The 113,180-nt window shown below is 70.7% G+C and carries 103 protein-coding genes and 3 rRNA genes (2 of these 106 only partly in view); 40 read left to right on the forward strand and 66 right to left on the reverse strand.

The window, feature by feature from the left end; genetic code table 11:
- On the forward strand, positions 1-799 hold the final stretch of the coding sequence (locus tag ACT01A_RS03045) for an amidohydrolase (protein ID WP_445150770.1). Its footprint begins 806 nt before the window's first position; only the last 799 of its 1,605 coding nucleotides appear in the window; its start codon lies off the left edge, out of view; the stop codon is at positions 797-799.
- A gap of 148 nt (positions 800-947) precedes the next feature.
- Here the strand turns inward: ACT01A_RS03045 and ACT01A_RS03050 are convergent, their stop codons facing one another.
- Both ACT01A_RS03050 and ACT01A_RS03055 read right to left on the reverse strand, forming a co-directional pair.
- Positions 948-1,070, reverse strand: a complete 123-nt coding sequence (locus ACT01A_RS03050; RefSeq protein WP_445150771.1) for a hypothetical protein — start codon at positions 1,068-1,070, stop codon at positions 948-950.
- On the reverse strand, positions 1,067-1,747 hold the full coding sequence (locus ACT01A_RS03055) for a DUF6338 family protein (protein ID WP_445150772.1): 681 nt from the start codon (positions 1,745-1,747) through the stop codon (positions 1,067-1,069). The genes ACT01A_RS03050 and ACT01A_RS03055 overlap by 4 nt, the downstream gene beginning before the upstream one ends.
- A 148-nt stretch (positions 1,748-1,895) precedes the next feature.
- Here ACT01A_RS03055 and ACT01A_RS03060 point away from each other — a divergent pair, with 148 nt between their 5' ends.
- Positions 1,896-2,423, forward strand: coding sequence for an LppP/LprE family lipoprotein (locus ACT01A_RS03060; protein ID WP_445150773.1), 528 nt, complete (start codon positions 1,896-1,898; stop codon positions 2,421-2,423).
- An 11-nt stretch (positions 2,424-2,434) separates the two neighbouring features.
- Here ACT01A_RS03060 and ACT01A_RS03065 read toward each other — a convergent pair whose 3' ends face one another.
- Positions 2,435-3,334 (reverse strand): sigma-70 family RNA polymerase sigma factor, encoded by a 900-nt coding sequence (locus ACT01A_RS03065; protein ID WP_445150774.1) that lies wholly within the window; start codon positions 3,332-3,334, stop codon positions 2,435-2,437.
- Between the two features lie 82 nt (positions 3,335-3,416).
- Here ACT01A_RS03065 and ACT01A_RS03070 point away from each other — a divergent pair, with 82 nt between their 5' ends.
- Positions 3,417-3,884, forward strand: a complete 468-nt coding sequence (locus ACT01A_RS03070; protein ID WP_445150775.1) for a carboxymuconolactone decarboxylase family protein — start codon at positions 3,417-3,419, stop codon at positions 3,882-3,884.
- On the opposite strand, the gene ACT01A_RS03075 is transcribed toward ACT01A_RS03070, so the two are convergent.
- From ACT01A_RS03075 to ACT01A_RS03085, 3 genes are read right to left on the reverse strand one after another with little or no spacing between them, the layout of a single operon-like run.
- A complete protein-coding gene (locus tag ACT01A_RS03075; RefSeq protein ID WP_445150776.1) occupies positions 3,871-4,488 on the reverse strand; it encodes a TetR/AcrR family transcriptional regulator in 618 nt (205 codons plus the stop codon). The two genes, ACT01A_RS03070 and ACT01A_RS03075, sit on opposite strands and share 14 nt — an antisense overlap.
- On the reverse strand, positions 4,485-5,855 hold the full coding sequence (locus ACT01A_RS03080; RefSeq protein WP_445150777.1) for a cytochrome P450: 1,371 nt from the start codon (positions 5,853-5,855) through the stop codon (positions 4,485-4,487). Before ACT01A_RS03080 ends, ACT01A_RS03075 begins: the two co-directional genes overlap by 4 nt.
- Complete coding sequence (locus tag ACT01A_RS03085; protein WP_445150778.1) at positions 5,855-6,682, reverse strand: SDR family NAD(P)-dependent oxidoreductase; 828 nt, start codon at positions 6,680-6,682, stop codon at positions 5,855-5,857. The genes ACT01A_RS03080 and ACT01A_RS03085 overlap by 1 nt, the downstream gene beginning before the upstream one ends.
- Before the next feature lie 174 nt (positions 6,683-6,856).
- Between ACT01A_RS03085 and ACT01A_RS03090 the strand changes: the two genes are divergently transcribed.
- The gene (locus ACT01A_RS03090; RefSeq protein ID WP_445150779.1) at positions 6,857-8,485 is read left to right on the forward strand and encodes a hypothetical protein; all 1,629 of its coding nucleotides are present in this window, start codon (positions 6,857-6,859) and stop codon (positions 8,483-8,485) included.
- Between the two features lie 6 nt (positions 8,486-8,491).
- Here the strand turns inward: ACT01A_RS03090 and ACT01A_RS03095 are convergent, their stop codons facing one another.
- Both ACT01A_RS03095 and bglX read right to left on the reverse strand, forming a co-directional pair.
- On the reverse strand, positions 8,492-8,704 hold the full coding sequence (locus ACT01A_RS03095) for a helix-turn-helix domain-containing protein (RefSeq protein ID WP_445150780.1): 213 nt from the start codon (positions 8,702-8,704) through the stop codon (positions 8,492-8,494).
- Between the two features lie 213 nt (positions 8,705-8,917).
- Positions 8,918-11,164, reverse strand: a complete 2,247-nt coding sequence (gene bglX, locus ACT01A_RS03100; protein ID WP_445150781.1) for a beta-glucosidase BglX — start codon at positions 11,162-11,164, stop codon at positions 8,918-8,920.
- A 251-nt stretch (positions 11,165-11,415) separates the two neighbouring features.
- Between bglX and ACT01A_RS03105 the strand changes: the two genes are divergently transcribed.
- The 3 genes from ACT01A_RS03105 (at position 11,416) to ACT01A_RS03115 (ending at position 15,033) form a co-directional block, all read left to right on the forward strand.
- A complete protein-coding gene (locus tag ACT01A_RS03105; protein ID WP_445150782.1) occupies positions 11,416-11,889 on the forward strand; it encodes a hypothetical protein in 474 nt (157 codons plus the stop codon).
- A 124-nt stretch (positions 11,890-12,013) separates the two neighbouring features.
- Entirely contained in the window at positions 12,014-13,483 is a 1,470-nt protein-coding gene (locus ACT01A_RS03110; RefSeq protein ID WP_445150783.1) for an aldehyde dehydrogenase, read from the forward strand.
- Between the two features lie 77 nt (positions 13,484-13,560).
- Positions 13,561-15,033 carry a hypothetical protein gene (locus tag ACT01A_RS03115; protein WP_445150784.1) on the forward strand — a complete coding sequence of 491 codons (1,473 nt, stop codon included), beginning with the start codon at positions 13,561-13,563 and terminating at the stop codon, positions 15,031-15,033.
- A 5-nt stretch (positions 15,034-15,038) separates the two neighbouring features.
- On the opposite strand, the gene ACT01A_RS03120 is transcribed toward ACT01A_RS03115, so the two are convergent.
- Both ACT01A_RS03120 and ACT01A_RS03125 read right to left on the reverse strand, forming a co-directional pair.
- Positions 15,039-16,289, reverse strand: a complete 1,251-nt coding sequence (locus ACT01A_RS03120; protein ID WP_445150785.1) for a hypothetical protein — start codon at positions 16,287-16,289, stop codon at positions 15,039-15,041.
- Between the two features lie 185 nt (positions 16,290-16,474).
- The gene (locus ACT01A_RS03125; RefSeq protein ID WP_445150786.1) at positions 16,475-17,656 is read right to left on the reverse strand and encodes a 4-hydroxybenzoate 3-monooxygenase; all 1,182 of its coding nucleotides are present in this window, start codon (positions 17,654-17,656) and stop codon (positions 16,475-16,477) included.
- A 161-nt stretch (positions 17,657-17,817) separates the two neighbouring features.
- Between ACT01A_RS03125 and ACT01A_RS03130 the strand changes: the two genes are divergently transcribed.
- From ACT01A_RS03130 to ACT01A_RS03160, 7 genes are read left to right on the forward strand one after another with little or no spacing between them, the layout of a single operon-like run.
- On the forward strand, positions 17,818-18,555 hold the full coding sequence (locus ACT01A_RS03130) for a CoA transferase subunit A (RefSeq protein ID WP_445150787.1): 738 nt from the start codon (positions 17,818-17,820) through the stop codon (positions 18,553-18,555).
- The gene (locus tag ACT01A_RS03135; protein WP_445150788.1) at positions 18,552-19,247 is read left to right on the forward strand and encodes a CoA-transferase subunit beta; all 696 of its coding nucleotides are present in this window, start codon (positions 18,552-18,554) and stop codon (positions 19,245-19,247) included. Before ACT01A_RS03130 ends, ACT01A_RS03135 begins: the two co-directional genes overlap by 4 nt.
- Positions 19,247-20,434 carry a thiolase family protein gene (locus tag ACT01A_RS03140; RefSeq protein ID WP_445150789.1) on the forward strand — a complete coding sequence of 396 codons (1,188 nt, stop codon included), beginning with the start codon at positions 19,247-19,249 and terminating at the stop codon, positions 20,432-20,434. Before ACT01A_RS03135 ends, ACT01A_RS03140 begins: the two co-directional genes overlap by 1 nt.
- A gap of 26 nt (positions 20,435-20,460) precedes the next feature.
- Positions 20,461-21,693 (forward strand): lyase family protein, encoded by a 1,233-nt coding sequence (locus ACT01A_RS03145; RefSeq protein ID WP_445150790.1) that lies wholly within the window; start codon positions 20,461-20,463, stop codon positions 21,691-21,693.
- Positions 21,690-22,478 carry a 3-oxoadipate enol-lactonase gene (gene pcaD, locus ACT01A_RS03150; RefSeq protein ID WP_445150791.1) on the forward strand — a complete coding sequence of 263 codons (789 nt, stop codon included), beginning with the start codon at positions 21,690-21,692 and terminating at the stop codon, positions 22,476-22,478. Before ACT01A_RS03145 ends, pcaD begins: the two co-directional genes overlap by 4 nt.
- Positions 22,475-22,858, forward strand: a complete 384-nt coding sequence (gene pcaC, locus ACT01A_RS03155; RefSeq protein ID WP_445150792.1) for a 4-carboxymuconolactone decarboxylase — start codon at positions 22,475-22,477, stop codon at positions 22,856-22,858. The genes pcaD and pcaC overlap by 4 nt, the downstream gene beginning before the upstream one ends.
- Positions 22,855-23,640 (forward strand): IclR family transcriptional regulator domain-containing protein, encoded by a 786-nt coding sequence (locus ACT01A_RS03160; protein WP_445150793.1) that lies wholly within the window; start codon positions 22,855-22,857, stop codon positions 23,638-23,640. The genes pcaC and ACT01A_RS03160 overlap by 4 nt, the downstream gene beginning before the upstream one ends.
- Positions 23,641-23,972: 332 nt before the next feature.
- Here the strand turns inward: ACT01A_RS03160 and ACT01A_RS03165 are convergent, their stop codons facing one another.
- Complete coding sequence (locus tag ACT01A_RS03165; protein ID WP_445150794.1) at positions 23,973-25,526, reverse strand: sensor histidine kinase; 1,554 nt, start codon at positions 25,524-25,526, stop codon at positions 23,973-23,975.
- Complete coding sequence (locus tag ACT01A_RS03170; RefSeq protein ID WP_445150795.1) at positions 25,523-25,924, reverse strand: response regulator; 402 nt, start codon at positions 25,922-25,924, stop codon at positions 25,523-25,525. The genes ACT01A_RS03165 and ACT01A_RS03170 overlap by 4 nt, the downstream gene beginning before the upstream one ends.
- Positions 25,925-26,004: 80 nt before the next feature.
- Between ACT01A_RS03170 and ACT01A_RS03175 the strand changes: the two genes are divergently transcribed.
- From ACT01A_RS03175 to ACT01A_RS03195, 5 genes are read left to right on the forward strand one after another with little or no spacing between them, the layout of a single operon-like run.
- Positions 26,005-26,784 (forward strand): LLM class F420-dependent oxidoreductase, encoded by a 780-nt coding sequence (locus ACT01A_RS03175; protein WP_445150796.1) that lies wholly within the window; start codon positions 26,005-26,007, stop codon positions 26,782-26,784.
- A 52-nt stretch (positions 26,785-26,836) separates the two neighbouring features.
- Positions 26,837-27,244: a PaaI family thioesterase gene (locus tag ACT01A_RS03180; protein ID WP_445150797.1), complete on the forward strand. Its 408-nt coding sequence runs from the start codon at positions 26,837-26,839 to the stop codon at positions 27,242-27,244.
- Positions 27,245-27,257: 13 nt separating this feature from the next.
- The gene (locus ACT01A_RS03185; protein WP_445150798.1) at positions 27,258-27,698 is read left to right on the forward strand and encodes a MarR family winged helix-turn-helix transcriptional regulator; all 441 of its coding nucleotides are present in this window, start codon (positions 27,258-27,260) and stop codon (positions 27,696-27,698) included.
- A 45-nt stretch (positions 27,699-27,743) separates the two neighbouring features.
- Entirely contained in the window at positions 27,744-29,237 is a 1,494-nt protein-coding gene (locus ACT01A_RS03190; protein WP_445150799.1) for a peptidoglycan-binding domain-containing protein, read from the forward strand.
- Between the two features lie 27 nt (positions 29,238-29,264).
- Positions 29,265-29,918 (forward strand): lysophospholipid acyltransferase family protein, encoded by a 654-nt coding sequence (locus ACT01A_RS03195; RefSeq protein WP_445150800.1) that lies wholly within the window; start codon positions 29,265-29,267, stop codon positions 29,916-29,918.
- 562 nt (positions 29,919-30,480) lie between these two features.
- Here the strand turns inward: ACT01A_RS03195 and ACT01A_RS03200 are convergent.
- On the reverse strand, positions 30,481-31,374 hold the full coding sequence (locus ACT01A_RS03200; protein WP_445150801.1) for an acyl-CoA desaturase: 894 nt from the start codon (positions 31,372-31,374) through the stop codon (positions 30,481-30,483).
- A 201-nt stretch (positions 31,375-31,575) separates the two neighbouring features.
- On the reverse strand, positions 31,576-32,319 hold the full coding sequence (locus ACT01A_RS03205; protein WP_445150802.1) for a hypothetical protein: 744 nt from the start codon (positions 32,317-32,319) through the stop codon (positions 31,576-31,578).
- A 272-nt stretch (positions 32,320-32,591) separates the two neighbouring features.
- Here ACT01A_RS03205 and ACT01A_RS03210 point away from each other — a divergent pair, with 272 nt between their 5' ends.
- The gene (locus tag ACT01A_RS03210) at positions 32,592-34,295 is read left to right on the forward strand and encodes a penicillin-binding transpeptidase domain-containing protein (RefSeq protein ID WP_445150803.1); all 1,704 of its coding nucleotides are present in this window, start codon (positions 32,592-32,594) and stop codon (positions 34,293-34,295) included.
- Positions 34,296-34,312: 17 nt separating this feature from the next.
- The gene (locus tag ACT01A_RS03215; RefSeq protein ID WP_445150804.1) at positions 34,313-35,434 is read left to right on the forward strand and encodes a DUF3089 domain-containing protein; all 1,122 of its coding nucleotides are present in this window, start codon (positions 34,313-34,315) and stop codon (positions 35,432-35,434) included.
- Here ACT01A_RS03215 and ACT01A_RS03220 read toward each other — a convergent pair.
- The 6 genes from ACT01A_RS03220 to ACT01A_RS03245 form a co-directional block, all read right to left on the reverse strand.
- Positions 35,382-36,461 (reverse strand): lysylphosphatidylglycerol synthase transmembrane domain-containing protein, encoded by a 1,080-nt coding sequence (locus ACT01A_RS03220; protein WP_445150805.1) that lies wholly within the window; start codon positions 36,459-36,461, stop codon positions 35,382-35,384. The two genes, ACT01A_RS03215 and ACT01A_RS03220, sit on opposite strands and share 53 nt — an antisense overlap.
- Positions 36,462-36,512: 51 nt before the next feature.
- Positions 36,513-37,418: an esterase/lipase family protein gene (locus tag ACT01A_RS03225; RefSeq protein ID WP_445150806.1), complete on the reverse strand. Its 906-nt coding sequence runs from the start codon at positions 37,416-37,418 to the stop codon at positions 36,513-36,515.
- Between the two features lie 96 nt (positions 37,419-37,514).
- A complete protein-coding gene (locus tag ACT01A_RS03230; protein ID WP_445150807.1) occupies positions 37,515-38,417 on the reverse strand; it encodes a VOC family protein in 903 nt (300 codons plus the stop codon).
- Positions 38,418-38,424: 7 nt separating this feature from the next.
- The gene (locus ACT01A_RS03235; RefSeq protein ID WP_445150808.1) at positions 38,425-39,300 is read right to left on the reverse strand and encodes an AraC family transcriptional regulator; all 876 of its coding nucleotides are present in this window, start codon (positions 39,298-39,300) and stop codon (positions 38,425-38,427) included.
- Between the two features lie 10 nt (positions 39,301-39,310).
- Entirely contained in the window at positions 39,311-40,483 is a 1,173-nt protein-coding gene (locus ACT01A_RS03240; RefSeq protein ID WP_445150809.1) for a benzoate/H(+) symporter BenE family transporter, read from the reverse strand.
- Complete coding sequence (locus ACT01A_RS03245) at positions 40,480-41,085, reverse strand: helix-turn-helix domain-containing protein (protein WP_445150810.1); 606 nt, start codon at positions 41,083-41,085, stop codon at positions 40,480-40,482. Before ACT01A_RS03245 ends, ACT01A_RS03240 begins: the two co-directional genes overlap by 4 nt.
- 92 nt (positions 41,086-41,177) lie before the next feature.
- On the opposite strand from ACT01A_RS03245, the gene ACT01A_RS03250 reads away from it, so the two are divergent.
- Positions 41,178-42,743, forward strand: a complete 1,566-nt coding sequence (locus ACT01A_RS03250) for a Calx-beta domain-containing protein (RefSeq protein ID WP_445150811.1) — start codon at positions 41,178-41,180, stop codon at positions 42,741-42,743.
- Here the strand turns inward: ACT01A_RS03250 and ACT01A_RS03255 are convergent.
- Together ACT01A_RS03255 and ACT01A_RS03260 are read right to left on the reverse strand one after the other, a co-directional pair.
- Positions 42,733-44,553: a methyl-accepting chemotaxis protein gene (locus tag ACT01A_RS03255; protein ID WP_445150812.1), complete on the reverse strand. Its 1,821-nt coding sequence runs from the start codon at positions 44,551-44,553 to the stop codon at positions 42,733-42,735. The two genes, ACT01A_RS03250 and ACT01A_RS03255, sit on opposite strands and share 11 nt — an antisense overlap.
- 128 nt (positions 44,554-44,681) lie before the next feature.
- Positions 44,682-45,011, reverse strand: a complete 330-nt coding sequence (locus ACT01A_RS03260) for an STAS domain-containing protein (protein ID WP_445150813.1) — start codon at positions 45,009-45,011, stop codon at positions 44,682-44,684.
- Positions 45,012-45,106: 95 nt separating this feature from the next.
- On the opposite strand from ACT01A_RS03260, the gene ACT01A_RS03265 reads away from it, so the two are divergent.
- The 5 genes from ACT01A_RS03265 (at position 45,107) to ACT01A_RS03285 (ending at position 49,204) form a co-directional block, all read left to right on the forward strand.
- Positions 45,107-46,180, forward strand: coding sequence for an alpha/beta hydrolase (locus tag ACT01A_RS03265; RefSeq protein WP_445150814.1), 1,074 nt, complete (start codon positions 45,107-45,109; stop codon positions 46,178-46,180).
- Positions 46,181-46,284: 104 nt separating this feature from the next.
- Positions 46,285-46,662, forward strand: coding sequence for a hypothetical protein (locus tag ACT01A_RS03270; protein ID WP_445150815.1), 378 nt, complete (start codon positions 46,285-46,287; stop codon positions 46,660-46,662).
- Positions 46,663-46,744: 82 nt separating this feature from the next.
- Positions 46,745-47,578, forward strand: a complete 834-nt coding sequence (locus ACT01A_RS03275; RefSeq protein WP_445150816.1) for a metal ABC transporter permease — start codon at positions 46,745-46,747, stop codon at positions 47,576-47,578.
- Positions 47,575-48,324: a metal ABC transporter ATP-binding protein gene (locus tag ACT01A_RS03280; RefSeq protein ID WP_445150817.1), complete on the forward strand. Its 750-nt coding sequence runs from the start codon at positions 47,575-47,577 to the stop codon at positions 48,322-48,324. Before ACT01A_RS03275 ends, ACT01A_RS03280 begins: the two co-directional genes overlap by 4 nt.
- A 13-nt stretch (positions 48,325-48,337) precedes the next feature.
- Positions 48,338-49,204: a metal ABC transporter permease gene (locus tag ACT01A_RS03285; protein ID WP_445150818.1), complete on the forward strand. Its 867-nt coding sequence runs from the start codon at positions 48,338-48,340 to the stop codon at positions 49,202-49,204.
- Here ACT01A_RS03285 and ACT01A_RS03290 read toward each other — a convergent pair.
- Positions 49,143-49,622, reverse strand: a complete 480-nt coding sequence (locus tag ACT01A_RS03290) for a Fur family transcriptional regulator (protein ID WP_445150819.1) — start codon at positions 49,620-49,622, stop codon at positions 49,143-49,145. The two genes, ACT01A_RS03285 and ACT01A_RS03290, sit on opposite strands and share 62 nt — an antisense overlap.
- A gap of 15 nt (positions 49,623-49,637) precedes the next feature.
- Complete coding sequence (efeO, locus tag ACT01A_RS03295; RefSeq protein WP_445150820.1) at positions 49,638-51,590, reverse strand: iron uptake system protein EfeO; 1,953 nt, start codon at positions 51,588-51,590, stop codon at positions 49,638-49,640.
- A gap of 72 nt (positions 51,591-51,662) precedes the next feature.
- Here efeO and ACT01A_RS03300 point away from each other — a divergent pair, with 72 nt between their 5' ends.
- On the forward strand, positions 51,663-52,265 hold the full coding sequence (locus ACT01A_RS03300; protein WP_445150821.1) for a hypothetical protein: 603 nt from the start codon (positions 51,663-51,665) through the stop codon (positions 52,263-52,265).
- A gap of 34 nt (positions 52,266-52,299) precedes the next feature.
- Positions 52,300-53,076, forward strand: coding sequence for an SDR family NAD(P)-dependent oxidoreductase (locus ACT01A_RS03305; protein ID WP_445150822.1), 777 nt, complete (start codon positions 52,300-52,302; stop codon positions 53,074-53,076).
- A 474-nt stretch (positions 53,077-53,550) separates the two neighbouring features.
- On the opposite strand, the gene ACT01A_RS03310 is transcribed toward ACT01A_RS03305, so the two are convergent.
- From ACT01A_RS03310 to murA, 15 genes are all read right to left on the reverse strand, one after another.
- Positions 53,551-54,294: a glutathione S-transferase family protein gene (locus ACT01A_RS03310; RefSeq protein WP_445150823.1), complete on the reverse strand. Its 744-nt coding sequence runs from the start codon at positions 54,292-54,294 to the stop codon at positions 53,551-53,553.
- 33 nt (positions 54,295-54,327) lie between these two features.
- Positions 54,328-54,681 (reverse strand): hypothetical protein, encoded by a 354-nt coding sequence (locus ACT01A_RS03315; protein WP_445150824.1) that lies wholly within the window; start codon positions 54,679-54,681, stop codon positions 54,328-54,330.
- Between the two features lie 89 nt (positions 54,682-54,770).
- Entirely contained in the window at positions 54,771-55,298 is a 528-nt protein-coding gene (locus ACT01A_RS03320; RefSeq protein WP_445150825.1) for a cupin domain-containing protein, read from the reverse strand.
- Between the two features lie 111 nt (positions 55,299-55,409).
- Positions 55,410-58,673, reverse strand: coding sequence for a BTAD domain-containing putative transcriptional regulator (locus tag ACT01A_RS03325; RefSeq protein ID WP_445150826.1), 3,264 nt, complete (start codon positions 58,671-58,673; stop codon positions 55,410-55,412).
- A 20-nt stretch (positions 58,674-58,693) separates the two neighbouring features.
- Positions 58,694-58,969 (reverse strand): hypothetical protein, encoded by a 276-nt coding sequence (locus ACT01A_RS03330; RefSeq protein ID WP_445150827.1) that lies wholly within the window; start codon positions 58,967-58,969, stop codon positions 58,694-58,696.
- Between the two features lie 146 nt (positions 58,970-59,115).
- Positions 59,116-61,902 (reverse strand): PKD domain-containing protein, encoded by a 2,787-nt coding sequence (locus ACT01A_RS03335; protein WP_445150828.1) that lies wholly within the window; start codon positions 61,900-61,902, stop codon positions 59,116-59,118.
- Between the two features lie 64 nt (positions 61,903-61,966).
- On the reverse strand, positions 61,967-62,734 hold the full coding sequence (gene hisF, locus ACT01A_RS03340) for an imidazole glycerol phosphate synthase subunit HisF (protein WP_445150829.1): 768 nt from the start codon (positions 62,732-62,734) through the stop codon (positions 61,967-61,969).
- A gap of 39 nt (positions 62,735-62,773) precedes the next feature.
- Positions 62,774-64,663 (reverse strand): hypothetical protein, encoded by a 1,890-nt coding sequence (locus ACT01A_RS03345; protein WP_445150830.1) that lies wholly within the window; start codon positions 64,661-64,663, stop codon positions 62,774-62,776.
- Positions 64,664-64,831: 168 nt separating this feature from the next.
- Positions 64,832-65,605, reverse strand: coding sequence for a 1-(5-phosphoribosyl)-5-[(5-phosphoribosylamino)methylideneamino]imidazole-4-carboxamide isomerase (gene hisA / locus ACT01A_RS03350; protein ID WP_445150831.1), 774 nt, complete (start codon positions 65,603-65,605; stop codon positions 64,832-64,834).
- The gene (hisH, locus tag ACT01A_RS03355) at positions 65,602-66,243 is read right to left on the reverse strand and encodes an imidazole glycerol phosphate synthase subunit HisH (RefSeq protein ID WP_445150832.1); all 642 of its coding nucleotides are present in this window, start codon (positions 66,241-66,243) and stop codon (positions 65,602-65,604) included. The genes hisA and hisH overlap by 4 nt, the downstream gene beginning before the upstream one ends.
- A gap of 16 nt (positions 66,244-66,259) precedes the next feature.
- Positions 66,260-66,856 carry an imidazoleglycerol-phosphate dehydratase HisB gene (gene hisB / locus ACT01A_RS03360; protein ID WP_445150833.1) on the reverse strand — a complete coding sequence of 199 codons (597 nt, stop codon included), beginning with the start codon at positions 66,854-66,856 and terminating at the stop codon, positions 66,260-66,262.
- Positions 66,853-68,097 carry a histidinol dehydrogenase gene (gene hisD, locus ACT01A_RS03365; protein WP_445150834.1) on the reverse strand — a complete coding sequence of 415 codons (1,245 nt, stop codon included), beginning with the start codon at positions 68,095-68,097 and terminating at the stop codon, positions 66,853-66,855. The genes hisB and hisD overlap by 4 nt, the downstream gene beginning before the upstream one ends.
- A complete protein-coding gene (hisG, locus tag ACT01A_RS03370; RefSeq protein WP_445150835.1) occupies positions 68,094-68,780 on the reverse strand; it encodes an ATP phosphoribosyltransferase in 687 nt (228 codons plus the stop codon). Before hisG ends, hisD begins: the two co-directional genes overlap by 4 nt.
- Positions 68,777-69,718 carry an ATP phosphoribosyltransferase regulatory subunit gene (gene hisZ / locus ACT01A_RS03375; protein ID WP_445150836.1) on the reverse strand — a complete coding sequence of 314 codons (942 nt, stop codon included), beginning with the start codon at positions 69,716-69,718 and terminating at the stop codon, positions 68,777-68,779. The genes hisG and hisZ overlap by 4 nt, the downstream gene beginning before the upstream one ends.
- A 145-nt stretch (positions 69,719-69,863) precedes the next feature.
- Positions 69,864-71,165, reverse strand: a complete 1,302-nt coding sequence (murA, locus tag ACT01A_RS03380) for a UDP-N-acetylglucosamine 1-carboxyvinyltransferase (protein ID WP_445152790.1) — start codon at positions 71,163-71,165, stop codon at positions 69,864-69,866.
- Positions 71,166-71,229: 64 nt separating this feature from the next.
- Between murA and ACT01A_RS03385 the strand changes: the two genes are divergently transcribed.
- Both ACT01A_RS03385 and ACT01A_RS03390 read left to right on the forward strand, forming a co-directional pair.
- The gene (locus tag ACT01A_RS03385; protein WP_445150837.1) at positions 71,230-71,841 is read left to right on the forward strand and encodes an HD domain-containing protein; all 612 of its coding nucleotides are present in this window, start codon (positions 71,230-71,232) and stop codon (positions 71,839-71,841) included.
- Between the two features lie 25 nt (positions 71,842-71,866).
- A complete protein-coding gene (locus ACT01A_RS03390; RefSeq protein WP_445150838.1) occupies positions 71,867-73,093 on the forward strand; it encodes an MFS transporter in 1,227 nt (408 codons plus the stop codon).
- On the opposite strand, the gene ACT01A_RS03395 is transcribed toward ACT01A_RS03390, so the two are convergent.
- Positions 73,075-73,413, reverse strand: coding sequence for a hypothetical protein (locus ACT01A_RS03395; protein ID WP_445150839.1), 339 nt, complete (start codon positions 73,411-73,413; stop codon positions 73,075-73,077). The genes ACT01A_RS03390 and ACT01A_RS03395 overlap by 19 nt on opposite strands.
- 59 nt (positions 73,414-73,472) lie before the next feature.
- Here ACT01A_RS03395 and ACT01A_RS03400 point away from each other — a divergent pair, with 59 nt between their 5' ends.
- Positions 73,473-74,588: an isocitrate/isopropylmalate family dehydrogenase gene (locus ACT01A_RS03400; RefSeq protein WP_445150840.1), complete on the forward strand. Its 1,116-nt coding sequence runs from the start codon at positions 73,473-73,475 to the stop codon at positions 74,586-74,588.
- Here the strand turns inward: ACT01A_RS03400 and ACT01A_RS03405 are convergent.
- Positions 74,585-75,547: a DUF389 domain-containing protein gene (locus tag ACT01A_RS03405; protein WP_445150841.1), complete on the reverse strand. Its 963-nt coding sequence runs from the start codon at positions 75,545-75,547 to the stop codon at positions 74,585-74,587. The two genes, ACT01A_RS03400 and ACT01A_RS03405, sit on opposite strands and share 4 nt — an antisense overlap.
- Before the next feature lie 701 nt (positions 75,548-76,248).
- On the opposite strand from ACT01A_RS03405, the gene ACT01A_RS03410 reads away from it, so the two are divergent.
- Entirely contained in the window at positions 76,249-76,647 is a 399-nt protein-coding gene (locus ACT01A_RS03410) for a VOC family protein (protein WP_445150842.1), read from the forward strand.
- 47 nt (positions 76,648-76,694) lie between these two features.
- On the opposite strand, the gene ACT01A_RS03415 is transcribed toward ACT01A_RS03410, so the two are convergent.
- The 6 genes from ACT01A_RS03415 to tyrS all read right to left on the reverse strand — a co-directional run bounded on the left by ACT01A_RS03415 (position 76,695) and on the right by tyrS (position 85,480).
- Complete coding sequence (locus tag ACT01A_RS03415) at positions 76,695-76,997, reverse strand: hypothetical protein (protein WP_445150843.1); 303 nt, start codon at positions 76,995-76,997, stop codon at positions 76,695-76,697.
- A gap of 15 nt (positions 76,998-77,012) precedes the next feature.
- A complete protein-coding gene (locus ACT01A_RS03420; protein ID WP_445150844.1) occupies positions 77,013-77,759 on the reverse strand; it encodes a GNAT family N-acetyltransferase in 747 nt (248 codons plus the stop codon).
- 725 nt (positions 77,760-78,484) lie between these two features.
- Positions 78,485-78,601, reverse strand: a 5S ribosomal RNA gene (gene rrf, locus ACT01A_RS03425).
- Positions 78,602-78,683: 82 nt separating this feature from the next.
- Positions 78,684-81,676 (reverse strand): 23S ribosomal RNA (locus tag ACT01A_RS03430).
- Between the two features lie 427 nt (positions 81,677-82,103).
- Positions 82,104-83,650 (reverse strand): 16S ribosomal RNA (locus ACT01A_RS03435).
- Together the 16S, 23S and 5S rRNA genes form the textbook arrangement of a ribosomal RNA operon.
- 645 nt (positions 83,651-84,295) lie before the next feature.
- Positions 84,296-85,480 (reverse strand): tyrosine--tRNA ligase, encoded by a 1,185-nt coding sequence (gene tyrS, locus ACT01A_RS03440; RefSeq protein ID WP_445150845.1) that lies wholly within the window; start codon positions 85,478-85,480, stop codon positions 84,296-84,298.
- Between the two features lie 100 nt (positions 85,481-85,580).
- Here tyrS and ACT01A_RS03445 point away from each other — a divergent pair, with 100 nt between their 5' ends.
- Positions 85,581-88,001, forward strand: coding sequence for a transglycosylase domain-containing protein (locus tag ACT01A_RS03445; protein WP_445150846.1), 2,421 nt, complete (start codon positions 85,581-85,583; stop codon positions 87,999-88,001).
- On the opposite strand, the gene ACT01A_RS03450 is transcribed toward ACT01A_RS03445, so the two are convergent.
- The 11 genes from ACT01A_RS03450 to ACT01A_RS03500 form a co-directional block, all read right to left on the reverse strand.
- Positions 87,998-88,603: a DNA-3-methyladenine glycosylase gene (locus ACT01A_RS03450; RefSeq protein WP_445150847.1), complete on the reverse strand. Its 606-nt coding sequence runs from the start codon at positions 88,601-88,603 to the stop codon at positions 87,998-88,000. The two genes, ACT01A_RS03445 and ACT01A_RS03450, sit on opposite strands and share 4 nt — an antisense overlap.
- A complete protein-coding gene (argH, locus tag ACT01A_RS03455) occupies positions 88,603-89,940 on the reverse strand; it encodes an argininosuccinate lyase (RefSeq protein ID WP_445150848.1) in 1,338 nt (445 codons plus the stop codon). Before argH ends, ACT01A_RS03450 begins: the two co-directional genes overlap by 1 nt.
- Before the next feature lie 11 nt (positions 89,941-89,951).
- Entirely contained in the window at positions 89,952-90,320 is a 369-nt protein-coding gene (locus ACT01A_RS03460; RefSeq protein ID WP_445150849.1) for a hypothetical protein, read from the reverse strand.
- A 33-nt stretch (positions 90,321-90,353) separates the two neighbouring features.
- Positions 90,354-91,496 (reverse strand): DegT/DnrJ/EryC1/StrS family aminotransferase, encoded by a 1,143-nt coding sequence (locus ACT01A_RS03465; RefSeq protein ID WP_445150850.1) that lies wholly within the window; start codon positions 91,494-91,496, stop codon positions 90,354-90,356.
- Positions 91,493-93,073, reverse strand: coding sequence for a citramalate synthase (cimA, locus tag ACT01A_RS03470; protein WP_445150851.1), 1,581 nt, complete (start codon positions 93,071-93,073; stop codon positions 91,493-91,495). The genes ACT01A_RS03465 and cimA overlap by 4 nt, the downstream gene beginning before the upstream one ends.
- Before the next feature lie 116 nt (positions 93,074-93,189).
- Positions 93,190-94,140 carry a branched-chain amino acid transaminase gene (locus ACT01A_RS03475; RefSeq protein ID WP_445150852.1) on the reverse strand — a complete coding sequence of 317 codons (951 nt, stop codon included), beginning with the start codon at positions 94,138-94,140 and terminating at the stop codon, positions 93,190-93,192.
- Between the two features lie 22 nt (positions 94,141-94,162).
- Entirely contained in the window at positions 94,163-95,194 is a 1,032-nt protein-coding gene (gene leuB, locus ACT01A_RS03480) for a 3-isopropylmalate dehydrogenase (protein WP_445150853.1), read from the reverse strand.
- Positions 95,195-95,244: 50 nt separating this feature from the next.
- A complete protein-coding gene (locus ACT01A_RS03485) occupies positions 95,245-96,051 on the reverse strand; it encodes a serine protease (protein ID WP_445150854.1) in 807 nt (268 codons plus the stop codon).
- Positions 96,052-96,140: 89 nt separating this feature from the next.
- Complete coding sequence (leuD, locus tag ACT01A_RS03490; RefSeq protein ID WP_445150855.1) at positions 96,141-96,713, reverse strand: 3-isopropylmalate dehydratase small subunit; 573 nt, start codon at positions 96,711-96,713, stop codon at positions 96,141-96,143.
- A 17-nt stretch (positions 96,714-96,730) separates the two neighbouring features.
- Positions 96,731-98,077, reverse strand: coding sequence for a 3-isopropylmalate dehydratase large subunit (leuC, locus tag ACT01A_RS03495; protein WP_445150856.1), 1,347 nt, complete (start codon positions 98,075-98,077; stop codon positions 96,731-96,733).
- A 19-nt stretch (positions 98,078-98,096) separates the two neighbouring features.
- The gene (locus tag ACT01A_RS03500; protein WP_445150857.1) at positions 98,097-98,690 is read right to left on the reverse strand and encodes a helix-turn-helix domain-containing protein; all 594 of its coding nucleotides are present in this window, start codon (positions 98,688-98,690) and stop codon (positions 98,097-98,099) included.
- A gap of 61 nt (positions 98,691-98,751) precedes the next feature.
- Between ACT01A_RS03500 and ACT01A_RS03505 the strand changes: the two genes are divergently transcribed.
- Together ACT01A_RS03505 and ACT01A_RS03510 are read left to right on the forward strand one after the other, a co-directional pair.
- Entirely contained in the window at positions 98,752-99,720 is a 969-nt protein-coding gene (locus tag ACT01A_RS03505; RefSeq protein WP_445150858.1) for a patatin-like phospholipase family protein, read from the forward strand.
- A gap of 140 nt (positions 99,721-99,860) precedes the next feature.
- On the forward strand, positions 99,861-100,481 hold the full coding sequence (locus ACT01A_RS03510) for a hypothetical protein (protein ID WP_445150859.1): 621 nt from the start codon (positions 99,861-99,863) through the stop codon (positions 100,479-100,481).
- Between the two features lie 171 nt (positions 100,482-100,652).
- On the opposite strand, the gene ACT01A_RS03515 is transcribed toward ACT01A_RS03510, so the two are convergent.
- Both ACT01A_RS03515 and ACT01A_RS03520 read right to left on the reverse strand, forming a co-directional pair.
- Positions 100,653-100,931 (reverse strand): hypothetical protein, encoded by a 279-nt coding sequence (locus ACT01A_RS03515; protein WP_445150860.1) that lies wholly within the window; start codon positions 100,929-100,931, stop codon positions 100,653-100,655.
- A gap of 42 nt (positions 100,932-100,973) precedes the next feature.
- Positions 100,974-101,156, reverse strand: a complete 183-nt coding sequence (locus ACT01A_RS03520) for a hypothetical protein (RefSeq protein ID WP_445150861.1) — start codon at positions 101,154-101,156, stop codon at positions 100,974-100,976.
- A 365-nt stretch (positions 101,157-101,521) separates the two neighbouring features.
- Here ACT01A_RS03520 and ACT01A_RS03525 point away from each other — a divergent pair, with 365 nt between their 5' ends.
- Positions 101,522-102,148: a hypothetical protein gene (locus tag ACT01A_RS03525; protein ID WP_445150862.1), complete on the forward strand. Its 627-nt coding sequence runs from the start codon at positions 101,522-101,524 to the stop codon at positions 102,146-102,148.
- Here ACT01A_RS03525 and ACT01A_RS03530 read toward each other — a convergent pair.
- Genes ACT01A_RS03530 through ACT01A_RS03540 form a run of 3 tightly spaced genes read right to left on the reverse strand, consistent with a single transcriptional unit; the run spans position 102,132 to position 106,851 of the window.
- Positions 102,132-103,517, reverse strand: a complete 1,386-nt coding sequence (locus tag ACT01A_RS03530) for a phytoene desaturase family protein (protein WP_445150863.1) — start codon at positions 103,515-103,517, stop codon at positions 102,132-102,134. The genes ACT01A_RS03525 and ACT01A_RS03530 overlap by 17 nt on opposite strands.
- Before the next feature lies 1 nt (position 103,518).
- Positions 103,519-106,101: an FtsX-like permease family protein gene (locus ACT01A_RS03535; RefSeq protein ID WP_445150864.1), complete on the reverse strand. Its 2,583-nt coding sequence runs from the start codon at positions 106,099-106,101 to the stop codon at positions 103,519-103,521.
- Positions 106,102-106,110: 9 nt separating this feature from the next.
- The gene (locus ACT01A_RS03540; protein ID WP_445150865.1) at positions 106,111-106,851 is read right to left on the reverse strand and encodes an ABC transporter ATP-binding protein; all 741 of its coding nucleotides are present in this window, start codon (positions 106,849-106,851) and stop codon (positions 106,111-106,113) included.
- Between the two features lie 114 nt (positions 106,852-106,965).
- On the opposite strand from ACT01A_RS03540, the gene ACT01A_RS03545 reads away from it, so the two are divergent.
- Genes ACT01A_RS03545 through ACT01A_RS03555 form a run of 3 tightly spaced genes read left to right on the forward strand, consistent with a single transcriptional unit; the run spans position 106,966 to position 109,118 of the window.
- Positions 106,966-107,682 (forward strand): hypothetical protein, encoded by a 717-nt coding sequence (locus tag ACT01A_RS03545; RefSeq protein ID WP_445150866.1) that lies wholly within the window; start codon positions 106,966-106,968, stop codon positions 107,680-107,682.
- A gap of 6 nt (positions 107,683-107,688) precedes the next feature.
- Positions 107,689-108,432 carry a methyltransferase family protein gene (locus ACT01A_RS03550; protein WP_445150867.1) on the forward strand — a complete coding sequence of 248 codons (744 nt, stop codon included), beginning with the start codon at positions 107,689-107,691 and terminating at the stop codon, positions 108,430-108,432.
- The gene (locus ACT01A_RS03555) at positions 108,429-109,118 is read left to right on the forward strand and encodes an NAD(P)H-binding protein (RefSeq protein ID WP_445150868.1); all 690 of its coding nucleotides are present in this window, start codon (positions 108,429-108,431) and stop codon (positions 109,116-109,118) included. Before ACT01A_RS03550 ends, ACT01A_RS03555 begins: the two co-directional genes overlap by 4 nt.
- Here the strand turns inward: ACT01A_RS03555 and ACT01A_RS03560 are convergent.
- The 3 genes from ACT01A_RS03560 to ACT01A_RS03570 form a co-directional block, all read right to left on the reverse strand.
- A complete protein-coding gene (locus tag ACT01A_RS03560) occupies positions 109,090-110,229 on the reverse strand; it encodes a LamG domain-containing protein (RefSeq protein ID WP_445150869.1) in 1,140 nt (379 codons plus the stop codon). The genes ACT01A_RS03555 and ACT01A_RS03560 overlap by 29 nt on opposite strands.
- A 162-nt stretch (positions 110,230-110,391) precedes the next feature.
- Positions 110,392-111,600: a M20/M25/M40 family metallo-hydrolase gene (locus ACT01A_RS03565; RefSeq protein ID WP_445150870.1), complete on the reverse strand. Its 1,209-nt coding sequence runs from the start codon at positions 111,598-111,600 to the stop codon at positions 110,392-110,394.
- Between the two features lie 23 nt (positions 111,601-111,623).
- Positions 111,624-113,180: the 3' portion of a 2-isopropylmalate synthase gene (locus ACT01A_RS03570; protein ID WP_445150871.1), read on the reverse strand. 69 nt of this gene lie beyond the right edge of the window; only the last 1,557 of its 1,626 coding nucleotides appear in the window; its start codon lies off the right edge, out of view; it ends in the stop codon at positions 111,624-111,626.

Raw genomic sequence — 113,180 nt, forward strand, 5'->3', positions numbered from 1 at the left:
CGACGCGTCCGGCGCCCGCTGGCGCGCCGGCGTCGCCAAGCTGTTCATCGACGGCGTGATCGACACCGGCACCGGCTGGCTGGTCGAGCCCGACACCGAGGGCGACGGGCTGAGCGCCTTCTGGCCCGACATCGACAAGTACTTCCGCGCGGTCGAGTTCTTCGCGTCCAACGGCTTCCAGATCGTCGCCCACGCGTGCGGCGACCGAGGCGTACGGGAAGCCTTGAACGCCTACAAGAAGTCCGGTGCCGCGCCCGGGATCCGCCACCGCATCGAGCACATCGAGACGCTCCAGCCCGACGACCTGTCGCGCTTCGCCGCCGAGAACGTGATCGCCTCGATGCAGGCCCAGCACATGATGCACTTGGCGCCCGACCGGTCCGACAACTGGTCGCGCCGCCTGGGCCCCGAGCGCTGCGACCGCGCCTTCCCGATCCGCTCGCTGATCGAGTCCGGCGCGACCGTCACGCTGGGGTCCGACTGGCCGGTCGCGCGCTTCGACTGGCGCGAGGGCATGGGCGCGGCGCGCCTGCGCCGCCCGCCGGGCGAGACGACGCGCGACGCCTACGACGACCAGGCCATCGACGCGCTCACCGCGCTGGAGGGCTACACCGTCCAACCGGCGGCGACCGTCAACATGGCCGACCGCCTCGGGTCGATCACGCCCGGCTTCCTCGCCGACATCACCGTCTTGGGCGACGACCCGGTCGACACGCCCGCCGACGACCTGCTCGCGCTCCCGACGGTGGCAACCATCGTCGGCGGCGAAGTCGTCTACCGCGGGCCGGACCTGGACTGAGCGATCTACTTCTTCGGCGTTTGCGGCGGCGTCGCCGGAGGCCTCAGCGGAACCTTGTTCTGCGGCGCCGGCGGCTGAGAGGGCGAGTCCCGAGGGCTCTGGGACCCGCGCTTCTCGCTTCGCCCGTCGCTGCGCGGAGGTGCAGCGCTCACGCCTTCTTGCTGGCTGAGGGCGAAAGCGGCACGAGCTTCGACGGCGCCGGCGGCGTCGTCGGGGTCTTGAGCGCGCTGAGTGCGCCCTCTTGGAGACGCACGTTGTCGGACTTGCTCATGCGCTCAGGGTACCTGACGCGTCAGCCGGCAACAGGTCGATACGCGCGATCTGCGACGCCGCGATGTAGACGCCGCGGGGAGGGTCAATCCGCGCCGCGAGCGAGCGAATACCGTCGTCATCTGTCACAACCGTGCACAGGCTTTCCAGATACACATCGTGAGGCGAGGGTGTCTGCCCCACTGCAGACCCGCGACCGTAGATGCCACCCACCAGCCGCTGCTGCTCCTGAGTGTGTCCGACCAACTCCACGATCACGTACCCGCCGTCCTTCCGCCAACGCTGGTAGGCGAAGTCGAACGCGTCCCGCGCTTCGCCTGCCCCAAACGCGGCAGCGAACAGGTTCGGTGGTCCGTCTTGCGCTTCCACATTCGCGAGATATCGGTTCAAGGCGGCGCCAACCATCCCGGGGACTCCGATCAGAACGACTACGCCATAGGCGGTCAAAGCGCCCCAGTGATCGGTCCAGTCCTCCGGCGGCCCAACGGTCGAGACAAGGTGCACGGTCCAGAAGCCGAAGACGACATGGATGATCAACGTGTAGCACAACGATCGCAGGGCCAGCTCGAGGTCGCTGCGCGAACCACGCGCTGAGCGTGCAACGCTCAACTCTGCCACGACGAAGCCCGGCAACAGTAGTGCGATCGCGGACAGGATTGCGACGGCGGTGGTCAGCATCGGCGTCTCCTCATCGGTTGCGGACCGTAGACCTCGTTGCGGTCAGCACCGCACAGCCGACGATTTGCTCGCAACCATCGTCGGCGGCGGGTCGTCTACCGCGGGCCGGACCTGGACTGAGGCGCGCGTGGGCGGGTATGGAGCGTGCATGTCCACGGTCCGCCCCGCCCTCGCCCGCCCTGCGCTCGCCGCCGCGGCGCTCGCCGCCACCGCCCTGACCGCCGCCGCGCCCGCCGCCAACGCCGCGGGCCCTTCGCGCGCGGTCGCCCAGTCCTACGCGCACCGCTCCTACGTCGTCGACGGCACGCTCGGCAAGCGCCGCTTCGCGCTCACCGGCCCGAAGGCGATCGCGCGCGGCAGCGACGGCTCGACGATCACCGCGTTCGGGATGGTCCTCGCCGACTCCGGCGACGGCACCGGTCAGGCCGTCCTGCTCTTCCGCGGCGCGCGCTTCCTCGGCTGGGCGTCCGATCACCTGCAGCTGCACCTGCGCGTCACGGGTTCCGGCCACGCGATCAACGTCAAGTACGGCGCCTACTCGGGCGACGACCCGTTCTGTTGCCCCTCGAAGACCAAGGTGGTGCACTACCGCTGGCGCGGCGGCAAGATCGTCGCCGACGCCGCGCCACCGCTGGTCTACGGCAAGCGCGGCAGCAAGCTGCACTTGGCGTCCTGAGCCGCCGGCCATCAGCCGCGGCCCACCGCCGCCACCACCCGCTCCGGGTCGAGCGTGATGTCGACCCCCGTGACCTGCTCGCCCTCGACCGCGAACGCGAGGATCACCGCCGGCGTCCCGTCGGCCTCGAAGACGACCGCGCCGGGCGTGCCGTCGATCAGCGCGGGGCGCACCGCGCGCCCGGCGCTCGTCCCGGAGCGAGCACCCACCGTGGCGCTGCCCGCCACGGCCTCCGCGCCGCGGACGATGCGCAACGGCTCGCCGCCCCCAGCGTCCACCCGCAGGACGACGTCCGGCGCCAACACGTTCAACAGTCCGTCGAAGTCGCCTTCGCGCGCGGCGGCCAGGTAGGCGTCGACGATCGCACGGCGGCGCTTGAAGTCCGCCGCGGGCGGCTCCGCACCGCGCACCCGCCGGCGCGCTCGCGATGCGAGCTGCCGCGCCGCGGCCGGCGTGCGCTCCACGATCGGCGCGATCTCCTCGAAGGAGAGGCCGAACAGATCGTGCAGGACGAACGCCAGGCGCTCGGGCGGCGAGAGCTGATCCAAGACCACCAACAACGCGCCGCCGACCGCGTCGGCCACCAGCGCCTGCTCCTCGGGCGCGCCCGCATCCGCGCCGCCGCCGACCACCACGACCGTCGGATCCGGCAGCCGGTCCTGCTCGCCCAACGCCTCCTCGCGTCGCCGCTTGCGCGAGTCCATCATGTTGAGGCAGACCCGCGAGACGACGGTCGTCAGCCACGCGCCGAGGTCGTCGACGTCATCGCGGCTCGCACGGCTGGTGCGCAGCCACGCCTCCTGCAGCGCGTCGTCGGCCTCCGCCGCCGAGCCCAGCATCCGCTGCGCCACGGCGTGCAGCCGGGTGCGGTGGGACTCAAAGCGCTCGGCCAGGAGGTCCGTCTCGTCCATCGCGGTCACATTCTCCTCGCGGCGTCGGTCATGCCATTGAGACCAACCCCGACCTCACGATGTGACAAGGAGCAACCCCACCATGTCGACGACCCCTCTCCTCCTCCCCCGCATGGCCAACCCGGCGCTCGCGCTCGACGGCGCGCTCCCCGCGCTGCTCGGCGTCTCCAAGGTGGCCGGCCGCGCCGACCTCGGCTTCTCGCCGGAGCTGCTGAACCTGCGCGCCAGCCAGATCAACGGCTGCGCGGTGTGCGTGGACATGCACGCCAAGGCGCTGCGCGCGGCCGGCGAGCCCGAAGCGCGCGTGTTCGCCGTCTCCGCGTGGCGCGAGACGCCGTACTTCAGCGAGCCCGAGCGCGCGGCGCTCGCGCTGACCGAGGCGCTCACCCGGATCGCGGACGCCGCCGAGCCGGTCCCGGACGAGATCTACGACGCCGCGGCCGAGCACTTCGACGAGCAGCAGCTCGCGTCGATCGTCCTGTCGATCGGCGTCATCAACCTGTGGAACCGGCTGAACGTCGCGACGCGCCAGGTGGTCAGCGCAGCGTGATCCGGCGCAGGACGTCGACCGCGACGTCCTGCAGCTCGGTCAGGTCACGGCCCTGGTCGAGGGCCGCCAGCACGAGGTCGCGGTAGCCGCCGGTGATGATGGTGGCGACCTCGAGCGGCAGCGGGCGCAGCGTGTCGTCGTGCCCGCGCGCCTCCTCGACCAGGCGCGTGATCTGCTGGCCCCAGCGCTCGTTCATCGCGCGGTGGCGCGCCATGCCGTCGGGCCCGAGCGACTGCGTCTCCTGGATGCAGGCGCGCGTCAGGACGGGCTCGGCGGCGAGCGCGCCGAGGTAGGCGGCGACCGCGCGGTCGACGCGCTCGGCGAACGGGCCGTCGCCGGTCGCCGCGTCGGCGATCGCCTCCAACAGCCGCGCGGAGACGACGTCGAAGAGCGCCAGGAAGCACGACTCGCGGTCGTCGAAGTGCTGATAGAACGTCCGCCGCGACGTCCGCGCGTGGCGGACGACCTCGGCGACCGTCACCGGCTTGAACGAGCCCTGCTCGCGGATCGCCGCGGCCATCGCGAGCAGCAGACGATCGCGGAAGCCGACGACCGCCTCGGGCTCGGGCAGCAGCGAGGACGTTGTGGGCTGGGTGGCGCTCACGCCGCCTGCGCGACCTCGGGCTCCTCGCGCGGTGCGGCCTGCGGCGCGCGGATCTCCGTGATCAGCGCTCGGCCGCCCTCCTTCGGGGACCACGCGACGCCCTTGAAGTGCCACTTCTCGTCGGGCGCGGTCGTCGGCACGAGCTCGACGCGCTGCAGGATCAGCCGCAGCACGACGTCGAGCTCCATCGACGCGAACGTCGCGCCGATGCAACGGCGCCGGCCGCCGCCGAACGGGATCCACGAGTAGGTGCCGGGCCGCACGCCGATGAAGCGGTCCGGGTCGAAGCGATCCGGGTTCGGGAACAGCGTCGGGTCGTAGTGCGTGAGCCCGGCGCTCAGGCCGATCAGGACCCCGCGCGGCAGGCGGTAACCGCCGACCTCGAAGGGCTTCATCGTGTGGCGGCCGGCGAAGGAGATCACCGGACGCATGCGCTGGACCTCCAAGATGGTGGCCTCGCGCAGCTCCTTGCCGCCCTCGCGTGCCTCGGTCTGCAAGCGCGCAAGGACCTCCGGGTGGCGGCGCAAGCGCTCGATCGCCCACGACAGCGTGTGCGACGTCGTCTCGTGGCCGGCGGCGAGCATCGTGACGAGCTGGTCGCGGATCTCCGCGTTGGAGAGCTCCGAGCCGTCCTCGCGCCGTGCCTGGACCATCAAGGCAAGGACATCGGGTCGCTCGGTGAGGTCCGGGTCGCGCTTGGTCTGGTCGATCAGCTCGTCGAGGATCTTGTCCACCTTGGCGCGCAAGCGCACGAACTTGCCCCACGGCGACAGCGGACCGAGGTCCTTGTGAATCTGCGGGAAACGGGAGAGCGACTGCCCCATCTCGGTCCAGCGCGGGAGCAACGCCTCCAACTCGTGCATCGTCGCGCCGGTCGCGCCGAAGACCGCGCGCAGGATCGCCCGCAGCGTGATCGTCGTCATCGTCTTGGTGGTCGCGAACTCCTGGTTGACCGGCCAGCGGTCGATCTCGGCGTTGGCGATCTCCTCGATCAGCGGCTCGTAGGCCTTCATCCGCTGGCCCTTGAACGGCGGCAGGAGGAGCTTGCGCTGCTCCATGTGATGGTCCTCGTCGATGCCGAGCAGCGAGTTGTCGCCCAGCACCTTGCGCAGCGGCGAGCGCGAGCCCGCGTGCAGGACGTCGGGCGGCGCCATGAACGTGTGCTTGATCAGCTCCGGATCCGACAGCACGACCATGCGGCCAAGGCCGAGCAGGTTGATGGAGAAGATCCCGCCGTGCTTGCGGCGCTGGCGCTCCAGGTACGGGCGCTGGCGCACCATGATGCCCAGCGTCTGCAACGGCATCGGGGCGGTCGGCCCGGGCGGAAGCCCGTCGACCACGGCGGTGTCGGTGGCGGTGGCGCTCATCACGATCCCCTCCTCACCACGCCCTCGAGGCGCTCGATGATGTCGAAGTACTTGGTCGGCGCGATCCGCACGAGCAGGTCGAGGAAGACCGCGTCGGGGCCGATCCGGATCCGCGAGCGCCCCTTCTCGATGCCCTCGTGGATGATCTTGGCCGCCCGGTCCGGCGTCGTGCGGGCGATCGTCGCGAACTCCCGCGCGGCCGAGTCGACGTCCTGGTGGTCGCCGCGGAAGTCGCTGCGGAACCGGGCGTTGGCCACGATGTTGGTCTTCACGCCGCCCGGGTGAACGACGACCGCGCGCACGCCGGTGCCCTTCAGCTCCTGCCGCAGCGCCTCGGTGTAACCGCGGACCGCGAACTTCGACGCGCAGTAGGCGGACTGGTGCGGGAAGCCGACCAGCCCGAAGACCGACGACGTGTTGGCGATCACGCCGGAGCCCTGCTCCAGCAGGATCGGCAGGAACGCGGTGACGCCGTTGGTGACGCCGTGGAAGTTGACGTCCCAGACCCACTGGTCGTCCTCCGGCGAGGCGTCCGCGACACCCTGCAGCACGGTCACGCCCGCGTTGTTGAACACCAGGCCGATCGGCGACGGCGCCCACTCCTTGACCTCGGCGGCCAGCGCCATCTGGCCCTGCCGGTCGCGCACGTCGAGCTTCTTGACCAGCGTCGGTCCCGAGATCGAGGCGGCCGTGTCGTTCAGCCCATCCTCGTTCCAGTCCGCAAGCACGACCGGACACCCGTGCTTGGCCAGCCGCCGCGCGACCGCCTGCCCGATGCCGGAACCCGCTCCGGTGATGACCGCCGTCTGCCCGTTGATGGTGCCCATCCGCCGCCCGTCTCGTTTCGACCCACGCTGGTACACATGCGTACCAGCCTTGACAGGGCGTCAGGATACTCGTTGGTATCCGGATTTCAAGGGCACGCCCCACGCCGCGCGACCTCGACCTCTGTGGAGGTCCGCTTTGGCGCAAGCGCTCCCACCGGGTTTAGCCTTCGATCAATGCGTCGCTCCTCGGCCGTCCTGCTGGTCCTCTGCTCGCTGGCGTTCGCCTCGACCTCGACGGCGGCGGAGCGGTTCGCGAGCGTGTCCGGCGCGGGTTCTGCGTGCAGCGCCGCCGCGCCGTGCTCGCTGCCCGACGCCATGCAGGGCTCCGCCAGCGGCGACGTCGTCACGATCGCTCCCGGCACCTACAACCTGACGCAGAACCTCAGCGGCTACGACATCCGCGTGCGCGGGACCGATCCGACCAACCGGCCGGTGCTCGACTTCCAGCTCGCGCCCAGCGGCGGCAGCGGCGCGAACCTGGGGCTGTCGGGCTTCCACGCCGCGGTGCAGAACCTCGTCCTGCGGAACCTGAACAGGGAGTTCGGCATCTTCCTCGACGTCGGCGGCGACCTGGAGAACGTCACCGCGTCCGGGGTCACCACGCAGGCGATCTGCTCGTTCATCACCAACATGGACGGAACCACCGGGACGATCCAGAACGTCAACTGTTACCAGCACGGCTCGGGCGCGGCGGGCGACGCCCGCTGGATCGCCAACGGCGGGCTGGACATCCGCAGCTCCACGTTCGCCTCGTCGACCGGGACCGCCCTGGCGTTCCGCAGCTTCGCCCCGGCCACCGCGCGAATCGACCTGCGCAACACGCTGGTCGCCGGCCCGCTCTCCTGCCAGAGCGGCGTCATCGTGCACAGCTCGCACAACCTGTTCGCCCCGCTGCCCCCGTGCAACGGGGAGCGGGTCGCCGAGGGCGGCGACATCACCCTCAGCCAGCCGCTGGTGCTCTTCACCCGCAACGACTACGGCGCCGGGGTGTCCGAGAGCGTCGGCACCGTCGACGCCGGGACGCCCGCCGGGGCCGCCCCGAACGGCATCGACGTCGACGGCGACGCCCGGACCTACGGCGCGGCGCCCGACATCGGCGACGACGAGCGCACGGTCGCACCGACGGCCCAGACCGGCGCGGCGACCGGTGTGACCGGCAGCGGCGCGACGGCCGCCGGCAGCGCGGCTACCGGCGGCGCGCGCTCCACCTGGTTCTTCGAGTACGGCCCGACCGCCGCCTACGGCTCGCAAACCGCGGCCGCGCCGCTCGGCGGCCAGAACGCGGCCGTGCCCGTCAGCGCCGCGCTCACCGGCTACCCGGCGGGCACGCTCGTCCACTACCGGCTGGTAGTGACCAACCGCTGGGGCCGGTCGGACGGCGAGGACCGCAGCTTCACGACCAGCGTCCCGGACGCGCCTCCGCCACCGGCCCCGCCGTCCGGTGGCCCGACGCCCTCGCCGCCGGCGGGCGGCCCGAACGGCCCGTCGTCCGCCGCCGCGACGATCGCCAAGGTCTCGCTGACCACCGGCACCATCGGCTTCGCCACCTCCCGCGCCGGACGCGTGACCGTGCTCGTCGAGCGCCGCACGACCGGACGCCAGCGCAACGGCCGCTGCTCGGCGTCCGCCCGCCGCGGCCGGACGTGCACCGCGTTCGTCCGCGTCTACCGCAAGACCGTCAGCGCCATCGCCGGGACCAACCACATCAGCTTGCCCAAGCCCAGGCTGCGCCGCGGCACCTATCGCGTGACGATCACGCCCGCCGGCGGCAAGGCCACCAAGAAGACCATCACCGTCCGCTGAGGCCCCTCACAGCCCCGGCAGCAGCTCCCGGAAGTCCACCTCGAGCGCGTCGGCGAGCTTCTGCACCGTGCGCATCGTCGGTGAGATCAGCCCCCGCTCGATCAGGCTGTAGTGCGACTGCGTGATCCCGGCCGCCAGCGCCACCTGCTCCTGAGTCATCCCGCGCTGCTTGCGCAACGCCTTCAAGTCGACTTCGAACTCCCAGACCGGTTCCCCCACGGCCGGCCACCCTTCGCGGCCAGCACTGCCCGATCAACGTCAGATATTGCATATCTCAGGACTCAAAATGCCTAAGCAGCCAAGTTCCGGCAGTTGCTGACGGCCTTCGCCCGCAAGATCCGGGAGTGGCGGTACCACTTCCGCCGCGGCGGACAGGTGGACGGCGGGGCGCGAAGGAAAGGGTGTGCGCCCCGCCGTCCGGTGGGACAGGATCTAGCCGCGGGAGCGGCCGGTGACGGTGAAGGTGTCCGTCAGGTCGGCCTTGGAGGAGTCGCCCGCGTAGACGTCGATGGAGCCGGGCTCCACGATGAACTTGCCGCCGTCGTCGTAGAACCCGATGTCGGACGCGTCCAGGCGGAACGTCACCGTCTTGGTCTGACCGGCGTCCAGTGACACGCGCTGGAAGCCGCGCAGGCGGCGGACCGGCTGAGACAGAGACGCCACGGGGTCGTGGATGTACAACTGCGCGACCTCGTCGCCGGCGCGGGAGCCGGTGTTCGTCACGTCAACGGACACCTTCACGCTGTCCCCGCGCCCTCGCAACGTCTTGCTCGACAACGACAAGTTGGCGAACTTGAACGTCGTGTAGGACAACCCGTAGCCGAACTCGTACAGCGGATCGCAGGAGTCGATGTCGCGGTAGCGCGAGTTGTACTTCTGCGTCGTGTCACACGGACGGCCCGTGGGCTCGTGGTTGTAATAGATCGGCACCTGGCCGACGCTGCGCGGGAAGCTGACCGGCAGCTTGCCGCCCGGGTTGACCGTGCCGAACAGCACGTCGGCCAGCCCGTTGCCCGCCTCGATGCCCGGGAACCAGGCCTCGATGATCGCGTCGGAGTTGGCCACCACGTCGGTCAGGTCCAGTGGCCGCGAGTTGAACAACACCACGGTCACCTTCTTGCCGGTGGCCTTGATCGCCTTCAACAACGCCAGCTGCTGGCCCGGCAGGTCGATCTTCGACCGCACCTCGGCCTCGCCGCCCTGCCCGCGGACCTCGCCCAGCGCGACCACGACCTGATCGGCGCCCTCAGCCGCGCTGACCGCGGCCGCGAAGCCGCTGTCGTCCGGGCACTCGTTCTCCGGCTTGTAGAGGTCCGCGTCGACCATCTTGCAGCCCTCGGCGAACGTCGTCGCCGGCGCTTGCGCCTTGACGCCCGTGAGCAGGCTCACCGCGTCCTCGTCCTTGCCCTGGCCCCACCACGGCCCGAGCATGTCGTGCTGGTCGTCGCCGAGCGGGCCGATGACCGCGACGGACTTCGACGCGTCAAGCGGCAGGACGCCGCCCTCGTTGCGCAGCAACACCACCGACTTGCCCACGGCCTTGCGGGCGTCCGCGCGGTCGGCGGCCGTCAGCGTGTTCTCGGCGATCTTGGTCTGGTCGGCGTACGGGTGCTCGAACAGCCCCGCGCGGAACTTCACGCGCAGGATCCGCCGCACCGCGTCGTCCAGCCGCCGCATCGAGATCTGGCCCGTGGACAGCAGCTGCTTGCCGTTGTCGCGGATGTGGGTCGAGACCATCTCGCTGTCGGTTCCGGCGTTCAGCGCCAGCGCGCCGGCGCTCGGCCCGTCGGCCGCCACGCCGTGCCCGCACGGGCCCTCGTCCGGGTTCTTCGGCGGGCAGGCCCGCAGTTCCGACACCGCGGTGTAGTCGCTCTCGACGAACCCGTCGAAGCCCCACTCGCCCTTCAAGATGTCGGTCATGGTGTGGGCGTTGGCGCAGCCCGGCGACCCGTTCAGCGAGTTGAACGAGCACATGACCGTGTCGCTGCCCGCGTCAAGCGCCGCCTTGAACGGCGGCAGGAAGAGATCCCGCAACCGGCGCTCGCTGATGTCGGTCGTGTTGTAGTCGCGCCCGCCCTCGGCCGCTCCGTAGCCCACGAAGTGCTTCACCGACGTGACGACCTTGTCGGCGGCGGAATAGTCGTTGCCCTGCGCCGCGCGCACCTTGGTGGCCGCCATCACCGAGCCCAGGTACGGGTCCTCGCCGCTGCCCTCCACGATCCGGCCCCAGCGCGGCTCGTGGCTCACGTCCACCATCGGGGCGTAGATCTGCTTGATCCCGACCGCCGCGCTCTCGCGCGCGCTGATCCGGAAGTCGTCAGCCGCGACGGTTGGATCGAACGACGCCGCCTCGGCCAGCGGCACCGGGAACGTCGTCCGGTAACCGTGGATCGTGTCGTAGGCAAACAGGATCGGGATGTGCAGCCGCGACTGCTCGACGGCGACCTTCTGGAAGTGGTCGATCTTCGCCGGGTCGGTGAGCGAGAACACGCCGCCGACGCCCTTCTTGGCCTCATCGTCGGTGATCTGCCCGTCGCTCAGCAGCTGGACCTGCTGCAGCTTCTCGTCGACCGTCATCTGCCTCAACAACCGGTCGACACGCCGCTCGACGTTCCCGTTGGCCGGCTGGCGCGCCGGCTGGAGCGCCTCGTCGTCCCCGGCGCCGGTCCCGGCGATCACCGCCCCACCACCAAGCATGCTCGTCGCGATTATCGCTCCCGCGATCGCGACCGTCCGTCCCCGTCGTTGCACGTTTCCTCCCACAGGACTGCGTTGACCCAGACGGCCGCTCGCTTCCCCTTCTCGCACACCGCTGAAACACCGATCTGGCGCGTTTGTACGCGCCACGAACAGCCGGTTTGAAGCGGTTTGGACACGGACATGACCACCGCCATAACACCCCTCCCTTCACCAATACAGGAGACTCGCTGATGCGCAGAGCAGGGACCTTCGCCGTGGCAGCCTTCATGTCCACCGCACTGGTCGGCGCCCCCGCCGCCCAAGCCTCCGACAAGGGGCTCATCAAGATCGTCGTCCGCCACGAGAAGCGGGTCAGCCCGCTCGCCAAGTCATGGGCCAAGGCCGACAAGGCGCTGGAGACCGCCACCGACACCAACGCCGCGTCGTCGGCGACCGGCAAGTTCCGCGACGGGCTGCACGCCTTCAAGATCGCGCTGACGCCGATCAAGACCGACACCTCAACGGCAGCCGCGGCCAAGAAGAAGATGCTCACGGCGATCCGGGAGTTCGACCTCGGCCTCGTCCAGTACCAGAAGCTCTTGGACAAGGTGAACGCGGGCGCTGACAAGGCGTCGCTGAAGTCGACGTTCGTGACCCTCAACAAGCGGATCGACGCCGCGGGTGACGACGAGGCCGACGCGATCAAGCTGCTGAAGAAGCTGTAGGCCCCGGGGCGCGCCCGGCGCCCTTGACTGATCGCAGGCCGTCTGACAACGTCGTTCGCATGGCGCGCACGTGTGCGCCATGCGAACGAGTTCGACAATCCGGGTCAGGGAGCAAGACAGTCTGATGAGCACCGTCAGCGCCGAGCAGCAGCCGCTGCTCATCGGCGGCGAGTGGGTCGCGGCCGATGGCGGCCGCACGTTCGAGAAGGCCGATCCGTTCACGGGCGACCCCGTGACCGAGGCGGCCGCCGCCGATCCCAGCGACGCCGCCAAGGCCGCCGATGCCGCCGCCGCGGCCTTTCCCGCGTGGGCCGCGACCGCGCCGCAGGAGCGCGCCAACTACCTCGACAAGGCCGCCGACCTCCTCGACGAGCGCGCGCCGGACATCGCCGCGACGATGACCGCCGAGTGCGGCGCGACCTTCGGCTGGGGCATGTTCAACGTCGGCCTGGCCGCTGGGATGCTGCGCCACGCCGGCTCGCTGGCCGGCAACGTCGACGCCGAGACGCCTATCGAGTCCAAGGTCCCGGGCCTCAACGCGCGCGCCATCCGCCAGCCCGTGGGCGTCGTCGTCGGCATCGCGCCGTGGAACGCGCCGGTCATCCTCGCCACGCGCGCGGTCGCCACGCCGCTGGCGTTCGGCAACACGGTGGTCTTGAAGGCCTCCGAGGAGTGCCCGCGCACGCACGCCGCGATCGCCAAGGCCATCAACGACGCCGGCGTCCCCGCGGGCGTCATCAACCTCATCACCAACCAGCCGTCCGACGCGGCCGACGTGGTCGAGGCGCTGATCGCCCACCCGGCGGTCAAGCGCATTAACTTCACGGGCAGCACGAAGGTCGGCAAGATCATCGCCCAGAAGGCCGCCGCCCACCTCAAGCGCACGCTGCTGGAGCTCGGCGGCAAGGCGCCGTTCGTGGTCCTCGACGACGCCGACCTGGACGAGGCGGCTGCCGCCGCCAACTTCGGCGCGTTCATGAACTCCGGCCAGATCTGCATGTCGACCGAGCGGATCGTGGTCGACAAGTCGATCGAGGACGCGCTGGCGAGCAAGTTGGTGGCCAAGGCCCAGGGCCTGACCGTCGGCGACCCGCGCGATCAGGGCACGATGATCGGCCCGGTCGTCAACGCCGCCGCCGCAGCGCGCGTTAAGGAACTGCTGGACGACGCCGTGGCCAAGGGCGCCAGCGTCCTGACCGGCGGCGACGCCGACGGCCTCCTGGTCACGCCGACGATCGTCGCGGGCGTCACGCCCGAGATGCGGATCTACTCCGAGGAGTCCTTCGGCCCGATCGTCACGGTCATCAGCGCCGACGACGAGCAGGACGCGATCCGGATCGCCAACGACACCGACTACGGGCTCTCTGCCGCGGTGTTCAGTACCGACGTCGCGCGCGCTGAGGGCGTGGCCCGCCAGATCCAGTCCGGGATCGTCCACGTCAACGGCGCGACCGTCCACGACGAGCCCCAGATGCCGTTCGGCGGCGTCAAGGACTCCGGCTGGGGCCGCTTCGGCGGCGACGCCGCGCTGGACGAGTTCACCGAGCTGCGCTGGCTGACCGTGCAGGACGGCGGTCGCCACTACCCGATCTAGGGCGGGTAGCCGCACCCGGGGGCCCTCGCGGGGGTCCCCCGATGTGCTCGGAGCCGTGGGCGGCGACAGTGCCGCCCATGCGCTCCTCCACCCTCCTCACCACCGCCGCCGCCCTGCTGGCAACCGCCGCGCTCCCCGGCGCGACCCACGCTGCCACGATCAGCTCCGACGGCGCCGGCCACTTCACCTACACCGCTGCGCCGGGCGAGAAGAACTCGCTGTCCTTCCAGGTCGCCGATGACGCCTCGTCGACGACCTTCTACGCCTTCGGCGTCCCGATCACGTCGATGCCCGCCGGCTGCACCACCCAGGACGACGGCACGATCCCGACCTGCGTCGGCGTCACGTCGGCGACGGTCGCGCTGGGCGACGGCGATGACTCCTTCGCCCACTCCGGCGCGCTGAGCGTCAACGCGGTCGTCGACGGCGGCGACGGCGCCGACTGGCTGCGCGGCGACGACGGCAACGACGAGCTCCACGGCGGTCCCGGCAAGGACAAGCTCGAGGGCTTCAAGGGCGACGACGTCCTCGACGGCGGCGAGGGTGACGACGAGCTCTACGGCGGCCTGGACCGCGACACGATCCAGGGCGGCGGCGGCAACGACATCATCACGCCCGACTACCACACCGACTTCATGGCCGACGTCGTCGACGGCGGCCCCGGGATCGACACGATCGAGAGCGACTACTCCGGCAGCTCGCTCGAGGTCCAGAAGCCGATCTCGTTCACGATGGGCGGCGGCGCCGACGACGGCCGCCCGGGCGAGAACGACGACCTGCGCTCGATCGAGCGGCTGAAGCTGTCCCAGAGCCCGACGCTCTACGTCGGCTCCGATGGCGACGACTACCTCAAGGTCGCCCAGGCCACCAACGCCGGCGACATCCGCGGCGGGCTGGGCAACGACGACCTCAACGGCGCCGACGGCGCGGAGAAGCTCGACGGCGGGCCCGGCGACGACCACCTCGACGGCGGCTTTGGCGACGACGTCATCACCGGCGGCCCGGGCAAGGACAACATCTCGGGCGACCTCAAGGCCGGCGACTGCGGCCCGTTGTGGTGCAAGTACCCCTACGGCAACGACATCATCAACGCCCAGGACGGCGAGATCGACTCGATCGTCTGCGGCTTCGGCACCGACGTCGTCAACGCCGACGCCAACGACGTCGTCGACCGCGACTGCGAGACGGTCAACCGCGCCGGCGCCCCGGCGACCGGCACGCCGACCAACACCACCAACCAGGGCACGGCCGGCGACGGCCGCGTCGTCCGCGCCGCGCTCGCCGGCAAGGTGACCGTCGCCCAGGCGCTCAAGCGCGGCTTCAAGATCAAGGTCGCCGGCGTCGCCGCCTCCAAGAAGGTCGCGCTGTCCGCCTCCCGCTCCGGCAAGGTGGTGGCCAAGGGCTCCGCCAAGGCCGACAAGAAGGGCGTCGCCACGGTCACGCTCAAGTTCACCGCCAAGGCCAAGAAGTCCCTGCGCAAGGCCAAGACCATCACGTTGAAGGTCGCGGGCGGCGGCGCGACGGCAACGGTCACGCTCAAGCGCCGCTGAGGACCTCAGACCGTGCTGGCGACATCGGCGCCCACCTGGACCTGCGGGGCCTTGGTCTGGGTGGGTGAGCCGACGTCGTTGAGCACGGACTGCGCCTTGGTGTCGATCATCCGCGTGAACAGCTCCTGGGCGTAGCCGAAGACCACCGCCCAGGCGAGGATCTGCGCGGAGCTGTCGAGATCCGAGAGGCCGGGCACGAAGCCGCCGCGCATCAGCAGCAGCCCGAGCACCGCGGTCAACGCGCCGGTTGGGAGCTTCAGCACCGCTGCCGCCAGCGGCAGCTGGTACGGCGTCGAGGTTCCTCCCAGTCGACGCAGCGCCGCCGCGCTCGCGACGGCGGCCGCGATCAGGCCGAGCAGCTCGACCAGCCCGAGGTCCCAGCGGGTCGTCGTGTCGTCCAGCGCTCGATCGATCTCCGCCTGGTCGAGTCGTGGCGGCTGCTCGGTCGGCGCGTTGAGGAACTTCGCGTCGTCCTGGCTGTGGACCGGGCAGACGAGCGTCGTGTCGTTGGGCAGGAAGCACAGGGGGATGACCCGCTGGTCGACGATCCCCGCCAGCGCGACAGCGCTCGCCAGCACCGTCAGCACGACCGCGGTGAGGTACAGGATCAGGCTGAAGTTGCGGACGCGGTTGAGCTGCTTGCGGTTCTCCCCGATCGCGGCGCGATAGCACGCCAGGATCGCCTCGCGATCGGCGTCGCACAGCGCCTCCTCCGAGCACGTGACCGCCGGAGCGGACGTGCCCGTGGCCGCCGCACGCAGCGCTCGCTGGATCCGGCCGCCCCCGGTCGCGGCCGTCGTCTGCTCCACCGTCGCGGCCTGAGCGTCGGGCAGCACGCTCCCAGCGCCGCGATAGCGCTCGGCCAGCCGCGCCAGGCGCTGCAACCGCGGGTCGCTGGGCGGCAGGTGGGTGCGCGCCTGGGCCAGCAGCGACGGCAGCTGGCCGATCACGTAGCTGTCCGGCGCGACGCGCAGCAGCGAGATCTCCGCCGCGTCGAGGTGGCTGCTGGCGCGTTCGAAGGCGGGTGCCCGGCGGCCGCGGCGCAACCGCCATTTGCCGTCGCGACGCGACCACCGCAACGGCGGCAGCGCCGCGTCCTCAGCGGCGGTCAGGTGCGCGTTGATCGCATCACGCGCATCGGCCGGGATCTTCCGGCGCGGGTTCGTGGCCTCGTCGCTGAACCAGGCGATCAGGAAGCGCAGCTCGGACAGGCGCGAGAGCACGCTCTCGCGCCACGGCGTGCGCGTCGGTCCCAAGACCCGAAAGCGCGGATCGCGATCGGGCGCGGGGGTGTCGTACGGCGGTGGCGGGGGCTGCGTTCCAGACATGGGATCGCCCCTGCACTGCGCAAGATCTCTGATCTTCTCGCGCCTATGCGCGTACGGCATCCCTTTTGCAGCACTTCCCCGTGGCGAAGTGCTGCACTAAGGCACGTCACTGCCTACGTGGGCAGGCCCACGTAGTTCTCGGCCAGCGACTTGGCCGCCGCCTCCGAGCTCGTCGCATAGCGCAGCCGCGAGCGCTGGAGGCCGTCGTCGAACGGGTCGCCGCCGAGGCGGTGCAGGAGCATGGTCATGTAGGTGGAGAAGTCCTGGACGCGCCAGACACGGTCCAGGCAGGTGTCGGAGTAGGCGTCCAGGCCGGTCTCGGAACGCGCGGCGCCCGGAGCGAAGAAGGCGACGAGCGCGTCGGCCAGGACGCGGACGTCGTTGACCGCGAGGTTGAGGCCCTTGGCGCCGGTCGGCGGGACGATGTGCGCCGCGTCGCCGGCGAGGAAGAGGCGGCCGCGGCGCATCGGCGCCGCCACGAACGAGCGCATCGGCGTGATCGACTTCTCGATGATCGGGCCTTCGGTCAGCGACCAGCCCGGCGCCTCGAAGCGCGTGTGCAGCTCCTGCCAGATGCGGTCGTCGGGCCAGTTGGCGATGTCGTCGCCGGGGTCGACCTGGAGGTAGAGCCGCGAGAGCGTGGGCGACCGCAGCGAGTGCATCGCGAAGCCGCGCTCGTGGTAGGCGTAGATCAACTCGTCGGTCGATGGCGCGACGTCGGCGAGGATCCCGAGCCAGCCGAAGGGGTACTCGCGCTCGGCGATGACCATCTCCCCCGCCTCAGCGACGACCGGACGGCAGATGCCGTGGAAGCCGTCGCAGCCGGCGATGACGTCGCACTCGACCTCGACGGCCTCACCGGTAGCCGAGGTGTAGGTGATGCGCGGGCGGTCGCCGTCGACATCATGCACTTCAACGTCGCTGCACTCGAACTCCAGCGGCAGCCCGCTCGCCTCGCGCGCTTCGATGAGGTCCTTGACGACCTCCTGCTGGCCGTAGATCCAGATCGCGCGCCCGCCGGTCAGGTCGCTCATGGCAATGCGATGGCCTTCGCCGTCGAAGCGCAGCTCGATGCCGTGGTGGACGATGCCCTCGCGGTCCAGCCGCTCCGCGACGCCCGCCTCACGCAGCAAGTCGACCGTGTTCTGCTCCAGGACCCCGGCGCGGACGCGCTGCTGCACGTAGTCCCGATCGCGCGCTTCCAGGATCACCGTGTCGATCCCTTGCAGCTCCAACAGGCGGCCGAGCACCAGCCCTGCCGGCCCCGCGCCGATGATCCCGACCTGCGTCCTCACGACCCGACCCACTCCCTCTTCGCTCTCGCAATGACCTCGGCTTGACGCCGTTCGGCGCAAGCTTATACCGTGGTGTGCGCATTGTGATCAATCGTACGCATGGCGCACACACTGTCCCTCTGCGCGATGCCATCGCCGACCTCGTCCATGACGGGGACGCCGTGGCCCTGGAGGGCTTCACCCACCTGATCCCGTTCGCCGCGGGACACGAGCTGATCCGCCAAGGCCGCAAGGACCTCGAGCTGATCCGGATGACGCCGGACGTCCTCTACGACCAGATGGTCGGCATGGGCTGCGCGCGCAAGTTGGTGTTCTCCTACGCCGGGAACCCCGGCGTCGGGTCGCTGCACCGCGTCCGCGACGCCGTCGAGCACGGTTGGCCGCACCCGATCGAGATCGAGGAGCACTCCCATGCGGGCATGGCCAATCGCTATGCCGCGGGCGCCGCGGGTCTGCCGTTCGGGATGTTGAAGGGCTACTCCGGGACCGACCTGGTCGCCCACACCAACGTCAAGTTCATCACCTGCCCGTTCACCGGCGAGGAGCTGGCGGCGGTCCCCGCGCTGGCGCCCGACGTGGCGATCGTCCACGCCCAAGAGGCCGATCGCCGCGGCAACGTCCAGCTCTGGGGCATCCCCGGCGTGCAGAAGGAGGCGGTGCTGGCGGCCAAGCGCTCGCTGGTGACCGTCGAGCGGATCGTCGACGAGCTGGAGCCCCGCCCGGGCGGCGTGTTCCTGCCGTCGTGGGTGATCGACGCAGTCTCCGAGGCGCCCAACGGCGCCTACCCGTCCTACGCCCACGGCCTGACCGACCGCGACAACGACTTCTACAAGCTGTGGGACAAGGTCTCCCGCGACCGCGACGAGTTCAAGGCCTACATGGAGGAGCACGTCCTGTGAGCGACGCCAGCTCGGGCGAGGTCCAGACGATCGTCGCGGCGCGGCAGCTCACCGACGCCGAGTCGGTGTTCATCGGCGTCGGCCGTCCCTCGACGGCGGCGATCCTGGCACGCGAGATCATCAACCCGGACTTGGTGTTGGTGTATGAGTCGGGGACGATCGGCGCCAAGCCGCGCAAGATCCCCCTGTCGATCGGCGACGGCGAGCTGGCGGCCACGGCCGACTTCGTGGTCTCGGTCCCCGAGATGTTCAACTACTGGATCCAGCCGGGCCGGGTCGACGTCGCGTTCCTCGGCGCCGCCCAGGTCGATCGCCGCGGCGCGCTGAACTCCACGGTCATCGGCGACTACGACGCGCCGAAGACGCGCCTGCCCGGCGCGGGCGGCGCGCCGGAGATCGCGCGCGGCTGCCGCCGCGTGATGGTCGTCGCGCCCCACTCCAAGCGCACGTTCGTCGACAAGCTCGACTTCCTGACCACCGAGGCGCAGCCGGTTGCGGTCATCACCGACCTCGGCGTGCTGGAGCCCGGCGCCGACGGCGAGCTGACGCTGACGCAGATTCATCCGGGCGTGGAAGTGGACGCCGTGCGCGACGCGACCGGCTGGGAGCTGCGCGTAGCCGACGACCTCGCCACCACCGACCCACCGACGGACGCCGAGCTGGCGGCCCTGAAAGACCTCCTCGCTCGCTGATGCCCGCCGCCACCGACACCTACATCCTGGACGCCGTCCGCACCCCCTTCGGCCGTTACAGCGGCGCGCTGGCGGGCACCCGTCCCGACGACCTCGCCGCGGGCGCGCTGAAGGCGCTGCTGGAGCGCACGCCCGCGCTGGATCCGGCCGACATCGACGACGTCATCCTCGGCAACGCCAACGGCGCCGGCGAGGACAACCGCGACGTCGCGCGGATGGCCGCGCTGCTCGCGGGCCTGCCGACGTCGGTCACCGGCGTGGCCGTCAACCGGTTGTGCGGGTCCTCGCTCGAGGCCGCGATCCAGGGCTCGCGGGCGATCGCTGCGGGCGACGCGAACGTCGTCGTCGCGGGCGGCGTCGAGTCGATGACGCGCGCGCCGTGGGTGCTGCTCAAGCCCGCCAAGGGCTTCCCGGCCACCAACGACACGCTGCACTCCACGACGCTCGGCTGGCGGATGGTCAACCCGCAGATGCCCGAGCGGTGGACGATCTCGCTCGGAGCGTCCGCCGAGAAGCTCGCCGACATCTACAAGATCTCGCGCGACGAGCAGGACGCGTTCGCGCTGCGCTCGCACACGCTGGCGGCGCGCGCGTGGGACGAGGGGATATTCGACGGCGAGATCGTGCCGGTCGCGGGCGTCGATCTCCAACGCGACGAGGGCATCCGCGCCGACACGTCGCTGGAGAAGCTCGGCAAGCTGAAGGCCGCGTTCGTGGACGGCGGCACGGTCACCGCCGGCAACTCCTCGCCCTTGAATGACGGCGCGTCGATGCTGCTGCTCGGCGACGAGGCGGCAGCGGGCCGGCTCGGCCGCGACCCGCTGGCGCGCGTGGTCTCCCGGGCCGCGCACGGCGTCGACCCCGACGTCTTCGGCATCGGCCCCGTCGAGGCGGCCAACAAGGCGCTGCGCGCCGCCGGCATCGGCTGGGGCGAGCTCGCCGCGGTCGAGCTGAACGAGGCGTTCGCCTCCCAGTCTCTGGCCTGCCTGCGCGACTGGCCCGAGCTCGATCCCGAGATCGTCAACACGCGCGGCGGCGCGATCGCCATCGGCCACCCGCTCGGCGCGTCCGGCGCGCGGATCGTCGGCCGCCTCGCCCACGAGCTTCACAACCGGGGCGGTGGGTACGGTCTGGCGGCGATCTGCATCGGCGTGGGGCAAGGCTTGGCGGTGGTGCTGCATGCGTGAGACGCTGATCGCGCGGACGAGCGACGATGCCCAAGGACCCGACATACACCACTACGGAGGGCGCATCTGACGCCTTGCTCGGCGGGATCTTCGCGCGCGGCGAGGCCGCCGCGGCGGTCGCAGACGGCCCGTTCCTACAGGCGATGCTCGACGTCGAGGCATCCCACGCGCGGGCGCGCGCGGCGCTGGACCTGATCCCGCTCGAACACGCCGAGGCGATCGCCGACGCGGCCGACGCCGCGCGGTACGACCTCGCCGCCCTGGGCGCCGAAGCCGCGCGCCACGCGACGCCGGTCATCGGCTTGGTCGCGGCGATGCGGGCCGAGGTCGGCGACGGAGTCGCACCGTCTCTGCATTCCGGCCTGACGAGCCAGGACGTCGTCGACACCGCGCTCATGCTCTGCGCCCACCGCGCGCTGGGCCCGCTGCTGGATGACGCCGCCGCGGCCGCCGACGCCGCCGCGCTGCTGACCGCCACGCACCGCGTCACGCCGATCCTCGGGCGCACGCTGTTGCAGCCCGCGCTGCCGACGACGTTCGGCGCGAAGGCCGCCGGGTGGCTGATCGCCCTGGATGAGGCGTCGCTTGAAGTCACGCGCGTACGTGAGCGCGTGCTGGCCGCGCAGGTCGGCGGCGCGGTGGGCGACCGCTCGACGCTCGGCGAGCACGCAACCGCGATCGCGACGGCGATGGCCGACGACCTCGGCCTCTGCCACCCGACGCTGCCCTGGCATGGCGACCGCCGCCGCCCCGCGCAGCTTGCCAGCGCGCTGGCGGTCCTCGCCGGCGCCGCCGCGAAGGTCGCCAAGGACGTGATCTTGCTCGCCCAAGGCGAGGTCGGCGAGGCGCGCGAGGGCGCCGACCCCGACGGCGCTGAGCGCGGCGGCTCGTCGGTGATGGCGCACAAGGCCAACCCGGTCGCGGCCGTCAGCACCGCGGCGTGCGCCGCGCGCGTGCCCGGCCTGACCGCGACCATGTTGTCGTCGATGGCCGGCGAGCACGAGCGCGCCGCCGGCGCCTGGCAGGCCGAATGGGAGACGCTGCGCGCGCTGATCGCCGCCACCGGCTCCACGGTCGCCTGGCTGCGCGACCTGCTGGAACGCCTGGAGGTCGACCCCGCGCGCATGCGCTTCAACCTCGACACGGCGCTGGGCGACGACGCCGTCGCCGCCGCCGAGCGGCTCGTCGCGGCCGAGACCGCGGCGGGCGCGTTGGTCGATCGCGCGCTGGCCGCCCACCGCGCGCAGCGAGAGCTATGACCGACATCCTCAACTACGAGGACGACGGCCCACGCGACGCGCCCGTCCTGCTGCTGGCCGGCTCCCTGGGCACGACGCTGCGGATGTGGGATCCGCAGGCCGACGCCCTTCGCAATGACCATGGGTTGCGCGTCGTCGCGTATGACCAGCTCGGCCACGGCGCCTCCCCCGTACCGCCCGGGCCGTACTCGATCGCGCGTCTCGGCGAGGCCGCGCTGGCGTTGATGGACCACCTGAAGATCAAGCGCGCCTCGTTTGCGGGCGTGTCGATCGGCGGCATGGTCGGCCAGTGGCTCGGCGCGCACGCGCCGGACCGGATCGACAACCTCATCTTGATCTGCACGAGCGCGTACCTCGGTCCGCCGGAACCTTGGCACGAGCGCGCGGCGACCGTCCGCGCCGCGGGCACGGTCGACGTGATCGCCGACATGGTGGTCAACCGCTGGCTCACGCCGCCGTGGGCCGAGGCGAACCCGGATGCGCGCGCCACGCTGCGCGCGATGCTCGCCTCCCAGCCGCCCGCGGGCTACGCCGCCTGCTGCGAGGCGCTCGCCGAGCTGGACGAGCGCGCGAGCGCCGCGGCGATCAAGGCCCCCACCTTGGTCATCGGCGGCGCGCAGGACGCCGCGATCGCACCCGACCACCAAGAGCGCCTGGCCGCCTCGATCACGGGCGCGCGCCTGGAGATCCTGGATCCCGGCGCACACGTCGTCAGCGTCGAGCGCGCCGACGTCGTCACCGACCTGATCGCCGACCACCTCGACCGAGAGACGAACGCCGCATGAGCGACGACCTGCACGCCGACGGCATGGAGGTGCGCCGCACGGTCCTCGGCGACGCCCACGTCGATCGCGCGATCGAGAACACCACCGACTTCACCGAGCCCTTTCAGGACTTCATCACCAAGATGGCCTGGGGCAGCGTGTGGACGCGCGAAGGCCTGACGCGGCGCGAGCGGTCGATGATCACGCTGGCGATCCTCACCACGCTGCGCGCTGAGGACGAGCTCGGGATGCACGTGCGCGCCGCGCTGCGCAACGGGCTGACGCCTGAGGAGATCCGCGAGGTCTTGCTGCACACCGCGGTCTACGCAGGTGTGCCGCAGTCCAACACCGCGTTCGCGCGGGCGCAGGAGGTCCTGCGCGAGGAGGGCCTGGTCGAGTGAGCGAGGCGCCGCCCCGCGACCGGCAGTTCGTCCAGTCCTTGGAGCGCGGGCTGTCGGTGATCCGCGCGCTCAGCGCGCCCGAGCCGCAGACGCTCTCCGACGTCGCCCGCGCGACCGGCCTGACCCGCGCCGCCTCGCGCCGCTTCCTGCTGACGTTGCAGCAGCTCGGCTACGTCCACCTGAGCGGGACGCGGTTCCAGCTCACGCCGCAGGTGCTGGAGCTCGGCTACGCGTACTTGTCGTCCTTAACGCTCCCCGAGGTCGCCCAGCCGCACCTGGAGAAGCTCGTCGACGAGATCCACGAGTCCTCGTCGGTGTCCGTGCTCGACGGCACCGACGTGGTCTACGTCGCCCGCGTGCCCACCCGTCGGATCATGCGCGTCGCGATCTCCGTCGGCACGCGCTTCCCGGCCTACGCGACATCGATGGGCCGCGTGCTCCTCGCCGGCCTGGAGCCGGAGACGCTCTCCGACGTCCTCGACCGCACCGAGTTGATGGCCTTGACGCCGGAGACGATCCACGAGGTCGGCCCGCTCCACACCGAGCTCGACCGCGTCCGCGACGAGGGCTACGCGCTCGTCGACCAAGAGCTCGAAGCCGGCCTGCGCTCGATCGCCGCCCCAATCCGCGGCCGCGCCGGCAACGTCGTCGCCGCCATCAACGTCTCCGCCCACGCGACGCGATCCGTCGAGGACGTCGTTGACACGCTCCTGCCACCGCTGCTGGTCACCGCGGGCGCGATCGAGCGCGACCTCGCCGCCGCGACGGCGCCGGCGCGGTAGGTCGAACGACGACATCAAGGGCGTGAGAGCGGAGTGGCGTGGCGACCGCCTCGTGCGTGGATCGTCGCCCGGGTGGTTCAGAGCGCCGGGGCTTCTTAACTGCGCATCGATCGCGGTGCGGGTCGCTTGAGCCGGACATATTGCGGTTGCAGCGACCCGGATCACCGAAACCAGGGTCCCGCTGTTCGCTCCGGCGCCGACAACCACCCCAGCGACGAGCCACACCGAAGACGGTCGCCACGCCACCACACTCTCACGCCCTCGCCTGCCAACAAACCCCGTCCCGCACCACGACCAACGCCCGCGCGGAACGCCACCAACGCCCGGCGACCCTACGCCGCCGGCAACGTGAACCAGAAGCGGCTGCCCTCACCCACCGTCGACGACACGCCAATCGCCCCACCATTCCGCTCGACGACCCGCTGCGCGATCGCCAGGCCCAGCCCGGTCCCCTCGTACTCCGACGCGCTGCTCAAGCGCGCGAAGGGCACGAACAGCCGCGGCCGGTCTGCTGGGTCGATGCCGATGCCGTTGTCCAGCACCGTCACGCGCCACGCGTCGCCCATCGGCTCGGCACTCACCGACACGCGCGGATCGTTGCCCGCCGCGAACTTCACGGCGTTGGACAACAAGTTGCGCAACGCGGCCTCGACGTCACGGCGCTCGGCGTGGACGCGGACGTCTGCCGGGACGTCGACCTCGACGCGCGCGCCGCGCGCCTCGATCGTCGCCTGAAGCTCGTCGAGCACCGCCGCGACGGCGCCGATCAGGACGGTGGTGGCACCGGAGCCCTCCGCCGGCTCGGCGGCGCGGGCGTAGCCGAGCAGGTCGTCGACCAAGTGCGACATGCGCTCGACGGCGCCGCCGATGTGCCCCAGGTAGTCCAGGGCGGTCGGATCCAAGGCATCCGCATGACGATCGCGCAGCAGGCCCGCGAAGCCCGAGATCGTGCGCAGCGGCTCCTGCAGGTCGTGCGCCGCGACCGCGGCGAAGCGGTCGAGCTCCTGGTTGGAGCGCGCCAGGCGCTCGTTGGCCTGTTGCAGCGCCTCGTCGGCGGCGCGGCGCTCGCTGAGGTCGCGGGTGACCTTCGCGTAGCCGATCACCGTGCCGTCGTCATCGCGCAGCGCGGTGATCACGACGTTGGCCCAGAAGCGCGAGCCGTCCTTGCGGACGCGCCAGCCCTCCTCCTCATAACGGCCGGTCGCGGCGGCGATCCGCAGCTCGTTGGCGGGATGGTCGCGAGCGCGATCGGGCTCGGTGTAGAAGATCGAGAAGTGACGGCCGATCGCCTCGGCGGTCGAGTAGCCCTTGGTGCGCTCGGCGCCGGCGTTCCAGGTCGTGATGCACCCGCTGGGATCGAGCAGGAAGATCGCGTAGTCCCGCACGCCCAGCACGAGGCGGCGGAACTGCTCCAGCTCGTCGTTGGCGGCGGCCAGCGCGGCGGCGTTGTCGCGCAGGCGCTGCTCGTGCAAGCGGCTCTGCGTGAGGTCGCGCGTCACTTTGCCGAAGCCGACGAGGGCGCCATCCTCGCCGTAGATGGTGGTGATGAGGACGTGTGCCCACAAGCGGGAGCCGTCGCGGCGCACGCGCCAGCCCTCGTCCTCGAAGCTCCCGTCGCGGCGGGCGGTCTCGAGCGCCTTCGCGGGCTGCTGCTGGGCACGGTCCTCGTCGGTGTAGAAGACCGAGAAGTCCTGGCCGATGATCTCGCCGGCCGCGTAGCCCTTGAGCCGCTCCGCGCCCGGGTTCCAGGAGACGATCGTGCCCTCGGCGTCCAGGAGCAGGATCGCGTAGTCGCGGATGTTGTCGACGAGCAGCGCCAGCTCGTGTGCGCGACGGGCGGTCCCCGACGCGTCAACCGACCCGGGCGCCTCGCCGCCGGTGGTCACCGGCCGTTGCCTGCCTCGGCGCGTTCGGAGATGAAGCCGACGAGGTCCCCGAAGCGGTCCTTCAGGAAGTGATGCGTTGCCCCCGCCTGGGCGAATTGGCGCTCGGCCCCCGGCACCGCGGTGAACGCCACCACCTCCAAGTCGCTGAACAGCGCCTTCAGCTCGCGTGTGGTCGTGACGCCGTCCATGCCGGGCATGTTCTGGTCGACGACCGCGAGGTCGGGCGGCTCGGCGGCGGCGAGCCTCAGCGCCTCCTCACCCCCGGACGCTTCGAGCACGAGCACGTCGGCGCGGTCGCCGAGCATCGCCCGCAAGAGCGCGCGGATGTCCGGTGCGTCGTCGACGACGAGCACGCGAAGGGGACGCTGTTGTGGCGTGGGGTCCACGATCTTGGTCATCGGCTTCCCAAGCGCCTCCTTGCAGCAAAGCGGTAAGGAGCACGACAGGTGGCCGAGACGGTATCGCTAGGGTCGGTCACATGCCGATCCGCGTGGGAGTCCAAGTCCAGCCTCAACACGCCGATTTCGAGGGGATGCGTGCGGCGTGGCGCGAGGCCGACGAAGCTGGCGCCGAGACGATCTTCACCTGGGATCACTTCTACCCGCTCTACGGCGAGCCGGACGGCAAGCACTTCGAGGCGCTGACGACGCTGGCGTCGATGGCCGAGGTCACCGAGCGCGCGGATATCGGCGCGCTGGTGATCTGCAACTCCTACAGGAACGCCGAGCTGCTGGCCGACGCGCACCGCACGATCGACCACATCTCGGGCGGGCGCGCGATCCTCGGGATCGGCGCCGGCTGGTTCCAGCGCGACTACGACGAGTACGGCTATGAGTTCGGCGAGGCGCGGGATCGGCTGCGCGCGCTGCGCGAGGACCTGCCGCGCATCGAGGCGCGCCTGGCCAAGCTCAACCCGCCGCCGCTGCGCGACATCCCGATCCTGATCGGCGGCAGCGGCGAGAAGGTGACGCTCAAGTTGGTGGCCAAGCACGCGCACATGTGGCACGGCTTCGGCGACGCGGAGACGTTCACCAAGAAGAACGAGATCTTGTTGGCGCACTGTGCGGACGTGGGTCGCAACCCGTCGGAGATCGAGCGCACGTGGGGCATCCACGGCAACGTCCTCGAGCACGTCGACGAGCTCGTCGCGGCCGGCGTCCAGCACGTGATCGTCGGCATCGGCGGGGACGGCACGGGCTACGACCTCGGGCCGCTGCGCGAGCTGATCGCGTGGCGGGACCGCGTCAACGCCGCGTGACGCAGCGCACACGCCGCGTGACGCACCGCATCCCGGGGTAGCGGCTCGGGGGATGAGCACGACGCAGACCGCTGGCTTCTCCCCATTCCCAAACCAGGGCCCGTTCCTGGAGCACGTCGGGCCGATCCTGATCCGCGAGGACGGCGACGAGCTGGTCCTCGCGATCCAGACCGAAGAACGCCACGCCAACCATCGCGGCACCGTCCAGGGCGGGCTGCTGTCGACGTTCGCGGACTTCGCGCTCGGCCGCGCGATCGAGGCCGACGCCGACGACGGCAAGGACCGCGCGACCGTCTCGCTGACCGTCGACTTCCTCAAGCCCGCCAAGCCTGGAGACTGGATCGAGTCGCGCACGAAGGTGGACCGCGTCGGCGGCACGTTGTCGTTCGCGGACTGCTCGCTCTGCGTGGGCGACAAGGAGATCGTCCGCGCACGTGCCGTCTGGGTGGTGGCCGGATGATTAGGCTTCCCTCATGCCGCCCGCCCCGGATGCCGACGACGACGTCGCCCGCCTCGCCTCCGATCTGCGCCTGACGCTCGGCCGCCTGGTGCGGCGCGCGCGGGCGGAAAGCACCCTCCTGCCCGTCGGTCAGACCGCGGTGCTGGGGCGGCTGGATCGCGAGGGGCCGATGACGACCAGCGACCTCGCGGCCGCTGAGAAGGTGCGGCCGCAGTCGATGGCGCGCACCGTCTCGCTGCTGCAGGATGAGGGCTTCATCGCGGGCGAGCCGCATCCGACCGACGGCCGCAAGACGCTGCTGCGGATCGCGCCGGCCGGTCTTGAGAAGCTCGTCGCGCAGCGCGACGGACGTGAGCATTGGCTCGCCGAGGCGCTGGCGGGCGAGCTGACGGCCGCCGAACGCAAGTCGCTGCGCAAAACGGTGGTCCTATTGGACCGCTTGACCGAGCGCTGACGCCGGGCACCGCAACTTCGACGGTCCCTGCGAGTCTCGAAGGCGATGTCGCGTCGTCTGGTCCTCCTGCTCACCGCCGCCGCCGTCGGGGTCTTCGGCGTCCCGTCAGCCGCCGACGCCGCGGTCTCGCGCGCGCCGAAGCTCGCGGCCGTGCGGTGCGTTCCGGTCAGCGCGTCGTCCTGCAAGAGCGGCGTGGCGCTGCGGGTCGGCAAGCAGGTCCAGCTGAAGGGCACGCGGCTGAAGCTCGGGATGCGCGTGACGTTCCGGTGGTCGAAGGGCGCGATCGCCACCAAGCTGCATCGCGGCAACGCGGGCTGGGTCGCGCGCGTGCCACCGGGCGTGCGGCCGGGCAGCGTCCAGATCACGGTGCGCGACAGCGCCGGCCGGCGGTCCAACGTGCTGAAGATCCGGGTGCTCGCGGAGCCCAAGCCGGTGCCCGCGCCCGCGACGACCGGCGGCGGGACGATGCCGGTGGCGTTCCGCGGCAACGGCATGTGGATCTGGCAGATGGAGAAGACCGAGGGCGGCGACGTCGACGCGATCGCGGCGCGTGCAGCCGCGGCCGGCGTGACGACGGTGTTCGTCAAGGCCGGCGACGGCACGACGCCGTGGTCGCAGTTCTCACCGCTGTTGATCGGCGCGCTGCATCAGCACGGGCTGAAGGCATGCGCGTGGCAGTTCGTCTACGGGTCCTCGCCGGCCGGCGAGGCGAAGGTGGCGGTCTCGGCGATCCAGGCCGGCGCGGACTGCTTCGTGATCGACGCCGAGTCCTCCTACGAGGGCAAGTACAGCGCGGCGCAGACCTACATGTCGGCGGTGCGCGCCGCGGTCGGGGCGAGCTACCCCATCGGGTTGACCTCGTTCCCCTACGTCGACTACCACCCGTCGCTGCCCTACTCGGTCTTCCTGGCGCCGGGCGCCGCGCAGGCCAATCTGCCGCAGGCCTACTGGAAGGACATCGGCGGGTCGGTGGACACGATCAGCGCGCACACGCTCGCGCACAACCGGATCTACCAGACGCCGATCGCGCCGATCGGGCAGACCTACGACAACCCGCCGGCCACGGACCTGCGGCGCTTCCGCCAGCTCTGGGCGGCCTACGGCGCGCAGGGGTTGTCCTGGTGGTCGTGGCAGGCGACCGACAACGCGCACTGGAAGGTGCTCAACGAGCCGCCGATCGCGACCACCGCGGTGCCGGATCCCGGCTATCCGGCGCTCGGCAAGGGCGCCAAGGGCGACGAGGTCATCTGGCTCCAGGAGCACCTCACGAAGACCTACCCCGACGTGACCGTGACCGGCAAGTACGACACGGCGACAATCGCCGCGGTCAAGGCGATCCAGACCGCGAACGGCATCGCGGTGACCGGCACGACCGACGCGTCGACGTGGCAGGCGGCGTTGAAGCTGCCGTTCGTGGCGGTGGACTGGACGGCCACGGGCGCGAAGGCGGCGCGAGCGGTGCGGGCGACGGCGTCGGCGGCGCGCAGCGCACGCGCTCACCGCTCCGAGCTGCGGCGCGTGGACTCCGCGCAGCAGTAGCCCGGGCGATCGGGCAAGATGGTGGTCATGTCCACCATCTCGCCCACCTACCGTCTTGCCATGGCCGCCTCGACGCCGGCGGTGAAGTGGTGGGGCCGGTTGCAGGTGTCGGGTCTGGAGCACTTGCCCGAGGACGGCCCCGTGCTGCTGGCCGGCAACCACGACAGCTACTGGGACACGGTCACGATCGGCATCGCCGGCCTGCCCAAGCGCCAGATCAAGGCCTTGGCCAAGTCCTCGCTCTGGAAGCCCGGCCTGGGCAAGATCCTCGACGGCATGGGCCAGATCCCGATCGAGCGCGGCAAGGGCGACCAGAACGCCATGCAGCGCGCGCTCGACGAGCTCCGCGCCGGGTCGTGCATCGGCGTGTTCCCCGAAGGCACCCGCTCCCTTGGCCGCGAGCTCCCGGCCCGCTCGGGGTTCGGTCGGTTGGCCGAGGCGGTGCCCGAGGCGACGATCGTCTGCTGCTCGGTGGTCGGGACGGTGGACATCCCGAAGTTTCCACGCTCGCGCCCGCGCACCGCGGTCCGCTTCTTCCGCCCGGCCGGCGGCGGCCTTCAGCCGGGCGAGTCCCACAAGGAGTTCGGCGCGCGGCTGCTCGCCGAGATCCGCGCCGAGGCGCCTATCGCCCACGCAGGCCGGCGCAAGCCGGCGGAGCCGAAGGCGAAGAGCGCAGCGTAGCTCGGGCGTTGACGGCGCCCGGTGCGGGGCGCTCGCTGGGCGCGGGGCGCGGGGCGCGGGGCGTCGGTGGTTCTTCGGCTCATCAAAAGGGTGAGAGCCTTCTGGCGTGGCCACCGCCCGGGAGTGATCGTCGCTTGGGGTGGTGCCGGCCGGGCTGGCTTTGGCATCAAGACATGAATACGGGCCTCAAGGGGCGTCCGTCGGCCTTGGGGTTTGAGGGTTCGGGCCCGAAGGTCGCGCGTTTGGGGGTCCGGGTCGTTTTAGCGTCGTATATCGACCATAAAACGACCCGGATCCCGATTTCGAGGTCCGGGTCGCTCCGAGCTTGTATATGCAGCTCTCAGCGACCCGGATCTCCGAAACCCCTGGTCCCTCGAACCCCAGCGGTCGAGGGACCGCCGTGGAGGCCGAGTCTGATGTCTTGATGCGGCTGTAAATCCCCGCCGACCACGACGATCCACACCCCAAGCGGTCGCCACGCCCCAACAGCCTCACGCCCTTCGCCGCCCAAAACGCCGGCGCCACCTAAACAGCCAGCGGCAGACCACCCAACGCCTGCCCCCTAAGCCGGGACCTTCTCCCGCGCCAGCTCCTTCGCCTCCTGCCGCTCCGGAGCGATGACGACAACATCTCGCGCCAGCCCGACCTTCGCCAGCCCCGAGATGAACAAGGCCGACAGGTCGATCTCCCACGGCTTCAGGCCGTGCTTGGCCGACCGCGGGAAGGCATGGTGGTTGTGATGCCAGGACTCGCCGAGCGAGGGCAGCGCGAGCCAGGCCACGTTGGTGGACTTGTCCTCGATGTCGAAGCGGCGCGAGCCGAAGTAGTGGCAGACCGAGTTGACCGACCACGTGACGTGGTGGACGAGGAAGATCCGGACGAGGCCGCCCCAGATGTAACCGCGCAGCGCGCCTTCCCAGGTGAAGCCGTGTAGGACGTAGCCCGTCACGGTCGGGATCAGCAGCGAGGCCACGACGTAGGCCGGGAAGTGACGGCCGATGGCCTTCATCTTGGGGTCTTCGTAGAGGTCGCGGGCGTACTTCTTCCAGTCCGCTTGCCCCTGCGTCTCCATCAGCCAGCCGGTGTGCGCGTGCCAGAGGCCGCTCAACCCGCTGCCGTGGCCGACGTGCGGGCTGTGCGGGTCACCCTCGACGTCGGTGTGCGCGTGGTGCTTGCGGTGGTCGGCGACCCAGTCCAGGACGCTGCCCTCGACGCTGAGCTGCCCCATCCGCGCGAAGGTGCGCTCCAGCCACGGGTCGACCCCGAACGACCGGTGCGTGAGCAGCCGGTGGAAGCCAACGGTCACCCCGATCGCCGTCGCGAGGTACATCACGGCGAAGATCGCGAGGTCGATCCAATCGACCCACGAGTTCCACAGCAGGACGATCGCGATCAGAACGCCCGCGAACGGGACGACTACCCCCGCGAGGTTGGCATAACGCTCGGCACGGCTCATGCCTTTGCACTTTGGCGCCAATCCCGCACCGCTTCTTGTGGCTTTGGCAGGGCCGGACCGTAGCTTGCTTATCACAAAGCTACAGTCGCCATCCGGGGCAACTGACCGGCGCTACACCGACGACCCACCCCCATCGAAAGGGTGAGCCGTCAGTTGGAGTAGAACTACTATGACTACAGGTACTGCTCCGCGCGACTGTTCCTAGGCAGTGCGCACGATGTGTGGGCCGCCTCCGGCCGAGGTCACGGTGAAGGTCTGCTCGCTGAAGTGCAGCGCGTCGTTGGTGCCGAACTGGCAGCCTGAGCCGCTGACGTTCAGCGTCGTAGTAGTGAGAGTCAACGTGTCCGCCGACGCTCCCTTCGTGTAGATCGCATGGCGCGAGCCGGCGACGTCGCACAGCTTGCCTCCGGATCCGAAAGTCACGGCGCAAGTCATGTCGAGGTTCCCAGTGGTGACCACAGTCACGGTGGGCTGTGCGGTTGCAGTCAACCGGTACCCACAGCTGAACTCGAAGCCCAGCCCGATGGTGCATCCGAAAGTGATCGTGCCAGCAACACCGCTGTAGACGGCGCCGGCGAGCGAGCCGGGGGCGTACGTGCCCGTGGCCGTTGCGCTCGTACAGGCCAGGGGGCCGATAGTCCCGGACAACGTCTCGGAAGGCGCCGTAGCGGTGAACGACCCGCTGCCACTCACGTGCCACGTCACCGCGCCGGCCGTCCCGGCGATCGCGCCGACGACCGCTGCCAACGACGTCACGAGCACAACGATGCGAGAGATCCTGCTCATGTTGATGGTCACCTGATCCTGATTCGGAGAACGACGGGCGCGCCGGGGCGCTAGGACCTCCACCAAGAGATCAAGCCGTCCGGTCTCCATCGTGACCGACCAACTTCCAGCGACGATGACACCGCACGCCCCAAACCCCAGCCAGAGCCAAAGCGACAAGACGTGCCAGTCGGCAGCCGGATCGGCTCGACCGAACGCCGTTTCTCTGCTAACCGGCGTCTAGAGACGTTCCACCGTTCGGCCCAGGCCACAAGCGGAAAGATGTCCTGACAGCTCACGCCCTCAGGCGCTCAGTCCTGCTCACCGGCCAATTGGCAGGGCACCGCCCCCGAAACACTCTCGGTCCTGCCACTCTGGCACCTTCGACCGGGTCCGCACGTCAGCGTGCGACCGTCGCGGATCTCGGCCTCGCCCGGTAAACACCGTGGTCAGTGCCTCGACGCCGACGCCGTCGTTCCATCTTCGCCTCGGCGCCGCCCCGCGCGCGGGCCGGTGCTCCGTGGCTGGAACCCGGTCTTCGTGCAGGACGACGCAGCGGGCGCCGTGGCGGCCGGCGCGGTGGTGGTGGCGGCTACGGCGGCTATGCCGGAGGCGGCCGACGGCGGCGCAACCCGCTGCTGTTCATCGTCCCGCTGCTGCTGCTCGTCGCTGTAGGCGGCGTCGTCACGCTCGTCGTCCGCCACAACCGCCACCTCGACCGCGAGCGCGCGGCGGCCGACACGTTCATGAAGGCCTACGTCAAGCGCGACAGCGCGGCGCTGTGGGATTCGCTGGACCCCGACTCCCAGAAGCGCTACCCCCGCGCACGCTTCGTCGCACAGATGAAGACCGCCGACGATGCGGCGACCACGCGCAGCCGCCGCGCCGGCGAGCAGTCCGATCCCAAGGGCGACCGTGTGCGCGTCCCGGTCGCGGTCGCCACGCGCGACTTCGGCACGCTGCGCGGGACGCTCTCGCTGCCGGTCTCCGAGGACGGCGTGCGCTGGAGCCCGACGATGCGCCTGCCCGGCCTGCGCACCGGGGAGACGCCGCGCCGCCGCACGTTGCAGACCGCCAGCCCCGGCGAGATCAAGACGCGCGACGGCAAGGACCTGCGCATCGACCCCGCGCTGTCGATCTTCTACAAGGGGTTGAACACCCGCTACGCCGACCGCCTGCACGGCACCAACGGCTCCGAGCTGCGGTTCGGCAAGCGTCGGGTCGCGCGCGTCGCGGCCACGCCCGGGAAGTCGATCCACTCCACCCTCCGCCCCGGCCTGCAGAAGACCGCCACCGAGGCGCTGGGCTCAAAGCTCGGCGGCGTCGCGGTGCTCAACCCGAAGACCGGCGACGTGTACGCCTTGGCCGGCATCGCGGTCTCCGCACCCCAGCCGCCGGGCTCGACGTTCAAGATCATCACCTTGGCCTCCGCGCTGGCGTCCGGCAAGGCGACGCCGTCCTCGTCTTATCCGGTGCGCACCAGCGCCACGCTGAGCGGCGTCAAGCTCGCCAACGCCTCCAACGAGTCCTGCGGCGGCTCGTTGTCCAAGTCCTTCGCCGACTCCTGCAACTCGGTCTTCGCACCGCTCGGCGTCGCCGTCGGTGCCAAGCGCCTGGTCGAGCGCGCCGAGGCGTTCGGCTTCAACGAGACGCCGCGCGTCCCCGTCGCCAAGCCGAACACCATCCCCGTCGCCAAGGACTTGCCCGACGCGATCGCCGTCGGCTCGGCGGCCATCGGCCAGAACAAGGACCTCGCGACGCCTCTGGGCATGGCGTCGGTCGCCGCCGCGATCGGCAACAAGGGCGTGCGCGCCAAGCCGCGCGTCGTCTCCGAGGACCCCGTCCTCAAGAACCGCGCGGTCAGCGCGACGGTCGCCGGCCAGGTGCGCGACATGATGATCGGCGTCGTCCAGGGCGGCACCGGCACGGCCGCGCAGATTCCCGGCGTGACCGTCGCCGGCAAGACCGGCACCGCCGAGCTGCGCTTCACCGGCGGCGGCGCGGCCGACCCCAAGAACACCGACGCCTGGTTCGTCGCCTTCGCGCCCGCCAACGACCCCAAGATCGCCGTCGGCGTCATGCTCGTCGGAGCGGGGGCAGGCGGCAAGGCCGCCGCGCCGATCGCCAAGCGGGTTCTTGCAGCGGCGCTGTCCTAACACGTAGTGTGCGACACATGTCCCGACTGTTGCGTGCCGTCCTGGCCGCGGCGCTCCTTGCGCTGCTCGCCGCCCTCCCCACCACCGCCTCCGCCAAGACGACCTGGCTCTGCAAGCCCGGCCTGGCGAGCAACCCGTGCGCGGTCGGCACGGGTACGACGTGGCTGAACGCCGACGGCACGGTCAAGGGCCCCGTCAACGGCCCGAAGACCAAGGCCACCAAGCAGGTCGACTGCTTCTACGTCTACCCCACCGTCTCTGACCAGAAGACGCCGCAGGCGACCACGCGCATCGACCCCGAGGAGCGCTCGATCGCGCTCTACCAGGCCGCGCGCTACAGCTCGCTGTGCCGCGTCTACGCGCCGATGTACCGCCAGATCACGCTCCAGGGTCTCCTGCAGCCGGCGACGGTCACAACGAAGATGCGCGATACGGCCTACGCCGACGTCCGCGCCGCGTTCCGCGACTACCTCAAGAACGACAACAAGGGTCGCGGGATCGTGTTCATCTCGCACTCGCAGGGCACGGCGATGCTGCGCGAGCTGCTGGCCAAGGAGGTCGACGCCAAGCCCGCAGTGCGCAAGAAGCTCGTCTCCGCGATCCTGCTCGGCGGCAACACCACCAACAAGGACTTCAAGCACATCAAGACGTGCGCGAAGGACACGCAGACCAGCTGCGTCCTCGCGTTCTCGACGTTCAACGAGACCCCGCCCGCCAACGCGGTCTTCGGCAAGAGCTCGGGCCTCGGCCGCCTCGCGCCCGCCACCGGCGGCACCGTGCTGTGCACCAACCCGGCCGCGCTGGGCTCCACGAAGCCCGCCACCCTGACGACGATTTACCCGAGCACGCCCTTCGCCCCCGGCACGACGATCGGCGCGCTGACCACGCAGGTCGGGATGCCCACGCCGACCGGGATCTCGACGCCGTGGCTCTACGCGCAGGCCTACAGCGCGCAGTGCGTGACCGAGAACGGCGTGCACGTCCTGAAGATCACGCCGCTGCCCGGCGCGCCCACGCTCAAGGCGCTTCCCGACGCGACCTGGGGCCTGCACCTCGTCGACGCGAACATCGCCCTCGGCGACCTGGTCAATGTCGTCCTGAAGCAGACCGGGCGCTACGTGGCGCGCGCTCGGGCCTGAGCACCAGCGGCTCGGCGAGCGTCCGCCGCAACCGCAGGAAGGCGATCGTGCCGAGCAGCGTCGGCACCCAGAGCACGATCGCGTGGTAGACGAGGACCGCGGCGGCGGCTGACGCGGGGTCGGCCCCGTACAGCACGAGCGCCGCGGTCAACCCGCCGTCCAGCGCGCCGATGCCGCCCGGCACCGGGACGACGTTGCCCAAGTACCCGATGAGGAACGCCAAGGTGAGCGCGCCGATCGGTGGCGCCTCGCCGAAGGCCCGGAACGCGACCCACAACATCGCGATGTCGAACCACAGGTAACCGACCGCGCCGAGCAGCCGCCACGACGGGTGGCGGATCTCGTCCTTGGCCTCCTCGACCACGCGCGCGGTCGTGTGCATCCAGCGCACCATCCGACCGGCGTCCTCGACCAGCGTGAAGCGCGCCGCCAGCGCCGGCACGAACCAGAACAGCGCCACGCCGGCGGTCGCGACCAGGCCGGGCAGCAACCCCAACAGGATGTGGTGCGGCGCGTGCAGCACGCCCACGCCGACCAGCAGCCCGGCCAGCGCCAGCGTCGCCGCGTTGATCCCGCTGGTCAGCAGGAACAGCACGGCCGAGCGCTCCATGAACCGCCGCAGCGACCCGCCCTTGGCCTTGGCGACCCACGCGCCGATCGCGATCCCGCCCGCGCCGCCGACCGGGAGCACCGCGCCGAACGCCATCTCCGACAGCGCCGTGCGCACCGCCAGGATCGTCGGCACGCGGTAGAAGATCATGCAGAACGCGAGCGCGTAGCCCGCGCAGGACGCCAGCTCGAGCCCGATCGCTAGCGCGATCCACCCCGGCGCGACGTCCCGGAGCCGGTCCTCGACCTCGCTCAGGCCCGGCACCGCCAGCAGCAGCGCGCCGACCAGGATCACTAATACGACGAGCGAGACGATCCCGTTGCGCAGACGCTTGCCCTCGTCGGCCTCGGCGTCGGCGCGCCGGGCCTCGAAGGCCTCTGCGTGGTTGGGGTCGGTGGTGGGCGTGTCGGTCGACACGCCCACCATCCTCTCCGGCCGGCGGCCAGAGCAACCCCATGACGTCGGCGGTTACCCGCCGACGCCCGCCAGGATCGGCGTGCAGAGCGTCGAGCTCTTGTGCGCCGGGTCCAGGGCGTTGAGGACCTCGCGGCCGACGACGTGGTCGTAGGGCATCGAGATGTGGTCACCGAGATCCAAGATGCACTTGTTCTGGATCGTGATGTTGGTGACGTTGGACCCGCTTAGGAAGGCCGACGTGTAGGGCGTGACGACCTCGTCGAACCTCGTCTGGATGACCGTGTACTTGACGCCGGGGACCGTGTCGCCGCCGGCGTTCAGCGCGGTCAGGAACGGCGAGCCGACGACCTGGTCCTGACACGCCGGGCAGGCCGCGCCGACGAGGTCCAGCGCGCCGGGGATGAAGCCGGCGAGCGTCGCCAGCCCACTGAGCGTCGTGCCGTGGTTGGACGGCGAGAGCCCGACCAGCGCGTTCGTCTTGGCCGCGCCGCCGAGGTTCTTGAGGTAGTAGCGCGGCATCATGCCGCCCTGCGACCAGCCGACGATGTCGACCTTCGACGCGCCCGTGGACGCGAGCACGCTGTCGACTTTGGTCTTCAGCTCGCCCGCGGACGCGGCAATCGGGCCCAGCGACCCGATCTGGCCGAGCACCAGCGGACCACCGTAGTTGAAGGTGTAGACGCAGTAGCCGTTGTTCTTCAACAGTGGTGCAAACGCGTTCCAGCTGATGATCGCGTTGGCGAACGTGCCGTTGACCAGCACGACCGGCCGCGGGTGGGCGGCCGAGGGCGTGCACGGGACGTTGGCGCCGGCGGGCGTCCCGCCTGGGTTGACCACCGAGGCGGCCAGCGCGGTCGGGAAGTTGTAGATGACGGGCAAGGCCGAGGCGCTCGGGGCGCTCACAGCACAGCACGCCGCGGCGGCCAGGACAGCGGCCGCCGCTCGCTTGATGTTCATGAAGGTCTCCTCCTCCTAGGAATGGACGAAGCGACCCTCTCAGAACCTCACACCAAATCGCAATCCAAGATGGAGGTTCCGTGGAGAAAAGCGGCCTTAGGCGGCCACGACCCGCACCGTCATCCCGAACGGGTCGGTGGCCTCAAAGCCGCCGTCGGCGTCGCGCGCCGCGATCCCCGCGGCGTCCAAGCGCGCCCGGACCTCGGCGACCTCGTCGGCCGTGTCGAGCACGATCGTCCAGTGCCGCAGGCCGATCACGCCGGACGCCGGCTGCGGCGCCGCGCCCACGCCGCGCCAGGTGTTCAGACCCAGGTGATGGTGGTAGCCGCCGGCCGCGACGAACGCGGCGGTCGGCATCTGCGCCCAGACGTCGAAGCCGATCGCGTCGCGGTAGAACGCCAGCGCCGCGGGCAGGTCGCCGACGTGCAGGTGGACGTGGCCCATCCGCAGGCCGGTCTGCGCGCGCGGGCTCGGCTCCTCCCCCGCGACGGTCTCCAGCAGCGCGTCGAAGTCCAGCGGCATCGGACCGCCGCGCGAGAACTCCTCCTCTGGCGAGGGCCAGACGTCGCTTGGACGGTCGGCGGCCAACTCGATGCCATTGCCATCCGGGTCAGGCAGGTAGATCGCCTCGTGCGTGCCGTGATCCGACGCGCCCTGGATCGGCGTGCGCGTGGCGGCCAGGCGCAGCGCGGCGCGCGCGAGCTCCTCGCGCGTCGGGTAGAGCAGGGCGTAGTGGTAGAGGCCGGAGCTGCGGCGGCCAGGCTGCGCGGCCTGGGCGTCCTCGTGCAGCACGAGCACGTCCTCGTCGCCCGCGCCGAGCGCGGCGACGCCCACGTCCTGGCGGTGGACCTGCATCCCGAGCGCGGCCTGGTACCAGGCGACGGAGCGGTCGAGGTCGGAGACCGTTAGGTGGACGGGCCCGAGGCGCAGCGTGGCGGGAAGCGTGGAGACCCCGAGGGCGGCGGGGCCGGTGGTGACGTCGGCAAATGGGGAGCTCATGACACGGTCATTGTCGTCCGCCCGCGCCGTCCTCGGAATGGGCGAACGGCGCCGATCCATGGACTTCTGCGCGATAGGCCTGCGGCGCGCGTCCCGCGTAGCGCTTGAACGCCCGCGAGAAGTACAAGGGGTCGTCGTAGCCGACCGCATGGGCGACCGCCCCGACGCCGGCGTCGGTGAAGCGCAGCAGACGCATCGCCTCGGTCATCACGCGCTCGACGATCAGCTCCTTGGTCGCCCGGCCGGTGACGTTCACCAGCGCCCGCGACAGCGCCGCGGCCGGCACCGCGAGCGCGTCGGCGTAGTGCGCGACGTCGTGGTGGCGCGTGTAGTCGCGCTCGAGCGCCTCGGCGAAGCGCCGGTGCAGCACGACGTCGGCGTCGTCGGCCTCCGGGCGCTCGGCACGCGACGCGTCGTGCCAGCGCGCCAGCCACAGCAGCGCGGTCGCGGTCAGGTGGCCGATCAGCTCGGCGGCGTAGGGGTCCGGCGGGCGCTGCGTCTCGGCGTGCAGCGCGCGCAGGACCGCCTCGAAGCGGCCGCACTCGCCGGGCGGGACGGTGATCACGGCGGCGCCGCGGCGACGGTCCAGCAGCCAGCCGTCGTCGCCCGCCACCGCCGCGTCGGCCACCCGCAGCAGCGCGCCGTCCAGCCCGCGCGCCCAGCGGAACTGGTGGACCTGGCCGCGCGCGATCACCGTGACCGTGCCGGGGACGATCTTGTAGGCCTCGCCGTCGATCAGCTGCTCGCCCTCCCCCGCGCGCAGCCACATCAGCTCGTGGTAGTCGTGGCGATGGGGCTCGCGGATCGGGCCTTCGCCGACCGCGAAGTCCTCCACGATCACCACCTCGACCGCCCCGTCAGACGCCAGGCGGTCGGTCCCCAAGCGGCGCGGATCAGGCGCGGGCACGCTGCACCGCCAGCAGCACCAACCCGGCGACCAGGCCCCAGAACGGCGCGCTGATCCCCAGCGCGGTCACGCCCGACGCGGTCACCGCGAAGGTGACGATCGCGGCCTCGCGGCGCTCGTCGTCCTCGGTTGCGGCGCGTAGCGCGCTCCCCAGCGTGCCGAGCAGCGCCAACCCCGCCACGGCCTCGATCAGCACCGGCGGCGACGCGGTCAGCAGCGTGGTCGCCAGCCCCGCGCACGGGCCGATCAGGAAGTACACCGCGCCCGCCGAGGCCGCCGCGATCCAACGCCGCGCCGGATCCGGCCCCGCGTCGGGACCCGCGGCCATCGCAGCGGTGATCGCCGCCAGGTTGATGCCGTGCCCGCCAAACGGCGCGCCGATCACGGTCGCCGCGCCGGTACTCGCCAGCACTGGCCGCATCGGCGCCTTGTAGCCGTGGGCGGCCAGCACCGCCATGCCGGCGACGTTCTGGGACACCATCGTCACCACGAACAGCGGCAGCCCGAGGCCGAGCAGCGTGCCGAGGTCCAGCGACGGCGTCGTCCAGGTCAGCTGCGGCAGCAGGTGCGTCGCGCCGGCGTGGTCGACCGGGTCGATGGCGACCGCGATCGCCGCGGCGGCCAGGGCACCCGGGACCGCGAAGCGCCGCGCGACCTTCCACAGCACGAGCCAGACCACGACCATCGGGATCGCGAGCTTCGGGACGTCGACGACCGCGTGGGCCGGCGCGACGCAGACCTGGAGCAGGACCCCAGCAAGCAGCCCGCTGGCCAGCGGGCCGGGGATCAGCGTCAGCAACCGCGTCAGCGGCGACCACAGCCCGGCGATCACGATCAGCACGCCCGCGAACGCGAACGCCCCGATCGCCGCCGAGTAGCCGCCGGAGACCGGCCCGGCGGCGATCAGCAGCGCGGCGCCCGGCGTCGTCCACGCCATGCTCAAGGGCATCTTGTAGATGTAGGACAGCGTGGTGCCGACGACGCCCATCGCCAGGCTCAGCACCAACAACCCGGACGACGCCTGCGCGTCGGACGCCCCCACCGCGTGCAGGCCGGCGAGCACGATCGCAAACGACGAGGCGAAGCCGACCAGCGCGACGACCACACCGGCGATGAGCGGCTGCGCGTCCCCCGCACGCACGACGCGGGTGGCGCTCACGCCCGGTCCTCCGGCGCCGTCGGGTAGATCATGTAGCACAACGTCCGCGTGTCGCGCAGCGCGTGGTAGTGGTGCGGCACGTCAGCGGTGAACCAGACCGCGTCGCCCGGCCCCAACTCGACCTCCTGGTCGTACGGCCCCACGCGCACGCGCCCTTTCACGCAGACGATGACCTCCTCGGTGCCGGGCAGGTGCGCGACCGTCTCCTGGTCCACCCCGCGCGGCAGCTCGATGTCGAAGACCTCAGAGCGGTGCTCGTGGCCAGCGGAGTTGATCAGCCAGGCGCTCATCCCGGACTCCGAGGCGATCGGCGCGCCGGAGCGCGCCGGGATCGCCCGCACGCGCGGGTTGCGCTGCGGCGGGCTGAGCAGCGCGCCGAGCGGGACGCCGAGCGCCCGGGACACGCGCCACAGCGTCTCGACCGACGGGTTGCCGTCGCCGCGCTCGATCTTGGCGAGGATCGTCTTCGACAGCCCGGACGCGCGCGCCAGCTCGCCCAACGACCACCGCTTGCCGTCTCGCAGCTGGGCGACGGCGGCGCCAATCCGGCTCGCGAGCACGTCGAGGTCGTCGTCGAACGGAACGTCAGCAGCGGCATCCATAGAGTCCGATCGTCAACTCTAGTGGACAGGTCAAGAACCTCGACTTATAGGCACTTGCGTTTTGCACACACTCGTGTGCAGGATTAGGCCATATGAGCTGCATGCGCCCCCTCGCCGCGGCCGCGCTGGCCCTTGCCCTCTTCGCGCCGGCCGCGTCCGCGTCGGTGACCGTCGACCCGGCGACGCGTACGGTGACCACCCCGCGATTCACGGTCGCCTTCGACGCCACGAACCCCGAGCAGCTCACCAGCCTGCAGTGGGCCGGCATCGGGACCGACGACCTCGCCTCCGACGGCGGCGTGAGCGCCTGCGGCGACGCGCTGGAGACCTGGGGCCAGAGCTACGGCGAGCCCGCGCCGATCGCGGCGATGGTGCGCCCCGGCTCGCGCGGCACGTGGACCGACCTCGGCGGCGGCGCGGTCCAGATCGACAGCCAGATCACCGAGCCCGACTGCAGCGGCTTCGAAGGCCAGCTACCGGTCCAGACGAACTACCAGTTCTACGGCGAGGGCGACCAGCTCGCCGTCACCCGCAAGCTGTTCCTCGGCGGCCCCGACCCGGTCACCTTCTCCCGCGGCCATCTGCGCCCGTACGTGCCGCGGATGCCGCGCTCGCCCTACACGCACACGCTGTGGAACGGCGAGGGCGGCTACAACGACAGCGTCGCGACGAGCTGCACGCTGAACTACTGCCTCGCGCCCGGCTGGGACGGCGCGTGGTTCGCCCAGCACGATCCCGACACCGGCCGTGGGCTGCTCGTGGTGCGCGCTGTCAACGACACGGCGTCGCGGCTGCTGATCAAGAACGACAACCCGTCGCTCTCCAACAGCAGCTCGGCCGACTTCGTGCCCGACGTCTTCGACACGACGCTGAGCGAGACCGAGTTCCTGTGCTTCTACACCGAGGCGACGTGGCCGGCCGCCGAGCGCGAGGCCAGCAAGCTGCCCGCGTGGTGTGGGCCGTCGCTGACGATCCGCGACGCGCGCGTGTCGGAGTCTGCGGGGACGGCGACGCTGACCGTCGAGCGCTCGCTGACCTTCGGGCCGTCGCCGCGCTTCACCGCCGTCGCGACCGACGGCACCGCCAAGGCCGGGGTCGACTACGGCCCGCCGGTGGCCGGCACGTTCGCCGACGGCGCGGCCACGGCGACGATCACGATCCCGATCGCCGACGACGGGGTCCGCGGCGACGGCAAGAGCTTCACGGTCAAGCTCGCCGACGTGCGCGGCGCGTCGATCGGCGCGGGCAGCGCGACCGTGACGATCGACGAGGACGATCCCGCACCCGTGCCGGTCAACCCCGACGACTACGCCTCGGTCGACACGCCAACGCCCGTCACGAGCACCGGGACGACGACCAAGAAGAAGCCGACGCTGCCCGGCTCGCAGTTCGTCTCGCTGCCCGCCACGCGCTCCTGCCAGGCCGGGCGCACGTTCAACGTCAAGCTGCGCCAGCCCAAGGGCCACAAGATCGCCACCGCGGTCCTGAGGCTGAACGGCAAGGTCGTCAAGACCGTGCGGGGGACGCGGCGGCTGGCGCTCTACCGCGTCCCGCGAGGGACGTTCACGGTCACGGTCGCCGTCACGACGACGACCGGTGCGCGGGCCACCGCGACGCACGCCTACAAGGCGTGCGCCGCGGCAGCGGCTACGCGCTGAGGGTGAAGCGCCCGACGAGGCGCTCCAGCTCCGTGGCGGTGGCGGCCAGCTCCTCGGCGGAGGCGGCGATCTCCTGCGCGGACGCGCTGGTCTGCTCGGTCGAGGCCGAGACCTCCTCCGAGGAGGCCGACGACTGTTCGGCGACCGCGACGACCTCGGAGACCTCGCCCGCGATGGCGGTCGACGCCGACGCGATCTCGCCCGCCGTCTCGCTGATCTCGCGGACGCGGCCGTTCATCGTCTCGACGCGCTCGACGATCGCGGCGAAGGCGGAACGTGCCTCCTCGACCGTCTCGGCGCCCTGCGCGGTCTGACGCGCGCCGGACTCGACGACCGAGACTGCGTTGCCCGTCTCGGACTGGATCTCGCGGATCAGCGAGGCGATCGAGCCCGCGGCGGTCTGGGACTCCTCGGCCAGCTTGCGGACCTCTTCGGCGACCACGGCGAAGCCGCGGCCCTGCTCGCCGGCGCGAGCGGCCTCGATGGCGGCGTTCAGCGCCAGCAGGTTGGTCTGCTCGGCGATCGACGTGATCGTGTCGACGATGCCGCCGATCTCGTCGGACTTGGCGCCGAGCTGGCGGATGGCCTCGCTGGCGGCCTCGGCCTGTGCGGAGACCTCGCCCATCATCGTGGTGGCCTGTTCGACGGCGGCAGCGCCCTCACCCGCGACGCGGCCCGCCTCAGCGGCCTCGTCCTGGGCGACCTTGGCCGAGTCGGCCGACTGGCTGGCCGACGCGGAGAGCTGCGCGATCGAGGAGCGCGTCGACTCGGCGGCGCGCACCTGGCGCTCGGAGCCGGCGGCGATCTCACCGACGGCAGACGCAATCTCGCCGACCGCGCGCCCGGCCTCCTCGGAGGTCGACGCCATCTGCTGCGAGGACGACGACAGCAACGTGGCGGTGCGGTCGACCTCGCTCAGCAGCGTGACCATCGAGTGGCGCGAGTCGCCGTAGGCGCTGACGGTCTGGCCCATCTCGTCGATGATGGTGTTGATCGCACCGGCCACCTGACCGAGCTCGTCGGTCGCGATGCGCTCGATCGGCTGCGTGGGGAGCTGGACCTCGCGGGTCAGGTCACCCTCGGCCATGGCGCTGATCGCGTCGCGCAGGCCCTTGACGCCGTGGTCGAGCAGCGAGTTGATGCGGTCGAGGACGTCGGCGACGGAGCGCTTCAGACCACGAGCCAGGACGAACGCCAGCCCGGCGCCGGCCAGGATCGCGACCAGGAGCAGCACGATGATCGCGGTGCGGCTGCTGGATGCGGTGTCCTTGACGGACGCGTTGTAGTCCGCGGCGGCCTTCGAGTTGAGCGCGATGTCCTTGTCGATGTCGGCGGTCAGCGCGTTGTGCGCCGCGGAGAGATCGTCGGTCAGGGCGATCGCCTCGCTGACGCGACCCTGGCGGGTGAGGCTGCGGATCTGGCCACGGAGCTTCTCGTAGCTGGCGTAGTTCGTGGTGATCCGCGCCATGAGGGGCTTCTCGACGGCGAAGAGGAAGCCGCTGTTCTGGTCCTGGAGATCGGCGCGCGCGGCCTTGACGGCGGTCGCCGTGGTCTCGTCGGCCTCGGCCTGCTTGTCGGCCTTTCCGGCCAGCGCGATGCCCTTCCAGACCATCCGCTGCTGGTCGTTGACCGCGGTGGAGAACCCACCCATCGTCTTCAGAGACTCGACCGAGTTGGTGTACATCTCGTTCGACTTGTCCTTGACGCCGTTGAGCTTGGCGATCGAGAAGAACCCGACCACTGCCATCAACGCAACCAGGACCCCTGCGGTGCCGAGCACCTTGCCCAACACACCCAACTTGACCCGCATCAGCGTGCTTCCTCAGTTCGTTTGCGACTACGTCTCGGTAGTCGGACGGCGGCATGGCCGATCGGCTCACCCGACCGGGGGAACCTTCCTGAGAACGTCCTGGCGATGACGGAGCGCGTTGCCGGCGCTCAGGCGTTTTGGCGAGCGCCCGCGAGCGCGAGCAGGCGCCGCGCAACGCCGCGGGCGCCGCGCAGCTCCAGGCCGACGCCCTGAGCGTGGGCGCGGAGCTGCTCACGGGCGAGGAAGCTGGCCGAGACGGTCTCGACCAGGTCGACGGCGTCGAGGTCGACCGTGACGCGCTGTGCCTGATGAGAGGCGATCAGCGGGCGCAGAACCGTGCGCAGACGGCTCGTGGCGGCGAGGTCGAGGTCGCCAGAGAGGCGGACGCACGGCACCCCGCTCTCGTCGTCGACGACGATCCAGAAGGTGTCGTCGGGGAGGCCGGCCGCTCGGTTCACGTAGGCGGAATACCCGGTCCCGCTTCGCGTACAACATGAGCTTGCGCGACCTGGCATGCTGCCGGTGGCCTGACCGTCCAGGAGGAGAAGACCCGTTGCCCAACACGCTCATGCTGCTGCCCGGTCGCTTGGAGGCCTGGCTCGGCGGCCGGATCGGCCGCCTCCTGTTCGCGCTGCCGCCTGGGATCCTGCGCCGCCTGGCCGGCACGCCGCCGGCGGTCGCCACCGGGACGCACCCCGAGGCGCTGCTGCTCGGCAAGCTCGCGGCGGCCGGCCCGGACCGGATGAGCGATGCGGCGCCGGTCGCCGAGCAGCGCAAGCGCTTCGCACTCCAGGCGGGCGGGCTCGCCGCGCCGGGTGCCAAGAAGCTGCCGGTGGCCGTGAGCGACCATCGCGCGCCGGGCCGCGGCGGGGACATCCCGGTCCGGCTCTACGTGCCAGAGGACGCTGAAGCCCGTGGGCCGTTGTTGGTGTACTTCCACGGCGGCGGCTGGGTGCATGGGAGCATCGCCACCCACGACCCGAGCTGTCGGACGCTCGCCCACCTCAGCGGCGTGCGCGTGCTGTCGGTCGACTACCGGCTGGCGCCCGAGCACCCGTACCCGGCGGCGGCCGACGACGCGATCTCGGCCTATGCGTGGGCGGCCGATCACGCCGCCGACCTGGGCGCCGACCCGGCGCGGCTGGCCGTTGGCGGCGACAGCGCTGGGGGCAACCTGGCCGCGGTCGTGGCGCTCGCCGCACGCGACGACGAGCGGCTGCCCGACGTGGCGTTCCAACTCCTGCTGTACCCGGTGACCGACGTCGCGGCCAAGACCGGGTCCTACGCATCGTTCTCCGAGGGCTATCTGCTGACCGAGGCGGGGATGGACTGGTTCATCGGGCACTACGTCCCTGACGCCAAGACCCGGAACGAGTGGCAGGCGTCACCACTGCGCGCCTCCTCTTTGGAAGGCCTTCCGCCGGCCTACGTGGCGACCTGCCTGCCGGACGTCCTGCGCGACGAGGGCGAGGCCTATGCCGCCCGGCTGAGGGAGTCCAGCGTGGCCGTCGCCACCCAGCGCCACGACCAGTTGCACGGGTTCTTCAGCACCGGCGCGGTACGCAGCAGTGCTGTCGCTTTGGCCCAGGTGGCGGGCGCGCTGCGCCAGGGTCTGGCGCACAGCTGAGAAACCGCGCGCGCCGTCACCCCGTGGCTGTAGGCTGGACTTCAGCGATGCCCGCACGTTCCTCTCAGCAGCCCACCGTTCCCGGCCTTGAGCATGCGCCGTGCATGGAGCTGACCGAGGGCGAGGCGCGCTACCTGCTCGCGCTGCGTGACCTCAACACGGGCGACGCCAAGCCGCCCTCGCAGGCCGCGGTCGCACGCAAGGTCGGCGTGTCGCACCCGACCGCGCTGGAGATGATCCGCCGCCTGCGCGCGCTGGACCTCGTCGCGCTCGACGCGCTGACGCTGACCGCTTCCGGAACCTCCGCCGCGCTGGTCCTGACCTCGCGCCGCCACGCGGCCCGCGTCCTGGCCCACGAGGTCCTGGGCTTGGATGACGCGCAGGCCGACGCCGAGGCCGAAGCGCTGGCCACCTCGCTCTCCCCCGTGCTCGCCCGCCGCCTCGTGGCCTGGCGAACTCGCCGGGACACCAGCCAGGCGTAGCGCCCACCGGCCGCGCGCCGCGACCTCCGCCCACTCATCCGGCAGATGAGAACCGGTCTCTTTTGCCTATACTCGGCCGACCGTGCCGGCGCCCTTCGACCTCCCCTTCGTGCAGCGTGCCGTAGTCGAGATCGCGCTACTGGCCGTCGGGTCCGGGATCCTCGGGACGTGGATCGTCCTGCGGGGCTTGAGCTTCTACGCCCACGCGGTCGGGACCGCGGCGTTCCCGGGGCTCGTGCTGGCCGACGGGATCGGGTTCTCGCCGTTGTTGGGGGCATTGGCCACCGCGGGGCTCGTCGCGGTGGCGGTCACCGTGCTCGCCAACCGCGGCCGGGCGGAGTACGACTCGGTCACCGCGCTGGTCCTGGTCGGCGCGCTCGCCGCGGGGGTGATCCTCGCCAGCGACGTCTTCCACTCCCAAGGCAGCGTCGAACGGCTGCTGTTCGGCTCGCTGTTGATCATCGACTCGACCGACCAGCTCGTGGCGGCCGTGGTCGGCGTGCTGGTCCTGCTCGCAGGCGCGGTGCTGGGCCGACGGTGGCTGGCCGCAGGCTTTGACCGCGACGGCGCGCGCGCCCTGGGCGCGCGGTCGCCGCTGCCCGACCTCGTGCTGCTCGCGCTGGTCGCGGCGAGCGCGGTCGCGGCGCTGGACGCGATCGGCGCGCTGCTGGCGACGGCGCTGCTCGTCGTCCCGGCGGCGACGACGCGGCTGTTCGTCGACCGGCTGCCTGCGTGGCAGGTCGCGACGGTCGCGCTCGTGCTCGTCGAGGGCGTCGCCGGGCTGTGGATCTCCGTGGAGGCCAACGCGCCGCCGGGCGCGACGATCGCGGTCGTCGGCGGCGGGGTCTTCGGCCTCGCGGCGCTGGCCCGCTTCGCGCGCGACCGTCGCCGGGTCGGTCAGGTGGCGACCGCGTGAGCGACGCGCTGCTCACCGTCTCCGGTCTGGCCGCCGGCTACCCCGGCGCGCCGCCGGTCCTGCGCGAGATCTCCTTCGCCGCGCGCGCGGGCGAGCGGATCGCGGTCCTCGGCCCCAACGGCGGCGGCAAGACGACGCTCTTCCGCGCGCTGCTGGGCGAACTGACGCCCGCGGCCGGGACGCTGGAGCGCCCCGCGCGGATCGGCGTCGTCCCCCAGACCGAGCGCTCGCGCCTGGACTTCCCGGTCTCCGCGCTCGACGTCGCGCTGATGGGGACGCTCTCGACGCTGCCGTGGTGGCGGCGCCCGTCGCGCGCCGATCGCGCCCGCGCCCGCCAGGCGCTGGCCGACGTCGGCCTGGCCGATCGCGCCGACGCGACCTTCGGCGACATGAGCGGCGGCCAGCGCCAGCGCGTGCTCGTCGCCCGCGCGCTGGTCCAAGACGCGCCGGTGCTGCTGCTCGACGAGCCCTACGTCGGCCTCGACACGCCGTCGACCGGCCTCCTCGACGGTCTCCTGCGAGATCTCGCCACCCAGGGCCGCGCGCTGCTGATCGCCACCCACGACGTCGAGCAGGCCCGCGGCTGGGAGCGCGTGTTGTGCATCAACAAGCACCAGGTCGCGTTCGGCGCGCCCGAGGAGGTCCTCACGCGCGAGGTCCTCGAGGCGACCTACGGCGCCGAGATGGTCGAGGTCGCCGGCGGCGACCGCTGCGTGATCCCCGCGCACCACGACCACGAGCACTAGGCGGACCTGTCCGATGCTCGCGACGGTCTGGCACTCGCTGATCGAGCCCTGGCAACAGGCGATCGACCGCCGCGCGTTCCTGGAGGTCTTGCTCCTGGGCCTCACCGGCGGCGCGCTGGGCTGCTGGATCATCTTCTACAACCTGTCGTACTCCACCGAGTCGCTCGCGCACGCGCTGCTGCCGGGCCTCGTGCTTGCCGCGCTGACCGGGATCCCGCTGATCCTGGGCGGTGCCGCCGGCCTGGTCGTCGCCGCGCTGGCGATCGCCGCCGCCGCGCGCACGCCCGCGGTCGGCCGCGACACCGCGGTCGCCGTCGTCGTCACCGGCTTCCTCGGGCTCGGGGCGCTGCTCGCGCTCTCCCCCGATACGCCCGCGGGCCTCAGCGAGCTGCTCTTCGGCGACGTGCTCGGCGTCACCGACGGCGACCTCGCGCTGGCCGCTGGCCTGGCGGTCGTCGTCCTCGCCGCGCTCACCCTGCTGCACGGCCGGCTGCTGCTGGTCGGCTTCGACCGCCTCAACGCCGGCGCGCTCGGCGTGCGCGCCGGGACCGTCGACCTCGCGCTGCTGCTGCTGATCGCCGGCGCGCTGCTGGTCGCGGTTCAAGGCCTTGGCAACCTGCTCGTCGTCGCCGTCCTCGTCGGCCCCGCCGCCTGCGCCCGCGCGCTCACGACGCGCATGTCCACCATGATGGCCATCGCCGCCGCGATCGCCGTCGGTGCCGGCGTCGGCGGGATCTACATGTCCTACTACGCGGGGACGGCGGCGGGCGCGTCGATCGCCGCGGTCATGGTCGGCGCTTACGCGCTGTCGTTGTGCGTCAGCCCGTGGCGCAATCGCGGCACGCGCCGTGCAGCACCACGTCGTGCTCAGCCACAGTGAAGGCGACGCGGTCGGCGAGCTGCGCGATCGAGCGCTCGAGGTCGGGATCGGCGAACGGGATCACCGAGCCGCAGTCGTCGCAGACCATGTGATGGTGATGGCCTTCCTCGCGGGCGGCCTCAAAGCGCGCCAGGCCCTGGCCGACCTCCACGCGGGTGATCAGCTTCAGCGCTTCGAGCTGCTCGAGGATGCGGTAGATCGACGCCCGCGCGACTGGCCGGCCGTCGCCGCCCTTCAGCGCGTCCTCGATCTCCGCGGCGCTGAGCGCGCACGACTGCGCGTCGAGCAGCGCGATCAGCGCCGCCCGCGCGCCGCCGCGCCGGTAGCCCGCGTCGGTGAGCGCGCCTGAGGCACGCTCCGACCACGGCTCGCCGCTGGGCGAGCCGTGGTCGTGACCGTGATGCGAGGTGGGACCCATTCCCACCTAGGGTAGCTAGGCGCTGAGCTTCGAGGCGACCTTGGACAACGGCTCGGCGAGCGCGTCGACCAACTGGGAGAGCTTCTTGCGCTCCGCGGCGTCGATCGTGTCGTAGGTCGGCCACGTGTCGCCGGTCTTCAGCGAGTCGAGCTCGGCGTTGACGGCGTCAAAGCGGGACGCAATCGTCGTGGCCAGCGTGGCGTCGGTCTTCTTCAGCGCCGGCGCCAGGAGGCCGAAGGCGGCTTCAGAGCCCTCGACGTTGGCGGCGAAGTCGCTGAGGTCGGTGTGGGAGTAGCGATCCTCCTCACCGGTGATCTTCGACGCGCTCACCTCGTCGAGCAGGCCGTTGGCGCCGTTGGCCAGCTCCTCGGGCTGGTACTTCAACCCGGTGGTCTTGCTCTCCAGCTTCTTGACGTCGGCCAGCAGCTTGTCGGCGATCGGCTCGAGGCCCTTCGTGGACTTCTTGACCCACAGCCCCTGCTCGATCTTGTGGAAGCCCGTCCACGGCGTGCCCTTCTCAACGTCATTGACACGCGCGTCGATCTCGGGGTCCAGCGTGCCGAAGGACTCGGCGACCGGCTCGATCGTCTCGTACGGCGCGCGGGTCGCGGAGAACAGCGACTTGGCCTTCTCGACGTCGCCAGCCTTGACCGCCGCGACGAACTCCTCGGTGCGCTTGGTCAGCGTCTTGCTCTGGTTGGTCACGTAGGACGCGTAGGACGCCGTCGCCGACTTCAGCAGCGGGTCGTCGGACCCGGCCGCCGCCGTGGCGCTGCCGCCGACCGTCAACACGCCCGTGGCCGCCGTCTTGCCACCCGGGCAGGCCAGCGAGTACTGGCCCGGCTTCAGGTTGACCGTGAACGAGCCCGACAGGCCGGCGACCAGGTTCTCCTTCTCCCCCAGGATGCGCGCGCCGCTCAAGACCTCGAACTCGCTGACGCGACCCGTGCCACCGTTGGTGACCTTGAACTCCACCCGCCCCGCGTCGAGCTTCATCGACGCCGGCTCGCACCCGGCGTCCGTGAGCTTGACGGCGACCTGCTTGGTGGTCGAGCCGGCGGCGTTGTCAGACGAGTCGTCCGAGCCACAGGCAACCAACAACAGTGCGACGGCGACGAGCGCCGACGCGACGATGGTGGACTTCATTGCGCCCTCCTTGGTGGGCTTCTTGCGCGCGGGCAGCAAGATGTAGGTGATAGCGGGGATGGCGTACGCCAAGTAGCCGATGACCTCGATGGTCGTCGGCTGCGGCTGGATTCCGAGCATCCCCGTGAGGAGCGCGGCGGTCCACGTGCCGGGTACGACCAGCCAGGTCAGGTCGAGCGCCTGGTCCTGGCCGAAGTTGATCCAGCCGGCCTCGTGCGCGGTGTGCAGCGTCGAGGCGACGAGGCCGGCGGCGACGAGCGCGAGCACGACGCCCGTGATGCGGAAGAACCGCGACAGGTTGAGCTTGATGCCGCCGCGGTACAGCGCGAAGCCGATAGCGATCGCGGCCAGCAGGCCGAGGACCGCGCCGGTTCCGGCGGTCCCGGGGTTGTCGGTGTTCTGGAAGACGGCCAGCAGGAAGACCGCGGTCTCCAGGCCCTCGCGGAAGACCGCGAAGAACGCCATCCCGATCAGCGCCTTGACCGAGCCCTCGCGCAGCGCCGTGGCCGTGTTGGCGCGCAGCTCCGCGCCCAGGCCGGCCGCGTTGCGGCGCATCCAGATGACCATCCAGGTGACGATGCCGACGGCGATCGCGCCGACGATCGTCTCTAGGCCCTCCTGCTCCTTCTGAGGCAGTTCCTGATCGATGATCTGCAGCAGGACGCCGATGGCGAGGCAGATCGCGGCGGCGGCGATGACGCCGACCCAGACCCAGCGCAGCGCATCCTTGCGGCCCTCCTGGCGAAGGAAGGTCGCGATGATGGAGACGATGAGCGCGGCCTCAACGCCTTCGCGCAGGCCGATCACGAACGTCGGGAGCATGGCTGCATATTAGGCGCCCCTAAGCGGCTATGTCGGGCGCCCTAACTATGTGGGGCGATAGCGTCCCGGTCGATGACGCACATCGTGGAGCACGACCTTGGCATCACGTGGGTCATGGACGAGCCCATGGAACGCGGGTCCCACGCGCTCGTCGACGACGGTCGCGTCTGGCTGGTCGACCCGGTCGACGACGCCCAGGCGCTGGAGCGCGTCGCCGAACTTGGCGCGCCTGCGGGTGTGATCCAGCTCCTGGACCGCCACAACCGCGACTGCGTGGCGCTCGCGCGGCGCCTCGGCGTGCCGCACCTCAAGGTGCCGGACGCGCAGCCGGACGGCGCGCCGTTCACGGTCCTGCGCGTGATCCGCAACCGCTTCTGGCGCGAGGTCGCCCTGTGGTGGCCGGAGCGCCGCGCGCTTGTCGTCGCCGAGGTGCTCGGCACCGCGCCGGCGTTCGCGCTGGGCGACGGCGACGTCGGCATCCACCCGATGGTGCGGATGACGCCGCCCGGCGGGCTGCGCGGCCTCGACCCCGAGCTGTTGCTCGTCGGCCACGGCCCGCCGGTGTCGGGCGCGTCGGTGCCGGGTGACGTCGAGCGCGCGATCGCCCACTCGCGCCGCGACGCACCCAAGTTGGTGTTGAAGCTCCCGTCGCTGATCCGCGACGCCCGCCGGTAACTCTGTCTCACCCCTGAACCAGGAGCAGTCCTCTATGTCGGATGTCCCGTCCCCCATCCTTGATGCCTTCCGCCTCGACGGCAAGGTCGCCGTCGTCACCGGCGCCTCGTCCGGCCTCGGCGTCGCGTTCGCCCAGGCGCTGGCCGAGGCCGGCGCCGACGTCGCGCTTGGCGCCCGCCGCGCCGACCGGCTCGAGGACACCAAGAAGCTCGTGGAGGCCGCGGGTCGCCGGGCGATCACGGTCGCGACCGACGTCAGCAAGCCCGAGGACGCCCAGCGCCTGATCGACGAGACCGTCGCGCAGCTCGGCCGCGTCGACATCCTGGTCAACAACGCGGGCGTCGGAACCGCCGTCCCCGCCTCGCGCGAGACGCCCGAGCAGTTCCGCCAGGTCATCGACGTCAACTTGAACGGCGCCTACTGGTGCGCGCAGGCCGCCGGCCGCGCGATGGCGCCGGGCAGCAGCATCATCAACATCTCGTCGGTGCTGGGAATCACGACCGCGGGCCTGCCGCAGGCCGCCTACGCCGCGTCCAAGGCGGGGTTGAACGGCCTCACCCGCGACCTGGCCCAGCAGTGGACCGGCCGCAAGGGCATCCGCGTCAACTCGATCGCACCGGGCTTCTTCGCGAGCGAGATGACCGACCAGTACCCGCCGGAGTACTTGGAGATGATGAAGTTCCGGATCCTGGCGGGGCGGACGGGGGATCCGGCGGAGTTGGCGGCGACGGTGGTGTTCCTGGCGTCGCCGGCGGCGGGGTACATCACGGGGCAGACGCTGCCGGTGGATGGTGGGTTGACGATTACGTAGGGGCGCCTTGGTGTTGGTGGCGCAGGCGTTTGTGGCGCGCGGTGCGGGGCGCTGAGGGTGGTGCGCGGCGTTGGAGAGGGGCGGCGAAGGAGTGAAGCCGGGTTGGCGTGGCGACCGCTGTCGGTCGTCCTCGGGCGTCGTCTTGGGCGCGGGGCGGGCGGTTCGGGGCCGAAGGGATGGGTCCGGGTCGTCTAATGGTCGATATACGACGCTAAAACGACCCGGATCCCCGGCGGTGCTCCATAAGGGCCGAGATTCGGGATGCGGGTCGCGTTATGACGAATAGTTGATGCTAACTCGACCCGGATCGCTCTTTCGGCCCCGAACGCTCCCCCCGAGCCCGGCAACACGCCCGAGGACGACACCAAGCGGCGGCCACGCCCGCCCGGCTTCACTCCTTCGCCGGCCCTCTCCAACGCCCCGCACCGCCACCAACGCCGCGAGCCGGGCGCCACAAACGCCCGCGCCGCGCGCCTACGCCAACCACCCCGCCGGGAACGCCCCCACCGGAACGATCCCCGGCCGCTCCTCGAACCACTTCCGCGCCACCTGCTCCGCCGGCCGGCCATCGATCAACACGCGCAAATCCCCGACCGTGCGCAACACCGAGAGCGTCGAGCCGATCTGCAGATCAGCCGCATTCGGCTCCTCACCGAGCAGAACGCCATCGGCGACGTACCGATCCACGCGATCGAGCTTCGCCGGCAGCCCTGCAAGATCCTCGCCCAACCGAACCGCCGTGAGCTTGTGGTACTTCCAGGTGCCGCGGATCATCCTGATGGCGAAGTCGGTCCCGGCCGGATCCAGCGGCGCGCCGCCGGGTGCGAACGTCCCGAGCGACTCGGGTCGGAAGTGCAGCGCGCCCCACGTCAGGCTGCGGCCCAGCGGCTGGAGCTCGGCGTCGCCCCAGGTCATCGCCTCGACGACCTTCTCCCCCAGCTCGCCGTCAGGGAACAGCGCCGGCGAGGGCGCGATCTGCTCCAGGCGCTCCAGGATCGCGTTGGATCCGTGCACCGGCTCGTCGTCGAAGACCGCGCCCGGCACGGTCGTGCGGTCGTCGCCGTAGACCGCGGCCATCTGCTCGATGTGCGGCCCCGGCTGCAGCTCGACCCGCTCGTAGTCGAGCCCCTTGAGCTTCAGCGCGGCCTCGACCGCGGCGCACGGATGCGACGGGCCGAGCAGGTGAAAGACGATGCGCGGCTGCGCGGTGGCGGACATCCGCGCATCGTATTTGCGAAACGTTGCGCGCGCCTAGAGGAGCGCCATGTCCGGGTCGTGCAGCAGGAACCCCGCCGCGTCGAGGATCCCGCGCTGGTCGAGGCGGTTCAAGCGCGCGATCAGCTCCGAGTCGCCGCTCTCCCACGCCGCGACGGTCGCGGACTCGTCGATCGGCTCCAGGCCGGCCTCGGCGGGGTCGTCGAGCGCCTGGCGGAACCAGGCGAGGTCGTCGGAGATGCGGCGCGGGCGCTCAGCGATCGCCTGCGCCTCGGGCTTCCACGGGTCCTCGCCGGCGCGGCGCTCGGGAACGCCGGGCGGACGCGTGAGCGCCACGCCAAGCGCGCCCATCCAGTCGGGCTGCGGCTGCACGAGCTCCAAGATGGCCATAGCCGACGTCCTTCCCGTTAGGACGGGAAACTGAGCATCACTGGTTGCTCGCCCTTCCAAATGTGGGCAAAGCTCACCAGCCCGCACGTTCAGGCAGCAGTGGCGAACGGTGAGTCGCCGAGCAGTTCGACGCCGTTGAGATAGGCGGTCTGCTGGACGGCGATCGCGGCGGCCGGGTGCGGCGGCGCGATCGGCGGCGGTGGCAGCTCGCGGCCGGGCGCCGGGACGCTGAGCGCCCGGAAGTAGCGCTCCTGGCCGGCGGGGATGCCGAAGATGATCAACTTGGTGTCCGTGTCGGCGCGCAGCGCGTGCGGCGTCTCGCGCGGGATGAACACGACGCCGCCGGCGGCGATCTCGTGCTCCTCGCCATCGATGTGGACGGTCAGCGCGCCCGACAGCACGTAGAGGGTCTCGTCGTCGTAGGGCTGGCGATGCAGCGGCGTGTCGGCGCCAGCGGGCATCTCGACCTCGACGAGCGAGACGCGATCGCCGGTCTGGGCGCCGGTGAGCCGCAGGTCCACCAGGCGGTCGCGGTACCAGCGAAGCTCGCCGTCGCCGGGGAGCGCGACGGTCGGCTGGGCCTCAGGAGCCGGGGTGGTTGGGGAGGAAGCGGTCATGGCGAGCACTGTGAAGGTCGGCTCTTGCCGCCCGCTTGCCATCCGCGGTCAGACCGCGCCGCCGCGCTTGCCGCTCGCTTGCCAGAGCCACGAAAGCCCTGCAAATCAGCGCTACACGGCCATGCCCGCGAGCACTCGGCGCTGGAGGCCGGTGGTGTCGGCGTCCGGCTCGATCCCGGCGCCTTCGACCAGCAGGCGGCGACACTCGAGGTACTGGCGCAGCGCCAGCGACCGACGGCCGGTCCGCGCGTGCGCGGTGATCAGCATGCGGTGCGCGCCCTCGTCGAGCGGGTCGAGCGCCACCAGCCGGCGCCCTACGGCGGCGACCGCCAGCTCATCCCCGGCCGCGCGATGCTCGTCGCCCAGCGCGACCAGCACGCGGTGCAGCAGCGCCTCCAGCTCCTCGCGCCAGTCGGTCGCCCAGTCCGCGTACTCCTCCTCGGGCAGCGGCGTGCCGGCCCACAGCCCGGCGGCCGACTCCAGCGCACCGCGGCGCGCCGGGCCGATCGTCGCCAGCGCCTCGGTCGCGACGACGGTGAAACGCTCGGCGTCGACGACGTCGCGTTCGTCGAGCTCCAAGATGTAGGCGCGGTCGGAGTACTTGATGGCACTGCTCTCCGTGCCGGGCGGATCGACGACCTGCCGCGCGCGGGAGACCGCGACCTGCAGCGCGCTGCGCGCCTTGTCGGCGGGCCGGTCCGGCCACAGCGCCTCGAGGATCCGCTCCTCGGCCACGGGCGCGCCGCGGTTCACGAGCAGGAAGCGCACGAGCCGGACGACGGTCGGGCGGCCCCAGGTGCGCTCGTCGACCTCCCACGCGCCACGGCGCAGCCGGAAGCCGCCGAGCAGCGAGAACACGCGCGCGGGCGGACGGCGGCGCACCCGCGCGACCGCCTCGGTGATCGCGGCGGCGACCGCCGGGTCCTCGTCGTTCTCCAACGCCTTGATCGCCGAGCCCGCGACCGGATGCCCGGATGCCGCGATGGCCGACGCGGCCGCGATCCGCACCGCGGCGCTCGGGTGCGACGCCAGCTCCAGCACATCCGGGCCGTCGCCGAACGCGCCCGCGACCGCCCCCACGACCGGCGCGGCCGGCAGCGCGCCCTCGGCCAGCAGGTCCCAGGTCAGCGCGCGCAGCCGCGGCCACTCGGCGCGCACCAGGTGCGCGGCGGCCTCCGGGCGGGCGGTCAGCAACGCGAGCGCGTCCGCAACGTCGCCGCGCGCGCCGTCCACGTCGCCCTCCTGCTCGCGGATCCACGCGCGCAGCACGAGCAGGCGCGCCACGTGGTAGCCGGCCTCGTCGCGGCCGAGCCGGGTCTCGACGCGCGTCAGCCCCTCCTCGATCAGCGCCAGCGCGCGGTCGCGGTCGCCGATCTCAGCCAGCGCGGGCGCCAGCGAGCAGATCAGGAAGTCCGCGAACATGATCGGCATCCGCGGCGTCTGAGCGATCGCGAACTCCGCGGCGCCGCGGGCGGTCTCGGCGTCCCCGCGCGCCGCGGCGGTGATCGCGACCGTCGCCGGCACCCACGCCATCGCCCACGCGTCCGGTGGCGCCCCGCCCGAGCCGACGACCGCCTGCACGACCGCGTCGGCCTCGCTGTAACGCCCGGCGACCGCCAGCGTCCAGCCGCGCAGCGCGGGCCCGAGCGTCCCGATGAACGGGTGTGTGCCGGAGCGCTGGACCTCGGCGGTCAGCCGCTCGTTGAAGTCCAGCGTCTCCTCGACCCGACCGACGTCGACGTGGGCGAACGCGGAGATCGCCAACACATACAGCACTTGCTCGGGGCGATCGAGGACGTGGTCGACCGAGCTGAACTGCGCGAGCATCTCCTCGTGGCGCCCGGCAGGGAACCACAGGTAGGCGTCGGCGATCCGCGCGACCTGCGCGCCCGGCCCGCTCCCGGGCTGGACGAGGATGCGCTCGCGCAGCCCGAGGGCGGTGGCGGCGTCGCCGCGCGCGGCGTGCAGGATCGCGGTCCACGCGGCGGCGACCAGCGCGATCGGCCGTCCGGCCAACGGCTCCGGGTCGTCATACAACTTGCCGATGCGCTCGACCTCGTCCAGGCGCCCGGACCAATACGAGGCCTCCAACAACGCCGCGCACGCGACGTCGGCGGGCTCCTGAAGCCCGGCCGCGGCCAGGCCGGTGCCGGCGTCGTAGAGGACGTCGACGGCCTCGCCGAGCCGGCCCGAGGCGACGAGCAACAACCCGTCGAGCATCGCCGCTCCGGGCGTCCCGCGAACGGCCGGGCCGAGGCGATCCAGCCAGGTGCACAGCAGGTCCGGCGAGGCGCGCACGAGCGTCGGAGCGTCGGCGAGCATGAGGCCCAGCGCCTGGTCGCCGCGCCCGGCGTCCAGCCACGCCTCGACCGCCTCGGCGTGGCGGCCCTCCTGCGCCAGCGCGCCCGCGGCGCGGTCCATCAGCGCAGCACGGTCCTCAGCGCCGCGCTCGCGCGCCCAGCGGGAGCGCAGCGCCTCGCGCACCAGCGGATGCCAGGCGGTCACGCCCGGCGAGCCGGCGACCTCGCGCAGGCTGAGCCCGAGGCGCGCGGCGGACTCCAGCACGCCCGGCTCCAACCCCAGCGCGCCGAGCGTCGCGGGCGACAGCTCGTCGACCACCGAGGAGTCCAGCAGCGCGCTGCGCGTCGCCGCGTCCAGCTCGTCCAGGACCTCCTCGACCAGGAACTGCTCGATCGCGGCCGCGCCGTCTGCCGCGCGCGCGGCGCCGAGCGCGACGCCCAGCGGCCAGCCGAGCGTGCGCGACATGGTGGCCTCGACCTCAGCGTCGCTCGGCGGGCGGCCGTCGCGCGCCTCCAGCACCGCGGCGCACTCCTCGGCGCTGAAGACGAGGTCGGCCTCCCCGAGCTCGGTCACGAGCCCGGCGGCGGTCAGCTTGGCGAGCTTCAGCGGCGGCCGGCGGCGAGAGGCGACGACCAGGCGCAGTGGCCCGCCCGCGCCTTCAAGCAGCGCGCCGAGCACCGCGATCGCGGGCGGCGCATCACCGAGGCGCTCGACGTCGTCGACGACCAGGATCAGCGGCTCGACCAGCAGCCGTCCGAGGTCGTCGACGAGCACCTGCGCGGCGGTCGCGGGATCGACGGTCTCCCCCGCCTCGCCGAGCTGGTCGAGCAAGACGTCGGCCGCGCCCGGGACGGTGCGGCGCACCGCCTCCAGGATCGAGACGATCAGCCGGCCGCCGTCGGCGTCGCGCTCGCGACAGGCGTGGAAGATCGCGGGCGCGTCGTGGGCCTCGACCGCCTGCTGAACCGCAAGCGTCTTGCCGTAGCCCGCGGGCGCGACGACGAGCAGGCAGCCGTCGTCCAGCGCGCGGCGCATGCGGTCGGTGAGCTGCGAGCGCTGGATCCCGTCTGGCACGTTGGCGCTGGAGCCTAATGTCAGGCGCCGACCGCGCCAAGAGCCTCGGCGGCGAGCGCGTACTGGGCCTCGGTGAGGCGGATGTGCGACTGCTGGCTCATCGACCGCGGCGGGACGCCGATCGCTTCGACCGGCGGCGCGTTCTCCAGGTGCGGGATCACGACCAGCGGCTCGATCGAGACCCACCACGGCCAGCGCGGCGCACCGTCGTTCTGCGGCTCCGAGGTCACCTCGGCGATTCCGAAGACGCGCTTCCAGACCGAGGCGTACAACACGAGGCGATCGCCGGGCGCCATGCGCGGCCTCCTCGGGAAGCCCGTGCGCGTGAGCCGTACCGCAGCGCGCTCGGGGTCGGCCAGCCACGCCTCGGGCAGCGGGCCCTTGGCGTGGCCGATGGCCTTTAGCCAATGGCCGCGCGTGGCCCGCGCAATCTCGTCTTGAGCTATCCCTTCAACACCCAGAACTTCACCCTAGCGACGGCGCCGTTGGGCTTGTTGTCCGCGCCCAGCGGCGTGACCGTGATCAGGTAGGTGCCGGCCTTCAACTTGGTGCCCTTGGCCAGCAGCGCCTGCGGACGCAGGGAGGCGATCGTGCCGATCGCGCTGTTCTTGGAGCCGGAGGCGATCGTCAGCGAGGTGCCGGTGGTCTGCTGCGTGCTGACCGGCGTGTACTTCCCGGGCTTGTACTTGCCGTCGTCCTGCTGGACGCCGCGCAGCGGCGGGCAGCTGCGGACCAGCGTGGAGCCGGTCGCGCGCTGGAGCGTGACGCGGACGGTCGCGGCGCCGCTCAGCTTGTACTTCAACTTGACCGAGCGCGTCGTGGCGGCCGAGGCCTTCACGCAGCGCGGGGCGACGCTCAGGCCCGACACCGAGACCGGCGTGGGCTTGGGCGTCGAGGCGGCCGCGACCGGGGCGGCGGGCGTGGGCGCCGGGGCCGGCGTCGTGGGCGTCGTGTCCGTCGTGGGCGGCGCCGGCGCGGCGGTGACCGTCGCGGTCGTGGTAGCCGCGGCGCTCGCGGCGCCGTCCTTGTCGGTGGCCGTGACCGAGATCGAGTACGTCCCAGCAGCGGCGTAGATGTGCGTCGCGGTGGTGTGCGGCGGGCCGGCGACCGTGTCGCTCTTCCCGTCGCCCCAAGCGATGGTGTAGGTGAAGCCGGCAGCCGCGTCGGCGCCGGAGGCGTCCGCCACGTCGGCCGTGAGCGTCAGCGGCGTGCCCTCCTGGACCGCGGCGGGCGTCGCGAGCGTCACCGCCGGCGCGACGTTGCCCACCGTGATGGCGGTCGTGTAGGTCGCGACGCCGTCGTCCTTGTCGACGATCGCGCCGCGGACGGTGACCGTGCCGTCGTCGTCGGTCGGGACATCCAGCGACGTGGCGATGACGCCGCCCGCGTAGGTGCCGTCGCCGACGTCCCACGTGCCGTCGTTGTCGGTGTCGTAGGCGTAGCGGAACCCGGCGCCGGTGTCGGCGGCCGACGGGTCGCTCGGCGCGGTGAACGCGACGTGCGCGTCTTCGCCCTCGTCGACCGCGCCGTCGTTGGCGAACGTCGCGGTCGGCGCGACGTTGGTCACGACGAGATCGCGGGCGTAGCGCGAGACGGCCTCGTCCTTGTCGATCACGGCGGCGGTGAGGTGCAGGGTCGCGTTGTCGTCGGGCGTGAACGTGGTCGACGCGTCGTTCAGGGCGTCGCCGTAGGTCTCGCCGCTGCCGTTGGCGACGCCGTCGCCGTCGGTGTCGAAGAAGTAGCGCAGCGTCGAGCGGTCGTTCGGTCCCGCGTCGGCGGCGTTGTCGAGGCCGATCGTCGCGGGCGAGCCTTCGGGGACCGTCGTGTCACCACTGGGCGTCGCGGTCGGCGTGGCGTTGAGGACCGTCAGCGGGACGGTCCCCGCGGTGGTGGTCTTGCCGTCGGAGACCCGCAGGCCCAGGATCGTGTTGAACGGGCCGTCGCCGAAGCCGAGCGCGTCGGCCTGGACGGCCGTCAGCGTCGGGGTGGCGCCGGTCGCGTCGTCGTACTCGGTGTCGCCGTCGAGGTCCCACGCGTAGGTCAGCACGTCGCCGTCAGGATCGGAGGACTGCGAGGCGTCGAGCGCCAGGCCGTCGCCCTCGGTGATCGTGTAGCGGTTCGCGGGCGCGGGGATCGCGACCGCGACGGGCGCCCGGTTGGGCGTCGCCGTGGTGAAGGTCTTGCTCGCGCCGTAGCCGGTGCCCGCGCTGTTGGTGGCGAACGCGCGGACGGTGTAGCCCTTGGCGCCCGTGAGGCTCGCCGCGGTGAAGGTGAAGGGGTCGAGCGAGTTGTTGGCGTCCTGCTCGATGCTCGTGCCGGGCGCGCCGAGCGTCGGCGTGCAGGGGCTCAGGCAGTAGGCGACGCCGCGCGCCGTGAGGATCCCGTTGCCGTTGTTGGTGACCTGGCCGCCGAGCTTTGCGCTGGTCGTCGTGACGTCGGTCGCGTCGGCCGTCGTGACCGCCGGTGCGATCGAAGCGCCCGCCTTGCGCAGCGCGGCGACCGCGTCGACGTGCGGGTTGAGCTGGCTCTGGACGTTGGTCCAGCGCCAGTTGATGCCCGCGGTGGTCGCCTGGTTCTGGCCGGTGTTGCCGATGCGCGTCGCGCCCGCGCCGCGGACCGTGCCGGTCAGCGTCGCCCAGCGCAGGTCCGCCTGGACCAGGTCGGTGGAGCCCTGCGTGAACGGCGTGCTCGTGTTGCTGACGTTGCCGAGCGCGAGGACGCCGAACATCCCGTCGCCCGCCGTCGTGTTGTTGAGGGCGATCGACGCGGCGTTGGAGCTGTCGTCGCCCGGGGTCGCGGTGGCGACGATGACCGGGTCGATCGCGTCGACGCCGGTGTAGGCGGTCGCGCCGACGATCGCCGGAGCGGCCGCGGAGAGCGTCACGGTCACGGTGCCGTTGCCGGAGGGCGGCGCGCTGAGCGTCCAGATCTCGGCGGCGACGCCCGTGACGCCCGTGCCGGACTGGCCCTGGGAGACGCGCTTGGTCAGCGCCTGCCCGGCGTAGGCGACGCCGGTCACCGTCGCGGTGTTGGTCGTCGAGATCCCGACCGCCAGGAGCTTGCCGGTGCCGGCGGCGGGCACGGCGATGCTCGCGGTGACCGTCGAGCCGGTGCCGGACCCCGAGGCGGAGACCACCGGGACGACGTCGGCCTGAGCGCTCGAAGCGCACGCGATTGAGAGCGACAGCGCGCACGCTGCCGCGGAGAAGACCCGCACCGCCCCTTGCATGGGGCCCAACGTATGCCGGTTGGTTCGGCGGCCCACCTATACGGTCGGCCAGGTTGTGGCGCGTCTACGGTCGCACAGGGATGCCCGCGGCCAGCAGTCGCTCCTTGGCCTCGTGCACGGTGTGCTCGCCGAAGTGAAACAGCGACGCGACGAGCGCCGCGTCGGCGCCGGCCTCCAGCGCCTCGGTCAGGTGGTCGAGGTTCCCGGCCCCGCCCGAGGCGATCACGGGGACGTCGACCGCCTGCGCGACCGCGCGCGTGAGGTCGAGGTCGTAGCCGTCCTTGGTGCCGTCGCGGTCCATCGAGGTCAACAGGATCTCCCCCGCGCCGCGCTTGACGCCCTCGACCGCCCACTCGACCGCGTCGCGGCCGGTCGGGGTGCGGCCGCCCGCAACGAAGACCTCCCAGCCGTCGGCCTGCGAGGCGTCCATGCGGCGCTTGGCGTCGATCGCCAGGACGACGCACTGGGAGCCGAAGTGCTCGGACAGCTCGTCGAGCAGGTCGGGGCGCGCCACCGCCGCGGAGTTGACCGACACCTTGTCGGCGCCGGCGTCGAGGACGGCCTGGGCGTCGGCCACCGACCGGATCCCGCCGCCGATCGTGAACGGGATGAACACGTTGTCGGCCGTGCGGCGCGCGAGCTCGACGATCGTCTCGCGCTGCTCGTGCGTGGCGGTGATGTCCAGGAAGATGACCTCGTCGGCGCCCTCGGCGTCGTAGCGCTCGGCCAGCTCCACGGGATCGCCCGCGTCGCGGAGCCCGACGAAGTTGGTGCCCTTGACGACACGGCCGTTGTCGACGTCCAGGCAGGGGATCACGCGCTTGAGGTGCATCGGCGATGGAGGCTATCGGCGGGCGCGCGGCGCGCGCCTTCAGAGGCGCTCGATGGTGATCGAGTAGTGCGCGTTGGAATGGATGGCGCCGCCATAGCTCGACGTGCCGGTCTCCTCGTAGGGCACGTCGACCGAGAACGTGTGCGGGCCAGGGTCGAGCAGCGCGGCGCGCGGCGCGGAGGTGACGACGGTGAACGGTCCGGCGGCCTGCGTGACCGCGATCTCGCACGCGCTGATGATCGGCGCCACGTCGCCGACGTCGGCCCGGTGCACGTGCCAGGTGAGCTTGGCGTCGCCCGAGCCCGCGGGGACGAGCAGGTCGAGCGCGAGGGTGAAGTCCTCGGCGCCGGAGTTCTGCAGCTGGCACGGGATCCGCGCGGTGGCGTCGTCGTTCCACTTGCAGCCGCTCTCCGCGACGGTCTTCTGGATCCGGCCGGTGGCGGTCAGCAGGCCGGTCTGCTCGCCGTTGCCGAACGGCGCGGGGATCGGCGGGCTGAGCGCGCCGTCCTCGGGGCGACCGGACGGGATCAAGGTGGTGGCGTTGCCCTGGCTTGTGCTCGGCGCACAGCCGAGGTAGGGCGCGATGCCGTCGAACGAGATCTGGTCGGTGTAGGTGAACGCGGTGACGCGGTAGCGCGGAGCGGCCTGCTCGATCGGGATCGTGCGGGTGCCGACCGCGACGCCGGCCTTGGACGTAGCGCGGAACGTCGCCGAGCCGGACGGTGCTCCGTCATCGGTGACGGTGAAGGTGAACGACGGCTTGGTCCGGCTCGCCGACTCCGGGCCGATCGCAACCTGGCGCTTGTCGGTCAGCGTCCAGCGCCCGGCCGCGTCGTTGCCGGGATCGACGCGCGGGCGCATGGTGGACGTGAACGTGCCGGTCCCGTTCTTGACCGTGGGCCGCGCGCCCTCGCCGGGCGGGTCGAAGAGCATGGTCGCGCAGGTGCCGGCCTGGTTGATCTCACCCTCGATCGTGCGGTAGACGCCGACGCCGCGGGCGACGATGCGCGAGAACGACTGGTCAGAGCCCTCCAACAGCTTGCGGGCGGCCTCGGCGTCCAGCGCCGCGTCCTGGTCGGGCGGAGCGCCCTGGACGTCAGCACGGAGATCGAGCTGCTTGGACTTCAACGTGTAGGCGTTGGTCGCCGATCGCATGTCGACCTGCGCGACGCGGTGGGCCTGCATCCGGATGGCGATCGCCGCGTGGCCGTCGCCGACCGACGAGTGGTTGAGCGCGCTCACGTGGTCGACGTCGAGCGTGTCGAGCTTCGCGTCGTCCGCCGTCTGGGCCTCGAAGTGCGCGGTGTCGGTGATCTGCGTCGAGGTCCCGGAGACCAGCTCGCCGTCTCTCGTGATGCGAATCGTGATCCGCGTCATGACCTCCAGGTCACCCTTGAGCAGACCGGCCGCCGTCGGGCAGCGCACGCCCTTGACGCTGCCGCCCTCGACGTCGTCGGTGCGGTAGGAGATCGCGATCCGGTACTCCCCCGCCGGCACGACCGCGTCGAACCCGATCGTGGTCCCCTGCGCGACGCCGGTGAGGCCGCCGCCGTCGCTCTGCGCCGCCCTGGCCGTCCGCTTGGCCGCCGCGAGCTTCAGCCCTTTCGTGACGGCCGCCTGCACCTTGTCCACCCCGCCGGGCACGTGCCGCAGCTCCTGGAGGGGCGATCGCACGCGCCGTCCGCGCTTGTCCTTCAACGCCGGCCAGGTCGTCGATAGCACACGGTCGAACGCGAGCCGCCCGTGGTCGACGACCTTGGGCTTCGGTGGCGCGACCCGCAGCTTCACGCACCGCGTCCCCTTCCCGAGCTTGACCGCGACCGTGCCCTTTTTGCACGCCTTCGCCTTCGGCTTGGCCGCCTCCGCGGGCGCCCCGGCCATCAACGCCACCGAGACGAGGAACATCGCTACGCGCAGAGGACCGCTCATGGCGCGCCGACCGTACGCGCCATCCAAGCCCGGCGACAACCATGCCTAGGCGCGACGGCCTGGACGCATGGACACCACCCGACCGCCTCGCCCTCCGCCCAGCACCCGCCTCGCCCGCCAACCACCGCGCCCGCTACCCGGCTGCCTACCGGAGAGCGGCGGGGTCGATCAGTCGCTGGCGGGCACGGCGCGGTAGGGCTTCTTGGTGTCTTCGGTCTCCGGCTGAAGGGCCTGCTGGCCCTCGGCGATCGTGAAGCGGCCTTCGTAGAGGGCCTTGCCGGCGATGACGCCGCCGAGGTTGACCTGACGGAGGTCGCGAAGGCCACGGAGGTCGTCGAGGGTGCCGATGCCGCCGGAGTAGATGAAGCGGCCGCGGACGACCTGGGCGATCTTCTTGACGGCCTCAAAGTTGATGCCGCCGAGCATGCCGTCGCGGTCGACGTCGGTGTAGACGAAGGAGCGTACGCCGCGGTTCTGCAGGCGCTCGATGACAGCCTCGGCCGGCATCTGGGTGGTCTCCTGCCAGCCGGACGTCGAGATGTTGCCGCCGCGGGTGTCGACGCTGACGATCGTGCGATCGCGGAAAGCGCCCAGCACGTCGTCGAGGAAGTCGATGTCGTTGAACGCCGCGGTGCCGAGGATCACACGCTCGGCCCCAGCGCGCAGCGCGTCGCGCACCGCCGGCAGCGAACGCAGGCCGCCGCCGTATTGGACCGGCACGTGCAGCTCGGAGGTGATCTGCTCTAGATGGTCGAGCGACTTCGGCGAGCCCGTGCGGGCGCCGTCGAGATCTACGACATGCAGGAAGCGAGCGCCGGCCTCAACCCACGCGCGCGCCGCTTCGAGCGGCGAGTCCTCGTAGACCGTGACTTGATTGAAGTCACCTTTGACCAGCCGGACTGCCTTGCCCTCGCTGATGTCGATCGCCGGATACAGGATCAAGCTGCCGTCGCCTCCACTGACGTACAGACCCGCACGAAGTTCGCCAGCAAGGCGATGCCGTCGCGCGAGGACTTCTCGGGATGGAACTGGGTGCCGAAGACGTTCCCGCGGCCGACGACCGAGGCGAACTCGCTGCCGTAGTCGCTGATGCCGAGCGCGATCTCGCTGTCGAGCGGGATCCCAGGAACGAAGCTGTGAACGTGGTAGAACGGCGCCGGGTCGGGCAAGCCCTCGCTGAGCGCGGAAGGCTGCGACCACCGGACGTTGTTCCAGCCGATGTGCGGGACTTTGAGCCCGCGCGTGTCGAGCGGCACGACCTCGCCGGGCAGCAGGCCGAGACCCTCATGCGCGCCGAACTCCGCCGACCGCTCGAAGAGCAACTGCATGCCCAGGCACGCGCCGAGCACCGGCACGCCCTCATCTGCGCGCTCGCGGATCAGCTCGGTCAGCCCTGTCGCGTCCAGTGCCTCCATCGCACGGGCGAACGCGCCGACGCCCGGCACGACGAGGCCGTCGGTCGCCCGCAGCGCGTCGTGGTCGCCGGTCAGCACGACCGTCGCCCCCGCGCGCTCTAGGGACTTCTCCATCGAGCGCCGGTTGCCCATGCCGTAATCGACGAGGCCGAGGGTGACCGTCATGGCGTGCTCGCGCGGGTCATGAGGTCAGCGTTCCCTTGGTCGACGGCACGCGACCCTGCTCAGCGGCGTCGATCGCGATCGCCGCGCGAAGCGCCCGCGCGAAGGCCTTGAAGATCGCCTCGATCATGTGATGGGCGTTGGTCCCGGCCTCGAGCGTGACGTGCAACGTCATCTTCGCCGCCGACGAGATCGCCCGGAAGAACTCCTCGGCCAGCTCGTGGTCGAAGTTGCCGGTACCGCCGCCGGGCAGCTCAACCTCCCAGGCCAGGAACGGGCGCCCGGACAGGTCGAGCGCGACCGACGCACGCGCCTCGTCCATCGGCACGACCGCGTGGCCGTAGCGGAAGATCCCCGCGCGGTCGCCAAGCGCCTGATCGAGCGCCTGGCCGAAGACGATGCCGGTGTCCTCGACGGTGTGGTGCGCGCCGGTCTCCAGGTCGCCCTTGACGTCGACCAGCAGGTCCAGCCGCCCGTGCCGCGCCAGCAGGTCCAGCATGTGGTCGAGGAAGCCGACGCCCGTCTCACGGGTTCCGGCGCCTTCGCCGTCGAGACCGAGCGTCAGGTGGACGTCGGTCTCCTTGGTCTGGCGGGCGATCTCAGCGGTGCGCGTCATCCCGAGGGATTCTCCCGCACCCGCATCGACTCCGCGTGCCGGGTGAAACCCTCGGCCTCCGCGATCGGCACGCCGGCCCGCGCGAGCGCGTCCGCAGCGCCGTTGATCCGCACCACGCTCATGCGCCGCCGGAACTGCCGCGTCGACAGCCCGGACGTGAATCGCGCGGCGCCGCCGGTCGGCAGCGTGTGGTTGGAGCCCGCGACGTAATCGCCGAACGCGGTGCCGCTCTCGCGACCCACGAAGACGCATCCGGCGCTGCGGACCGCGTCTACGACCGCCTCCGCGCCGGATCCCATCAGCTCGAGGTGCTCGGGCGCGAACGCCTCGGCGACCGCCAGCCCTTCGTTGATCGACGCCACCACGACGACAGCAGTCGCCGCGTCGCCATCCGGCTCGGCCGACAGCCGGGCCGCGACGTCCTCGGCTAGCTCAGCGTCGTCGGTGACCAGCGCCGAGATCGTGCCCGCGCCGTGCTCGGCCTGGGCGAGCAGGTCGGCGGCGACCAGCGCCGCCTCCGCGTCACCGCTGGCGAGCACGAGCAGATCCGACGGACCCGCGAAGCCGTCGATCCCGACGTCCCCGCTCACTTGGCGCTTGGCCTCCTGGACGTACAGCGAGCCCGGGCCTGCGATGACGTCCACGCGATCGACCGACTCGGTCCCGTAGGCGAACGCGGCGACCGCGTGAGCGCCGCCCATCCGCCAGACCTCGTCGGCGCCGCACAGCGCGCACGCCGCGAGGATCACCGGGTGCGCGCCCGGCGCGCAGACCACGACCTCGTCGACGCCCGCCGCCCGCGCGGTCACGACGCCCATCACAACCGTCGACGGGTAGGGGTTGCGCCCGCCGGGCGTGTAGATCGCCGCGCGACGGACCGGGACCTCGCGGATCGTGACCGACTGCCCCTCGGGCAAATCCACCACCTTGTCGTCGGCGCGTCCCGCCTCGGCAACCGCACGCACGTTGGCGATCGCGATCTCCAGGCCCGCGCGCACCGCGGGGTCCAGGGCCTCCAACGCCTCCGCCAACTCCTCTGCGGAGACCCGCAGTGGCCCGGTCACGCTGTCGAAGCGCTCCGCGTACTCGACGAGCGCCTGCTCGCCGCGCGTGCGGACCGACGCCACGATCTCGCTGACCGTCCCGGACACCGACACGCCTGCGGGCGTCAGCGCGCGCAGCGCCTCCGCGACCGCCTCGGGTCCGCCCGCCTCCTTGGCCTCCAGCCGCTCGACGTTCATCCGCCCGGCACCGGTGAGAACGAGGAGTCGGCGACAGCGGCCCGCATGCGACGGGACAGCTCGTCGATCGCGGCGGACTTCAGCTTGTGCGACACAGGGTTGGCGATCAGGCGCGCGGTCGAGGTCAAGATCTCTTCGCGGATGACCAGGCCATTCTCGCGGAGCGTGTTGCCCGTCGCGGTGAGGTCGACGATCGCCTCCGCCAGCCCCGTGAGCGGCGCCAGCTCGACCGACCCCTTCACCTCGACGATCTCCACCGCGCGGCCGGTCTCCTCGAAGTAGCGCAGAGCGATCTTGTAGTACTTGGTCGCGACACGCATTACGCCCAGGCGCCGCAGCGCCTCGGCGGCCGGATCCGGCTGACCCTCCGGCGTCCGGACCGTGGCGAACACCATGCTGCACGGCCCCAGACCGAGGTCCAGCAGCTCGACGACCTCGCGCTCCTCTTGCTCGGTCAGCACGTCCTTGCCGGTGATGCCGACGTCGGCCGCGCCCGCCTCCACGTAGGTCGGCACGTCAGACGGCCGCATGGTGACGATCCCGACGTCCTCGAAGAGCAATTTGCGGCCGTTGGCGCGCACCTCGGCGGTGTCGACCCCGACCGCGTCGAGCAGGTCGAGCGACTCGCCGAACATCGCGCCGCGCGGCACCGCGATCGTCAGCTTGCCCGGATCGCGAGTCATGCCGCGACCTCCTCGCCCGCAAGCGCCAAGTGCAACCGGTCGACGTTGAGCGCGAAGCCGACCGCCGGCAGGTCGCGCCCGAAGCGCGCCAGCAGGTCGTCGTAGCGACCGCCGCCACCGAGCGGCTCGCCCAGCGCGGGATCGAGCACGTCGAAGACCGACCCGGTGTAGTAGCCCAATCCGCGCGCCAGCCCGAGGTCCAGCACGATCCGCTCGGAGACCGTCGTCGGCAGGCCGGCCAGGATCGCCCGCAGGCCGTCGGCCTCGCCGCCCGTGATCTCGTCCAGCACCTCCGGTCCACCGCGCAGCTGGGGCACGCGCACGAGCGCGTCGTCCACCCCGGCCGCCGCGGCCTCACGCTCCAACCGGACAAAGTCGCGCGCGCCGAGCGCCGCGAGCAGCCGCTCGCCGACATCCCCGGGCACGTCGAAGCTCTTCAACAACGCCGGGTACAGCGATGCGCTGCCCAGCGCGATCCGGTAGCCCTTGAGGTTGACGGCGTCGAGCGCCTCGCAGACCAGCGACAGCGCCTCGACCGTCCCGTCTGGCCCCGCCGATCCGAGCAGCTCGACGCCCGCCTGCAGGAACTCGCGGTTCTGCCCGCGGTGCGGGCGCACACCGCGGTAGACGTGGGCGAAGTAGCAAAACCGCAGCGGCGGATCGGCCTGCGCGTAACGCGTCGCAGCGACCCGCGCGATCGGCACGGTCATGTCCGGGCGCAACGCCATCACGTGCCCGTGGTCGTCGAAGACGCGGTAGGCCGGGTCCACCCCGGTCTCGCCGCGCCGCAAGACGTCCTCGAACTCGATCGTCGGCGTCCACACCTCTCCGTAGCCCCGATGTTCGAACACACCCCGTATCGCCTCGGTGATGGCACGCAGCTCGCGCATCTCGTCGGGCAGGACGTCTCGCGTCCCGTTGGGGATGGGGTGGATCATCGGAGTCCGCAGACTACGAGACCAGGTGTTACGAAAGTCGCGCGGTATGTGACGAAGTCGCAAGCTCGCGCAGAGCGCTCGCTTGCGGGGCGGGTGTTCGCCCAGAGGGCGAAACCCGCGGCGGCGGAAACCTTCGGCGTCGCCGCTAGGCGAGCGCCGGCTGCTCCGCCACGCGCTCGATCGACGCGCCCAGCTCGCGCAAACGCTCGTCGATCCGCTCATAGCCGCGGTCGATCTGGCGGATGTTGCCGATCTCGGTCCGGCCCTCGGCCGTCAACGCCGCCAGCAGCACCGCCATGCCCGCGCGGATGTCCGGCGACTCCACGCGCGCCGCGCGCAGCTGCCGCGGCCCGTGGATCAGCGCGCGATGCGGGTCCGCGATGAAGATGTTGGCACCCATCGCGATTAGCTTGTCGCAGAAGAACAAGCGCGACTCGAACATCCACTCGTGGACCATGACCTCACCGTCGCTCTGGGTCGCCAGCGCGACCGCGATCGAGGTCAGGTCGGCCGGGAACGCTGGCCACGGCCCGTCCTGGACCTTGGACGTGTGCTCGCCCATGTCACGCTCGACGACCAGCTTCTGGCCGCCCGGCACGATCACGTCGGCGCCGTCCAACTGCGTCTCCAGGCCGATCCGGCGGAAGACGAGGCGGATCATCCGCAGGTCGTCGGGCTCGGTGTCCTTGATCCGCATCTCGCCGCCGGTCATCCCGGCCATGGCCATGAACGAGCCGATCTCGATGTGATCGGGACCGATGTCGTGCGAGGTGCCGCCGAGCTCGCCCTTGCCCGTCACGTGCATGACGTTGGAGCCGATGCCGCGGATGTCCGCGCCCATCTTCACGAGCATGCGCGCGAGGTCGACGACGTGCGGCTCGGAGGCCGCGTTGAAGATCTGGGTCTCGCCCGGCGTCAGCGCGGCCGCCATCAGGGCGTTCTCGGTGCCCATGACCGACGGCTCGTCCATGAAGATCTCGCCCGCGCGCAGCGTGCCGGCGAGCTCCAACATGGTGTGGTCGTGGCGCTCGATGCGAGCGCCCAACGCCTTGAACGCGTCCAGGTGCGGATCGAGGCGGCGGCGGCCGATGACGTCGCCGCCGGGCGGCGGCATGTCGGCGCGGCCGAAGCGCGCGAGCAGCGGGCCCGCCAGCAGGAACGACGCGCGGATCTTCGACGAGATGCGCGGATCCACGCGCGACTCGGAGGTGATCCCCGCCGCGCAGATCGCGACCTCGTGCTCCCCGCGCCACTCCACGGTGGCGCCGAGGTCCTCGAGCAGGTCGAGCATCGCCTGGACGTCGCGGATGCGCGGGATGTTGCGCACGACGACTTCCTCCGCGGTGAGCGCGGAGGCGGCGAGGCAGGGCAGGGCAGCGTTCTTGTTGCCGGCCGGGATCACGGTCCCGGAGAGCGGCACACCGCCGTCGATGACGAACTTCTCCATACGGTCAAAGCGCCCGGATCGGCCGGAATCGGCGGTCGCGGGGCGCTGGGCTAGGGTAACAGCCATGTCCTCGCAGCTTTCGCGGGAGGAGGCCTGGGACCTCCTCGCCGAGTGGGTCGAATCGCCGTCTTTGCGCAAGCACTGCCTGGCCGTCGAGGCGTCCATGGTCGCCTATGCCCGGCAGCACGGCGAGGACGAGGAGCGGTGGGCCGTGGCCGGCCTGCTGCACGACGCCGACTACGAGCGCTTCCCGGATCTCGACGATGCCGAGAACGGCCACCCGCGGACGATCCTGCGGGCGCTGAAGGAGCGCGACCTCGACCCCGAGATCGTCGACGCGATCGCCGGCCACGCGCCGTTCTTGGGCGTGGCGCGCGAGACCCCGATGGCGAAGACCTTGTACGCCGTCGACGAGCTGTCTGGGTTCATCGTCGCCTGCGCGTACGTGCGTCCCGAGGGCATCCACGGGATGACGCCCAAGTCGGTGAAGAAGAAGCTTAAGACGCCGGCGTTCGCGGCGGCCGTCAACCGCGACGAGGTTCGCGAGGGTGCTGAGGAGCTCGGCGTGGACTTCGACGAGCACATCCGGACCGTGATCGCGGCGCTCGAGGCGCGCGCGGACGAGCTCGAGCTGCACGGCAAGGCCGCCGCGGCCGAGCCGGACGCCGCCGCCTGAGGCTGGGACCCGAGGCCCGCGCGTCGTGAACGGCGCCCGAGAGCGTTACGCGCGCGTCCTGCGCGTGCCGCACGCCCGCGCGTTGCTGCTGGCCGAGCTGCCGGCGCGGCTCCCCATCGGCATCAACGGGCTGGCGATCGTCCTGTTCTGCCGCGAACACACCGGGTCTTACGCGTCGGCGGGCGCGGTCGCGGCGGGATTCGGGTTGGCGGTCGGCCTGACGTCGCCGCTGATCGGACGGCTGATCGACCGCCGTGGCCTGGCGCGGGTCGTCGTCCCGTTCTCGATCGTCCACGCCATCGCGCTGTGGGCGCTGGTCGCGTGCGGCCTGTCGGACGTCCCGGTCGGCGCGCTGTTCGCGTTGGCCGTCGCGGCGGGGGCGTTCATCCCGCCGCTGGGGTCGATCTCGCGCGCGATGTGGCCGCGCATCCTCGCTCGTGAGGAGCCCGGGCTGCTGGCGACCGCGCTGGCGCTGGAGGGCGTGATGATCGAGCTGATCTTCGTGACCGGCCCGCTGCTGACCGCGGCGCTGGCGGTGCTGATCGATCCGGCGGCGCCGCTGATCCTGTCGCCGCTGCTGCTGCTCGGCGGGTTGTGCGGGTTCTTGGTCCAGCCGCCCGTGCGCGCGTGGGTGATCAGCGCGCACGCCGGGTCGCACGGCGCGCTCGGGGCGCTGCGCTCGGCCGGGATCCGGACGCTGATCCTGACGACCGCGCCGATGGGCTTCTGCTTCGGCGCGATGGAGGTGACGCTGCCGGCGTTCAGCGAGCACGAGGGGCACCGCCCGCTGGCGGGCGTCCTGGTCGCCGTGTGGTCGTTCGGGAGCGCGATCGGCGGCCTGGCCTACGGAGCGCGGTCGTGGTCGGATCCGGCCGCGCGGCGCTACGCGCGACTGGCCGCGCTGCTGCCGATCGGGTACCTGCCGCTGGCGCTGGCGCCGTCGATCCCGGTGATGGCGGGGCTCGCGCTACTGGCCGGGGTCTGCATCGCGCCGACGCTGACCGCGGGCAACCAGATCGCCGGTGACGTCGCGCCAGAAGGTGCTGAGACCGAGGCCTACACCTGGCCGACGATGTCGCTGGTCGCGGGGATCGCGGTCGGCAACTGGGTCGCGGGCGTGCTGGTGGAGTCCGGGTCGTGGCAACTCGGATGTCTGGCCGCGGCGGGCGCCGCGTCGGTCGCGGCGCTGCTGGCCGCGCTGCGGTGGAGGACGCTGAGCGGCGCGCCGGTCGTTCAGGAAGCGGCCTTGTAGCGGCCGCCGCCTTTGGCCCAGTCCTCGAGGTGCTCTAGACGGCAGAACGCGTCGCCGATCCGGTGGTGACCGCGGTGGCGGACGACCAGGATCCGCTCGACCCCGAGCGGGTCGCCGCACAGCGCGCAGCGGCCGAGGGCATCGTCGGGCTCGCCGTTGGGGACGATCGCACCCGTCTGCCACGCCGGACCCTGGATGATCCACGGCACGACGTGCTCCAGACGGCAGAAGACGGCCTTGCGCTGCTCCTCGGGCTCGGCCACGCGGAAGCCGTCGTCCTCCGGGACCGCGGTGCCACACCAGGTGCAGTGCTCGGCCATCGCTGACGTGGAGAGTAGCCGGGCGGCCGTCGGACCGACGCAGGGGCTACTTTGAAGGCGTGGCCACCGAACCGCTGACGATCACCATCCTCGAGGGCGACGAGACCGGGCAGGAGCTCCTGGAGCAGGCGCTGCGCGTGCTCGACCCCGAGGTCGCCGGGCTGCCGATCGCTTTGGATCGCTTCGACCTCTCGCTCGCCAAGCGCCGGGAGACGGGCAACGGCGTGGTCGAGGAGTCGGCCGCCGCGATGCGCGCGTCCGGGCTCGGGATCAAGGCCGCGACGATCACGCCCGAGGGCAAGGACGACGTCGGCTCGCCGAACCGGATCGTCCGCGAGGGCGTCGACGGCAAGGTGATCATCCGGACCGGCCGGCGCATCCCGGGCGTCAACCCGGTCGCGGGCGTGTACCTGCCGATCTCCGTGGTCCGCATGGCGGTCGACGACGCCTACGGCGCCAAGCAGTGGCGCGAGGGCGCGGAGGACTCGCCGGACGAGATCGCCTACCGGACCGAGAAGATCTCGCGCTCGGTGTGCACGGCGGTGGCCGAGTACGCGTTCCGGACGGCGAAGAAGACGTCGGGCAAGGTGTACGGCGGACCGAAGTGGACCGTCTCCCCCATCTACGAGGGGATGTTGAAGGAGGAGATGGACCGGGCCGCCGAGCGCCATCCGGACGTCTGGTACGAGCCAGTGCTGATCGACGCGACGTACGCAGGGTTGATCTCCGGCGCGGCGGACTCGCCGTTGGTGATCCCGGCGCTGAACCGCGATGGCGATTGCCTCAGCGACCTCGTGATGCCGATGTTCGGCTCGATCGCGGGCGCGGAGAGCGTGCTGCTGGCGTTCGACGAGAACTTCAAGACGACGGTCGCGATGGCCGAGGCGCCGCACGGCACGGCGCCCGCGTTGCAAGGCAAGGACATCGCCAACCCGATGGCCATGCTGTTGGCGTGCGGCGCGGTGCTGGCCTACGCCGCCGACCGCGACGACGCGCCCGCCGGCGCCGACCGGGCGTCGCGCGCCATCTACGAGTCCGTGCTGGAGGCCGTCGCCTCCGGGGTCAAGACCCACGACCTCGGCGGCTCGGCGGGGACGACGGAGTTCACCGACGCGGTCGTCGAGCGCGTGAAGACGAAGATCGAGGTCTGGTCTTCGTTGGGCTCGACGGTCTAGGCCGCGGCGCCGCCGCCGCTGTTGCGCGCGCGGTAACGGCGGGTGCGCCGCGTGTAGAACGCGCGCTGGACGCCCAGCGTCAGCACGCCCGCGAGGTGGATCCCGGCGATGTTGAGCAGCAGCTGCTCCTGTGAGCCGCGCCAGGACTCCCAGTCGCCGTAGACGAAGGCGACCGCGATGTTCGCGGCGGCCGGGATGGTCGTGACGCTGACCAGAACGCCGATCAAGGCCCCTGACTTGGCGGTGGTTAGGCTGAGCATCCCGGCGATGCCGGCGCAGAAGGCCACGAAGAACGCCAGGAAGTCTGGATTGGCGATGGAGTTGGAGAGGCCGTGGTCGTCGGAGGAGAACTCGTCCGGCGTGATGTTGGTGGCCTTTAGCAGCAGCACGACGAGGACCGTGACGGTGATCCCGAGCGGGAAGCCGACGGCGAGCGCCGCGACCGACCGCACCGCCAGGTCGCCGCGCTTTTGGATCAGCGCAACGCAGGTGGCGGCGATCGGCCCGAACTCCGGCCCGACGACCATGCCGCCGACGACGAGGATCGGGCTGTCGAGCAGGATCCCGACCGCGGTGATGAGCATCGCCAGCAGGAAGAACGCGATGAAGGTGCCGGAGAGGGTGCTCTCCTCCGAGGTGCGGTTGACGACGTCCTCCCAGATGACGGCGTCGCCGGGCGCGCCCTCGGCGAGCCGCTCCGCCTCGTCCGCCGCATCCGAGATCTGCGTGTCGATGTGCTCGACCGAGATCGACCCGGTCCGGTCGACCCCGAGCCGCTTGAGGTCGGCGAGCACCACGCTCGCGTCCTCCTTGGCGACGTCCGCGAGCACCACGTCCCCCACCGGCTTGCGTGCCGCCCCCGGCAGGTGCACGACGTTGATGACCGAGTCGACCCGCTCCAGGACGCCGAGGACCTCCCGGCACATCCCTTCAGGCGCGACGATGCGGAGGTGGACCACGCGGGCGACCCTACCGATGGGCTCTTGCGCTCGGCCTTGCCGCCGACTCTGAGGGCGGCTCGACCCCGTCCGTAGCGGCGCGCCGCTGTCCACCCGCGCAATTTCCCTTGCAGGATTCGGCCGCAAATTCCGCATTCCAAAGCCAAATCTGCCGCCTGCGTCGATACGAACACGTGTTCTGCCCCATTCCGTCCGACGCCGTGATTAGCTTGCCGAACACATGTTCTCCCCCACCGCAGATCCCCGGCCGGTCCAGCGCTCTTGGCGCGAGACCGTCCGGCGTGCCGTCGACCTGGTCGTCGCCTTCGCCACGCTCGCAGATGAGCTGCCGCCGCGCTACCACGCCGACGACCTCGCGGAGGCCCATCCTCACCGCCGTCCGCTCCGCGCACCCTTACGCGCGGGCCGTCCCGGCGGGGTGCCTTCGCGAGCGCACTCCTGCACGACGCCAGTGGCTTCCCGCCCGCGGCGTCGGGCGACGACCAGCGTGCGGTGATTCCTCAGGCATAACGTGTCATGCGCCCCAGCTGGGAGGCCGTGGGCGCACCCGGGAGACGATGGGCAAACAGCGAGCGGGCCGCCAATAGGCGGCCCGCGGCGCGTTCTGGATCATGCCTTCCGGCATGGCCGCTTAGAGTTCCACGACCTTGCAGCCGGCGCCGTCTTGGACGCTGGCTGCCCGACCCCGAGACGGAGCAGCTGTGAGGATCAACGTGACGAGCGTCCTGGTGGACGACCAGGACAAGGCGCTGCGGTTCTATACCGAGGTGCTGGGCTTCGAGAAGCGCGCCGAGGTCCCGCTGGGCGAGCACCGCTGGCTGACGGTCGTGTCGCCCGAGCAGCCTGACGGCGTCGAGCTCCTCCTCGAACCCGACGCCCACCCCGCCGCGCGCACGTTCAAGGCCGCGCTGCACGAGGACGGCATCCCCTTCACCTCTTTCGCCGTCGACGACGTCGAAGCCGAGCACGCGCGCCTCATCGCCCTCGGCGTCCGCTTCACCCAGCCGCCGACCGCGATGGGCCCAGTGACCACCGCGGTGCTCGACGACACCTGCGGCAACCTCATCCAAATCGCGAAGATCGCAGCGCCGGAAGCGTGACGGCCGCCGCCGCGGACCGGTGACGGACCGCGGCGGCCGTCGGTCTCCTAGCGGTGGCGGATCCGGCCCGCGCCCTTCTTGGCGCGGTGGTGTGACGCCTTCTTCGATGCGTGACGCGCCGGAGGCGCCGGCGCCGGCGAGTCGATCCGGCAGAACGGAAGGGCCTTGGTCTCTTCCGACGACAGCGACCACGCGACCGGGCCGGAGTAGGTCAGGCAGCCCTTGATGTCGGTGCCGAAGTCCATCGTCGTGCCATCCGGCTGGACCAGGACCGCGGTCGGCGCCCCAGAGGGCGTCCCGGCGTCGGCGGTCCACGGAACGCGACCGCTTTCACCGAATCTCGGGGTCACACTAAGTCTGTGTCACTAAGCGCGGTAGTGGTAGGAGTGAGCGACAGCCATCCCGCGTCGCGCGTAGAGCGCCAACGCCGGCGCGTTGTCGGTCTCAACCTGCAGGTAGACACCGGACGCCCCTTGCTCCGCCGCCCACCGCTCGAGCGCATCCATGATCGCCGACGCGATCCCACGGCGCAGCGCCTGCGGCGCCACCGTCAACGAGAACACGCCAAGCCACGCGCCATCCACCACGCCGACCGCAACCGCCACCGGCTCCCCAGCCTCCCGAACGACCGCGAACCGCGCGGTCTCGCCCAGCTGTGAGAGCACCTTTGCCGCCGTCTCCTCAGCGCCCACCTCACCCGCAACCGCCGCCCACGCCTCAACCCACGCGCCATCGACGCGGCCGAGCTCCACCGCCAAGGCCGGCACACGCACAGAAAGCGCACCCGCCAACACCAGCGTCGATCCACCGACCGAGAGCCCTCGATCCTCGAGCGCCTCATCCAGCGCCAGATGCATCTCCGCCGGCGAGACCTGCACCGTCAACGGAAACCCCAGCTCCTCAGCCGTCGCGAACGCAATCTCCATCGTCCGCACCGCCACCCCAGCCTCCACAGGTGGCAACATCGAGTTCGACCGGCGCCGCCCAACCCCCTCCGTCCTACGCAGCACCCACCCCTCGACCTCTTCCACCTCTTCCGCCGGCCAAGCCCTCATCGCCGCCTGCTCGATCGCCAACGACACCTCCGGATCAAACCGGCTCGGAAGACGCATCACCTCAAGCTATCGAGGCCCTCGACGGACACCGCCAGCGAAGGACGAACGAGAGCCGAGCGACAGAGAGCAAGCGGCGAGCGCCGGCGAGCGACCGGCAGCGCGCCGCAGATCGTAAGGCGCGGAGTCGCGAGCAGAGCAGAGGTTCGGCAAAACAAGCCGCAAGTCCAGCGAAAGTGGCGAGCTCAGTGATCGGATTGTTGAGCGAACGAGCGGCGAGTTCGGCGATCGAGCGGCGAGGTTGACGAACGGAGCCGCTAGCTCGGCAAGCGAAGCGGCGACGCTGACGATCGATCGACGGAACCTTGGCGGTCAAGCGGCGAACTCGGCGATCGAGCGGCGAACTGAGCAGATGAGCCGCGAAGCGAGCGCCCCCCGGAGAAGCAGAGCGCTCGGCGTCGAGCGGCGGAGAGGGCGAGCGAGCGGTGGGGCAAGCGGCGCCTGGAGGAGTAACGCTGGGCCGGATGCCGGGCCGAGGGAGGTCGGCAATCCGTGACCTCGTGCTCCGAACGCAGCGTCAAGCGCGGGATCGATGCCACAGGACTCGCGTTGCACGAGACAGCGACACCAACAAGACGCGTCAACAGCGCCGTGGCAAAGCGCGACGCGAAGAGAGGAGACGAGCGTCACGGATTGACGGCCGACCAGCGACGTTGGTTCACCCCAGGCCACGCCCCGAGGCGTTAAATGCGACGAGCCGCCCGAAGGCGGCTCGTCTGACATTAAACCGGCGGCGTCCTACTCTCCCGGGCCCTTGCGAGCCAAGTACCATCGGCGCTGAGAGGCTTAACTTCTCTGTTCGGAATGGGAAGAGGTGTTTCCCTCTCGCCAAAGCCACCGGAAATCTACGAGAGATCCCGGCGGCCCCTCAAAACCGCACAGCCCACCACATGGGTAATTCAAGACGACAACTTGTAAATAAAAACCGTCAAGCCCTCGAGCCATTAGTACCAGTCTCCTTCGCGCGTTACCGCACTTCCAGATCTGGCCTATCAACCTGGTGGTCTACCAGGGCTCTTACTCCCTCAAGGGGATGGGAGAGCTCATCTTGAGGCTGGCTTCCCGCTTAGATGCCTTCAGCGGTTATCCAATCCGCACGTAGCTAACCTGCTATGCCCTTGGCAGGACAACAGATACACCAGAGGTGCGTTCACCCCGGTCCTCTCGTACTAGGGGCAAATCCTCTCAACTCTCCAACGCCCACGGCAGATAGGGACCGAACTGTCTCACGACGTTCTGAACCCAGCTCGCGTACCGCTTTAATGGGCGAACAGCCCAACCCTTGGGACCTACTTCAGCCCCAGGATGCGACGAGCCGACATCGAGGTGCCAAACCGGGCCGTCGATGTGGACTCTTGGGCCCGATAAGCCTGTTATCCCCGGAGTACCTTTTATCCGTTGAGCGACGGCACTTCCACTTGCTACCGCCGGATCACTAAGACCTGCTTTCGCACCTGCTCGACATGTCTGTCTCACAGTCAAGCTCCCTTGCTGCCTTTGCACTCTACGCACGATTTCCGACCGTGCTGAGGGAACCTTTGTGCGCCTCCGTTACATTTTGGGAGGCGACCGCCCCAGTCAAACTACCCGCCTGGCACTGTTCTCCGCCCCGATTCAGGGCGCGAAGTTAGACGTCCAATACATCAAGGGTGGTATCTCAAGGTTGGCTCCACACCAGCCGCAGCCAGTGCTTCAAAGCCTCCCACCTATCCTGAGCGAGATGCACCGAACGCCAATACCAAGTTGTAGTAAAGGTTCACGGGGTCTTTCCGTCTAGCCGCGGGTACTCGGCATCTTCACCGAGACTGCAATTTCACCGAGCCCCTCGCTGAGACAGCGCGCAAGTCGTTACGCCATTCGTGCAGGTCGGAACTTACCCGACAAGGAATTTCGCTACCTTAGGACCGTTATAGTTACGGCCGCCGTTTACCGGGGCTTAGCTTCGCTGCTTCGGGCGAACCCTAACAACTCCACGTAACCTTCCGGCACCGGGCAGGCGTCAGCCCCTATACGTCGTCTTACGACTTAGCAGAGACCTGTGTTTTTGGTAAACAGTCGCTTGCGCCTATTCACTGCGGCCCCCTCGGGCTCCGGCAGCAAGTGCCTTCACCCTACTGGGGCGCCCCTTCTCCCGAAGTTACGGGGCAATTTTGCCGAGTTCCTTAGCGAGGGTTATCTCGATCACCTTAGTATTCTCTACTTGCCCACCTGTGTCGGTTTTGGTACAGGCACGCGAGTTCTCCCTAGAGGCTTTTCTTGGAGGCATGGCGTCCGGGACTCGCCGGCCCTTGGGCCAGCTGGCATCGCGCCTCGGCTTAAAGGGACCCGGATTTGCCTAGGTCCCAACCTACACGCTTACCCCAGGGCAACCATCGCCTGGGATCCCATAGCCTTCCTCGTCCCCCCATCGGTCAAACGATCTCGACGTGGTACAGGAATATCAACCTGTTGGCCATCGACTACGCCTTTCGGCCTCGCCTTAGGTCCTGACTAACCCTGAGCCGACGAACGTTGCTCAGGAAACCTTGGGCAATCGGTGGAGGGGATTCTCACCCCTCTTTCGTTACTCATGCCGGCATTCTCACTTCCCAGGCGTCCACGGCTGGCTTCCGCCGCCGCTTCACTCGCCTGGGAACGCTCTCCTACCGCGCACACCTAAGTGTGCACCCGCAGCTTCGGTGACTAGCTTGAGCCCCGTTACATTATCCGCGCCCGAACACTTGACCAGTGAGCTGTTACGCACTCTTTCAAGGGTGGCTGCCTCTAAGCCAACCTCCTGGTTGTCTATGCATTCGGACATCGTTTCCCACTTAGCTAGCACTTAGGGACCTTAGCTGGCGGTCTGGGCTGTTTCCCTTTTGACGCTGAAGTTTATCCCCCAGCAACTGACTCCCGGAGTACACGTAATGGTCTTCGGAGTTTGCCTTCCTTCGGTAAGCTGGTAGGCCCCCTAGGGAAAACAGTGCTCTACGGCCACAACGCAATTTATCCGAGGCTATACCTAAATATATTTCGGAGAGAACCAGATATCACTGAGCTTGATTAGCCTTTCACTCCGACCCACAGGTCATCCGCCCAGTTTTCAACCTAGGTCGGTTCGGTCCTCCACGAGGTCTTACCCCCGCTTCAACCTGCCCATGGGTAGCTCGCTCAGTTTCGGGTCTACCGCCTACGACTCAAATCGCCCTGTTCGGACTCGCTTTCGCTTCGGCTCCGCTCATCGCTTAACCTTGCCGCAGACGAGTAACTCGCCGGCTCGTTATGCAAAAAGCACGCGGTCACAGAACAAGTCTGCTCCCACCGCTTGTAGGCACGCGGTTTCAGGTACTATTTCACTCCCCTTCCGGGGTACTTTTCACCTTTCCCTCACGGTACTAGTCCGCTATCGGTCACCTAGGAGTACTTAGCCTTGGAGGGTGGTCCCCCCAGATTCAGACCGCGTTTCACGGGTGCGGTCCTACTCAGGAACGCTAGACAGCAGATCATGCAGTTTCGTCTACGGGACGGTTGCCCTCTTTGGTCGACGTTTCCACGTCGTTCGACTACCACATGATTTTGTAACTGCTGCCAGGCCAGCTACGGCCTGGAACTAGCGCCCTACAACGCCATATACGCAACGCGTAGCTGCTTACACGTACATGGTTTGGGCTGATCCCTTTTCGCTCGCCACTACTCAGGGAGTCTCGGTTGATTTACTTTCCTCGGGGTACTGAGATGTTTCACTTCCCCCGCTTGCCTCCCACCTGACTATGTGTTCATCAGGCGGTGACGCCGCATTACCGGCGCCGGGTTTCCCCATTCGGAAATCCACGGGTCAAAGGCTATTCAACGCCTCACCGTGGCTTATCGCAGTCGTTCACGTCCTTCATCGGCTCTAGGTGCCAAGGCATCCACCATGTGCCCTTACTATCTTGACGGTGATCGTCATTCTGAGACGGGACCTGCATAGAGATCCCGACTCGGTGAATTACCCGTCCCTCCCCTGGCTCATCGAAGATGAGGGGAGGGATCAGCCCGACCAGCGTTGGATCCGGTCGGGCATGTGGCTGCTGTGCAGTTTTCAAGGGCCGCCGAGAGGTGCGCACGAGGGGATTCCTCGCTGAGCGCGGTCTCTCAAAACTCAACAGCATGCACGGGCTCGAGCTCCACGATGTGTGGCACCACGCGAAGGCGTGGTGGGAGACCCCATTGAGGATCTCCGGCTGGCCCGGCCAGGTTCGGTCGACGTACTAGGCCCCATGGTCGGAGGTCGCCGCATCGTTTCCCTCTACGAAGCACCGAAGTGCTAGGCAGAAGGCCGGCGACGACGCCGTGCCATGGGGGTCCCATCAAGGGACTCCCTAGAAAGGAGGTGATCCAGCCGCAGCTTCCGCTACGGCTACCTTGTTACGACTTCACCCCAGTCACGAGCCCCACCTTCGACGGCTCCCTCCCTTGCGGGTTAGGCCACCGGCTTCGGGTGTTGCTCACTCCCGTGGTGTGACGGGCGGTGTGTACAAGGCCCGGGAACGTATTCACCGCGGCAATGCTGATCCGCGATTACTAGCAACTCCACCTTCATGCAGGCGGGTTTCAGCCTGCAATCCGAACCGAGACGCACTTTGAGGGATTCGCTCCACCTCGCGGTATCGCAGCCCTCTGTATGCGCCAATGTAGCACGTGTGTAGCCCTGAACATAAGGGGCATGATGACTTGACGTCATCCCCACCTTCCTCCGGTTTGTCACCGGCAGTCTCGCATGAGTCCCCAACTAAATGCTGGCAACATGCGACGGGGGTTGCGCTCGTTGCGGGACTTAACCCAACATCTCACGACACGAGCTGACGACAGCCATGCACCACCTGTGAACCTGCTCCGAAGAGAAACCGTGTTTCCACGGCGGTCAGGCACATGTCAAGCCCAGGTAAGGTTCTTCGCGTTGCGTCGAATTAAACCACATGCTCCGCTGCTTGTGCGGGCCCCCGTCAATTCCTTTGAGTTTTAGCCTTGCGGCCGTACTCCCCAGGCGGGGCACTTAATGCGTTAGCTTCGGCACGGGAGGAGTCGACACCTCCCACACCTAGTGCCCATCGTTTACGGCGTGGACTACCAGGGTATCTAATCCTGTTTGCTCCCCACGCTTTCGCGTCTCAGCGTCAGTCACGTCCCAGCGAGCTGCCTTCGCCATTGGTGTTCCTCCTGATATCTGCGCATTTCACCGCTACACCAGGAATTCCACTCGCCTCTTCCGGACTCGAGCTTGACAGTATCCACCCGCCTCCCGGGGTTGAGCCCCGGGCTTTCAGAGCGGACTTACCAAGCCGCCTACACGCGCTTTACGCCCAATGATTCCGGACAACGCTTGCCCCCTACGTATTACCGCGGCTGCTGGCACGTAGTTAGCCGGGGCTTCTTCTGAAGGTACCGTCACCACAGACGGGTATTAACCGCCGTGGCTTCGTCCCAACTGAAAGAGGTTTACAACCCGAAGGCCGTCTTCCCTCACGCGGCGTTGCTGCGTCACGCTTTCGCGCATTGCGCAAGATTCCCCACTGCTGCCTCCCGTAGGAGTCTGGGCCGTGTCTCAGTCCCAGTGTGGCTGATCGTCCTCTCAGACCAGCTACCCATCGGAGCCTTGGTAGGCCGTTACCCCACCAACAAGCTAATGGGCCGCGGGCTCATCCCGATGCGGAAGCCGAAGCCTCCTTTCCTCGATCCACTGATGTGGAAAGAGCACATTTGGTATTAGCCCCGGTTTCCCGGGGTTGTCCCAATCATCAGGGCAGATTACCCACGTGTTACTCACCCGTTCGCGGCTTTGCCCCGAGGCAAGCCTCGGTTCGTCGCTCCACTTGCATGTGTTAAGCACGCCGCCAGCGTTCGTCCTGAGCCAGGATCAAACTCTCCGTGAAGTGAACTTCATCCGACACACCCGAAGGCGCGCCGGTTACGAAGAGCTGTCATGCCTCATGTGGCCCGAGCAATACACGGCTCAGGCCAAGGTATGACGGAATTTGTTTCTCAGACCCTCGCGATCGACCGCACCGAAGTACGGGACCGACCCGAGGGGTCGAACCTGGACGCACACCATCGACCCGGCTGGGTCGAAAGGTGCGCATGCTGTTGAGTTTTCAAAGACCGTCGCGCCCTGTCGGGAAGGGGATACCTTCGAAAGGACGCTCCCCAGAGCCGAGGCTCTTGGAGCGGGTCGAGAAGTTTAGCACCTCTCGACGGCGGTGTCGGGCGGCCGGTCAGACCGGACTTCCCTGCCCCGCTGAGCGGAAGTATACGCACAGTTCCGAGCCGCGCGTCGCCCGGTCGTCACGCGGACGCCCTGGCAGGGTCCGATCAGACGTCGGAACCCTTGTGCCGCAAGGCTATCCGCGCCCAACCGCTCGATGCAACCGCCAACTGGTCCAGTTCTGAGCGACTCGATGGTGCCCTACGGGACGCCCGCAACGGTGACCATCCGGTCAAGAAGCACGGTTCGAACCTGTCGCGTCGCCGCGCACCCCGCAACGACAAGGGATCCCGCCGACGCGGGCGGCGCGCGCGGCCTACGCCGCGTCGGTGACCAGGCGCCGGAAGTGGCGCTTGCCGACCTGCAGAACGCGGCCGTCGAGCTCTGCTGGCGGCAGGTCGATCGACGACGCCGGCACGACTTCGCCGTCGAGCTTCACACCGCCCTGCTCCAAGAGTCGCCGCGCGTCGGAGCGCGAACGGCCAAAGGCGGAGGCGATCAGCGCGGGCAGGTGGACGGCGCCGCCATCGCCCGGCTCGAAGGCGAACGACTCCACGTCATCCGGGACCGCGTGCGTGACGAAGACCGCCTCAAAGCGCTGCTCGGCGGCCGTCGCCGCGTCATCTCCGTAGAACCGAGCCACGACGCCTCGCGCGAGCGCGCGCTTGCGATCGCGTGGAGAGGTGTCCTCCGGCACATCCGGGATCGAGAGCAGCTCGAACCACGTGTCCATCGCCGCGTCGGGCAACCGCATGGTCTTGCCGAACTGCTCGTCGGGTGACTCGGTCACCCCGATGTGGTTGCCCAGCGACTTGGACATCTTCTCCACGCCGTCGACCCCGGGCAGGATCGGCATCGTGAGGATCACCTGCTCCGGCTGCCCGTAGGCGCGCTGGACGTCGCGGCCCAGCAGCAGGTTGAAGGTCTGGTCGGTCCCGCCGAGCTCGACGTCGGACCGTATCGCCACGCTGTCGTAGCCCTGCAGCAGGGGGTACATGGTCTCCAGCACCGAGATCGGCTGCTGGGCGGCGAAGCGCTTGGCGAAGTCGTCGCGCTCGAGGATCTGAGCCACCGTCGCCACGCGCGCGAGCGCGAAGAGATCGGCGGCGGGCATGTTCAGCCACTCGCCGTTGCGGCGGACTTCCAGCAGCTCCGGATCGTCGCGCAGGATCGTGAACGCCTGCTGCTGGTAGGTCTCGGCGTTGCGGTCGATGTCTTCGCCCGACAGCACCGGCCGCGTCGACGATCGTCCCGACGGGTCCCCCACGCGCGCGGTGTAGTCGCCGACGATCAGGACCACCCGATGCCCCAGATCCTGGAACTCGCGCAGCTTCTGTAGGACGACCGTGTGGCCCAAGTGGATGTCCGGCGCCGTCGGGTCCAACCCGAGCTTCACGCGCAGCTGCCGGCCTTCGTCAGCGGCCAGCGAAAGCTTGCGCGCCAACCCTCCGTCCGGGAGCGACTGATGGGCGTTTCGGAGCAGGTCGTCGGCGGGAGCCATGGAGACCCAATGCTAGAGTTCAAACCCCGAGCGCGGGCGTCTGCCGCCTCGCCGCGCCCCCTTCTCGCCTGCACCTGAACCCGCAGGCGTCAACGCCGCCATGAGCGACCCGACCGGAACGCATCTCGCACCCGTGCCCGACCTGCCGCCTGCGGCAGAGCCGAAGCGCAAGACCAAGATCAAGAAGCTGCGGCTCCTGGCGATCCTGGTCCCGCTCGCCGCGCTGGCGGTGATCTCCACGATCTTCGGGATGATGATGGCGGTCGCGTCTGACCTGCCGTCGCTGGAGCAACTCCCGCAGGTCGCCAAGCGCAAGAACTCGGTGCTGACCGACATCCGCGGCCGGCGCCTGACGACGCTGACCTCAAACCAGGGCCGGATCATCGTCTCCGACCCGCAGATCTCCTCCTACGCCAAGTACGCGGTGATCGCCGTCGAGGACGAGCGCTTCTACCAGAACTCCGGCGTCGACCTGCGCGGTATCGGGCGCGCGTTCGTCCAGGACGTCGTGCAGGGCCGCCAGGCCCAGGGCGGGTCGACCATCGCCCAGCAGTTCGTCAAGAACGCCCTACAGGCCCAGACGCGACGGACCGTCTTCGAGAAGCTCCGCGAGGCCGCGATGGCCTATCACTTGACGCGCAAGTGGTCCAAGGAGCGGATCCTCACCGAGTACCTCAACACGGTGTACTTCGGCAACGGCGCTTACGGGATCGAGGCGGCTGCGCGCACCTACTTCAGCGCCGACCCCAATCACAAGGACTGTGGACAGCCCAAGCACCCCATGTGCGCCGAGCAGTTGACGCCCGCCGAGGGCGCGCTGCTGGCGGCGATCATCGCGTCGCCGAGTGGCTATGACCCGGTCGCGCACCCGGCCGCCGCGATGGCCCGGCGCAACCTGGTGTTGAAGAAGATGCTCGACCAGAACCGGATCACGCCGGCCGTCTACGCCGACGCGATCCACGAGCAGCTCTTTGCTGACATCACGCCCCCGCACTTCGACAGCCCCAAGGGCACCGAGTACTTCGTCTCGTGGGTGCGCCAGTCGCTGGTCGACCAGGTCGGCCCGCAGCGCGCGTTCGAGGGCGACTTGAACGTCAAGACGACGCTCGACCTCGACCTGCAGAACGCCGCGACCACCGCGGTCAACAAGTACTTGTCGTGGGCCGAGGGGCCGACCGCCTCAGTTGTCGTGTTGGACAACAACACGGGCGAGGTCCGCGCGATGGTCGGCGGGCGCGACTACGAGAAGATGCCCTTCAACCTGGCCACCCAGGGCCAGCGCCAGCCGGGATCCTCGATCAAGCCCTTCATCTTGGCCGAGGCGCTGCGCCAGGGCATCGGGCCTGGAACGGTCTTCCCGTCGCGCAAACGGTTCTTCACCGTCAGCAAGGGGTCCAAGGAACAGTTCGTCGTCAACAACTTCGAGAACGAGTACGCCGGGCAGTCGACGATCGCCAACGCGCTGACGTTCTCCGACAACGCGGTCTTCGCCGCGCTGGGCATCAAGGTCGGGACCAAGAAGGTCGCCAAGCTCGCCGAGCGCATGGGGATCCGGACGCCCGTGTCCTCCAACCTGGCGATGACGCTCGGCGGCCTGCGCCAGGGCGTGACGCCCCTGGACATGGCCCACGCCTACGAGACGTTCGCGTCCGGCGGCAAGCGGATCACCGGCTCGCTGGGCACCAGCGACGCCGGGCCGGTCGGCATCCACGAGATCACCAAGCGCAGCAAGGACAAGGACGTCGTCAAGAAGAACAAGGTGATCGGCAAGCGCGTGTTGTCGGAGAAGCTCGCCTCCGAGGCCACGCAGCTGATGACCGGGCCGGTGAAGTTCGGAACCGCGACGCGCGCGCAGTACGGTGGGTTCGCGGCGGGCAAGACCGGCACGACCGAGAACTCCGGCGACGCCTGGTTCGTCGGGTTCACGCCGCGGTGGACGATCGCAGTCTGGGTCGGCTACCCGACGACGTTGAAGCCGATGTTGAGCGAGTTCCAGGGCAGCGCGGTGACCGGCGGCACGTTCCCGGCGATGATCTGGCACGACTTCGTGGTCGCGGCGAACAAGATCGTCGACGACCGCAACAACGCCGAGCGCAAGAAGAAGGGCCTGCCGCCGCTGGAGGAGACCACGTCGGTCCCCGCGACCACGCAGGTCGCGCCCTCCACCGCGCCGCGCGAAGGCGCAGCGCCCGAGGGCGCCGGCACGACCGGCGGCGAGACCGGCGGGACCGACGGCACCGACCCGGCGCCGGTGCAGACCACCCCGAAGACGACGACGCCGTCGACCGGGACCGGCGGCGGGACGGGGACCGGAAACGGGACGACGGGCGGCGGCACGGGCTCGACGGGCACCGGCAACGGCACGTCGGGTACGGGCAACGGGACGAGCGGGACGGGAACCGGGAACGGCACGTCCGGCACCGGCCAGACCGGCGGCGACGGCGGGACGGGCGGTGGCGGCACGACCGGTGGCGACACCGGCGGGACCGGCGCCCCGACCGGCGGCACCGGCGCGGGCTAGGCGCGGCGCGGCAGCGCGGGGAGCGTCGCCTTCAGCTCCGGTGGCCAAGGCTTGCTCACATGACGGCTGCCGGCGGCGCTGAAGCGCCAGGGCAAGTCCACCGCCTTGGTGATCCCGATGCGGGGGCCGGCGATGATCGTGGGTGCCGGCGCCTCGCGAGGATGGAGCAGGATCGGGCCCTCGTACAAGTTGGTGTCGTTGAGCTCGAGGTCGATGCCGAGGGCCTGGGTGAGCTTGCCCGGGCCGTTGCAGAGGTCGATGTCCTTGGCGACGTTGCGGCGGCCACGCATGCGCTCGATGCCCTCGGTCGGCTCGATGGCCCGGATCAGGACCGCAGCGCCGACCTCGCGGTGCTCGCAGACGGCGTTCAGCAGGGCGTGGATGCCGTAGGAGCGGTAGACGTAGGCCTTGCCGGGATCGCTGAAGAGGACGCTCGTGCGCGCGGTCAGCCCGACGTAGGCGTGGCAGGCCGGCTCGGAGTGGTGGTAGGCCTCGGTCTCGACGATGACGCCCGCGCAGCCGTCGTGCTCGACGATGCAGCCGACGAGGTCTTGGGCGACCTCGACGACGGGGCGATCGTAGAAGGACGGCGGGAGCGCCACTACCCCAACAACGCGCGGGCGGCCGTGAGCTGCTCGCGCACGCGCGCCAGCGCCGTGCCGCCCTCTGACGCCTTGGACTCAAGCCACGAGGACTGCGACAGCACCGCGCGTGCCTCCTCCCCCAGCTTGGGCACCGCGACGTCGGCCAAAGACTTGCCGCCCTCGACCGCCTCGCGCACCAGCCCGGCGATCACGCCGTGTGACTCGCGAAACGGCGTGCCCTGCTTGACCAGCAGGTCGGCGAGATCGGTCGCGGCGATCAGCTCGTCGCTGGCCGCGTCGCTCATCCGCTCGCGGTCAAAGCGCGCGCCCGCGACCATCCCGGTCGCCGCGGCCAGGCAGAGCCGGAGCGTGTCGACGGAGTCGAACAAGTGCTCCTTGTCCTCCTGGAGATCCTTGTTGTAGGTCAACGGCAAGGCGTGGATGACGCCGTGCAACGCGGTCAGGTGCGCGACGACCCGCGGCGCCTTGCCGCGCAGCAGCTCGCCGGCGTCCGGGTTCTTCTTCTGGGGCATGATCGAGGAGCCGCTCGACCACGCGTCCGGCAGGATCAAGAACCCGAACTCGCTGGAGGACCACAGCACGATCTCAGCGCCCAGGCGCGACAGGTGCGTCGCACAGGTCGCGGCCGCGCTGAGGTAGTCCAGGATGAAGTCGCGGTTGGAGACCGCGTCGATCGAGTTGGGCGAGACGCTGTCGAAGCCGAGCTCGCGCGCGACGAAGCCGCGGTCGGTGTCGAAGTTCACGCCCGCCAGCGCGCCCGCGCCGAGCGGCATCACGCCGCACGCACGCTCGACGGCCGCGAAGCGCTCGCGGTCGCGCGCCGCCATCCAGAAGTAGGCAAGCAGGTGATGTGAGAGGTAGACCGGCTGCGCGCGCTGGAGGTGGGTGTAGCCGGGCAGCGCCCAGTCGAGGTGGCGCTCGGCGGCCTCGACCACCGTCGCCATGAACACGCTCAGCTGCTCTTGGGCCGAGCGCGCCGCCGCCCGCGTGAACATCGCGACGTCCGTGACGACCTGGTCGTTGCGCGACCGTGCCGTGTGCACCTTGCCGCCGCTGCGCCCCGCGATCTCCGTCAGGCGCCGCTCCACGGCCATGTGGATGTCCTCGTCGTTGGCCTCGAACGGGAACGTCCCCGCGCGCAGCTCGGCCTCGATGGCGTCCAGGCCGGAGAGGATCGCGTCGCGGTCCTCGTGGCCGATGATCCCCTGGGCCGCGAGCATCTTCGCGTGCGCGCGCGACTGCGCGACGTCGTGGGGCCAGAGTCGCTGGTCAAAGCCCAGCGACGTGTTCATCTCCCGGAAGGCCGGGTCCTGCGGTTCGGCGAAGCGCGACATCGCGCGGGAGTCTACGAGCGGCCGACGGACTCGGCTATCTGGGCAACTTGCGTGGCCAGCGCGAAGCCGAGCAGGTACAGCGACACGCCCCAGCCGACCCACGCCGCGCCGGTCGGACCGTAGAAGCGACGGCTGCGGTTGCGCCAGTCCTGGACGGCGGCGACGAGCAGGCAGACCAGGCCGAGCGCCATCAGCACCCACGGCGACCAGCCGGTGATGAGATAGCGCACGTCGAGGCGGAACTCCGACGCGATGCCGGCGATCACGTCGCGCCAGAGCAGGATCGGCAGCGCGGCCGCGACCAGGAAGCCGACCGCGCCGGTGCGTCGCGCGCGCCGGCGCGCGGCGAGCTCGCGCTGTCGACGCGATCCGACGGCCATGGCCGCAGATAGTGCCTGAACGTGCGAGCGCCGTCAGGCCAGGATGTCGGCGAGCGTTGCCGATACGCGGGCGACCTGCGCCTGCGTGATCTGCGGGAAGAACGGCAGCGCCAGCGAGCGGGCGGCGATGTCCTCGCAGACCGGGAACTGACCCTCGCGGTAGCCGAACTGGTCGCGGTAGTAGGACATCAAGTGGACGGCGGGCAGGTAGGGCTTGGACTGCACGCCGCGCTCGCGCAGCGCGCGGATGACCTCGTCGCGTGAGGGGCCGTCGTGCGGGACCTGGACGACGAAGACGAACCAGCCGCGGCGGTCGCCCTCGATCGTGGCGCCGTCGGGGCACGGCAGGCCGAGGCCGCGCTCGGTCGCCAGCGGGCCGAGCGCCTCGCGGTACCAGCCGGCCGCGCGGGCGCGCGCGTCGAGCATGTCCTGCAGGCGGTCCATCTGCGCCAGGCCGATCGCGCACGCGATGTCGCTCAATCGGTAGTTGAACCCGAGGCGGTCGTGGTCGAGCCAGTCCATGTTCGGGGCCCGGCCCTGGTTGCGCTCGGAGTCGATCGTGACCTTCATCTCCGCCGAGCCGAGCGTGATCATCCCGCCCTCGCCCGTAGCGAGCTGCTTGTTGGGGTAGAACCCGAAAATCGACGGATGGCCGCGGCCGCCGATGGCAATGCCATCGTGATGGACGCCGCCGAGGCCCTGCGCGGCGTCCTCGACGATCGGGACGCCGAGCGCCTCGAAGGCCACCATGTCGGCTGGGTAGCCGAAGATGTGGACCGGGACGACGGCGGAGGTCCGCTCCGTGATCGCCGCGGCCGCCGCCTCCGGGTCGAGGTTCAGCGTGACCGGGTCGATGTCGGCGAAGACCGGCCGTGCGCGCTCGTAGACCGCAGCGTTGGCGGTGGCCACGAACGTGAACGGCGAGGTCACCACCTCGGTCCCGTCGGTCACGCCGACCGCGCGGTAGGCGAGGTGCAGCGCCGTCGTCCCGGACGACACGGCGGAAGCGGTCGTAGAACCCACGAACTCCGCGAACCGCCGCTCGAACTCCGGCACCTTCGGCCCCAGCGAGAGGTGCCCCGAGCGGAGCACCTCCAGGACCGCGGCCTCTTCCTCAGGCCCGATGACCGGCTGGGCGATCGGGATGACGTCGAGGTCGCGGTCCGTGCTGCTCACGACTGCCGCACCCGCGCGCCCTGTTCGGCGAACTCCAGCGAGTCCACGAGCGCCTGCCACGACGCCGCGATGATGTTCTCGTGGACGCCCGTCGAGCCCCAGACCTCGGTGCCGTCCGACGCGTCGATGAACACCCGCGTGATCGCGTCCGTGCCGTGCGTCTCATCGAGGATGCGCACCTTGAAGTTCACGAGCTGGACGTCGGCCAGGTGCGGGTGGACCTGCAGGATCGCGGCGCGCAGCGCGGCATCCAACGCGTTGACCGGGCCGTTGCCTTCGGCGGTCGTCACGTAGCGCTCGCCGTCGAGCCAGACCTTGATGGTGGCCTCGGTCTCGACCTTGCCGTCGGCGCGCTGCTCGACGATCACGCGCCAAGACTCCAGGCGGAACAGCGGCTCGTACTCGCCCGCCTCCTTGCGCAACAACAACTCAAACGAGCCGTCGGCCGCCTCAAACTGGTAGCCGCGGTGCTCGAGCTCCTTGACGCGCTCGATCACGCGCACGGCCGCCGCGTCGTCCAGCGTCAGCCCGACGTCAGAGGCCTTTTCCAAGATGGTGTGCTTGCCTGCCAGCTCGGACACCAACAACTCACGCTCGTTGCCGACGACCGCCGGATCGGAGTGCTCGAAGGTCGTCGCGTCGGCGCGGATGCCCGCGACGTGCAGCCCGCCCTTGTGGGCGAAGGCGCTGCGTCCCACCCACGCCGCGCGCGGGTCCGGGTTGCGGTTGAGCAGCTCGTCGACGAAGTGTGCGGTCTCGGTCAGCTTCGCCATCCGCTCGGTGCCGAGCAGCTCGTGGCCGAGGCGCAGCTCCAGGTTGGCGATGACCGTCACCAGGTTGGCGTTGCCGGTGCGCTCGCCGATCCCGTTCATGGTGCCCTGCACCTGCGTGACGCCCTCGGTCACCGCGGCGATCGTGTTCGCCACGCCGCATTCGAGGTCGTTGTGGCAGTGGATGCCCAGCGCGACCTCCTCCCCCAGCTGCGCGCGCACCGACCGGACGGCGTCGGCGATCTGGTGCGGCAGCGACGATCCGTTGGTGTCGCACAACACGACGCGCTCGGCACCCGCGCGGGCGGCGGCCCGCAGGCACGCGACGCTGTACTCCGGATCCTCGCGGTAGGAGTCGAAGAAGTGCTCGGAGTCGTAGACCACGCGCTTGCCGGCGCTCACGAGGTAGCTGACGCTGTCGGCGATCAGCTCGAGGTTCTCCTCGGGCGTGACCCGGACGACCTTCTCGAGGTGCAGCTTCCAGGTCTTGCCGACAATCGTGCAGACCGGCGCGAAGCACTGGGCCAGGATCTGTAGCGACGGGTCGTCGGCGGCGGCGACGTCGCGCCGGCGCGTCATGCCGAACGCGGCGATCTGCGCGTGCTGGAGCTCCTCCTTCTCCAAGAGCCCGAACAGCTCCAGCTCCTTAGGGTTGGAGGCGGGGAAGCCGGCTTCGATCAGGTCGACGCCGAGCTCGTCGAGCTTGCGGACCACGCGCACCTTCTCGGCGGCGGTGAGCGACATGCCCTCGCCCTGCATGCCGTCGCGCAGGGTGGCGTCGTAGGTCTCGATCTTGGGATGGGTCATCAGGTCTTCTGTCCTTCAGGGTAAGAGTGGATCGGGCGGATTCGAGGCAGCGGCACGCGACGCGCCCTCGCGGGCGCGATCGGGGTGCCGCTAACGAATTCGCCGACCCGCCCCCATCAGGAAGCAGCGACCTTGCTGAAGAAGTGCGAGGGGATCGGATCGAGCCAGTGGGCGTAGCGGTCGCTGCGGCCGTGCAGCGCGTCCTCGAACGCGGATTGGACGGCGCGCGTGACCTCGCCGGGCTTGCCGGTGCCGATCGCGTGGTCGTCGACCTCGCGGATCGGCGTCAGCTCGGCGGCGGTGCCGGTGCAGTAGATCTCGTCGGCGAGGTACAGCTCGGCACGCGAGATCGTGCGCTCGACGACCTCGTAGCCGAGGTCCTCGGCGATCGTGATTGCCGAACGGCGGTTGATGCCGTCCAGCAGCGAGCTGCTGAGCGGCGGCGTGGCGATCTTGCCGCCGCGCACGATGAAGAGGTTCTCGCCGGTGCCCTCGCACACGTAGCCGTGGTCGTCGAGGAGGATCGCCTCCTCATAGCCGGACTTGTGCGCCTCGACCTTGGCGAGGATCGAGTTGAGGTACTGGCCGGTGGCCTTGGCCTGCGGGATCAGCGAGTCCGGCGAGATGCGACGCCAGGAGGAGACGCGGGCGCGGATGCCGTTGGCCTTGCCCTCGTCGCCGAGGTAGCTGCCCCACGCCCAGGAGGCGATCGAGACGTCGACCGGCGCGTCGAGCGGGAAGAGGCCCATCGTCCCGTAGCCGCGGTAGACCAGCGGGCGGATGTAGCAGGAGCGCTGGCCATTGCGGCCGATCAGCTCGAGCGTCGCCTCGCGCAGCTGCTCGCGCGTGAACGGGATGTCCATGTAGTACATCTGGGCCGACTCGAACAGCCGGTCGACGTGGTCCTGGTGGCGGAAGACCGCCGGGCCGTGGGACTCGGTGTCGTAGCAGCGGACGCCCTCGAAGACGCCGGTCCCGTAGTGCAGGCCGTGCGTCAGAACGTGGATCTTCGCGTCGTCCCACGCGACGAACTCGCCGTTCATCCAGATGAGGTCCGCTGCGTCCACGTCCGTCGTTCTCCTTGTGCTTCTAACCCAGTGCGGCGAGCACGGCCTGCGTAGCCTCCGCGGTGCTCGCCTGCCCACCGAGGTCCCGGGTACGCAGCCCCTGGTCAAGGGCCTTGTCCACCGCCGATTCTAGGGCGCTGGCCTCGTTTTCCAAGTTCAGGCCGTGACGGAGCAGGAGCGCGAGCGACAGGAACATCGCCAGCGGGTTGGCGATCCCCTGGCCGGCGATGTCCGGCGCCGAGCCGTGGACGGGCTCGAAGAGGCCCGGGCCGTCGCCGCCGAGCGAGGCGGACGGGAGCATGCCGATCGAGCCGGTGAGCATCGCGGCCTCGTCGCTGAGGATGTCGCCGAACATGTTCTCGGTGACGATCACGTCAAAGGACGTGGGGTTGGAGACGAGCTGCATCGCGGCGTTGTCGACCAGGACGTGCTCCAGCGGGATGTGGCTGAACTCGCGCTGGTGGAGGTCGGCGACGGTCTGGCGCCACAGGCGCGAGGTCTCCAGCACGTTGGCCTTGTCGACGCTCGTGACCTTCGTGCGCGCGGCCTCGAAGGCGGAGCGGGCGATGCGCTCGATCTCCTCGACGCTGTACTCGCAGAGGTCCGACGCGGTCGTCTCGGTGCGCGTCTTCTCGCCGAAGTAGATGCCGCCGGTGAGCTCGCGGACGACGAGCAGGTCGGTGCCGTCGATGATCTCGCGACGCAGCGGGCTCGCGTCGTACAGAGCCGGCAGCGGGCGGACGGGCCGCAGGTTGGCGTAGAGGCCGAGGCCCTTGCGGAGGCCGAGCAGGCCCTGCTCGGGACGGGGCTTGCTCGGATCCGTCGTGTCCCACTTGGGACCGCCGACGGCGGCGAGCAGAACGGCGTCGGACGCCTGGCAGGCGGCGAGCGTCTCGTCGGTCAGCGCGATGCCGTTGGCGTCGATCGAGGCGCCCCCGAAGAGGTGCTCGTCGATCTCGACGTCCAGGACGAAGCGCTTGAGGAGGTCGACGGCGGGCTCGAGGATCTCGGGCCCGATCCCGTCGCCGGGAAGGGTGACGATGCGAGTGGCCATGCGGGGCGCCACGATATCGGTGACGCCCCGCGGGCCGACGTGCGGTGCTGCTAGCCGATCGGCAGGCCGGGCTTGAAGGGCTCGGTGCCCTTGACCAGCGTCAGTTCGGAGAAGCCGTGGGCCTTGGCGTATGCGATCTCCTTGCCGATGTCGCCGACGCCGTTGGACAGCGGCAGCGGCGCGATGGCGACCGTGGACAGGACGCCGAGCGCCTGGCCGTCGGCGTTGAGGAACGCGGAGCCGGAGTCGCCGGGGATGCCCGGGGTCAGCGTGTAGAGGCTGTAGGACCAGCCGCCCTCGGTGACCTCGACGACCTTGCCGCGCTTGGGGCTCAGCAGCGTGATGCCCTGGCGCAGCGACGAGTTCCCGTAGGAGTAGATGTCGTCCAGCGCGGCGGCGGTGCCGATGCCGGTCGGGCCGCCCCACTTCGGGATCGACGGGTTGACCTTGCCGACGTCGGCCGGGTCGAGCTCGATCAGCGCCAGGTCGTTGTAGGCGCAGGTCTCCTCGTCGGTCTCGCCGTTGGCCTGCATCGTGACCCACGAGTTGTAGGCCAACGTGCCGGGCTTGCTCGCGCCCGTGACCTCGACGGGCGTGCCAATCGGCAGCGACGCGGCGTCGCAGCCGTTGGTCTCGGTCGCCTCGCCCGTGCCGCTGCAGTGCGCGGCCTGGCCGAGGTAGGTCTTGCCGCCGGCCGTGAAGACGAAGTTGGCGGTGCACTGGGCGCCGTCGGTGAAGACCTGGACACCCGGGTGGACCGTGGCGGTGGACGCGGGGGCCCAGGCACTGGCGGCAGCCGGCAAACCGAGGACCAGCGTGGCAGCCGTGGCAGCGGCCGCCAGAAGGCGTCGGGACATAGGGAGTTCTCCTCCTGCTCGTTCGTTGCGGTGCGGTGGTGCAACGGCTTGGAACGAGCAGGAGGCGCAGAACTTGCGCTTAGCGCGCGCTACAGGGCGGTCGTGACCGGGCCGGAGCGCTCGCGCTCGGCCTCGTAGACGTCGATCGACGCGACCTGCTGGAGCGTGAGGCCAATGTCGTCGAGGCCGTTGAGGAGGCGGTGCTTGGTCTCCTCGTCGATGTCGAAGGACGCGGTGCGCAGCTGGCCGTCGACCTCCCAGCGGACCTCCTGGGAGGTCAGGTCGACCTGCGCGGTGCCGGCGTCGGCGATCGACTTGGCGTCCTCGGTGCTGACCTGGACCGGGAGCATCCCGATCTTGGTGCAGTTGGACTTGAAGATGTCCGCGAACGACGAGGCGATGACCACGCGGAAGCCGTAGTCCTCCAGCGCCCACGGCGCGTGCTCGCGGGAGGAGCCGCAGCCGAAGTTGCGGCCGGTGACGAGGATCTGGTTGACCGGGAGGTCCCAGCCGTCCTCCTTGGCCCAGTCGTAGAACAGGAACTCGCCGAAGCCGGTGCGCTCGACGCGCTTGAGGAACTGCTTGGGGATGATCTGGTCGGTGTCGATGTCATCGCGCATCAGCACGCTGACGGGACCGGTGATCGTCTCGATGGCCTTCATGTTGGTCTCGGCCTCTCTTAGTTCCAGTTGCGGATGTCGACGAAGCGGCCCTCGATGGCGGCCGCGGCGGCCATCTCGGGGCTGACGAGGTGCGTGCGGCCACCGGCGCCCTGGCGACCCTCGAAGTTGCGGTTGGAGGTCGACGCGCAGCGCTCGCCGGGCTCCAGCTTGTCGGGGTTCATCGCCAGGCACATCGAGCAGCCCGCGCCACGCCAGTCAAAGCCGGCGGCGGTGAAGATCTCGTGGAGACCTTCAGCCTCGGCTTGGGCCTTCACCTGGACCGAGCCGGGGACGACCATGGCGTACACGTCGCTGTTGACCTTCTTGCCCTCGACCATCCGCGCGGCGGCGCGTAGGTCGCCGATGCGCGAGTTGGTGCAGGAGCCGATGAACACGCGGTCGAGCTTGATCTCCTCGATCGGCGTCCCCGCTTCCAACCCCATGTACTGGAGCGCGCGCTCCTCGCCTTCGCCGGCGGGCGTGGGGATCGCGTCCGTGACCGCCGCGACCTGGGCGGGGTTGGTGCCCCACGAGACCATCGGGGAGATGGCGGAGGCGTCGACGACGATCTCCTTGTCGAAGGTCGCGCCGTCCTCGGTGTAGAGCTCCTTCCACGCCGGGTCAACCTCGACGCCGCGGTCGCGGACAAACTCGAAGGTCGTCTCGTCGGGGGCGATCATGCCCGCGCGGCCGCCGCCCTCGATCGTCATGTTGCAGACGGTCATGCGGCCTTCCATCGTCAGCGACTGCACGGCCGGGCCGGAGAACTCCACGACGTGGCCGGCGGCGCCGTCGACGCCCATCTGGCCGATCGTGGCCAAGATGAGGTCCTTGGCGGTGACGCCCTTGCCCAGCTCGCCTTCGTAGCGGATCCGCATCGACTTGGGCTTGTGCTGGACCAGGCACTGGGTGGCGAGCACGTGCTCGACCTCGGAGGTGCCGATGCCGAAGGCCAGCGCGCCGAAGGCGCCGTGCGTGGCGGTGTGGGAGTCGCCGCAGACGATCGTCATGCCCGGCTGGGTCAGGCCCAGCTCCGGCCCGATGACGTGGACGATGCCCTGGTGCTCGGAGCCCAGCGAGTAGATCGGGATCCCGAACTCCTCGCAGTTGCGCTCCAGCGTCTCGACCTGGGTGCGGCTGAGCACGTCCTTGATGCGCGCCGCGACGGGCGTGCCGTCGGTCGGGACGTTGTGGTCAGCCGTGGCGACCGTGCGGTCCGGGCGGCGGACCGGGCGACCGGCGAGCCGGAGCCCGTCGAAGGCCTGCGGCGAGGTGACCTCGTGCACGAGATGCAGGTCGATGTAGATCAGGTTCTGAGCGACCTCGTGGGCCTCCCAGATCTTGTCAAACAGGGACTTGGGCATGGTGATGTTGTTGTGGTCCTTAACTACGACGGAGGCCCGCGGAGACAACCGCCAGCAGGACGGCCTCCCCCGGTCCGGGGTTCTCGAAGCGGTGCGCCAGGTCGGCGTCGAAGGTGACGGTGTCGCCTTCTTGTAGTTCATGCTCGGCGCCGTCGATCTGCAGCGTGACGGTGCCGACCTCGACGACCGCGATCTCGCGGCTGCCGGGCTCGTGCATCGGCGGGTCGCCCTCGCCGCCGGTCGCGGAGCCGGGCGCGAGCACGTGGCGGCTCAGTTCGGCGCGCTGACCGGGCAGCGGCGGGGTGAGGATCTCGAACTCGTGGCCGTCGGCCCCGCCGCCGCGGCGGCGCTCGGTGCGGCGAACGATCGAGACGGAGTCCGCCTCGTCGAGCCGCAGGAGCTGGGAGAGCCGCAGGTCGAGGCCGAAGGCGATGCGCGAGGCCACCGCCAGCGTTGGCGAGGTCTCGCCGCGTTCGACCTGCGAGAGCATCGGGGCGGAGACGCCGGAGCGCTCCGCCAGATCGCGGAGGCTGAGGTCCATCGCCTCGCGCAGCGCACGGACGCGCGCCCCGATCTGGATCTGGTGATCGATCTGCTGGTCGACGACGGCCATGAGGAGGTCCGTACGTTATCACGTACAAACGTCTGATGGGCGGTTTGTAGGCTTTGGCGCAATGACCTCCACCGCGTTGCTGCGGCCCGACGTGTTGGTGCTCGCCGGCGGCGGCACCGTCGGCGAAGCCTGGATGCACGGCGTGTTGGCCGGCCTGGAGGACGCGGCCGGCGTCGACTACACGCGCACGGAGGCGTTCGTGGGCACGAGCGCGGGGTCGATCGTGGCGGCGCGACTGGCGGCGGGACGGCGGCCGCCGCGGCCGGACGGCGACGCGCGCGACGCGGCACCGGGGTTGGCGGAGGAGGCGGCGGAGGGCATAGACGGAGATGCGACGCGCGGCGGCCTCCCCCACGCGCCCCTTCGCGCGGCGCGGGACGCGGCGGCGGGCGCGGCGCGCGTCGGGTGGACGGTCTCGGCGCCGCTCGCCAACGCCTTGGCCGGCGCGGTGAAGCCGGCGGGCGCGCTGGCGCGAGCCGCGGTGCTCGGCAAGGCGGCGCCGCACGGCCGACCGCTGCACCAGCTGCACGGGCGGGTCGCGCGCTGGGACGCACGCTTCGATGGGCGGCTGCGGGTCTGCGCGGTCGACCGGCGGACCGGCAAGCGCGTGGTGTTCGGCGCGCCGGGCGCGCCGGCAGCGAGCGTCGCCGACGCGGTCTGCGCGAGCTGCGCGATCCCCTGGGTCTTCGCGCCCGTGGAGATCGGCGGCCGCGAGTACGTCGACGGCGGCGCCTGGTCGGTCACGAACCTCGACGCCGCCCACTCCGGCCCCGGCACCCAAGTGCTATGCCTCGACCCGACCGCCGGCTTCGGCGGTCGCGACCGCCGCATGGCCGCCCTTCGCAGCGCCTTCCGCCTCGCCTCCGGCCTGGAGATCGCCGCGTTGCGCCGCCACGGCGCCGACGTCGAGCACATCGCGCCCGACCCCACCGCGGCCGCCGCGATGGGCACCAACTTCATGGCCTTTGAGCGGGCGGCGCCCGCGCTGGCGGCCGGATACGCGCAGGGCCAGCACCTCGCTGCGCTCTAGTCCTGCACGTTTTGCTGATCGCTTACGATCGCTGATCCACGACAGATTCAGTCCGCCTGGCTCTGGCGCTGCCGAGCCTGAGGGTGTGACATACGTCCTGGTCCTGTTCCGCATCGTCAACGTGGGATCAGGAGGTCTCCATGAGCAGGATCATCCGTCTCGGCGTGCTGGTCACGGCATGCCTGTCGTTCATCGCTTTCGCCACCGCAACCGCCAACGCGGTCACATGGCACAACACGGGCGACACGGCCTACACCGCCACCGGCGCGGCCACCACGCTGAGCGTGACTGGCGCGAACCTGACCTGCCCGGGCTCCACGTTCACTGGCACGACGGGCGCGGCGCCTTTCGTCGGGGCCGTCTGGGTGGCCGCGTCAGGCACTGGCTCGTTCACGGGCTGCAGCATGGCCGGCCAGCAGGCGACGACGAGCTGCGCCTACAAGGTGACTGCGTTCATGTGGACCGCCGGCTCGCCCGCCGTGATGAACGGCAGCGCCGACATCACTTGCACTACCTACATCCTCGGCACGCTGAACTGCGTCACGCAGGGCTCGACGCCGGGTACTTACACTAATCCCTTTGGGGCGGTCAACGGCAACGGGGTCGCACCGACTTCATCGTCGTTGCGGATCACGGGATCAGGTTGCATGCTCGGCAACAACGACGTCGCGACGATCAGCACGACGCCGCTCAGGATCACCAGCGCGTCGGGTGGCCCGTCCTCCCCGCACCAGGGTCCGATCGTCACGCGGACTGCGTAGTCCGTCGGAGATGTAGGGGTTCAAACGACGGGCGAGCGCCGACGCGATCTCGCCCGTCGAATCCGAGCGCTTTTGCTGATCGATTATTTATGCTGACCGTCGGCAGGATCTGTCGCGCTGGCTCTGGCGACTCGCCGTCGGAAGGTGTGAGATCGACTCGGGCAGGCCATCTCAATCACGAAAGAACACCATCACCATGTCCAGGACCATCCGGCTGGGCGTCGCGCTCGCGGCACTGCTCTCGTTGTTCGCGATCGCTTCCTCCGCCGCCCATGCGGTGACATGGCACAACACCGGCAGCACCGCGTTCACCGCGACGAGTGGTCCCACGACCATCTCGGTCGGTTCGAACAACCTCTCGTGCAGCGGTGGATCGGCGGTCGGCACCGTCACCGCGGGATCGTTCGTCGGGTCTATCTGGCCGGCCGCCACCGGCATGGCGACGTTCACCCCCTGCACCATGGTCGGCCAAAACGTGGTCGCGACTTGCACTTACACCGTCACTGCCGCGAGCTGGACCGCCGGCCCGCCGGCGACCACGAGCGGCGTCGCCGACGCGACTTGCTTCTCGGTGCTCCAGTCGACCGGAACGACCTTGTGCGTCACGGAAGGGACGACGCCCGGGTCGTTCAAGAACCCGACTGGGGCCACGAAGGCCTCAGGCACTCTGCTCACTTCGGGGACGGGCCTGACGGTGACTCATGCCTCGGGCTCCTCATGCGCGATCGGCACGGGCACCGCTCACCTCAGCGATACGTCGTTCACGGTCACGACTGCCAACGGGACCGGGCTCGGGCCGTTTGTCACGCGGACTGCGTAGGAGCAGTGACGACAATATCTAGCTATCTCCTGTGCTGATCGATATTGCTCCCTGACCGACGGCACGTTCGGCCGGGTCGGCTCTGGTGGGGCCGGCCCGGAAGGTGTCAGATCGCCTTGGCCTCGTAAGGGCCAACATCGTGGCGGGTCCCGCGCCTCGACGTCGCTCACCCAAGCGGCGACGGTCGCCGCATACCGACGTAGGACCTTGGAGGTACGCCATGAGCAGGATCGTTCGCCTCGGCGTCTTGACAGCAGCGTTGTTGTCGTTGTTCGCCGTCGCTTCCTCAACCGCCGGTGCCGTGACGTGGCACAACACCGGCGACACCGCCTTCACCGCCACCAGCGGCCCGACGACGTTGACGGCCACTGGCACCAACCTCACGTGCTCGAACTCGTCGTGGGCGGGCACCGTGGGCGCCGCGCCGTTCGTGGGGGTCGTCTGGACCGCCGCCACCGGTACTGGGGCGTTCACTAACTGCGTCGCCCTGGGCATCAAGGCCACTACGAGCTGCACGTTCAAGGTCACTGGGACCACGTGGACCGCGGGCCCTCCCGCCGTGATGGGCGGCAACGCCGACGTCACTTGCACTAGCTACGTGGGCGGCTCGCTGAACTGCATAACGGAAGGCTCGACGCCGGGGACCTACACGAACCCCAGCGGCAGCACGATGGGTTCTGGCATCGCGCCCGTGTCCAACACGCTGAAGATGACTAACGGCGCGTCCGCCTGCATGCTCGGCCACAACGTGCAGGCCACTATCACGGCCACGCCGCTGACGATCACGGCGGCCAGCGGAGGCCCATCGTCCCCGCACGCGGGGCCGATCGTCACGCGGACTGCGTAGACCGTCCCATGAAGGCCAGCGCGGCATGGGCGGCATGGTGGCCGCTCATGCCGTGCGCGCCTGGGCCGGGTGGTGTGGCGGCGGAGCAGAGCAAGACGCCGGGGATCCCGGTCGCGTAGGGCGCGGTGGTCAGACGCGGGCCGAAGACGGCTCGCCTGACCGTGGTCGCTCCGCTGAGGATGTCGGCGTGCGTGGTCGCCGTGCTCGCTCGCAGGCGCGACCGCAGCGCCGGGGCGAAGCGCTCGAGCTGGGCGAGGACGAGCTCGGTCGCGTCACCGGCGAAGCCGCGCGGGACCGACGTGTAGGCGGAGACGGGATGCATCTCGCCGGCAGCGCGGGAAGGGTCGGCGAGAGACTGCTGGGTGACGATCACGAAGGGGTTGGTCGACACGCGGCCGGCGTGGACGTCGCGCAGCGAGGAGGTCAGCTCCTCGACCGAGCCGACGGCATGAATGGTGCCGGCGGCGCGGCAGGCGGCGGCGGTCCACGGGATCCCTCCGGCCACGGCCAGGTCCAGCTTGAAGGTGTCCGGGCCGTGGGGATATCGCCCATAGGCGCGGCGGACGCGGGCGGGGAGCCGATCGCCGGCCAGGCGTGCGGCGGCGGACGGCGTGAGGTCGAGCAGCGTGACGTCGGCAGGCGGAAGCTCAGCGAGCGACGTGACGCGATGGTCGGTCAGGACGGTGCCGCCGTGCTCGCGCACGATCGCGGCGAGGGCGGCGGCGATCGACCGGGAGCCGCCGACGGCGACGGGCCAGCCGTGGCGGTGAGCGGCCCAGATCAGCAGGACGCCGGCGGCGGAGCTGACCGGCCTTGAGAGCGGCGTCGACGCGTGCGCTGCGACGCCGGCGAAGAGCGCGCGGGCCTGGGGCGTGGCGAAGGCGCGGGTCAGGACGGTGGCGGGCATCGCGGCCAGCAGGCCCAGGCGGGCGGCGCTCGCCGGATGGCGCGGGCACGTGGAGAGCAGCGGCCGCAGGACGTCGGTCTCACGCAAAGCGGGCATCGAGAAGAGGCGGCGCCAGCGATCGCCGTCGCGGGCCAGGCCGCGGGCGGTCGCGTCGATGTCCTTCATCATCATCGCGGCGGTGCCGTCGTCGAACGGGTGCGCGAGCTCGACCGGGGCGCGTGCCCATGTCACGTCGAGGTCGCGGTGGGTCGCGACGGCCAGGGGGTGGATCGCCGAGCAGTGATCGTGCAGCAGCCCCGGGAGGGTGAGCTCACCGCTGCGGGTGCCGCCTCCGATCGTCGCTTCGGCCTCCAGGACGGTCACGCGGACCCCCGCAAGGGCGAGGGTCGCGGCCGCGGTCAGCCCGTTGGGACCGGAGCCGACGACGATCGCGTGCGGCGGCGTCAGCGTCGGCGCGGGCATCTCACTCGTCCTTGAGGACCGACACGAGCGACGGGCGCGTCGCCAACCACCCGGGATACGCCGCCGCGACCGCGCCGAGCACCGGCGCCGTGACCAGCGCCCCGACCACCAGCCCCAGGTCGAGGTGCAGGCCGATGCGCCACGCGAGCTGTCCCTCCGCCAGCTGCAGGACCACGAACCCCAGCACCAGCCCCACGCCGATCCCGATCACCGCGGCGACCGCAGCCAGCGCCGCGCCCTCCAGCAACATCGACCAGGCGATCGCCAGCGGCCGCATCCCGAGCATCCGTTGCACGGCCAGCTCACGGCGGCGCTCGAGCGTCGCGGTCAGCAAGGTGTTGGTGATGGTCAGCGCCGCGACCAACGACGCCGCGAGCAGCGCCAGGTGCGCGAAGGAGAACAGCCCACGGACCGTGTCCACCACCAGCGTCGTCAGCTCCGGCCCGGTCGCGACGGTCGCGCCGACGTCCCTTCGTGCGAGCAACTGACGGGTCGCTGCGGCAACGTCGTCAACGGCCGCGCCACGTACCGGGAAGAGCGCGAAGCGGTCCGCGTCGCGATCGCCGGTCACCCGCTGGAATGTCGTCAGGTCCATGTACAGCGAGTCGTCTGAGTTGATGTCGTTGAACAGCCCGGCCACGGTGAACCGCCCATCGCCGTGGGCGACCGGCAGCCGGATCCGATCCCCCACGCCGACGCCCCGCCGCCGCGCGAGCAGCCGCGACACCACCACCTCCCCGCGCGCCAGCGCCGCGATCGTCGCGCGATCGCCGGGTCGGACATCGCGCGTCAGCACGTCGCCGCGCCGCGCCGCCGCCACGATCGGCATCGCCAGCACCGCCACGTGCGTCCGCTGCCCGAGCAGGACGAACCGCATCGGGTACGCCGCCTCCACCCCGTGCACGCGCCCGAGCCCACCGGCCAGCGACGCGTGCAGCGGCTGATCGGACATCAGCGGCCCCGCGCCCGGCGCCCGGACGTACAGCGGCGCCGCCGTCCAGTTGCCGACCACCTGCCGCGCCTCGCGCTCGAACGACCGCGTCCCGGTCCCGACCGCGACCGTCACCGCCAGCGCCGCGGTCAGCGCCGCCACCGTCAGCACGGTCCGTCCCGGCGCCCGCGCCAGTCCGGCCGCCGCCAAGCGTCCCGCGACCCCGATCCGTCCCAGCACCCCCGCCCCCACGGCGCCCGCCACGCCTCGTACCAGCAGCGGCAGGACCAGGCCCACGCCGATCAAGGACAACGCCATCACCACGACGGTCCAGCCCGTGGCCAACCCCGACGACGCGTTCGCGGCCAGCACCAGCCCGCCGGCCACCGCCGCCGCGCCCCCGATCGCCAGCGGCGCGGACCCGCGCAGATACGCCGCCGCGACCGCGTAGGACTCCGCCGGACGCACGCCGCTCGCGGGCGCCGCCGCCAGGATCCGCCGACCCGCGAGCGCCGCCCCCGCCATCGCCACCACCATGCCGATCCCCACCCCGGCGACGACCTCGCCCACCGACAGCTGGACGTCGCCCGCCTCGGTCACCGGCAGCACCCCGGCGTAGGTCGCCTCGACGTGAGCGATCCCGACCTGCGCGACCGCGTACCCGAGCCCCACGCCGACCGCGCCGCCGACCGCCCCGACCAGCGCGGCCTCGAGGACCGACGCGACCACGAGCGCGCCCGGGCCGGCACCCGCCAGCCCGGCGATCGCGATCAGACGCCGCCGCTCGGCCACCGACATCGCCACCGTGTTGAACACCAAGAAGATCCCGATCAGCAGCCCGATCAGCGCGACCACGCCGACCGTTCCCGCGATCGCGTCGAACGTCCGCGCGAACGCCGCCTGCTGGACCTCCGGGCGCTCCACGGTCACGCCCGGCCCGACCGCCGCGTCCACCGCCCGCCGCAGCGCCTCTTGCGATCCGCCCGCGCTCGCGCCCGGGTAGGCATAGATCAAGTCGACGGTCCGGTGGTGATCGAACAGCCGCTGCGCCGCGGCCAGCCCGAGGATCGCGAAGACGCCGCCGTTGAACGTCGCACCCGTGTGGGGCGCGAGCACGTGGCTCACCCGCACCGCCACGCGTCCGCCTGGCGTGTCGAGCGTCACCGTCCCGCCGGCCCGTGCCCCCAGCGCCGCGGCCAACGGCCCGGACAGCGTGAGCCCGCCGGCGGCCGCGTCGCCCGCCAACCGCCCCCGCGCCCGCAGCGTGTCGTCCAGGAGCCGGAAGCCGCGCGGTGGCAGCCCGAGGACGACGACGCGCTCGCTCGCAGCGCCGCCCCTGCCCTCCCCCGACGCCAGCCGCGTCACCTGCCGGACGATCGGCACGACCGCACCCACTCGCGGCACCGCGCGGATCGCCGTGGCCGTGTCGGCGGCCAGCGGTCCGCCGCTCGCCGCCGCAACCACCAGCCCGGTGCTTTGCGGCAGCCCCGAGGTCCGCGCGACCGTCCGCTCCAGCGTCGCGTGGATGACCAACATGGACAAGATCAGCCCGACGCTGCCGGCGATTCCGAGCACGCTGAGCAGGACGCGGCGCGGCCGCCGCCGCACGTCGCGCAGGTTCACGTACCGCAGGACCGTGAGGACCGCGGTCATCCCGTTTGCTCAGCCGACCGTGACAGCGGGCGTCGACGTCACGGACGGCGGCGGCGAGGCCGCGGCGCAGACCACGCCGTCCTCCAACCGCACCAGCCGATCGGCGTACCGCTCGACGAGCGGATCGTGGCTGACCACGACCACGCTGGTCGCGGCCGCCGCCGTCGCGCGCAGCAGGTCGAAGATCACGCGGCTGGTCGCCGAGTCGAGGCTGCCCGTCGGCTCGTCGGCGAGCACGATCGCCGGCCGCGTGACCACGGCTCGCGCCAGGCCCACCCGCTGCTGCTCGCCGCCCGAAAGCTCAGACGGCCGATGCGCACCGCGATGCTCCAGGCCAACGCTTGCCAACGCAGCGAGCGCCCGCGCCTGCGCGTCGCGGACGCCGTCGAGGAGCAACGGGAAGGCCACGTTCTCCACCGCGGTCAGCCCGGGCAGCAACCCGTAGAACTGAAGCAGGAACCCGATCCGCCGCCGACGCACCAGCGCCAGCCGCCGCCCGCTCAGCCGCGAGATCTCCTGCCCCTCGAGCAGCACGCGGCCCGTGTCGGGTCGATCGAGGCCACCAAGAAGGTGCAACAACGTGGACTTGCCCGATCCGGACGGGCCGACGATCGCCAGCAACTCCCCCGGCGCGGCGACCAGATCGACGCCCGCCAGCGCCTGCACATGGCTCTCCCCGTCCTCGAAGCGCCGCCCCAAGTCCACACCGACCAGCGACGGAGCAGCAGGACGGGGTGGGCGGGCGCTCACGATGATGTCGATCTTCCGGCGCCTGCTCAGCAGAAGTCAACGCTGTGCCCGTGCCACGCGGCTCTGGCTTTGGGCCTCGCCGCCCCAAGACAATCGCCGCAAGGCAACTGGGTGATGAACCGCGACGTCGCATCTGTAACAGCGCTCGCCGCCGCCGGCGCGATGCTCATCGGCTGCGGAGGGTCCAACGACGCGGCGCCCGGCCGCGCCGAGGCCTCCCCGTCTCCTGCTGCCGCGACCCAGACGGTCGACGCCCAACTCGCCCACGCCGCGCTCCTACGCGCCAACGACCTTTCGGACGACTGGGCCGCCGACCCCGGCTCGCGACGGACGCGCTGCCGCTCCGGCGGGACGTTCGCGGGTGTCGTCGGCCACGACGCGTCGCAATCGTTCACGCGCGGCAACGTCAACATCCAGCAGACGGTCTGGCTGTTCGAGGACGCTGCCGCCGCTCGCCGCGCCTGGCGAGCGATGAACGCGCCTGACGGCCGCGCCTGCTTTCAGCTCCAGGTCTCGACCCAGGTCCGTGACCAGGGCAGCGAGTTCACCCGCGATCTGCGTCCCGTTCAGCAACGCCGCACGGCCGACGGCCTGCGCCGCAGTGTCCTGACGGGCCAGATCACCCGGATCGCCGACGGGCCTCTGGGGCCCGTGCAGACCCAGATGGCGCTGAAGGTCCATGAGGTCGAACGTCTACACGGGCGAGGGATCTCCACGATCGTCATGGTCGGCGCCGCCGAGGAGCCAGACCCGGACACGGCCCGCTGGCTGGTCACCCTCGCCGGACGGCGTCTGGCCTCCGTCATCGCCGCCGCCAGGCCGGTGAGCTGAGCGGCCATGGCGGAGTTGCTGCGAGGTCTCGGATTCACTCGCGCCCGCTGGTGGTCGGTCGCGTGGCTGGTCGGCGTCATCGGCGCGACGACCTCGGCGTTCCTGGTCCTCGCCCATCTGGCGGCAGCCGTGCTCGGCGTGCCGATCGCCGTCGTCCACGCCGTGTTGTGGGCGACCTGGCTGGTCTGGCTGGGCGGCGTGTTCCCGCGGTCGCGCCGGGCGTGGATGCGCGGCTTCGGCGCCGGCGCGTTCCGGCCGGCGTTCTACCTGGAGATCCTGCCCGGGATCGGGTGCAGCTTCGCGCAGATCGCGCGGCCCGGGTTCGAGGCGGTCGTCGGCGGGCCGCGCGTCACGGCGCTCGGCGTGGTCGTGGGCGGCGTCGTCGCCGTGACGGGCTTCGGCCTGGTCGTGCTGGGCGTCCGACGGCTCGGGATCGCCGGGACGCTGTTCGTCCGTGAGTACGAGGCGCTTCCGCCGCTGCTGGAGCGCGGCGGCGTGTTCCGCGAGATCCGGCATCCGCTGTTCGTAGGCGGCGTGGTGCTGTCGATGGGCGCGGCGATCGTCACCGGGACGAGCCAGGCGCTGCTGCTGAGCGCCGTCAACGTGCTCGCGATCCCGTTCTACGTCCGCTTCGAGGACGCGCGCTGCGGTCAGATCTTCGGCGCCGACTACGCCGTGTACCGCGCACGCGTCGGCGGCGCGCTGCCGCGCACGGGCGGCCAGCGGCTGCGGTCCCGCGCCCGCGGATGAGGCGCATCCTCGTCATCGGCGGGACCAGCGGCACGGGCGCCGAGGTCGTCCGGCGGCTCGCGCCCGAGGACCACGCGGTGCGCGTGCTCGCGCGGCGGCCCGGCGAAGCGCGGCGGCGGCTGCCCAGCGCGGTCGAGGTCGCGGGCGGAGACCTGCGCGACCCGGCGGCGATCGAGGCCGCGGTCGACGGCATCGACACCATCGTCCACACGGCCGGCACGCGCGACGTCCTGCGTAGCCGCCGGCACGAGGAGTTGGTGGTGGACGGAACCGCCGACCTGTTGCTCGCCGCCAGCCGCAGCTCGGCGTCCGCGGTCGTGTTCATGTCCTCGATGGGCGTCACCCGCACCTCGGTGCTCGGCGACGCGCTCAACCTCGTCAAGGGCGGTGCGCTAACGCACAAGCGCAGCGCCGAGGACCTGGTCCGCCGCAGCGGGCTGGACTACCTGATCCTGCGCGCTGCGGTCCTCACCGACCGCGGCTCCTACCCGGAGCGCGTCGTCCTCTCGCCCACGCCGCAGCCGCTGCGCCCGAACGTGCGCGTGTCGCGCGCCGACGTCGCCGCGTGCATCGTGGACGCGCTGCGGCGCCCGTCGCTTGGACGGGTCACCGCCGACATCCTCTGGGACCGCGCCGGACGCAGGGCCGGCGCTCCTTCTACTTCGCGGCCTTCGCCTTCGCCTTGACCACCGTCAGCGACGCGGCGCCGCAGTCGGCGCGGCCCGCGACCTTGACGCGGATCGTGCCGCGCTTGGCGACCTTGACCTTGAGCTTGGCCGCGCCCGCGGAGTTGGTGCTAGCGGCCGCGACGCGGCGGTTTGAGGCCGCCATAGCGACGACGCGGGCGTTCTTGAGCGGTACGCCTCGGAGGGCGACGCGAACGGTCACGGTCGTGGTGCGGCCGAGGGTCACGCGCGTCGAGGAGGGCTTGACCTGGCAGGCGCGGGCGGGTGCGCCGGGCGTGGAGGTCGTGGCGGCGCCCGAGGTGGCCGCAGCCGGTGCCGGCAACACGGTGCCCGGGGCGATCGGCTCGATCGTCGAGCGGGTGCCGGGCGCCTCGCCGTCGCTCTCGGACTGGTTGGCGGACGGGACGTCCGTCGTCGGTGGCCCAAGCGTCGGCTGCGGAGTCAGCGCCGTGTCGGAGAGCGAGGCCAGGTAGTCGGGCGCGAGCGCCCCCTGCCACATGCGGATGAGGTCGACGTCTCCGGTCAACGGCAGCGCGCAGGTGCCCTGGTAGGTGCCGATGAAGTGGTCGGCGGAGGTCAAGCTGTAGGCGATCGGCTTGGGCGCCGGGAAGGCGGTCCCGACCGGGTGACCGTCCAGGAACAGCCGGACGGTGGCGCCGTCGAACACGCCCGCGACGTGGTGCCAGGCGCCGTTCCAGACGTCGGACGGCTTGACCGCCGCGGTCAAGTAATAGGAGTCGCCGTCAAAGACGTAGAACGCGATGCCGCCGTCCTTGGCCGTGTACAAGCCGTACGCGCCGGCGACGCAACCCTGCGCGCCGTGCGAGACGACGTAGCGGTAGGAGCCCGGGCTCTGACCGGCGCGAACGACGGCCTCCAGCGTGAGCGTCGCAGGCTTGAGCTGCGGGGCCGCCGGAAGGCGCACGAGCGCGTGGCCGTCGAAGTGCAGCGCGCCGCTGTCGACGCCCGCGATGCGGCCGGGATCGCGCGAGTCGACGCCGTCGGTCAGCCCGAGGCGACCGTCCAGCGCGTAGGGGCCGTCGTCCAGCGCGACCTGCCCCACGGGCTCGTCGAACCTCCATTGGCCCACGACCGAGCTCGGCTCGGCCATGGAAATGCTCGGCGCTCCCAACGCCGTGAGCAGCAGGGCCATCGCAATGGCGCCGCGCCCCCAAACACGTCCCTGCATTCCTGCTTCTCCCTTGAAACGGCAGTCCAGCCGTACGTAAAGCTACTGACCGCCCCGGCGGAGACAACTGACCGAGGGCATAGGTCAGTCCGCGAAACTTGACGCGATCGCAGCCAAAATCCTGGCCAAAGCTCCAAGTTCCTCTATGGACACGCGCTCATCGACCGCGTGCGCGACCTCAATGCCGTGCGTGCCGACCATCACCGTCGGTACGCCCGCCGCGCACCACAGCCGCATGTCGGCGCCCCATGGGACGCCGGCCACGCGCGCGGCCTGGACGCCCGGTCCGTGCGCGGCGACCGCGTCCAGCGCCAGCCGGGCCAGCGGATGGTCGGCCGGGGTCTGCGCGGAGGCGAACTGGCCGCCGGTCCACTCGACCTCCACCGCCAGCCCGTCTGCGGGCGTCGCGGCAGCGATCGCCTCCACCACTGCCTCCCGCGCCGCCTCGGGAGACTCGCCCACCCGCACCGGCGCGCGGCCCTCGAAGACCAGCCGGTCCGGCACCGACGACGACCACTCCCCCGCCCGCAGCTGCCCGACGACCAGCGGATACGGCAGCGGCAGCTCCGCCATCAGCGGGTGGGCGACGTCGGCATTGAGCGACGCCTCCAACTCGGCCAGCGCCGCGTGGATCGACATGTAGCGGTCGATCGCCGAGACGCCGTGCAGGCGCTGCGCGGCGTGTGCGGCGCGCCCGTGGACGGTGCCCGTGAAGGTCAGCGCGCCGGCCTGGGCGCAGACGACGTCAAAGCCGGTCGGCTCGGGGATCACGCAACCGTCGAACGCCAAGTCCTCCAACAACGCCGCGAAGGCACCAGCGCCGCCGTCCTCCTCGCCGGAGACCAGCACGACCTCCGTGTTGCCGCCCACCGCCGCGAGCGCGTGCAGCGCCGCAGCGACCCCGCCCTTCATGTCGGCGCTGCCGCGCCCGTGGAGGAAGCCGCCGTCGATCGCGCCCGACCACGGCCCGCCGTACGACCACGGCTCCGAGCCGACGCCGACGACGTCGAGGTGACCGCAGAGCGCGAGGCGCGGGCGGTCGGCGGCGGGGACGGCGGACGGCGCGCGGACGCGGAGGGTGAGCAGCTCGGTCCGCGGCGCCTCCTCGCCGGGGAAGTCTGGGTGGCCACGCACGGCGTCGAGGTCGTGCTCCACAAGCCGTGCTTCAAGCCCGAGCGCCGAAGCGAGCGCAGCCGCGCGCTCTAGCACCGCGCGCTCGTCGCCGGTGACGCTCGGGACCCGGACCAGCTCAGACGCCGTCGCGGCGACCGCGGCGGCGTCGAGCAAGTCCATGTCCGTGCCTACGGCCTACGCGGCTACGGCGTCTGCGCGAGCTCGGCGTCGGTGGCCGCGGCCTGGGCCTTGCCCACCGCGTTCCCGAGCGCGCGCACGTAGGCGATCGCCGCGGCGTGGATGATGTCCGGCGCGACCGCCTGCGCGGCGCCCGTGACGCGCTTGCCGCTCAGCACGCCTGGCGTGTCGTGCTTGACCGCGTCTTCGGGCGACCCGAGCTCCACGACCACCGAGACCTCGCCGAGCGCGTCCTGGCCGCCCGTGACCGCGTCGACCCGGAACTCGCGCAGGCGCGCGTCGATCTTGGTGGCGGAGTTGATCGCGCGGAAGATCGCGTCGACGGGGCCGTCGCCGTTGAACGTGCCCTCGACGACGGAGTCGTCCGGCGTGCGCACGGCGACCTTGGCGAACGGCGGGCGCTGGTTGGAGGCCTCGACCTCGAACCACTCCAGCGCGTAGCCGGCCTGCGACTCGTCGGCGCGCAGCTCGTCGGTGACCAGCGCCTCGAGGTCCATCGCCGTGACCTGCTTCTTGCGGTCGGCGATCTCCTTGAAGCGCTCGAAGGCCAGCTTGAGCTGTGAGCCGTCGATCTTGTAGCCCAGGTCCTCCAGCGCCTGGCGCAGCGCCGCGCGGCCGGAGTGCTTGCCCAGCACGATCGAGTTGGCGTCCAGGCCGACGGACCGCGCGTCCATGATCTCGTAGGTCTCGCGCGCCTTCAGCACGCCGTCCTGGTGGATCCCGGACTCGTGCGCGAACGCGTTCTTGCCGACGATCGCCTTGTTGGGCTGGACGCTGTAGCCGGTCAGCCGCGAGACCAGCCGCGACGTGCGCGCGATCTCGGTCGTCACCGCGCCGGTCGTGTAGCCGAGGCGATCGCGGCGCGTGTGCAGGAGCATGATCAGCTCCTCCAGGGACGCGTTGCCGGCGCGCTCGCCGATGCCGTTGACGGCGCACTCGATCTGCCGCGCGCCCGCGCGCACGCCGGCCAGCGAGTTGGCGACCGCCAGCCCGAGGTCGTCGTGGCAGTGGGTCGAGACGACGACGTCGCGCAGGCCCGGAACCAGCTCGTAGAGCTCGGTCAGGAACTCCGCGTACTCGTCCGGCGTCGCGTAGCCGACCGTGTCGGGGATGTTGATGGTGGTCGCGCCCTCTTCGAGCGCGATCCGCAGGACCTCGGCGGTGAAGGCCGGCTCGGAGCGCGTCGCGTCCATCGGCGAGAACTCGACGTCCTCGCAGAGCGCCTTGGCCTGGGCGACCGAGGCGCGCGCCAGACCCTTGACGTCCTCGCGCGTGGACTGCAGCTGGTGCTGGATGTGGATGTCGGACGTGCTCAGGAACGTGTGGATCCGAGGTCGCTCGGCGTCCTGGATCGCCTCCCAAGCACGATCGATGTCGGCCGCGTTGGCGCGGGCAAGAGCGCAGATCACCGGACCCTGGACCTCTCGCGCGATCGTCCGCACGGCCTCGAAGTCGCCGGGCGAGGCGATCGGGAACCCGGCCTCGATGATGTCGACCCCCAGGCGCGCGAGCTGCTGGGCGATCTCGAGCTTCTCCGCCGCGTTGAGCGAGATGCCGGGCGA

The sequence above is a fragment of the Baekduia sp. Peel2402 genome (genome assembly GCF_052567285.1).

Bases quoted from the DNA above. Each gene is read 5' to 3' on its own strand.
- ACT01A_RS03050 (WP_445150771.1), bottom strand. From the start codon at position 1,070: ATGAGCAAGTCCGACAACGTGCGTCTCCAAGAGGGCGCACTCAGCGCG.
- ACT01A_RS03055 (WP_445150772.1), bottom strand. From the start codon at position 1,747: ATGCTGACCACCGCCGTCGCAATCCTGTCCGCGATCGCACTACTGTTG.
- ACT01A_RS03060 (WP_445150773.1), top strand. From the start codon at position 1,896: ATGTCCACGGTCCGCCCCGCCCTCGCCCGCCCTGCGCTCGCCGCCGCG.
- ACT01A_RS03065 (WP_445150774.1), bottom strand. From the start codon at position 3,334: ATGGACGAGACGGACCTCCTGGCCGAGCGCTTTGAGTCCCACCGCACC.
- ACT01A_RS03070 (WP_445150775.1), top strand. From the start codon at position 3,417: ATGTCGACGACCCCTCTCCTCCTCCCCCGCATGGCCAACCCGGCGCTC.
- ACT01A_RS03080 (WP_445150777.1), bottom strand. From the start codon at position 5,855: ATGAGCGCCACCGCCACCGACACCGCCGTGGTCGACGGGCTTCCGCCC.
- ACT01A_RS03085 (WP_445150778.1), bottom strand. From the start codon at position 6,682: ATGGGCACCATCAACGGGCAGACGGCGGTCATCACCGGAGCGGGTTCC.
- ACT01A_RS03090 (WP_445150779.1), top strand. From the start codon at position 6,857: ATGCGTCGCTCCTCGGCCGTCCTGCTGGTCCTCTGCTCGCTGGCGTTC.
- ACT01A_RS03105 (WP_445150782.1), top strand. From the start codon at position 11,416: ATGCGCAGAGCAGGGACCTTCGCCGTGGCAGCCTTCATGTCCACCGCA.
- ACT01A_RS03110 (WP_445150783.1), top strand. From the start codon at position 12,014: ATGAGCACCGTCAGCGCCGAGCAGCAGCCGCTGCTCATCGGCGGCGAG.
- ACT01A_RS03115 (WP_445150784.1), top strand. From the start codon at position 13,561: ATGCGCTCCTCCACCCTCCTCACCACCGCCGCCGCCCTGCTGGCAACC.
- ACT01A_RS03140 (WP_445150789.1), top strand. From the start codon at position 19,247: ATGCCCGCCGCCACCGACACCTACATCCTGGACGCCGTCCGCACCCCC.
- ACT01A_RS03145 (WP_445150790.1), top strand. From the start codon at position 20,461: ATGCCCAAGGACCCGACATACACCACTACGGAGGGCGCATCTGACGCC.
- pcaD (WP_445150791.1), top strand. From the start codon at position 21,690: ATGACCGACATCCTCAACTACGAGGACGACGGCCCACGCGACGCGCCC.
- pcaC (WP_445150792.1), top strand. From the start codon at position 22,475: ATGAGCGACGACCTGCACGCCGACGGCATGGAGGTGCGCCGCACGGTC.
- ACT01A_RS03170 (WP_445150795.1), bottom strand. From the start codon at position 25,924: ATGACCAAGATCGTGGACCCCACGCCACAACAGCGTCCCCTTCGCGTG.
- ACT01A_RS03175 (WP_445150796.1), top strand. From the start codon at position 26,005: ATGCCGATCCGCGTGGGAGTCCAAGTCCAGCCTCAACACGCCGATTTC.
- ACT01A_RS03180 (WP_445150797.1), top strand. From the start codon at position 26,837: ATGAGCACGACGCAGACCGCTGGCTTCTCCCCATTCCCAAACCAGGGC.
- ACT01A_RS03185 (WP_445150798.1), top strand. From the start codon at position 27,258: ATGCCGCCCGCCCCGGATGCCGACGACGACGTCGCCCGCCTCGCCTCC.
- ACT01A_RS03190 (WP_445150799.1), top strand. From the start codon at position 27,744: ATGTCGCGTCGTCTGGTCCTCCTGCTCACCGCCGCCGCCGTCGGGGTC.
- ACT01A_RS03195 (WP_445150800.1), top strand. From the start codon at position 29,265: ATGTCCACCATCTCGCCCACCTACCGTCTTGCCATGGCCGCCTCGACG.
- ACT01A_RS03200 (WP_445150801.1), bottom strand. From the start codon at position 31,374: ATGAGCCGTGCCGAGCGTTATGCCAACCTCGCGGGGGTAGTCGTCCCG.
- ACT01A_RS03215 (WP_445150804.1), top strand. From the start codon at position 34,313: ATGTCCCGACTGTTGCGTGCCGTCCTGGCCGCGGCGCTCCTTGCGCTG.
- ACT01A_RS03225 (WP_445150806.1), bottom strand. From the start codon at position 37,418: ATGAACATCAAGCGAGCGGCGGCCGCTGTCCTGGCCGCCGCGGCGTGC.
- ACT01A_RS03230 (WP_445150807.1), bottom strand. From the start codon at position 38,417: ATGAGCTCCCCATTTGCCGACGTCACCACCGGCCCCGCCGCCCTCGGG.
- ACT01A_RS03245 (WP_445150810.1), bottom strand. From the start codon at position 41,085: ATGGATGCCGCTGCTGACGTTCCGTTCGACGACGACCTCGACGTGCTC.
- ACT01A_RS03250 (WP_445150811.1), top strand. From the start codon at position 41,178: ATGAGCTGCATGCGCCCCCTCGCCGCGGCCGCGCTGGCCCTTGCCCTC.
- ACT01A_RS03255 (WP_445150812.1), bottom strand. From the start codon at position 44,553: ATGCGGGTCAAGTTGGGTGTGTTGGGCAAGGTGCTCGGCACCGCAGGG.
- ACT01A_RS03270 (WP_445150815.1), top strand. From the start codon at position 46,285: ATGGAGCTGACCGAGGGCGAGGCGCGCTACCTGCTCGCGCTGCGTGAC.
- ACT01A_RS03285 (WP_445150818.1), top strand. From the start codon at position 48,338: ATGCTCGCGACGGTCTGGCACTCGCTGATCGAGCCCTGGCAACAGGCG.
- ACT01A_RS03290 (WP_445150819.1), bottom strand. From the start codon at position 49,622: ATGGGTCCCACCTCGCATCACGGTCACGACCACGGCTCGCCCAGCGGC.
- efeO (WP_445150820.1), bottom strand. From the start codon at position 51,590: ATGCTCCCGACGTTCGTGATCGGCCTGCGCGAAGGCGTTGAGGCCGCG.
- ACT01A_RS03300 (WP_445150821.1), top strand. From the start codon at position 51,663: ATGACGCACATCGTGGAGCACGACCTTGGCATCACGTGGGTCATGGAC.
- ACT01A_RS03305 (WP_445150822.1), top strand. From the start codon at position 52,300: ATGTCGGATGTCCCGTCCCCCATCCTTGATGCCTTCCGCCTCGACGGC.
- ACT01A_RS03310 (WP_445150823.1), bottom strand. From the start codon at position 54,294: ATGTCCGCCACCGCGCAGCCGCGCATCGTCTTTCACCTGCTCGGCCCG.
- ACT01A_RS03315 (WP_445150824.1), bottom strand. From the start codon at position 54,681: ATGGCCATCTTGGAGCTCGTGCAGCCGCAGCCCGACTGGATGGGCGCG.
- ACT01A_RS03320 (WP_445150825.1), bottom strand. From the start codon at position 55,298: ATGACCGCTTCCTCCCCAACCACCCCGGCTCCTGAGGCCCAGCCGACC.
- ACT01A_RS03330 (WP_445150827.1), bottom strand. From the start codon at position 58,969: ATGGCGCCCGGCGATCGCCTCGTGTTGTACGCCTCGGTCTGGAAGCGC.
- ACT01A_RS03335 (WP_445150828.1), bottom strand. From the start codon at position 61,902: ATGCAAGGGGCGGTGCGGGTCTTCTCCGCGGCAGCGTGCGCGCTGTCG.
- hisF (WP_445150829.1), bottom strand. From the start codon at position 62,734: ATGCACCTCAAGCGCGTGATCCCCTGCCTGGACGTCGACAACGGCCGT.
- ACT01A_RS03345 (WP_445150830.1), bottom strand. From the start codon at position 64,663: ATGAGCGGTCCTCTGCGCGTAGCGATGTTCCTCGTCTCGGTGGCGTTG.
- hisH (WP_445150832.1), bottom strand. From the start codon at position 66,243: ATGACGGTCACCCTCGGCCTCGTCGATTACGGCATGGGCAACCGGCGC.
- hisB (WP_445150833.1), bottom strand. From the start codon at position 66,856: ATGACGCGCACCGCTGAGATCGCCCGCCAGACCAAGGAGACCGACGTC.
- hisD (WP_445150834.1), bottom strand. From the start codon at position 68,097: ATGAACGTCGAGCGGCTGGAGGCCAAGGAGGCGGGCGGACCCGAGGCG.
- hisG (WP_445150835.1), bottom strand. From the start codon at position 68,780: ATGACTCGCGATCCGGGCAAGCTGACGATCGCGGTGCCGCGCGGCGCG.
- hisZ (WP_445150836.1), bottom strand. From the start codon at position 69,718: ATGATCCACCCCATCCCCAACGGGACGCGAGACGTCCTGCCCGACGAG.
- murA (WP_445152790.1), bottom strand. From the start codon at position 71,165: ATGGAGAAGTTCGTCATCGACGGCGGTGTGCCGCTCTCCGGGACCGTG.
- ACT01A_RS03385 (WP_445150837.1), top strand. From the start codon at position 71,230: ATGTCCTCGCAGCTTTCGCGGGAGGAGGCCTGGGACCTCCTCGCCGAG.
- ACT01A_RS03395 (WP_445150839.1), bottom strand. From the start codon at position 73,413: ATGGCCGAGCACTGCACCTGGTGTGGCACCGCGGTCCCGGAGGACGAC.
- ACT01A_RS03420 (WP_445150844.1), bottom strand. From the start codon at position 77,759: ATGCGTCTTCCGAGCCGGTTTGATCCGGAGGTGTCGTTGGCGATCGAG.
- tyrS (WP_445150845.1), bottom strand. From the start codon at position 85,480: ATGGCTCCCGCCGACGACCTGCTCCGAAACGCCCATCAGTCGCTCCCG.
- ACT01A_RS03445 (WP_445150846.1), top strand. From the start codon at position 85,581: ATGAGCGACCCGACCGGAACGCATCTCGCACCCGTGCCCGACCTGCCG.
- argH (WP_445150848.1), bottom strand. From the start codon at position 89,940: ATGTCGCGCTTCGCCGAACCGCAGGACCCGGCCTTCCGGGAGATGAAC.
- ACT01A_RS03460 (WP_445150849.1), bottom strand. From the start codon at position 90,320: ATGGCCGTCGGATCGCGTCGACAGCGCGAGCTCGCCGCGCGCCGGCGC.
- cimA (WP_445150851.1), bottom strand. From the start codon at position 93,073: ATGACCCATCCCAAGATCGAGACCTACGACGCCACCCTGCGCGACGGC.
- leuB (WP_445150853.1), bottom strand. From the start codon at position 95,194: ATGGCCACTCGCATCGTCACCCTTCCCGGCGACGGGATCGGGCCCGAG.
- ACT01A_RS03485 (WP_445150854.1), bottom strand. From the start codon at position 96,051: ATGTCCCGACGCCTTCTGGCGGCCGCTGCCACGGCTGCCACGCTGGTC.
- leuD (WP_445150855.1), bottom strand. From the start codon at position 96,713: ATGAAGGCCATCGAGACGATCACCGGTCCCGTCAGCGTGCTGATGCGC.
- leuC (WP_445150856.1), bottom strand. From the start codon at position 98,077: ATGCCCAAGTCCCTGTTTGACAAGATCTGGGAGGCCCACGAGGTCGCT.
- ACT01A_RS03500 (WP_445150857.1), bottom strand. From the start codon at position 98,690: ATGGCCGTCGTCGACCAGCAGATCGATCACCAGATCCAGATCGGGGCG.
- ACT01A_RS03505 (WP_445150858.1), top strand. From the start codon at position 98,752: ATGACCTCCACCGCGTTGCTGCGGCCCGACGTGTTGGTGCTCGCCGGC.
- ACT01A_RS03510 (WP_445150859.1), top strand. From the start codon at position 99,861: ATGAGCAGGATCATCCGTCTCGGCGTGCTGGTCACGGCATGCCTGTCG.
- ACT01A_RS03525 (WP_445150862.1), top strand. From the start codon at position 101,522: ATGAGCAGGATCGTTCGCCTCGGCGTCTTGACAGCAGCGTTGTTGTCG.
- ACT01A_RS03530 (WP_445150863.1), bottom strand. From the start codon at position 103,517: ATGCCCGCGCCGACGCTGACGCCGCCGCACGCGATCGTCGTCGGCTCC.
- ACT01A_RS03535 (WP_445150864.1), bottom strand. From the start codon at position 106,101: ATGACCGCGGTCCTCACGGTCCTGCGGTACGTGAACCTGCGCGACGTG.
- ACT01A_RS03545 (WP_445150866.1), top strand. From the start codon at position 106,966: ATGAACCGCGACGTCGCATCTGTAACAGCGCTCGCCGCCGCCGGCGCG.
- ACT01A_RS03550 (WP_445150867.1), top strand. From the start codon at position 107,689: ATGGCGGAGTTGCTGCGAGGTCTCGGATTCACTCGCGCCCGCTGGTGG.
- ACT01A_RS03555 (WP_445150868.1), top strand. From the start codon at position 108,429: ATGAGGCGCATCCTCGTCATCGGCGGGACCAGCGGCACGGGCGCCGAG.
- ACT01A_RS03560 (WP_445150869.1), bottom strand. From the start codon at position 110,229: ATGGCCGAGCCGAGCTCGGTCGTGGGCCAATGGAGGTTCGACGAGCCC.
- ACT01A_RS03565 (WP_445150870.1), bottom strand. From the start codon at position 111,600: ATGGACTTGCTCGACGCCGCCGCGGTCGCCGCGACGGCGTCTGAGCTG.